Origin of the sequence: Streptococcus mitis, from assembly GCF_946190275.1 — a bacterium.
Classification (GTDB): Bacteria; Bacillota; Bacilli; order Lactobacillales; family Streptococcaceae; genus Streptococcus; species Streptococcus mitis_DC.
Genome location: NZ_CAMHZQ010000001.1, coordinates 1 through 115343 on the forward strand (window position 1 = coordinate 1; position 115343 = coordinate 115343).

A 115343-nucleotide genomic window follows, 5' to 3' on the forward strand; every position below is an offset into this window, starting at 1 on the left:
GTGAAAATCATTACTATGGATATGTTTAGCCCCTACTATGACTTGGCTAGACAACTTTTTCCAAACGCTAAAATCGTTCTAGATCGTTTCCATATTGTGCAACATCTTAGCCGTGCTATGAGTCGTGTCCGTGTCCAAATCATGAATCAGTTTCATCGAAAATCCCATGAATACAAGGCCGTCAAGCGCTACTGGAAGCTCATCCAGCAGGATAGTCGTAAATTGAGTGATAAACGTTTTTATCGCCCTACTTTTCATATGCACTTAACGAATAAAGAGATTCTTGACAAGCTTTTGAGCTATTCAGAAGACTTGAAACACCACTATCAGCTCTATCAGCTCTTGCTTTTTCACTTCCAGAATAAGGAACCAGAGAAATTTTTCGGACTTATTGAGGACAATCTTAAGCAGGTTCATCCTCTTTTTCAGACTGTCTTTAAAACCTTCCTCAAGGATAAAGAAAAGATTGTCAACGCCCTTCAACTACCCTATTCCAACGCCAAACTGGAAGCCACCAATAATCTCATCAAACTTATCAAGCGCAATGCCTTTGGTTTTCGGAACTTTGAAAACTTCAAAAAACGGATTTTCATCGCTCTAAATATCAAAAAAGAAAGGACGAAATTTGTCCTTTCTAGATATTAGCTTTTCTTCAACCCACTACAGTTGACAAAGAGCCTCTATTCTTGCATGGTGTAACCGACACCACGCACGGTTTTAATGTAGCTTTTTTGACCTTTTACATCAAGCTTGCTACGTAAATAACGGATATAGACATCCACGATATTCGTTTCGGTCGCACTTTCATACTTCCAGACACTTTCCAACAACTGCTCACGAGTTAACACTTTCTTGCTTCCCATAAGAGTAGCCAAAAGGTCATACTCACGACGGGTCAGAGCAATCATCTCCTCACCACGATAAACGGTATGATGCTCCACATCAATACGCAGATTGCGGTAAGATGTTGGAACCTTCATCTGGCTACAGTGTTGGTCGATGAAGTCCCGACCTCGGAAAATCGCTGAAATACGAGCTACCAAATTATCAATAATAACTGGCTTATAGATGTAAGAAACGGCAAAGCGTTGGATTGCCTCAAGCTGGTCTTGCAATTCTTCACGATGGTCCAAGACCATGATGATTGAAGCTGGCTTAGTCCGACTCAGCTTGTCTGCAAAATCCTGGGCTGTCATATCCCCCAGACGAGCATTCAATAAAATCAAGTCATAGTCTGTCTGAAGAGCCATGGAGAGGGCTTTTTGCCCCTCCTCAACCTGATCAACTCGGTATTGCTCTTTTTGGAGTTCCAAACTTAAAAAATGAGCTAGATTTCGTTCTTTCTCAAGTAATAAAATCCGTTTCCCCATGGCAGACCTACTTATTTTTCGTCATACCAAGAGTAGTGGAAGGTTCCTTCTTTGTCTTTACGTTGGTAAGTGTGGGCACCAAAGTAGTCACGTTGCGCTTGGATCAAGTTAGCTGGAAGGTCAGCTGAACGGTAGCTATCAAAGTAAGTAATGGCTGCTGAGAAGGTTGGCACTGGTACACCAGCTTGAACAGCAAGAGCTACGATATCACGCACTGCTTGTTGGTACTTAGCAGTAACATCCAAGAAGTACTCATCCAAAAGAAGGTTGGCAAGGTCTGCATCACGGTTGTAAGCATCTGTAATCTTTTGCAAGAAACGAGAACGGATGATACAGCCATCACGCCAGATAGATGCGATGTCTGCAAATGGCAAGTTCCAGTTGTTTTCTTTAGAAGCTACACGCAATTGAGCAAAACCTTGTGCGTATGAAATGATTTTTGAGAAGTAAAGGGCTTGACGGATCTTTTCAATCAACTCAGCCTTGTCTCCTTCAAATTTGAAGGTAGCTGGTTTTGGAAGAACCTTGCTAGCATGCACACGTTCTTCTTTGTAAGTTGAAATGTAACGTGCAAATACTGACTCAGTGATGAGTGACAATGGTACACCAAGGTCAAGTGATGATTGGCTAGTCCATTTACCAGTTCCCTTGTTACCTGCAGCATCAAGGATGTAGTCTACGATTGGTCCGTCTTGACCTTCGTCGTCTTTACGGCTCAAGATATCAGCTGTGATTTCAATCAAGTAGCTGTCTAATTCGCCCTTGTTCCACTCAGTAAAGATTTCAGCCATATCTTCTGCTGAAAGACCTAACAAGTGTTGCATCAAGTCATAGCTTTCTGCGATCAATTGCATATCACCATATTCGATACCGTTGTGAACCATTTTCACATAGTGACCAGCTCCATCAGGACCGATGTAAGTCACACATGGTTTGCCATCTTCGGGTGCTTTAGCTGAGATTTCTTCAAGAACATCCGCAACCAATTCGTAGGCCTCTTTTTGTCCACCAGGCATGATAGAAGGACCTTCTAGGGCACCTTTTTCACCACCAGAAACCCCAGTACCGATAAAGTTGATACCTGAGTTTGCCAATTCTTCATTACGACGGATTGTATCTTTGTAGAAAGTGTTTCCTCCGTCGATCAAGATATCACCCTTGTCAAGGTGTGGAAGAAGGGCTTGGATAGTAGCATCTGTACCAGGTCCAGCTTGAACCATGAGCATGATACGACGAGGTTTTTCGATTGAGTTTACAAAACTTTCAACGTCATAGCTTGGTACAAAGTTCTTTTCAGGATGGCAAGCAATTACATCTTCAGTTTTTTCTTTACTACGGTTGTAGATAGCAACTGTGTAACCACGAGATTCAATATTAAGGGCAAGGTTACGACCCATTACGGCCATACCTACGACACCAAAGTTAGCTTTTGTCATTTGACACTCCTCTTGTTTAATTTGTTTTATTTTATCATTTTTACTTTTGAAAAGAAAGAATTTTGTAACGGCTACTTAGAAGTCCAAGTCATCCGCATGTCCAGAACCATTTCCAACAAAGTATCCTGTCTTACAGTTAAGGGTAAAGAGATAGGTTCCATCTGGCTTATAGAGGTTGTAATAACCATTGCCATTAACGATATTGACACGTTCAAGGATGTATTGGTTACCAGTGATATATCCACGTGAACGTGAAGTTGCTAAAATTTGCTCTAAGACACCATCCGCAAAATCCCAGGCAGAGTTGTTACTATCATCAATAGCAGACTGATTATAGGCAACACGACTAGCACTTCTTTGAACAGCAACCCCTGCACTCGATAGACCCATATTGACTTCACTGCGACTACTTCTAGTCTCATTTGAACTACTTGGTTTTGTCTCACTAGTCGCATTTGAACTTGCTTGACTTGAACTGCTAGTTTGACTTGAACTTGAGCTAGAAACACTTGTTTGCTGGCTCTTACCAAGGCTAATAGCCTTATCTAGCACTTTATCAATCTCAGTATTGCCAGTTTTAATATCCGTAAATTTAGCATCCGATTTGACTTTGGCATTGGTATCCAAAACACCATCAACAATAGCTGGTTTTTCAAATTGTGCATTGACATCTTGAATGGCCTTGATTTGCGTTGCTAGACTATCATATTTCGATTTGGCAAGGGTATGTTCACGACTACCTTCCAGCTTATCCAGCAAGGTCTTGAGTTGGCTCAACTTATCAAACTGGCTATTTTTTAAAGCCGTTTTATTGCTATCTGTATAAAAGGCATCGTATTGGCTATTAAAATCTTCTAAAATCGGCTGAATATTCTGATCACTAGACGATGATTGAGAAGTTTGGATTTCCTGTGTTGAGCGATTCACTTGACGGTAAACATAATAAGCAGTTCCAAGGATAAGAACCACTAGCGCTGCTAGGATCCCGTAAATCAACCATTTCTTCTTACTTTCTCCATCTTCACTATCCGGAACTCGAGAAAGTATTGGAACCTCTTCTCCTTCAAACAATTGTACTTCTTCAGTCTCAAATTCTTCGACAGGGGGAACTTCTGAATCGCGTGTGAATTCTAAATCATCGAACTGACTCAAGTCATCTTCTGGTACTGAGGACTCATCTTCTGTTGCCTCACGAATCTCTTGAAGTAAGTCATCAAGAGTCGAGGTAACAGCTTCTTCTTTTTCGACCAACTCCTCTTTTTTGTATTGGCGAGTCGCAAACTTATCTGCTTCGATTTCATCCTTGTGTTGCTTGACATACTTGTCCAAAATGGAATCTTCAGGCAAGACTCCTGCTTCCACTTCTTCATTTTTACGAATAGCTTGACCAACTGTTAACTCTTTTGCTTCATCAAAATCAAATCGCGGTTCTTGGTTTTCTTTTTTATGACGATTCCGTCTTTTCTTACTCATGAGTATCCCTTTCTATTTTAACTCTTGACGTTTGACACGCTGACCAAAATATTGATACAGATCCACTTTCAATGTTCCGTTGTATAACTTACGTTTCTTATCCGCCTGACTACCATACTTACTTTCAAATGCTTCATCACTAGTTAGGATAAACTTACTCCAAGTTTTCAGTGGTGTAAATACTTGCCCCATCTCAGCATAGAGCTTGGTCACCCCTGCATCATCTGATAAACGTTCTCCATAAGGCGGATTGGAGATAATCACGCCATTGATTTTATCAGAACGTAAATCCTGAACGCGCATCTGCTTAAAAGTAATGTCTCCTGCAACACCAGCTGCCTGAGCATTAGCTTTAGCAATTTCCACCATGCGAGCATCAATATCACAGCCCATAATATCCAGTTCCAGCTCACGGTCTACTTTTTTAGCCGCTTCTGTACGTACTTCCTGAATCAAGCGATCGCTGACCCAGTTCCACTCCTCAAATGCAAAAGAGCGACGAAGTCCTGGTGCCATCTTTCTAGCAATCATGACTGCCTCGATACAGAAAGTTCCTGAACCACAGGTCGGATCAATCAAAGGCTTATCTGGATACCAGTTAGAAAGTTGTAAAATAGCTGCCGCCATATTTTCCTTGATAGGAGCCCCACCCTTTTCGGTACGATAGCCACGTTTAAAGAGACTGGAGCCTGTCGTATCAATCATGACAGTTGCCACATCTTTGAGAATAGAGACCTCAATCTTAAACTCTGGGCCATTCTCCATCAGTGGAATACCTTCTGGGCGGGCATAGTGTTTCTGCAATTTCTTGACAACAGCTTTCTTAGAAATAGCCTGTACACTTGGCTCATTGTGAAGTTTAGATTTAACACATTTGGCCTTGGAAATCGGGAACCGAGCTCCGAGTGGTAAATAATTTTCCCAATCTAAAGCAAAAACTCCCTGAAACAGCTCTTCAAAAGTCTTAGCTGGGAACGTTCCTACGATGATCTTGATACGATCTGCTGCCCGAAGCCAAAGGTTGGTTTCGATAATGGCTCTCACGTCTCCTTGAAAACGAACACGTCCATTTTCAACCTGACAATCGTAGCCCAACTCTCGCACTTCTCGTCCCACAACAGCTTCAAGACCTGCTGCCACAGTTGCAATTAAATTAAATTCTTTTTTCATGTTACAGTCTTGCAAGACCTTTCTATATGTCCACTTTAAAAAATGAGGTTGAGAAAATTTCTCAGCCCCAACCTATATGCAATTTTCTATAAGCCATGTTTTGTTCCAGAAGTGACTAGGACCACTTCCTTCGATAATCATCTGTCTACCACTAACAGCTCTAGCTGATAGCAGTCAGAATACTACGTTCGTTTCCGCGTACTCCATGCCCCGACCAAAATTTGGGTTGCTAGCTTGAGGGGTTTACCGCGTTCCACTCTCTCCGTTTCCAGAAAGACTCCGTCACTGTGGCACTTTCAAGCTTACTCTGGCCTATCCAAGGACTTAGCCATTTCAACTGCCGTAACGATTTCTCGTCCCTAGGCTTATGGTTTCGCCTAGCACAAACACTACAGGCATCACAGCCTGTGCTAGCATGGACTTTCCTCATAAGAAGCAACTCTCCTCACGCGATTATCCAAAAATTGCACATCTCAAATAACTACTTAGAGATCTGAGTTATCTAAAATTTGTTTACCAAAAACTTCTTTTTCAAGACGATTCAGGCGTTTCAAAATATCAAAATTCGTCATAGAACTTGTAGTTGCCGCTTCCATAGGCTCTGCTTGAACTGGTGAAGGTTTCGGTTTACGAGCCAGTTCTTCCTTCAAATCCGCAATTTCCTGACGAAGTGACTTGACCAAGGCAGCATAGGTTTCATAGTCCTTAATGACATCGTCTAAAAACTCATCAACTTCTACTTTACTATAGCCACGGACTTCACGCCCAAACTCTTGTTCAAAAATATCTTTCGCTGAAAAAATAATACTTGCCATGTCTCTCTCCATTCTCGCTTGCTAGTATTATTATATAAAAAAAGCCAAACAAAAATCAAGGTCAAAGCTTCAATTTTCGGAAAAATTTTCAGCAAGTTCATTTAACTGATCAAATGTTAATCTCTTTATAAAATAGTCCTCTTGATTTTTCATCTTTTGGTAAAAATAAGCTAGTTTCGTTTCATTTTCTTCATCATAAAAAAGATAGGAACTATTCGTATTTTCCAGTAAAAACTGCTGGTAATCTCTTAACTGGCCCTTGTGTTCATAGCGAGGATAGGCATATTTGATAAAGTCTACCTGTTTAAAGCGGCTCAGTTTCATCTGATTGCCTTCATTCCAATTTTCCCCATGGGTTTCAAAAGCAAAAATGGTCGCCAACTGGAAACCGTATTCGGTCTTCATTTCCTGAGCAACCTCTAAAACCCAATATTCAAAACCCAAAGTCCCTGTAAATACAAGCCAAGTAACCCCATCTGCTGCCATAGCTTCTAAATCTTTACGTATCGCTTTTTTAATCAATTTCAGACGAGGATCCTTGTCTGAAAACAAACCCAAATCAAAAGCCGAATAGCCTAAAACCAAAGCTGTAGTCATTTTTAACCCTTTCTGTGCAAATTTATGATATAATAGAGTGATGTTATTGTACCAATAAGGAGAATTATGGTCAACTATCCTCATAAAATTTCATCACAAAAAAGACAAACATCTCTTTCTCAACCCAAAAATTTCGCAAATAGAGGAATGTCTTTTGAAAAGATGATCAATGCTACCAACGACTACTATTTGTCTCAGGGCTTGGCTGTTATACACAAGAAACCAACCCCTATTCAAATCGTACGAGTGGACTATCCACAACGAAGTCGTGCCAAGATCGTTGAAGCCTATTTTCGACAAGCTTCAACGACAGACTATTCTGGCGTTTATAATGGATATTACATCGACTTTGAAGCCAAGGAAACAAAACAAAAACGTGCGATTCCGATGAAAAATTTCCATCCACATCAGATTCAGCATATGGAACAAGTCCTTGCCCAACAAGGAATCTGCTTTGTCCTTCTTCACTTTTCTTCTCAGCAAGAAACCTACTTATTGCCGGCATTCGATTTGATTCGCTTCTATCATCAAGATAAGGGACAAAAATCAATGCCACTTGGATATATTCGAGAATATGGATATGAAATCAAGGCCGGTGCCTTCCCTCAAATTCCCTATCTCAATGTTATCAAAGAACATTTATTAGGTGGTAAAACAAGATGAACAAACAAACTATCCTGCGAATAGCTAAGTATGTGAGTATCTGCTTCCTAACTTTATTTATCACAGCAGTTATGCTGGGAGGAGGCATATTTCTCTATTACGTCAGCAAAGCCCCAGCCCTATCTGAGAGCAAATTAGTCGCAACCACGTCTAGTAAGATTTTCGATAGTAAAAACGAACTGATTGCCGATCTGGGCTCTGAACGCCGAGTAAACGCTCAGGCCAACGAAATTCCTACTGATTTGGTCAAGGCTATCGTATCAATCGAAGACCATCGTTTTTTCGATCACCGCGGTGTCGATACCATCCGAATTATAGGGGCCTTTTTACGTAACTTACAAAACAACTCCCTCCAGGGAGGATCAACCCTTACCCAACAATTAATTAAGTTGACCTATTTCTCAACTTCCACTTCTGATCAGACTATTTCACGAAAAGCCCAAGAAGCTTGGTTGGCTGTTCAATTAGAGCAAAAAACCACAAAACAAGAAATTCTGACCTACTACGTGAATAAAGTTTACATGTCTAACGGAAACTATGGAATGCAGACGGCTGCCCAAAACTATTACGGCAAAGATTTGCGAGAACTATCACTACCTCAACTTGCCCTACTAGCAGGAATGCCACAGGCTCCGAATCAATACGATCCCTATTCTCATCCAGAAGCTGCCCTTGACCGTCGTAACTTGGTACTTTCAGAGATGAAAGGTCAAGGCTACATTTCTGCCGAACAGTATGAGAAGGCTATCAATACTCCTATTACTGATGGACTCCAAAGTTTGAAATCAGTCAATAGCTACCCAGCATATATGGACAATTATCTCAAAGAGGTTATCGACCAAGTAGAACGAGAAACTGGCTATAACCTTCTAACTACTGGGATGGATGTTTACACAAATGTAGACCAAGAGGCTCAAAAACGTCTGTGGGATATCTACAACTCCGAGCAATACGTCTCTTACCCTGACGATGATTTGCAAGTCGCATCTACGGTCGTAGATGTTTCCAATGGTAAAGTCATCGCCCAACTTGGAGCTCGTCACCAAGCAAGTAACGTTTCATTTGGTACCAACCAAGCTGTGGAAACCAATCGTGACTGGGGTTCAACAATGAAACCAATCACCGATTATGCACCTGCCATAGAATACGGTGTATATGATTCCACTGCAACTATGGTTAATGATATTCCTTATAACTATCCGGGAACAAGCACACCTGTCTACAACTGGGATCGAGCATATTTTGGTAATATTACTCTGCAATATGCCCTTCAACAATCTCGTAACGTACCCGCCGTTGAAACACTAAACAAGGTTGGTTTAGATAGAGCCAAAAACTTCCTAAATGGTTTAGGAATTGACTATCCAAGTATTCACTACTCAAATGCTATTTCAAGTAATACTACCGAATCTAGTAAACAGTACGGGGCAAGTAGTGAAAAAATGGCTACCGCCTATGCCGCATTCGCAAATGGTGGTATTTACCACAAACCAATGTACATCAATAAAGTTGTCTTTAGCGATGGTAGCGAAAAAGAATTTTCTGACCCTGGCACAAGAGCCATGAAGGAAACGACTGCTTACATGATGACAGAGATGATGAAAACGGTCTTGACTTACGGAACTGGTCGCGGTGCCTACCTACCTTGGCTTCCTCAAGCTGGTAAAACAGGTACCTCTAACTATACAGATGAAGAAATCGAAAACCATATCAAGACGACTCAGTTTGTAGCACCTGATGAAATGTTTGTAGGTTATACACGTAAATATTCAATGGCTGTATGGACAGGCTACACAAATCGTCTCACACCAATTATGGGGGATGGTCTCACAGTTGCTGCCAAAGTCTATCGTGCTATGATGACTTCTCTCTCTCAAAACGACCATCCTGGAGATTGGTCAATGCCTGAGGGAGTATACAGAAGTGGTGAGTTTGTCTTTTTGAACAGTGCCAAGAATACTTGGACTACACCTTCTACACAACAAACACAATCAGTAGATAACCCCTCTACAACAGCTGAAAGTTCAACTACACAGGCAAACACCACAGTAGGACAACAACCCAACAGTGCTCCAGTAACTGATCAAAATCAAGGACAGCCTGTACAACAAGCACCACAAACTCCTCAATTTCAACAACCACAACAGTAAAAAAAATCCTGAGAGTTAGAAATTCTCAGGATTTTTTACTACAAGATAGCTAATACTCAATGAAAACCAAAGAGCAAACTAGGAAGCTAGCCACAACCTCAAAACAGTGTTTTGAGGTTGCAGATGGACGCTGACGTGGTTTGAAGAGATTTTCGAAGAGTATCAAAGTATGACTTTGAGGTCATCAGATATAGTAGGTTGAAGCTAGAGTAGTACACCATGACTGCTAAAACATTTCTAGAAATTAATTTTACTTTCCTAATCTACGTGTTAACATCTTATCTCAATATACTATAAAACCGATGTATAGTGTATTGAATCTGGAGTAGCACACTGTAGTTCCTAAAATATTTTTAGAAATTATTTTGAATTCCCCAATCAATTTGTTCAGTTTTTAATTCATTCCGCTATAGTTTGAATAGATTTTCGAAGAATATAAAAGAGTCGGCTACAAACCAACTCCTTTACCTTTATTTCACATGTTTTGCAAGTTCTTCTTGCGCTTTTTTATTGGATTCTTCTTTTTCTTTCATCCATTTATCTTGAGCTTTTTGGTATTCATCCACAGTGACTGCCTTGTCTTGAAGTTCCAAGTATTTGTATAGGAGCGGATCGCTTGTCCCCTTGTTACCAGAGAAGGCAAACGGCATCGTAAATGGTACCATCTTAGACAAGATTGGGCGACCAGTGAGTGATGTTGTTGGAATAATCAAGGCACTATCTGTCAACCAAGCTTGGGCTGTAGCATACTTATCATAACGTTTTGCTACATCTATTGTCTCATTTCCAGCTTCTGTAGCCAATTTTTCGTAGTCATATAGACCTACTTTTTTAGCAGCTACATTATCTTTACCTGAGTCAAATCCTAAATATGTTTTAGTACTTTCTCCTACAGATGGTTTGATAATATCAAGGTAGGTAGATGGATCTGCAAAGTCTGGAGACCAACCAACATTATCTGAAATATCCCAATCTTCTCCAGCTGCTGTTTCAGCAAAATAGGTAATATTGTTTACTTCGTCTTTTTGTAGTTGTTGAATATCAATTACGACATTATCTGTACCCAAGGTTTCTTCAACCGATTGTTTAAAAGACTGTACACGTTGAACTTTTGTAGTTGCTGTCTGGTCAACTGGCATATCCAAATGAATTGGGAAGGTCACGCCTTCTGCTTGTAAAGCTGATTTAGCTTTAGCAAATTCAGCTTTGGCTTTCTCTGGATTATAGAGACCATCTTGTGCATCTGCAAGATTGACATCCTTCCATTCATCCCCATAAGTCACTAATTTTTCTTTGACCATATCGCCAAAGTTTTTACCATCTGCTTGGACAAACGTTGGTGGAACAAAGAGATTACGCAAGATTTTGCTTGCACCACTAGCACCGTTCACTTGTGAGGCATAAGCTGTACGATCAAAACCAAAGGCAATAGCCTGACGGAAATCCTTGTTTAAGAGAGCCTTTTTAGTAGATGCCTTTTGTTCGTCGCTGGTCTTAGATGTGTATTTATAAGATTGACGGTCAATATTTGTACCAACTAGATAAGTCGTAGAGTCTTGTTGGGTATAGACAATATTGTCCTTCAGCTCTTTTTCAAGTTCTGCAAAACTTGCATTTGTTGGAAAGAGACGAGCTGCCGTAAAGCTTCCATCTTTAAAGTTTTCTGCTGGTTTGCTGGTATCTTGACCATCCCAGAATGACAATTTGATCTTGTCGACATGAACATTGTCCTTATCCCAGTAGTTCGGATTTTTCGCAAATTCAACAGAGGATTTGGTCACAATAGATTTCAACAAATAAGGACCATTGTACAAGATACTACTTGGATCCGTAGCTTTAGCAAAATCATCCCCTTTTGAGTTCAAAAACTCTTCATTGACTGGCGCAAGAACACCCATGGTCGTTTTAGAATTCCAAAAGCTTTCAGGTTTGTTCAAGGTGTATTGGACTGTTTGATCGTCAAGGGCTTTAATCCCGACTTGAGAGAAGTCTTTAACTTCCCCTTTAGCATAAGCATCCAGACCTTTGATCGAATCTTGTACCAAGTAAAGGGCTTCTGACTTCTTATCTGTCGCATATTTAAGACCTGTCACAAAGTCTTGAGCCTTAACAGGAGCATATTCTTCTCCTTCAGATGTGTACCACTTGGCATCCTGACGGATCTTATAGGTATAAGTCAAGCCATCCTTAGAGACAGACCAATCCTCTGCAAGTGATGGTACCAAATTCCCATAGCGGTCATTTTCAAGCAATCCGTCAATAACATTACTAGTAATATCAGATGTTGAAGCTTTGCCAGTTGTTAAATAATTAAGATTATCAGGATCTTTCTCGTATGTAAAGGCAAAGGTCTGCTCACCTTTAGCGCCTGAGCCCCCTGAACAAGCAGCTAAGACACCTGCCGCTAATAAAGTCACTCCCGCAAGAGCCAATACTTTTCTTGTTTTCATAGTCTTCTCCTTTGTTTTTTTATTCATTATAGACCCTTTTTAAAGTCCTGTCAATAGAATTTTCTGAATTTTAGAAACTTATTTTTTAAACAACAACTCTGCAAAAATATGAATAATATTAAATAGTTCTTAACTAATTCACATAAGAAAGGACTTATTGATACTATCTCTATATATCAAGTAGTATTCTGTTTTATACTTATTTAAAATCAAAAAGAGCCGAAATTCTCCTTTTTTTAAGAATATATATTATAGATTTTTAGCAAAAACTCTAGCATCGATTCCCTAGAATACAGGAATACTTATAAGAACTGTTGAATTTTAAAGTACATACTTGGGCTACGATATTTCTTGAGCAAACTGCCAACAAAAGATGTTCTTTGATTTTACATAAGTATAAATTGGTCATCTACATAAAACAAAAAGCCAACATAGATTCTCTTCTGACCGATAGAAAACAATCTTGTTCGCTTTACTTCTAAAAATCTTAAGTAGCAAAGATTCTAAAATGACAGAATCCTTGCATTATTGTCCCAACTCTTCCTCGACCACTTCCAAAGCCCGTTCGATGACCACATGCATGTCGTAGTATTTATAATCTGCTAAACGACCACAGAAAATAACCTTATCATTTGTTGCCACTTCTTCCTGATATTTGGCAAATATAGCATTGTTTCTCTCATCATTGATTGGATAATAAGGCTCATCTCCTCGTTTCCAATCAGCTGGGTATTCACGAGTAATAACCGTTTTCTCCTGTGTACCATACTCAAAGTGCTTATGCTCAATAATGCGAGTATAAGGAATTTCACGTTCTGTGTAGTTAACAACTGCGTTTCCTTGATAGTTTTCTTCATCAAGAACTTCATGCTCAAAACGAAGACTACGGTATTCTAACTCACCATGTTTATAATCGAAGTATTGGTCAATCATCCCCGTAAAGACAACTTTTTCAGCAGAAGTTTCTAATTCCTCACGATTGGCAAAAAAGTCAACTCCAAGTTCTACTTCCACATCCTTCAACATATTTTCGATGATAACATTATAGCCACCGATTGGAATTCCTTGGTAACGGTCATTAAAGTAGTTATTATTAAAAGTCAAACGAACTGGTAGACGTTTGATGATAAAGGGTGGAAGGTCAGTCGCAGAACGTCCCCATTGCTTTTCAGTGTATCCTTTAATCAACTTTTCATAAATATCTGGACCGATCAACTTGATAGCCTGTTCTTCCAAGTTTTTAGGTTCAACGTCCTTCATGTGAGCCGTTTGATCAGCAATCTTATCTTTGACTTCTTGAGGAGTTTTTGTCCCCCACATCGCATAGAAGGTATTCATATTGAAAGGAAGATTATAAAGACTTCCTTTGTAGTTTGCGACAGGTGAGTTGACATAGTTGTTAAACTCAGCAAATTGATTAACATAATCCCACACTTTTTTATTAGAGGTATGGAAGATATGGGCACCATACTTATGGACATTGATCCCTTCTACATTCTCACAGTATATATTTCCACCAATGTGGTCACGTTTATCAATAACTTTTACTTTTTTTCCACACTTAGTCGCCTCATAAGCAAAAATTGCTCCCGACAAACCAGCACCAACGATCAGATAGTCATACATAGTCTCTTCCTTATCACTTATCTTTACATCTCCTTAACTATAGTAAAAGAGAGAATCTTATACCCTTCGAAAATCTCTTCAAACCACGTCAGCGTCCATCTGCAACCTCAAAACAGTATTTTGAGCTGACTTCGTCAGTTCTATCTACCACCTCATCAAAGCTGTACTTTGAGCTAGCTTCCCAGTTACTCTTTGATTTTTATTAAGTATTAGTTTCAATCTATTTTAGCACAAAACAAATCATTTCTCAGTTTTCAATAGCTGAGTGATTTAAAAAGACAAGCACCAAAACTGATGTTTGTCTTTATGATTTTCCTTAAAAAAGCTATTTTTCATTATTTAACATGATTTTCTGCTTCTTTTTGAGCTTTTTCGATTGCTTTTTTGCTTTCTTGCTCCCATTTAGTCTTAGCTTCTTCAAACTGTTTGGTTGTCACAGTATCTTTTTGCAGTTTCATGTACTTGTAGTTATTGCCATCGCCCTTGATGCCGACCAATGAATAACCTCTTGTAAATGGCGTTACTTTGGTGACAGATGCTGTTCCACCACTTGACATAGCTGACATAATCAGAGAATTATCAATCATCCAAGCCTGTGCTTCAGCATATTTTTCATAGCGTTTGGCTACATCTTTATTTTCACTATCTGCATCTTTGAGCATCTTGGTGTAAGTATCAAGCCCCAAGCTAGCAATCTTAGCTTTATCTTCTTGAGCATCTAGACCAAAAATCTTGAGGTAGAACCCATCCTCTGCATTGAAAGGATTAAGATAAGTTGACGGATCTTGGTAGTCACCTACCCAACCATCAAAGTTCAAATCGTAGTCTCGATCAGCTGGTGTCGGTGCTAAGAAGGCTACATTATTAAAATCATCTGTTGAAAGTTGCTGAACATCAATGACAATGTTATCAGCACCTAAAACTGACTCAAGGGTCTGCTTAACTGAGTTCATGCCTGTCACAGCATTTTTACTTGTCTGATCAACTGCAACATCCAAGTGAATAGGGAAAGTCACACCTTGACTTGCCAATTCTTTTTTAGCTTCCGCAAATTTTGCTTGGGCTTTTTCTTTGTTGAAATAGGCATCCTGAGCATCTGCCAAGTTAATACCTGACCATTCTGTGCCATAGTTGACCAATTTAGAAGCGACTACTTCTCCAAAGGTCTTGTCTCCAACTTGGACAAATGTAGGAGGCACTAGGGTGTTACGAAGGGTCTTGCTAGCCGCTTCTTCCCCATTTGACTGAGCAGAATAGGCTGTGCGGTCCAAGGCGAAGTTCACTGCTTGGCGGAAGTTCTTGTTCAAAACAGCTGTCTCAGTTGACTTCTTCTGCTCATCTGTCGTTTTAGACGTATGGTTGTAAGCCTTACGGTTGACGTTGAAATTGAAATACCAAGAAGTCTTGTCCTGCAAGCTATAGACGATATTATCCTTATATTTTTCCTTAGTCTTAGCAAAGTTTGAACTATTTGGATAAACCCCAGCGATAGAATAAGCTCCACTTTCAAAATTACGGATGGTCAATTCTTGGTCTGAACCATCAAAGTAAGCCAATTTTACGTGTTCAATTGATACTTTATCGTGATCGTAGTAATGAGGATTTTTCACATACTCGATCGATGATTTTGATGTGAAATCTTTTAACAAATAAGGTCCGCTGTAAAGAATACTATCTGGAGATAGGGTACCAAAATCTTTCCCTTTTGAGTTTAAAAACTCTTCATTCACCGGGAAAAGAATACTGTTGGTTGTTTTTGAATTCCAGTAAGGTTCTGGGCGTGCCAAAGTATACTCAACAGTCTGGTCGTCAATAGCCTTCACCCCAACCTTAGAAAAGTCAGAATCCACTCCTGTAATATAATCATTCAAGCCCTTGATCGAGTTTTGAATCAAGTCAATGGCCTGTGATTTATTGTCTACTGCATATTTGATACCTGTCACAAAATCTTGTGCCTTGACTGGGGCGTACTCTTCACCGTCAGCAGTAAACCATTTGGCATCTTTTCTCAGTTTATAGGTATAAGTCAGACCGTCGCTTGAAACAGACCAGTCTTCTGCCAAAGATGGAACTAGGTTTCCATGATTGTCATTTTCAAGCAAACCATCAACTAGGTTGGTTATAATCGATGTATTATCAGCGTAATAGTCTAATAGATAGTTAAATGTAGTTGGATTTCCACTAAAGGTTGATGAGTAAGTTTTTGTATCTGAACCTGATTGTCCGCAAGCAGCTAAAAGCAAAGCAGCCGCAAAGGTCAGGCCTGCGCTAAGAACACGCTTTTTTGTATTCATCTTCTTTCTCCTTTATGTTAGTTTTTATAACATAAGTTTATTTTACCAAAATAGTGGGAATTTGTAAAGTTAATTGAATTTTGAGAATGAAAGTTTATAAACTTTCGTCATAAAAAAACAAAGGATTTCTGTCTTTCATACAGTCCTCCCTTGTTTTTATACGGTTTCATTTTTAAATTTTTCTGTAAAAAATATTTATAGTAATTCCACACAGAAAGCATCCCATGGAGCCAAGATTTGTTTTTCAAAAACTTCTTGAGCCACAGTATTTTCAATCAAAACAGATTTGACGTTTCCTTCTACGGTCAAGCCTTGCTCTTCATTGGACAAGTTGGCCACAACTAGGAAACGACGGTCGCCATCTTTACGAATATAGGCAAAGACCTTGTCAGCCGTATCAAGTAATTCAAAGTTAGCTCGAATCAGCCAGCTGTTCTCCTTGCGGATTTGGACGAGTTTTTGATAAGTATAGAAAATTGAATCTGGATTTGCCAGTGCTTCTTGAACGTTGATTTCTTCGTAGTTTGGATTAACTGCCAACCACGGATGACCTGTTGAGAAACCAGCATTTTTGCTCTCATCCCATTGCATTGGAGTACGGGCATTGTCACGTCCAATGACACGGATACTGTCCATGATTTCTTCCATCGGAACTCCTTTTTCAAGAGCTTCACGCGCATAGTTGAGAGATTCAATATCTTCTACTTGGTCTAGCGTTTCAAACGGATAGTTGGTCATCCCAATTTCCTCACCTTGGTAGATATAAGGAGTCCCTCTCATAAGATGAAGCAAGATGGCAAAGGCTTTGGCAGATTTTTCGCGGTATTCTTGGTCATTTCCCCAGATTGAGACGATACGAGGAAGGTCATGATTGTTCCAGAAGAGGGAATTCCAGCCGTCCTCAACTCCTAACTCTGTCTGCCATTTGTTGAAGATTTCTTTTAACTTAGCAATATTCAGTTCTTTTTGATAGTGCCATTTAGGCTGACCTTCCTGATACTGAAGACCGATATGTTCAAACTGGAAGACCATAGACAACTCTTGCCCTTTTGGATCCGAGTAGAACTTAGCAATTTCTGGCGTTGCTCCCCATGTTTCCCCTACTGTTAAGAGATTCTTATCTCCAAAGGTCGCCTGATTCATCTCCTTGAGATAAGGGTGGAGCATAGGACCATTATTGACTACTTTCTCGTCAGGAATTTTCCCAATCATGTCAATAACATCCATACGGAAACCGCCAATCCCTTTATCAATCCAGAAGTTCATCATTTCATAAATTTTCTGGCGAAGTTTTTCATTTTCCCAGTTGAGATCGGGCTGTTTCTTACTGAAAAAGTGGAGATAGTATTGACCTGACTTTTCATCGTATTCCCAAGCAGACCCACTAAAGATAGACTCTAAATCATTGGGTTCGTCCCGCCAGATATAGTAGTCTCTCTCAGGGCTATCAGGATTTTCACAAGCCTCGACAAACCAAGCATGTTCATCTGAGGTATGATTGACCACCAAGTCCATGATGATACGAATGTCACGCTTCTTAGCTTCCGCAATCAGTTGGTCCATATCCTCCATGGTTCCGAAAATAGCTGCAATCGATTGATAATCAGCAATATCATATCCATTATCATCCATAGGACTGTCATAAACAGGAGAAAGCCAAATCGCTGTGATTCCTAGCTTGGCTAGATAGTCTAACTTACTAGTAATTCCTGGCAAATCGCCAATTCCATCTCCGTTGCTATCCATAAAGCTCTTAGGATAAACTTGATAGACTACGGCATTGTGCCACCACTTTTCTTGCATCTTCTTACCTCATTATTTTAATAATCTGTAGTCTATGATAGCGCTTTTCAGAGTTTTATGCAAGCGTTTGCCTAATCTTTTTGATTCCTTTTTTAACTCCATAGTTTCCTAACTTCCAATTTTTTATTATAATAGAGGTCAGAGGTAAAAAAATGAAAAAACAAGCTTTTAGTTCTGAACAATATTTGAATCTACAGCGCGACCACATTTTGGAACGCATTAACCAATTTGACGGCAAGCTCTACTTGGAGTTTGGTGGCAAAATGTTAGAAGATTTTCACGCTGCTCGTGTTCTTCCTGGTTATGAGCCTGACAACAAAATCAAGCTCTTGCAAGAATTGAAAGAACAGGTTGAGGTCGTGATTGCTATTAATGCAAGTAATATCGAGCATTCCAAAGCACGTGGTGACTTGGGCATTTCTTATGACCAAGAAGTTCTTCGTTTGATTGATAAATTCAATGAATTAGGGATTTTTGTTGGCTCCGTTGTCATCACACAGTACGCTGGTCAACCAGCTGCAGATGCCTTCCGCAACCAACTTGAGAAAAACGGAATTGATTCTTATCTTCACTATCCAATCAAAGGATATCCGACGGATATGGATCACATTATTTCTCCTGAAGGTATGGGGAAAAATGACTACATCAAAACTAGTCGCAACTTGATCGTCGTAACCGCTCCTGGACCTGGTTCTGGAAAATTGGCAACCTGTATGTCCAATATGTACCACGACCAGATCAATGGTATCAAGTCTGGTTACGCTAAATTTGAAACCTTCCCAGTTTGGAATCTTCCCCTTCATCACCCCGTCAACTTGGCTTATGAAGCTGCCACAGCAGACCTTGATGATGTCAACATGATTGACCCCTTCCATCTCCAAACCTACGGAGAAACCACTGTCAACTACAACCGTGATATCGAAATCTTCCCTGTGCTTAAGCGCATGTTAGAGCGTATTCTTGGTGAATCTCCATACGCTTCACCGACAGACATGGGTGTCAACATGGTTGGTTTCGCTATTACTGATGATGAGGCTGCTGTCGAAGCTTCTAAACAAGAAATCATCCGCCGCTACTATCAAACGGTCCTTGATTTTAAAGCCGAAAAAGTTGGCGAATCTGCTGTCAAGAAAATTGAGTTGCTTATGAACGACCTAGGTATCACACCTGCAGACCGCAAGGTTGCTGTTGCTGCACGTCAAAAAGCAGAAGAAACTGGCGGACCAGCCCTAGCCCTTGAATTGCCTAGCGGGGAAATTGTCACTGGTAAGAACTCAGAGCTCTTTGGCCCTACAGCCGCTGCTCTTATCAACGCTATCAAGAAATCAGCTGACATCGCTAAAGAAGTAAAACTAATCGAACCTGAAGTTGTTAAGCCAATCCAAGGTCTTAAAATCGATCATCTCGGTAGCCGCAATCCACGCCTTCATTCAAATGAAATCCTGATTGCACTTGCTATCACAGCTACAGAAAATCCTGATGCTGCTCGTGCTATGGAAGAACTTGGCAACCTCAAAGGAAGCGAAGCTCACTCAACCATCATTTTAACCGATGAAGACAAGAATGTCCTTCGTAAATTAGGTATCAATGTAACCTTTGACCCTTACTACCAATACGATCGCTTGTATCGTAAGTAACGATTTCAACCTCTCCACTCTCGGAGAGGTTTTCTCTCTGTCTCAGGAGCCAGCTTTGTGTTATAATGAAAGAAGAAAACTGAAAGGATTTACCATGTCAAAAGAAGTTATTGTTGAAAGTTTTGAACTTGATCACACTATTGTTAAAGCACCTTATGTCCGCTTGATCGGGGAAGAAACAGGGCCAAAGGGAGACATCATCTCCAATTATGATATTCGCTTGGTACAACCAAACGAAGACTCAATCCCTACCGCTGGCCTTCACACTATCGAGCACCTCTTGGCAAAACTTATTCGTACCCGAATTGACGGTATGATTGACTGTTCACCATTTGGTTGTCGCACAGGCTTCCACATGATTATGTGGGGGCGTCATACCAGCGCTGAAATTGCGGCTGTTATCAAGGATTCGCTCAAGGAAATCGCTGAGACTACTACTTGGGAAGACGTCCCTGGAACAACCATCGAATCTTGCGGAAACTACAAGGATCACAGCCTCTTCTCTGCTAAAGAATGGGCTAAACTCATCCTTGAACAAGGGATTTCAGATGATGCATTTGAGCGTCATGTGATTTAAACACAAAAAAGGAACCAGTTTTTCAGCTGGTTCCTTCTTTTTATTCTCAAAATTCTGTCTTAGGCTTTTTCACGAATGACCAAAACACCATCTTCCATGTCAGCTTCTAGGTGTTTAGCATCAAGGTTATCCAAGTGGAAGTCTGTGACTTTGTCACGGATTTGTTGTTCAACCACACGACGGAGTGGACGAACACCCATGACTTCGTCATAACCTTCTTCTGTGATATAGTCCTTAGCTGCTTGACTGACTACCAAATCAATGTCTTTCTTAGCCAAGGTTTGGTTGACTTCGGCTAACATCAAGTCCACAATCTTAGAAAGGTCTTCCTTAGTCAAGTGTGAGAACTCAATGACTGCGTTAAAGCGGTTGAGGAATTCTGGACGGAAGAATGGTTTCAAACGATCCATCAATTCTGGTTTATCCGCATCTTCTGTCAAGTTGGCTTCATAGCCAAAACCAGCATTTGATGTTGCGATAATGACTGTGTTTTTAAAGTTAACGGTATTTCCTTGACCATCTGTCAAACGACCATCATCTAGAACTTGGAGGAGAAGGGTAATGACTTGAGGATCAGCCTTTTCAATCTCATCCAAGAGAATGATAGAGTATGGATTGCGACGAACACGTTCTGTTAAGGTATTGCTATTGTCATCATAACCCACATAGCCTGCTGTTGTACCAATTAGCTTAGAAACGGCTGTGCGGTCACTGTATTCTGACATGTCCAAACGGATGATAGCATCTTTCGTTCCGAACATATCTAGAGCCAATTGTTTAGCCAACTCAGTCTTACCAACACCAGTAGGACCTACAAAGAGGAAGCTACCGATTGGACGGTTACCTTCATCAAAACCAGCACGGTTACGACGGATAGCTTTTGCTACTGCTTCAACGGCCTTATCTTGACCAATAACTTTCGTCTGCAAACGATGACCCATATCTTTCAAACGTTCGATGTCCGTAGCCCCCATTTGAGATACTGGAATACCGGTCATTCGTTCTACAGATTCAGCCACATCGTTGACACTTGCAGTCACTTTCATATCTTCTGTATGGTTTTCGATTTTCTTTTCCAATTCTGCAATGCGTGTTTTATAGTTTAGAGCTGCTTCAAAATCTTCTGCCTCAACTGCTTTTTCTTGCTTGTCTTTTTCTGCCTCAATTTCACGTTCAACAGCATGAACATCTGTTACTGGATGCTGAGCTGCCAAGTGAGCTGCCGTTACATCTACAAGGTCGATAGCCTTATCTGGCAAGCTACGTTGAGGAATATACTGAACAGAATAATCCACCGCTGCTTTCAAAACTTCGTCTGGCAAGATGACATTGTGGTGTTGTTGATAGAGGTCACGAATTCCTTGAAGGATTTTATATGTATCCTCTGCTGAAGGAGCATTGACCTTGACTTCGTTGAAACGACGAGCAAGGGCTGCATTTTTCAAGATAGTATTACGGTATTCATCTTGAGTAGTTGCGCCAATCACTGTCAATTCTCCACGTGAAAGAGCTGGTTTCAAGATATCAGCAAGACCTTTAGACCCTTGACCATCACCTGTGCTACCAGCACCAAGAATTTGGTGAATTTCATCAAAGAAGAGGATAATATTCCCTGCTTCTTTCACTTCATTTACTAGATTTTGAACGTTTTCTTCAAAGCTACCACGGTATTGGGTCCCAGCCTCAAGGCCTGAGATATCAATGGAAATAATTTCCTTATTCTTGATAGCAGCTGGGACATCGCCGTTCACAATAGCTTGTGCTAGGCCTTCGACAACTGCTGTCTTACCAACACCTGCGTCTCCGACTAAAACAGGATTGTTCTTGGTACGGCGTGAAAGAATTTCAGATGCTTCTTGAATTTCCTTGTTTCGTCCGATAACAGGATCCAGCTTGCCCTCACGCGCTTCTGCTGTCAAGTTACGACCTAGTTTAGCAAGGACACCATCTTGTTTCATACCTGACGTATGTTGTGGCATTTGTCCATCAGTTTCTACATTTCCTGGCAATTGACCAGTTGCACGATAGTGAGCAAATTCCTCAGGTGTCACTTCACGTCCATTAATCAAGTAGCGACGATTTTCAGAACTATATCCTCGCATACCACCCATCAATTGGTTAAACAAATCATCCATGTTGTTAAAATTATTAAAGTTGTTGTTCATATTCTTTACCTCTTTTTGTTATTTATTATTACTGATATTGACTATCTTTGACCTTTGTTTTAAAAAATTTAGACTAGCTTAATAGCTACTCTACGTACTATTTCTGGTTTTTCTTTTTCAAGCAGGAGTAGACTATCTTTACTTCTGAAGATTTCTAGATTAAACATAGACCCACCTCTTTCTATTTTACTTTAAATAAGTGTTCACGTAAGGCTTTCATTTACCTTACGTTCATAATATACTACATTAGTCAGAAAAGGTCAAGAGATTTGACTTTAATTGACCATTTTTTTAAACAGCAAAAACACCCTGAAACATCAGGGTGCCATTCTTACATCAAATATAAAATTGCGAGGGTCAGAAGACTTGCTAGAAGTCCCACTCCCCAAAAGAAGAAGTCAACCTTCCACTCACTCCAAGGATTTCCTTTACCAGACAATCCTCCAAGCTCAAAATGATGATGCACAGGCGTCATACGGAAAATACGTTTCCCACCTGTCAGTTTGAAATAACTGACTTGCATCATGACCGAAGTTGTTTCAAAGACATAAACAATTCCGATAATTAAGAGAGTCCATTCTTGGTGGAGGGCCATAGAGATGGCTGCCAGCATTCCACCGAGAGCCAAACTTCCCACATCTCCCATAAAGACCTTAGCAGGCTTATGGTTAAAGACGAAGAAGCCGAGCAAACCACCAATCATGGCAAGAATCACTAGAAGAATATCCATCTGACCTTGCACATAGGCAATAACTCCATAGGCAGACAAGCTAATCACCACTGAAATACTAGCTAAACCGTCAATACCATCTGTCAAGTTGACTGCGTTTGAAAAACCGACTAGCCAGAAAAGGGCGAAAAGAATATAGCAAATCCCTAGATGCACTTGGTAACCAAAGACAGAAAGCATATCTCCACCGCGCTCATAGAAAAGGTAGAAGACGACCCCACCTAAAAGCTGAAGAGCTAATTTTTGCTTAGGATTCAGCCCCTCATTGATTTTACGAAAGACCTTGAGAAAGTCATCTAAAAATCCGACAAGTCCATAAAGGACCAAGATGAACAAAATCATTCCCTCATTATTGGTCAATTGTTTTGAAAAAAGAGCAAGAAAGAAACTCACCACAACTGCAGCAATGAGGAAAACAAGTCCCCCCATAGTTGGCGTGCCAGCTTTTGCCTGATGCTGTTTGACATCCTCATGCATCTGCTGGCCTGTAATTTGCGCCTTTCTATAAAATTTGATAAAGGCCGGAATTCCTACTAAAGTTAGTAAAAATGTCACAATTCCAGCACTGATGGAAATAAACATATTAGTCTCCTAAAGTTAATGTAATTTTTTTAATGTCCTTGATAGCTGTATTAGCACGAACATCTTGCTTCTGCACAGTAGAGCCCGAACCTTCAAATACAAGTTCTATATTTAACCACTTAGAAAATGCTTCTGCGGTTGCTTTTGTCCAACCATACATATCTGGGACTTCCTCTGCTTTATCAGATAAGAGGAGAACTTGCTGGTTAGGTGCAAGATCTGTCCCTTCTTCTACAGATGATTCTTTAATCTTTGTTCCTGTTCCCACAACGATTGGTTGCACAATATTGCGACGTAAGGCTTCTGCCAAATCACCAGGTGAAATGTCCTTGATGCTAGGCATGGCATAAGCGCTTTGATTGGTTACCTGATCTAAAGTTTTAGCGGTAGATTGCAGGTTAAGGGAATCTTTCATAGCCACTGCTCTTTCCAAAATAGGATTGGCAAATTCTCCCAACTGGATACCTGAATAATGCTCAGGCTGTTGAACCGTCACATAGAGAATAAAATCAGGATTTTCAGCAGGGTTCATCGATACAGCAGAAAAAATGTAATTGGTCGTACCAACTAAGTAACCTCCATTTTTCTCATCGGCAATCTGGGCCGTACCGGACTTGAGGGCGACATTTTGACCAGGAACAGTTACAGTTGGCTTGCCTGTGCTGTGGTTATGCATGGTTCCATAAACGGGATCTGTTCCTACCAAAACCATGTTGGTTCGAGTTAGACTGGCTGCATCTTTGGAAACAGGATTTCCTACAATCTCTTTTTGAGATTTCCGAACAGATTGGTCATTTGGGTCATACAAGGCACTGATAAATTTAGGTTCTAGCATGACTCCATCGTTGGCAATAGCCGTGAAGGCACGAATCATTTGGGTTTGGGTCACTGAAATACCTTGTCCAAATGAACTCTGAGCAATATTGACGATATTGTCAGCTGGAAGTTGACCTGCATACTCATCCGTCAAACCAAATCGAGTCGGAACACCAAATTTAAAGCGATTTAGATAATCCAGCCAGGTAGCATCTCCCATCTTTTGCTCAAGAAGCGTCATCCCAACGTTACTTGAGAGCGCGAAACCTTGAGAAAAGGTCATCATTCTGCCACCAGTCAATCCTTCATTGACGTCCCAATCTCGAATAGTAACATCTGCTACTTTTAACTCACTACTATTGAAAACTTCTCCTCCTGGGAAAGTATTATTATCAATAGCAGCAGCAAGCGTCATGACCTTCATGGTTGACCCTGGCTCATAGTTACTTTGATAGAGGATGTCACGCCAAACAAAGTCCTTGGTAAGTCCTTCCTTAGTATCGGCATCAAAGGTTGGTCTCTGCGTTGTTGCAAGAATTTCCCCCGTTTTAGCACTAACCAAGGTAGCCGTCATATACTTGCCTTTTACTTTTTCTTGAAAGGCATTCATCTGTGTTTCCATGAAGGACTGAAGGGTGCTAGAAATAGTCGTATAAACGTCCTTGCCATCTACCGTTTGCTGGGACACTTGTTCTGTTCCGGGGACAATATTACCCAGACGATCTTTTTCATAGGTAATAATACCGTCTTTCCCTGCGAGAATAGTATTCAAGGAACTCTCCATCCCAGAAGTTCCCAGCAAACTCTTGCTTCCATCTTCATTTTCATGGAGTTGGGCTAAACCAATAAAACTAGAAGCGAATTGTCCATTTGGATAACTTCTGTTTGGGCTAGTTGTAAAGTCAATTCCTTCAACACTAGCGTCTTTCAAATCCTTTTTAATAGCCATCATATTGGCATAGGTAATTCCATTTCCTTTGGCACCAAAAGAAACTTGGGTCAGATTCGGTTGAGACAATTGTTCTTTAACATAAGCCTCGTCCATATCCAAATACTTATGGAAAACCTCTGCTACCTTATTAAACTGGGCATCTTCTACATAAAGAATTTTACCAGTTGCTGATTTGTATTTTTTATCAATAACAGCATAGACATTATAGGAGGTTGCGTCCTCAGCAATCGGGACTCCATTTCGGTCATAAATAGTCCCACGTTTGGCAGGGACTATACGAGTTATTTGGTGAACTTTCTTAGCCTCTTTGACTAGATCCGTTCCAAATTTACTACCACTCCCGATAATAACAGCAAAATTAACCAAAAAGACAGCGAAAAGTACGACAGCTAACAAGCTGATGTACTTCCCCACTATTTTACGGTTTTCTGCTGGAGATTTACGGTTTCTAATCGCAAATCGGGTTATTCTTTTTGTCCACTTCATATCTTACTCCGCTGATCGAATATTCTCATTATTCAATTTTAAGTCCTTAGAATTTGCGATTTCTTTCAAGCGTTCTGCCCTCAACAATTCATTTACTTCTTGTTTGGCATCATCCAATTCTGTCTTCTTCTCCTCTATCTGCGCATTGATTTTTGTCAAATCATTTTGTACTTGTAGGAGTCGGGTCTGCATAAAGATAATACTCAGCGCCAAAACGAGAGCTGTAAACGCAATGGAAAGATAAAAAGCCTTCTCCACACGGGAGAATTTTTTTATACGATTCTGCAAGAATTGACTGGTTGTTTCTTTTTTATCTACCATTTTTTCCTCTTACTTGTGAATTTTTCTGGCCACGCGCAACTTGGCTGAGTGCGAGCGGTTATTGGCTTCTAATTCTTCTGCACTTGGCAAGATTGGCTTACGGGATACCAATTCCATCTTGGGCTTGAGATCATCTGGAATGAAGGGTAAGCCTTTTGGAACTTCAACTGTTGAAGCTTCCTTGAACAATTGCTTGGTCAAGCGGTCTTCTAGTGAATGAAAGGTAATCACTGAAATTCTACCATCTAGAGCCAACATATCCATAGCTTGCTGGATGGACTCATCTGCCGCTCCCAGTTCATCATTGACTTCAATTCGAATAGCCTGGAAAATCTGCTTGGCAGGATGCCCCTTCTTCTTGAGTTCCTTGGCCGGTTTAGCCGACTTGATAATTTCTGCTAACTCAGTCGTTGTCTCGATTGGCTTAACTTCACGTGCTTGTTCAATCTTACGCGCAATCTGTTTAGAAAATTTGTCCTCGCCATACTTAAAGAAAATTCGGACCAAGTCATGATAGTCATAGTGGTTTACCACTTCATAGGCTGTCAGACTAGCGTCCTGATTCATCCGCATGTCCAGTGGCGCATCCTTTTTATAAGAAAAACCACGCTCACGCTGGTCCAGTTGAGGACTAGACACTCCCAAGTCATAACAAATTCCATCAATTTCCTGAACACCAGCTTCGCGCAAACGTGCCTGTAAATGACGGAAGTTATCCTTGATAAAAGTCACCATTCCCTTTTCAATGTAAGGTGCCAAGCGTTGTTGCGCATTGTCAATGGCATTCTGGTCCTGGTCAAAGGCATAGAGATGGCCTTTTTCACTTAATTTACTTAATAAATATTCGCTATGGCCCGCTCCACCCAAAGTAGCATCAACGTAGATACCGTCAGGCTTTACGTCGAGCATATCAATCGTTTCGTGGAGTAAGACCGTTACATGATGAAATTCTTTTGTCATATCTTATCTATTTTACCACAAATCCGACTAGCTTGCACTAGTCAGACAAATAGGTCAAAAAAAGTAAGATTTCTTTAAGAAATATGTCAAATATGCTTGACATTCACTCTATAGAAGAATATAATATAGTCAAATATATACGACACAAATCAGAAAGGAGACCAGATGAATCGTGTGAAAGAATTTCGCAAGGAACTGGGCATTTCCCAGCTCGAACTCGCCAAGGATATCGGTGTCTCGAGACAAACCATCAATATGATTGAAAACGACAAGTACAACCCAACTCTGGAACTCTGTCTCAATCTCGCCCGCAGCCTCCAAACTGACCTCAACAGTCTCTTTTGGGAGGATAATTTTTAAAAAAGGAGCCAACTCATGAAAAAAGAAACCTTCACTGAAAAACTGATCAAGCGCACATACGGTATTTCTGATCCACTTGACGAATACAAACGACGCGAGGCAGACCGCATAGGTAACCAAGTCTTTATCTTCCTATTTTATCTGATGATTTTCGGCAATCTTATTCCGCTCTTTCTGGCCTATAAATATCCTCAACTAGTGGCTCTAGTCTATCCTCCTCTAATTTTAGTGATTGCCCTCATCGTTGCTGGATATCTCACCTACCAAATGCAAAAAACAGGGATTACAACTATTGAACCAGATATGCTGAGTAAGAAAGAAAGTAAGCAACTACACTACCCAGGTCTTAAAGCAGGTTTGTTCTTTGGTCTATGGATGTTTTTTATAACTCCTCTTCTCAGTATACTCATAGGTGAAAGTCAGGACTATTTTCATTCTCTTCTCACTATAAGAAATGGTGTATCAAGCATTCTCGGTTCTATCTTCTTCGGAGCAAGCATACAGTTCCTCATCTCCCGTCGCATTGCAAACACTAAGAAAAATCAAGATGAGGATTAGGAGGAAACTCATGAAAAAAGAAAAGAAACAGTTACGTTATCCTAGTCTGAAATCAGGTTTGATTTATGGAACAATAATATTTTTTATAATTCCACCCATTGATACCCTAACAAGTGAAAATCCAAATTTTATCAGTTCTCTTCTAAATACAAAACATATTTTTAAAGCTATACTGGGAGCTTTCTTTTTCGGAGTGATGATACATATTGTCGACTCACTTCGTATTGCAAGAGCTAAAAAAGACCAGGATTAGGAGGTGCCCTATGAAATCACTAGTAACTTTACTGACCTATCATCTTTTGTTCAGTTCTCTTCTCATCTTCATCATCGTTTCAGGGAACTTGCCATTCAGCGAGATATTCCTCCTTCTAGTCTTTATTCCAGCCCTCAACAAAGGACTAACTTATCTAAAGATTGACTCCCAAAAAACACGCATACTCAACTTAGCACTGTGCTTTATGATTCTATCTTTACCACAACTGATGCTCATCTCAAGCGGTTGGAAATATTATTTACTGCTGACTATTGCTAGCCTTTCTTCTATCACTTATCTTTATTATCTCTATCAATTCGTAAAAGAAAATCTGTAAAACCGCTCATTTAGGAGGTTACTAGTATGAAAAAAGAAGACTTCACCACTCGCCTACTTCGAAATCTCTTTCACATCCAAGGTCCTTTTGATGAATGCCGACAAGAGATTATCTACAAGGCTTGTGCCCGTTCTATGGTTCAAATCGTTTATTCTTCCTTCTTCCTCTTCTTGTTTTATCTATTATTTGGACGCTTCATAGAAGCCGTTCGCTATGCCATGCCCTACGTTTACTCTGGACTCATTTTTTTCATTACTTTAAAAACTCAAAGAGCCGTCAAAGAACTCCATCTGGAAAAAGATGACAAGTCAGAAATCATCCTCAAAACCTACAGCAAAGCCCAAATCAAATTTCGAAGCTGGGTTGTGTTTATCGGTCTTCAGATTGGCCTCTTTACCCTACTCATCTTTCATAAAGTCTTCGTTCAGCAGATGTCCCTTTCAGATTTTGCGAAGTTGCTCATGCAATTCGATAAAAGTGTTCCTTTCCTGATGTATGGCCTGATTATCGGTAGCATTTTTGGAACCCTGACCTACGGATTTCTATCACTTCAGGAGGAGAAAACTCCAAAAAATACCAAACAGAAGGAGAAAAGCAGGCAATGACTTCACTTTACGATTTTTCAGTCTTGAACCAAGACCATCAAGAAACTCAACTAGATGTCTATCGTGGTAAGGTTCTCTTGGTTGTCAACACTGCTACTGGATGTGGTTTAACGCCCCAGTACCAGGGACTTCAAGAACTCTATGATCGCTATCAAGAACAAGGTTTTGAAATTTTAGACTTCCCTTGCAATCAGTTTATGGGACAAGCCCCCGGCAGCGCAGAGGAAATCAACGCCTTCTGTAGCCTACACTATCAAACCACTTTCCCACGTTTTGCCAAGATTAAGGTCAACGGTAAGGAGGCAGATCCCCTCTATGTTTGGTTGAAAGAACAAAAATCTGGCCCACTAGGAAAACGAATCGAATGGAATTTCGCTAAGTTTCTCATCGGTCGTGATGGGCAGGTCTTTGAACGCTTCTCTTCAAAAACAGACCCACAACAAATTGAAGAGGCCATACAAAAACTACTATAATTCACAATCTCACTATGATTAGGTTTCCTTTAGCCTGATGAATAGTGAGATTTTTTGATGGGCTTTGACTTAAATAGAAAAACACTCCATGATATGAAACATGAAGTGTTGTAAAAATGATACATTCATAGCAGACAATTCAATACTAGACACTATTTTTAACCCCAGCATATACATAGGTCCTATTTCTAGGACACACTTTTTCCGTTACCACCCTAAAATAAAAGCTATGCTCCCGCCCATCCTTGGCATTTTCCTTGTTTAAGACAAAGTAGTTTTTCTGATTCATCGCCATGGTTCGTAAGATGTCATCAATCAAGAAAGTCAAGGGCACGTTCATGGCAGAATATTTTTGAAAATCCTCTTCAAAATGAATATAGTTATCTGAAAAATAATCCATCTGCAGTTTGTTTTCATACAGCTCTTTTCTAGTCATAAACTCCCTCCTCCCACAATCGAATTTCTAGGATATCTGCAACCTCTATCAACCTATATCCCTCGTTTGTCCTAATAGATAGAGTCTGAGGCGATAACTCTCTCACCACACCGATGATAGTGGTTTTCTGCTTCTTTTCCTTTAGCACAAAACTTCCCCTAAGTTGGCCAACATAAAGCTGAGAAAGCAAGTGCAACTTCTCATCTGGAGTCAAATCCGTAGAAAAATCAACACGGCTTTTTTCTTCACTGAGCGAACTGGTGTGTTCTGAGAGGTAAAATCCCATCCACTTCTGCATACCTGGATCTTGATAATCTCGCGCAGATTGAAAAGGTAAATAAGAACGATCAATCATTGTAATCCATCTAATCCTCCAGCAGAATGTCCTCCAATCAGCTTGCTTCTAGCAAGACTCCTAGAGGCTTCGTCCAGTGCATTGGCCTTTAAGAGAGAAGTGAAACCAAATTGTTCCCGAATGGAGTCAATGGCCGTCTGGAGCCTTTCTTCTTTTTCTAACTTATCAACATCATCAAAAAGGGAAATCAAACCCAAGGACTCATCCACAAAGCCTGAATAGTTAACTCCGACACTTCTAATCGCTCCAGAAGTGTATTTGTTATGAAATAGCTTCAACACATAATCCGTTAAGACAGCTGTATTATTGGTCGGTTCGACCTTCATTTGTGTGTGAATAGACGGCCTAACCTCCTCTTTAGAGAAACCGACATAGATAGAGACAAGGGTTGTTTTCTTGCCCGACCTTCTCAATCTAATAGCCACCTGCTCCGCCATTTCTCGAAGAATAATTTCAATATCCCGTAGCTTCACGTAGTCTCTCGGCAAGATTTGAGAATTCCCCAAGCCCTTGGATTTGGCTTTATAGGGCTTATGAACGTTGCTCTCATCAATCCCGTTAGCATGAAACCACAAACGCAGACCAGCCTGACCCAGAGCTTTCTTTAGCTGGTCGGGATTGCTGGTTGCCAATTCCTTGATGGAAAAAATCCCCAGAGCATGCAAGCGTTTCTCCATCCGCCTGCCAATCCCCCAAAAATCCGTCATCTTAGGGATTGCCCAGACCTTCTCTTCCACATCCTGGTAAGACCAGTTGGCCCTCATGGTCGGAGTGTGCTTGGCCTCATTATCCAGAGCCAACTTGGCCAGTAAAGGATTGGCATTTGACATACCTACTGTAGAGTAGATCCCTGTCTGCCTCCAAATATCCCTCTGAATACGAGCAGAAAGCATATCCAGCTTGTCTTTGCGAGAGAGACTCTTATCTGGGATGAAATAGTTGAGCGAACTAGTCAGGTCAATAAAGCCCTCATCGATAGAGTAAGGATAAATATCATCTGGACTGCCATAGTTTTGAAAGATTCGCTGGATTTCCATATTGACTGCAATGTACTCGTCCATTCGAGGAGGCACAATCAAGGTCACTTGAGCCCAATCTTCGATGTAGCGAACATAGTCCAAGTCGGTAGGTAGCCCTTGCTTTCGAGCATTGTAATAGGAAAATTTTCGCGTTTTGATATCAAAAGGCAGATCGTAGGCCCGACCAACATTTGACTTGCCAAAAATCTTCTTAAACAGGGGAGAGGAGGCTAGGATAAGACCAGTTGAGTTATCCGCGCGACTCATGACACAAAGCGAGGTTTTCAGCGGATGCAAGCCACTTTTCACGCACTCAACACTGGCATAAAAGGATTTCATATCGACAAAGGCAATGTCACTTTTGGGCTCTCTGGAATAATCAAAGTAGCCCATAGGCTAGCCCTCCATCGGCACAAAGTTCCCAACGATAATCCCCACAATCCGAGGATCTTCCTCATAGGAGATGAAAATATCCTTGTATTTAGGATTGATAGAGACCAGACGCAATCCATTCTCCTCTCGATAGACCCGTTTAATATAGGTCTGGTTGTTGCAAACCACTGCATAAACCGCCCCGTCATAGTCAAATCCTGTCTCTCGAATCAGAGCTACTGAACCATTTTGGTATTTAGGTTCCATGGAATCCCCAGACACCCATGACGCAAAATCATGAGCCAACTCCTCATTAAAGTAAACCGTATCAAAATTCTGATCATCGTAGACTGAAGCCCCAATCCCTGCTGACATGCGTTCATAAACACGGTACTCGTAGAGACGCTCTGGCATAGCTGTCACTTTCTGGGCTTGCTCCTCTTGAGATAGGTTGCGAGCATAGAGAACAACCTTCTCCTGCCCTTGCTTGGAGAGGCTATGGTAGAGACGGACAATCTCGATCTGAGTAAAATATCCTTTTGGTACTTTTAAAATGTTCTCTAGCTGGGCTACCTTCTCCTTGGACGGTTCCTTGACTCCACGTTCCCAAGCTGAGTAAGCCTGAAAGCTAATCCCAAGTTGCTCTGCAATTTCCTTCTGTGTCAGTTTTAACTCTTTCCTCCGAGCCTTTAATTTTTCTGGCTGATACATACTTCACCTCCTATTATGATACTTTAATGGACATTATCTCCCTTAGAAAGACTAATCGATGCTTGAATCCATATTTTTAGAACTCAACCAGTATGATTTAGTTTTATTATATAAAAAAAGTGAACAAATGTCCACTAGGAAAAGCAGAAACATCGTGAGTTTTATACTCAATGAAAATCAAAGAGCAAACTAGGAAACTAGCCACAGGTTGCTCAAAACACTGTTTTGAGGTTGTAGATAAGACTGACGAAGTCAGTCACATATATACGGCAAGGCGACGTTGACGCGGTTTGAAGAGATTTTCGAAGAGTATTAATCAAACTAAAAGGACCTAGCCCTATACAATACAGAACTAAATCCTTTGAATAAATAATTGATCTAACTTTTAGAATCCCTACAGAAATTCCAGTTTTTCTCTATTTGATACCAGACATTAGTTTTTCAATACGTGGAACGTAGAAGAGTAAGATAATACTGAATACAATCGTAATTCCTCCAACAATTCCATAGTAAGCAACTTCAGTTTCGCTTGTATAAAATTTTACAATTTGAGCATTGATAGCTTGGGCAGCTGCATTACTCAAGAACCAGATAGACATCATTTGTGCTTGGAAGGATTTTGGTGCTAACTTAGTAGTGACTGATAGACCAATCGGCGAAATCAGCATTTCCCCTACAATCACAATAGCCCAACTCATAATCAACCAGAGAGGACTGACCTTAACATCTGTCCCAAAGAGCATCCCTGGTAACATCATCCACAAGAAGGATAAACCTGCAGCAAATAAACCGTAAGCAAATTTCTTAGAAGAGGACGGTTGCTTTTTACCCATTTTCCCCCACAACCACGCAAAAATCGGCACATAAATCATAATGAAAAGTGGATTAATACTTTGGAAAAAGCTAGATGGAAAATGAATCTGATTCCCAAATACATTAAAGTAAAGTCGAGTTTGATCATCCGCAAATAGAGCGAGAACAACAGAACCCTGTTCCTCAATAGACCAGAAGAGTACTCCAGCGATAAATAGAGGAATGTAGGCAAATACTCGGGATCTCTCAGTGGCAGTTATTTTCTGACTAGATAAAATCTTAAAGAAATAGTAGATTGGAATAATTACAGCAATCACTGTAAAGATATTAACAATCATATCCACATTAAACTGGTGAGTAAAGACTAAACCTATAACCACGAGAATAACTACGACAAGTGTAATCAGCAAGCGTTTAATCAAGGTCTGCTGGTCCTTCTGTGAAAGTGGATCAGTGGGGTAAAGACTTGATTCAGGCAGATATTTCTTCCCATCCAAAACATACTTCACTAGACCAAAGAACATCCCAATAGCAGCTAATGAGAAACCTAGATGGAAATTGACTTCCTGACCTAGATAACCCACTAGATAAGGGGCAACGAAGGCACCTAAGTTAATACCAAAGACAAAGATACTAAAACCTGCATCCCGTCTATCATCCTCTTTCTCATAAATTCCCCCCACCATATCTGAGATATTGGGTTTTAAAAATCCAGTACCAAAGATAATCAAGGCAATAGAAAGATAGAGAGCCACTTGTCCAAAAGGTGTTGCCAAAGCAATATGCCCTAGCATAATCAGAATCCCACCGTAAAAGACAGTCTTACGACTTCCTAAAATACGGTCACTGACAAAACCACCGATAACCGAGGACAAAAATACCAGCGAGCCATAAATCGCCATAACCGATGCAGCTGTGGTCTTATCCATTCCCAATCCACCATCTTGCACACTATAGTACATATAGTAAAGTAGGATAGCTCGCATCCCATAGTAAGAAAAGCGTTCCCACATTTCTGTAAAGAAGAGGGTGGACAAGCCCATAGGATGTCCAAAAAATGTTTTCTGTTTTTCCATATATATTCTCCTTTAACGATATAATAATTCATTTTACAGAATTTTCAAACAAATGTCAAACAAATCCTATTTGTTTTAGAAAATTTTCTGAAAAAATCTAACGTCTCAGACTTATACTTATACTCAATGAAAATCAAAAAGCAAACTAGGAAGCTAGCCGCAAGCTGTACTTGAGTACCGTAAGGCGACGCTGACGTGGTTTGAATTTGATTTTCGAAGAGTATTAATTCCACCATAAAAATCCATTTCAGAATAACTTCCACTTCGGTCAGACAAGTGGAAGTTAGTTTGAAAAATTACCTTTAAAATTTGTTCTTGTTTAGTTTAAAAAAGAGGCTGGACAAAAAGTCTTTAAAATCATAAAAACATCCCTATGCCAAACTTGTAATTACTAAAATACAAGTCATACTCAATGAAAATCAAAGAGCAAACTAGGAAACTAGCCGTAGGCTGTACTTGAGTACGGCAAGGCGACGTTGACGTGGTTTGAATTTGATTTTCGAAGAGTATCAATAAGCATAGAGATGTAAAACTATTACACATTTAAAAATAATAATTAGCAATCAAAGAATAGAAATTGTGTACGAAATGTCTCAATTAGTTTTCGCTAGTAAATATCATTTCCAACAAACGCCCTCTCAATTCCTTATCCTGACGATGCAAGATATTCATTAACTCATGAGAATTTTTGGCATTGATGAATTGATTTAACAATCTATCTTTTAATTCATATGGAAGAGAAGCCGTCTTTAGTAGTCTAAAAACTTCATCATTCAGAGATGTCGTTTTATTATCTTTACATTCAAATCTAACCGTATCATTCTTATTTGGAAATTCAATCATAGACACATTCGTTCCTTTAAAATGAATTCTATGTTTTCTATTACTTGGAACGATACTAGAATCTCCTTGTAATGCCAACTCTACCATCCCCATTTCCCAGTCGATTGATAATCTTGTTTTATATCTTTGACCATTTTGATCTTCAATCATTTCAAAAGAATGTTGTTTGCCTGGGAATACATACCAATCTACAACTTCAGGTAAATCAACACCCATATCTATCTCAGAACCAACCAAGGGAATGATTGCACCACTTTTTGCAAACACAGGTATCGTCGAAATGTCTCTATAAACACTTAACTTCACACCACCTGTATATTTTTTCTCTGAAAAAAAGTCATACCATTCACCTTCAGGGAACCATACATCTACTTTTGCAGATTGGAATGCCAAATCCATCTTTTCTACAATGGGAGCCACCATCAGTTCTGTTCCAAAAAAGTATTGATTTGGAACATTATAGCTCTCATCATTCTCTGGGTAGAAATAATACATTGGACTAATTAATGGGGCACCTTCCTCATGTGTCTTTACATTCATGGTATATAGATATGGAATCATCTGATGTCTCAAACGAAGGTATTTCTTCATAATATTAGATGTTGTTTCTGAAAAAAACCAAGGTTCTTTACTATTGAAAGGACTTCTAGAACTATGTAATCGAGTTATCGGACTAAAAACGCCAAACTGTAGCCATCTAGTTTGTAGCTCTTCGTCATAATCCCCCAGCATGTGTCCACCGATATCATGACTCCACCAACTATAACCGATATTTGATGCTGTCGCTGTAAAATAAGGTTGAAATCTTAAGGAATTCCAACTAATAATAGTGTCCCCTGAAAAACCAACAGGGTATCGGTGACTACCCGGCCCTGCATATCTTGATAAAATCAAACCACCTTCTGCATTTTTACAACTATCCTGATAATGATAATGGTTTAAAAGCCACAGTGGATCCAACATGCCTTGTGTCCCTTGTTGCCAGTCAATCCACCAAAAATCTACTCCCTGCTTTTCTAGCTCATAATGAACATCTTTAAAGTAGGATTCTCTAAAAGATGGATTAAAAAAATCAAAAATAGCAGGTTCTTCTAGTTCTACATTTAACCCCAATCGTTTGGCGACTCGAGGATAAGCTTCTTCATAAGCCCGTATACCATCAGCAGGATGGACATTTAAAGAGAGTTTTAACTTTCTATCATGAAGTTGTTGCAATAACTGTTCTGGATTAGGTATTAAGTTTTTATTCCAACTATATCCTGTCCAGCCACTTCCAAAACGGGCTGGAATGTCAGTTATATGCCAATCCATATCTAAAACACCGATAGATAATGGAATTTTCTCTGTTTTAAATCTGTCTATTAAATTCAAATATTCATCTGACGTATATGGCCAATATCTACTCCACCAATTCCCTAAAGCATATCTTGGCAATAAGGGTGTTGAACCAGTCAAATGGTAAAAGTCTCTGATTGCTCCTCTATAATCATGCCCATAGGCAAAGAAATACAGGTCAATTTGATTTTCTCTCTCAATATAACCAGACTGTTCATCCCAAATAAATCCTTGAGAATCATCCAATAAGGCTATACCATTTCGGCTAATAATTCCATCCTCTAATGGGATTTCTCCATCTGCCTTATCCAGAGTCCGAGCTGTTCCTTTTAACGTTTCAATAGATTCACCAAAATACCAGCGACTACCATATACGGCAAAATTTCCTTTTAATTCTATAAATAAATTTTCGGCGCTAAATTCTCCTTTATTAAAGTGCAAATGAAAATAGTCCGTCATAATATCTAGTACGTCTGATGTCTCGATATAATCTAACGAAACTTGACCAAAATCTCTATTATAGATAAGTTGTGTAGTCCTATCCTCAAAACTTCCAGTTTGAGAGTATTCTAGCCTTACTAACTTATCTGTTAACACAGAGATTCGATAAAACTCTCCCTTAAAAATTTTCAATTTGTTGTCCTCCTTTTATGGTAGCATAAAAACAGAACGCACCATTTTTGATGCGTTTTTCGTTATTCTGAATGCAATGTTCTATCTATGACAAATAATACTCAATTGAAAAAATGTAGTGGACAAAATATCTTTTAACAAATCAAGATGTTATTAAAGAGTTATCCCTTTTTAAGCTTATGTAGTTGTGAAACAAACTACTTTTAAACTATTAACTATCTATCAGTAGCAACTCATAACTTGAAAAGAATTTTTTCAAATAACTTCGTTAATTTAGTTTTGTCTCCATAAACTGTACCATCCATATACAGGTGATAAATCTCATCATCATCACCGATTGATATTTCACATTCATAACCTTTCATTAAAGCTAAAGAGCGAATAACCTCCCTCTGCGTTCTACCGTTTCCCTCACGGAATGGATGAAAATAATTGAGATTATCTAAAATTTCGACCAATAACTGAATGACTTCTTTTCTACTATTAGCATTGTCATGAAATCTATCTATCAAATTATTAAGGTAAGTGAGTGCTGTATCGAAAGACTGAATCGGCATAAAAGCATTACCACTTTTTGAAATATTGACTTTTCTAAATTCACCTGCCCAATGATACATATCTTCAAACAAAAATTGATGAATTTTCAATATATCTTTTACACTATAAACTGGGATAGGATTGATAAATAATTTCAAACTCTTACTAGCAACCATACGATATTCAAGATCGCGTGCTTTTTGCTCATCTCGTTCTTCCTGCTTATTTCTTAGAACTGAAGAATCTGGATAGGTATATAAATTATTCGGATCAATATAGTCATAAGAATCATAACATTTACGCTTCATTAAGCCATCCCCAGAGCAAGAGCTTCATCTCGTAATTTTTCAACATCACTAACCGTAGGTCGCCATCCTTCAATCATATTTGTACTTAAAGCATACCAAACACTCTTAAAAACGGAGCGGTTTTCAAAAGCTACTCCCATGATTATCATCTTTTCTTTATCTATATCTAAGGACATATACTACCTCCTATAGTTACATTATACCATGTTTCTCTGTAGCTTTTAAATATTTTATTTTGTCTGTAATATCTAAATTTCAGCACATTTAGCCTATTTTATAAATTTCAAACTCAAAGATGAAAACGCGTTCTTTTTCCTTTTTTTACTAATGTATCGTATTCTACGATAACATACTTTACTGTATTGTTTTGTTAAAATAACAGCAGTTCCCTGTTAATCAACTATTCGAACTACTTTCTATTTTGCTTCATCCCCTGCAAAGTAAAAAGAATAAAAAAAGCAGAGAAGAGCATCTAAAAAAGATCTCTTCACTGCTAATGTTAACACTCATTATTTAAACTATATGGATTCTATCTTCGAGTATACTTTTTTACTTATTAAATACCTTGCTCTTCTTTCACCAATTTTTGATCATATACACGGATGAATGGAAGATAAACTAGGAATGCTGCAAATGCACATACTAGAGCAACTAATACAGCTAGAAGATCTGCTGTCCCTAAGAAAGCTCCAATCCCTACTGGAGTTGGCCATGGAACCTGTGCGATAACTGGCTTAATAAAGTTTAGAGAATTCGCTACGTAATAAATAGTAGCAGTAACCATTGGTGCTAAAATAAATGGTATAGCCAAGGCTGGATTATAGATAATAGGTAATCCAAAAATTAATGGTTCATTAATATTGAATAAGGCTGGAACAACAGATGCTCTACCAATTGCTTTAAGTTGTTCAGATTTAGCAAGAAAAGCAATGTATAAACATAGACCTAAAGTCGCACCAGAACCGCCGGCAATTACAAACATATTAGAAAACTCCCCTGCAACAGCAAAATGACCACCGGCAGCATTTTCAGCCATGTTAGCAAGAGCAATTGGATTAACAAATGCAAAAACAATATTAGCACCGTGGATACCTACAATCCAAAGTAGTTGAGTCAATAGATAAATAATCATTAAACCAATCCATGAATTAGTCAGATTGGATACAAAACCAAATGGAATTGCAATGACTTTAAAAATATCTGTTCCCATTGCTACAAGAAGACCGTTGATAAAGATAACAACGAATGCAACAACAAATCCTGGAATCAAAGCGGTAAATCCACGAGAAACTCCTTCTGGAACAGCTTCAGGCATTTTAATAACCCAATTATGTTTAACACACATACGATAAATAAGAACAGTCACAATTGCCATAATGATTGCGGTAAAAATTCCCGTTGTCCCAAAACGTGCGACTCCATTTCCCATTGCCCATCCATCTGCAATTACTGCACCTTCTTTTAGACTTGTCACAGTCTTCATCATTCCACCATCAAAAATGATTTGCGGTACTGTCATGACAAAAGCCATCAAGGCAAGCAAGGCACCATTAAGAGGATTCATATTGAGTTCTTCTTCCTCTGCATAAATTTTTGTCAATTCATATGCAAGTGATAGAACGAAATAAAGAGATAGAGAACCCATAGTCGCATAGTTTGCAACCATGTAAAGTGATGTGAATTTATCAAATGAAGCAGAGAAAATATCTGCCACAATTGGCCAAAATGAGAAAGCTTGTGGCAAAATACTGAATACCAAAAACATTGACCCTACAATAGTAAATGGTACAGCTGCCATACCAGCAGCCGTGATAGCACGTACTACTTTAAACTGGGCAAGTTTGCCCATTGGTCCCATAACATGGTTTTCAAGGAAACCAAACAACCCGTTTTGTTGATCCATAAATAGACCTCCTTAATAAAACATAATAATTTTTACTTTTTAAAGACTAGTTTCAAATACAAATTATACTAGATCAGGATTATAAACTAAGTGAGTTCTTTTCCAATTGGACAAATTGTTGATAAGCCTTATCTGTTCGTTTATAAATTTTTTTAATTCTTCTAATGTCTAACAAACTCAGAACTAAACCTAATAGAAGAACTACAAAAACAAATAAACGTGCTACTTGGTTATTTTCAAAAATCGGAAAAAGATTCGTAAACCAACTTGTCCAAGTTAAAACAAGTAATCCTATTGAAATAAGCATTTGTATTCTAACAAACATTAGTGTTATTCCCAACTTTTCTTTCCTATTTCCATAAAGTTTAAATTGTTCAACAGTTGCTAAAATAGAAAATACTATGAGCATAATGGGGAAAATAATAATAAGCGAGGGACTAATAAACTGATTCAAAAGCCAATAAACATTTCCAAAAAAGAAGAGTGCTATTGAATAACGTAGAAGAAGATATCGATTGAAAAAAGTATTAGTTAGAGCCATCTCTCGACGTTGTTGTTCAATTTTTTGTCGTTCTTTTCTATCCATATCATTCCCTCCTTATATTTAGTTAACTTTCTTATAAAGAGCTAACATTTCCTTTGCTACTTCTAATAATGTCATAGTGGTCATTAAATGATCTTGAGCATGTACCATGATAATTTCAATTTTAATTTCCACTCCACTTGCGTATTCTTGCAAGAGTTTGGTTTGTGCATGATGTGCTTCAAGAATTATCTCATTTGATTGATTTAATTTACTTTCTGCATCATCAAAACTACCTTCTCTCATTTTTGCAAATGCTTCATGTATTTCTGACCTTGCATTTCCCGAATGCAGGATAATTTCAAATGCTGCAACCTGCAGTTCCTCTTGATTCATATGAACCTCCTATTTTATCTTCTCAAATATGTTAATAAAATCTTCAAAGTTATTGCAAGATATTAGCTGATTTTGCAATTCATCATTCTCTGTCAGAGAGACTATCTTTTTAGTCACAGTTGCCAAACCTTCGTTCCCATATATTGATGGAGATAGAAGAAATACTAGCTGGACATGTGAACTTTGATTATCCCAGAGTAACGAATCTTTACAAATTGCAATCGAAACCTTTCCCTCTGTACCAAAGGGTTGAATAGGATGCGGAACTGCAATTTTTTCAGAAAAAACAACTGAACTTAATTCTTCGCGCTGTTTAATTCCATAAAGTAAAGATTGTTCAAACTCATTTGATTCACCAACAGATAAACTCTCAACCATCTTTTCAAGTAAATTTACCTTGTCTGATTCAGTACATATTAAAAAATTTTCTTTACTGAAATACTGTCTAAAGCTAGTATTTTCAAACTTGTTAATCTTTGATGATTGTACATGACTAGAAACTTGCATCTGATTCATAGCTTTTCGAATCATTTCTATCTCATCACTCTTAAGAAATACACTAACTTTAAAAACTGGAATTTGAAAATATAGATTCGATAAATCAACAGCTGATACTATAAAATCTATTCCTCTAAGTTTTTCTTGATTCAATTCATAATAGCCTATTACATCAACAACTTCTACTCTGTTCCCAAACTCCGTTTCCAAACGATTTCTTAACATTTGGGCTGCACCAAATCCCGTTGCACAAATAGCAAGAATATTAAACTTAATACTCTCTTTGCTACGTTCCATAGCAGCTAAAAAGTGAAGACTTACATATGCTACTTCATCATCTGATATTGACCACTCCAAGAACATATCCATATTTGCAAGAATTTCTCTAGTCATAAAGAATATATCACTATAATTCCGTTTAATTTCATCTACCAAAGGGTTATTTAAGGTAATCCGACTTTCTAAACGTACTTGTAGTGTCATTAGATGAGTTATCAATCCTTCAATTAGTTGGAAATCTGAAGAAAAGTTATATATATCATCTAATCCTAAATCCTGAAATGTTTTAAATAAAGATTTTTTTAAAACTTCTTCAGAAATATTCTTCTGATTTTTTTGACATTGTTGACTCTTAGCTAACAAATGCAAAGTAATGTAGTCTATTTCCTGAACTGGAAATTCCTGATTTGTTACTTGACTTACTTTAGAAAGAATTCTTTGGGCAACCTTTCTCTCTATTGCATCATCAGTCATCTGACAGTCTATATTTTTTATTTCAAATCCGGATTTTAAACGAATCATAGACAATGCTATGTGAACTACTAAATTCTGTAGTACAAAATCAGATAGTTTTAGGTTGGCCTCTTGGCATTCATCCAAAACAATTCTAGCAAATTCCTCTAATGGAACATTTTGATCAAAAAAGTTAAATTTCACATAGCAATGTATTGCTTTAAAAAATTGATTCTCTAGGAAATAATTTATGATAAAACGTCGTTTATCACGTTCCTCGCCTGAGACATAAACTCCTTTATTCGCCCTACTCTCAATAGACAAATTATACTCTGATAACATCACTCGTATCTTTTTGAAATCATGAGATAATGTTGAACGACTAACGTAAAGTTCATCAGCTAAATCATCAAAAAGAACTGGAACTTGCTCAAATAATAATTTATTTAAGATAAATACTAAACGATCATCACCTTTTGAAACCGCAGTTTTCGTATAGTCTTCTTCCAGTTCATAAGTTTGTCTAAACTCCTGATAAGCGCCTTGATTCTCAAAAAATATTTGATACCCTTGACCTTGTTTTGAAATCAACTGGACGCCTTGAATTATCATTGTCTTCTCAATTAATTTCAGTGCATTACGGACAGTTCTATCTGAACAGGATAAATATTCTGCCAGTTCTTTGCTTGTAACAAAACGTTCCTTATTTTTTATTAAAAATTGAAGGATATCTTTCTCTTTAATGTTTAGCACATTCATCTCCTCCTAAAACGCATGTTTTCTCTTCTAAAGGATTTTTACACTTAAATCAATTCACAGTAAACATAAGTCCTGAAAGAGTAAAAAATCAAATATTCTCAAGAATCAAATTGGCCATTTTTTCAATACCCATTGGAATAGGAATATATGCTTGAGGAGGTATTTGTACAACTGGTTTTCCTGCTTTAGAACCCGCCTCTTCAAATTGCTTAAAGTACATTTTTGTTTGGGGACTAACAAGATATAAATCAAAATCCGCTGCTGCGATAGCTTTCCCTCCCTCAGTAGCACTAATAGCATCAACCACAATATCTTTCCCTTTTCCTTTTAGAAACTCTGTTGTTTTCTTTGCCATAAGTGATGAAGACATTCCTGCTGCACAAATAATTAAAGCTTTTGCCATAATATTTTCTCCTTTTCTTAAATCCAATCAAAGCTGTGCTAAGTTGGCTTATTTGTTATCTAATCTCATTATAAGATAAAACGTTTTCAATGACAATTCCCTCATTTTCCTAAATGATATGGAAAAAAATTATTTATACTTCAATTTATAAAATAAAATTATTCCTGAAAATAGAAATGAAACACTATTTGCTAAAATCAAAGGTAAATCACCTATACGAATACCATGAGCAAGCCACAATGCAATACCAATAACTTGCATAACATACATGCCTAGAGCAATAGATCCCGTATCCTTTGTCTTAACTACACGAAAAACTTGTGGTAAAAATGCAAATGTTGTTAAAATTGCTGCAATACTTCCAATCATATGTTACCCCAATTTACTAAACAAACTGAGAATAACCTCAGTTTGTTTACACTATTCTACTGATTCGCCATTAGATGAAATAACTTCCTTATACCAGCCAAAAGATTTTTTCGGGGAACGATTATAACTTCCCTTCCCATTATCATCTTTATCTACATAAATAAATCCATAACGTTTCCGCATTTCACCGGTACCAGCTGAAACCAAATCAATACATCCCCATGGAGTGTAACCCATTAAATCAACACCATCTTCAACTACAGCCTTTTTCATTTCACGAATATGGGCACCTAGATATTCAATTCTATAATCATCATGTACCATACCATCTGCTGCAACTTGATCTATAGCTCCAAAACCATTTTCAACAATAAAGAGTGGTAAGTGATAGTGGTCTGTAAACCAATTTAACGCATAACGCAAACCTTCTGGATCAATTTGCCACTCCCATTCAGAAGCCTTAACATAATTATTTTTTACTAAATCCTCTGTTTCAAGATAATCAAAATAAGGATTATTTTCACGATGAGAGTCGATAGCAAAGGACATGTAGTAACTGAAACCAATGTAATCTACAGTCCCACCAAGTAAATCTTCTTTATCCTGCTCTGTAAAATCAACTGAAATACCTTTTCGTTCCCAATACTTGAAAATATTTTCAGGATATTTACCTAAAACATGCACATCAGCAAAATAATAACGCTTCTGCATAGCTTTCATTGCCATTAAGATATCCTTAGGATTGCAAGTAGCTGGATAAATTGGACACATCGCAATCATACAACCTATTTGAAAATCTGGATTAATCTCATGACCAATTTTTACAGCTCGTGCAGAAGCAACTAATTCGTAATGTGCTGCTTGATACATAATTGCTTCTCTATTATCACCTTCCTCATATACAATACCTGAGTTAGTAAATGGTGCAAAATCTTCCTGATAATTCGCTTGATTATTGATTTCATTGAAAGTCATCCAATATTTAACCTTATCTTTGTAACGTTTAAATACGACTTCTGCAAAACGAGCAAAGAAATCAATCAACTTCCTATTTTTCCAACCACCATATTCGGTCACTAAGTGGTAAGGCATTTCAAAATGAGATAGAGTGATGACAGGTTCAATACCATTCTTTAAGCATTCATCAAAAAGATTATCATAAAACTGTAATCCTTCCTCATTCGGCTCTAACTCATCACCTTTTGGAAAGATACGTGTCCATGCAATAGAGGTACGGAAGCACTTAAATCCCATTTCAGCAAAAAGTGCTATGTCTTCTTTATAACGATGATAAAAATCTATCGCCTCATGATTTGGATAATATTTACCCTCTAAAACTCCCGAAGTAATTTCACGAGCTACTCCATGGCGACCAGCAGTCATAACATCAGCAACACTAATTCCCTTGCCACCTTCTTGCCATCCGCCTTCAAGTTGATGAGCAGCAACAGCTCCACCCCATAAAAATCCATCTTTAAAAGTAGTCATCTTTTTTCCTCCTGACTTTGATACTCTTATTATAAACCTCAAACCAAAAGATGAAAACGCATTCTTTTTCCTTATTGTTAAGGAAAGAAGTAATTTCAAATGGAAATAGAACAATATCTTCTTGTATTCTCGTAATGATATCTTTACGATTTGCAATACTTTCAAACTACAAAAACTCTCACAATAATTCTAATCCCCCATGTCTATAAACGACTTATCGCTTTCTGGTATCCCAGAATCATCTTCTATATAACGTTCAACTTGCATCTGCAAGTGATATTTTTTTCTTAAATCTAAGATTTTCTGCATTGTCTTTGATTGATGATGTTTATCTAAAGCTTCTTGATTTGTCCACTGATCAATAAGGAGAATAGTTCCCTCTTTTTCAATTGGTAAAAAATATTCGTATTTCAAGTTACCTTTTTGATTTCTAATTTCTTCAACAAGGCCCCTATCAAGCATTTCTCTTGCAAACTTTATTGCACTATCTCCATCACCCTTATAATATACATGAATAATCAATGTCATCTCATATCCTCCAAAATCATCCTTCAATTTTAAAAAAACAAGTTTAGATGAGGATCTAAACTTGTTTTTTTATGAACTAATTATCTAACGTTTCGCCATTACTTTCAATCACTTCTTTATACCAATAAAATGATTTTTTCTTATAGCGATTTAATGTTCCAGATCCATCATCATTTTTGTCTACGTAAATAAATCCATAACGCTTACTCATCTGGGCCGTTGAAGCTGATACTAAATCAATACATCCCCATGTAGTATAACCTAACAATTCTACTCCATCCTCAATAGCTTCACCTACTTGTTGTAGATGTTTTTTGAGATAATCGATTCTATAGTCATCATCAACAGTAGGTCCATCCGCACCTTCAATTAGAACGTCTTTAGCACCCAAACCATTTTCAACAATAAACAACGGCAACTGATAACGATCATAAAGATTATTCAACACTATACGTAAACCAATAGGGTCAACTTGCCAACCCCATTCTGAACTTTCCAAATAAGGATTAGCAATTCCTCCCAATAAATTTCCAATGCCTGATTGATAATTTTCAGGATCATGTGCTTGAACCGAACTCATATAATAAGAGAAAGAAATAAAATCCACAGTATTTTCAGCTAATAACTCCTTATCCCCTGATTCAAATTTGATATTGATATCATTTTCTTTAAAGAATCTTTGAATATATTTAGGATATTTACCGCGAGCATGAATATCTGAAAATAGATAATTCTGATTCTCAAATTCACGCGCAGCCAACGCATCTTCTGGCTTCGGTGTCATAGGATATGTTGGCATAGCCAAAACCATGCATCCAATTTTAAATTCTGGATTGATTTCATGTCCAACTTTCGTTGCCAAAGCGGATGCAACTAACTCATGATGAACCGCTTGATAAAGATCTTGTTTAGATAATTTCTCGACTGGAGTTGCAATACCACCACTTATAAAAGGAACATGTAAAACAGAGTTGATTTCGTTAAAAGTCAACCAATATTTGACTTTATTTTTATAACGATTGAAAACAGTTCTTACATAGCGCTCATAAAAACCAATCAAATCACGATTAACCCATCCATTATATTTTCTAGCCAAGTGGAGTGGAGTTTCATAATGTGATAATGTTACTAAAGGTTCTATTCCATATTTAGCTAGTTCGTCAAAAAGATTATCATAAAACTGTAAACCTTCTTCGTTTGGTTCCAATTCGTCACCATTTGGAAAAATACGAGACCATGCAATCGATGTTCTAAATACCTTAAAGCCCATTTCTGCAAATAAAGCAACATCTTCTTTATAACGGTGATAAAAATCAATTCCTTCCAATTTGAGATTATCTTCTGTAGGCAGTTCTGTAATGAATGGATTTAGATCATTATCACTTACTGGAACTCCGCCCCTAGGTGTCACATCCTGAACCGATAAACCTTTATCACCTACATTATAAGCACCCTCATACTGATTAGCTGCTGTAGCTCCACCCCATAAAAATTCTTTAGGAAATTTACTCATTTATTTTTCTCCTTTGTTTTTTTCTATACTTATATTATAATTAAATAAAAGTTACAAATCTTGCACAATAATAGCAAAAACCAATACTATACTATGAAGGAGGCCTATTATGATTAATCTCGGACAACTACATAAAAATACCCCTTATAAAAATGAATTAATTCCCTATTCTCTTACCCGGACTATTATGGAAGATGGCCTACCTGATATACTGTTTCACTGGCATACAGATATGGAAATCATATACGTACACGAAGGACAAGCAAGATTCCATATAGATACAGACTATTTTAACAGTGAAAAAGGAGATATTATTTTAATACGTCCTAATGCTTTACATTCTATACACCCAATTGAAAATACTTATCACTACATGGATGCAATCAACTTTCAATTAGACTTAATTGGTTATTCTACAAAAGATTTTGCAGCAATTCATTACTTACACCCCCTATATAACGGACAACTAGACTTTAAACGAGTGATTAAACCTAATCAACCTGGTTATACAGAAATTAGACAAACACTAATTAATTCAATGGAAATAGGATACTATAGGAAGACATTTTTTGAACTAGAATTAAAAAGTGAGTTACTAAAACTGCTTCATCTTCTCTTTCAATATAATTATGTTTATTCAAGTAAACAATCAATAGATGGTTATCGGAGAGAAGAAAAAATTAGGACAATTATCGATTATATAAGCGAACACTATCAGGAAGATTTATCAATTAATCTTCTAGCAGAACTATGTGGCTATAGTCCAACACATTTTATGAATTTCTTTAAAAAAAATTTAGGAGTTAGTTGTATGGACTATCTTATCCACTATCGTTTACGTAAAGCTACTGAACTTCTTCAACACTCAACTCTATCAGTTCTAGAAATTTCCTCAGAGGTAGGTTTTAAAAACTTATCAAACTTTAATCGCCAATTCAAAAAAGTTTACAAAACTACTCCCCGAAAATATAGAGAAGAAATAGATAAATAGATATTTTACCTTAGAAAAGTATTACAATTGGCTAGAATATCAGTAGAAACATTTATTATCATACTGTAAAATCAAGCTAAAGAATGGAGTAAAAGTATGAAAAAAATTATCTTCCTTGATGTTGACGGGACCATTGTTGACTACGATAACCACATACCCGATTCAGCTAAAATAGCTATCCAACAATCCCGAAAAAATGGACACTTAGTATTCCTTTGCACTGGACGAAGTAAAGCTGAGATGTCAAACGAAATTTTAGATATTGGCTTCGATGGTATCATTGGAGGAAATGGTTCCTACATTGAGTACAAAAATCAAGTTCTCATGCATCAACTAATTCCGTATGAGACTGCCAAACAAGTTGTTTATTGGCTTGAATCCAGAGGATTAGAGTTCTATCTTGAAAGTAATAACGGATTATTTGCGAGCCGTAATTTTCGTGATGCTGCAAGACAGATACTCCGCATCTATGCCTTAGGTAAAGGAGCTAGTGAAGACCAAATTTTAAACATGGAGCCAGAAGATGCGCTACATGGATTAGTTTATGGTGGAGAACTGTACCGAGACGATCTTAATAAAATTAGTTTTATTCTCAATTCCTACCAAGATCACTTAGATTCTAAAAAAGCTTTCCCACACCTAAAAGCTGGTACTTGGGGAGGTCGAGGAGAATCAGCTCTATTTGGTGATTTAGGGGTAAAGGATATTAATAAAGCACACGCTGTTAACATCATTCTTAAGCATTTAGGAGCAAATCATATTGATACAATTGCTTTTGGTGATGCTAAAGTTGATATTCCAATTCTCGAAACCTGCCATATTGGTGTTGCTATGGGTAATGGCGGTCCTGAAATACTAGCTATGGCTGATATTATAACAGATGATGTTCGACAAGATGGACTTTATAATGCCTTTAAAAAACTTAATCTACTGTAGGATAGTAAAATGAAAAAAACTCTCTATTTAATGCGTCATGGACAAACTCTTTTCAACAAACGTCATCTTATACAAGGTTGTTGTGATTCTCCGCTAACAGACTTTGGGATTTACCAAGCTCAAATAGCTGGCCAATATTTCAGAGAGCAAGGGATTAGATTTGATACTGCTTTTAGTTCAACATCTGAGCGAGCATGCGATACTTTGGAAATTGTAACTGATGGAAAAATACCTTATGAACGAATTAAAGGTCTAAAACAATGGAATTTTGGTGTTTTTGAAGGAGAAAATGAAGAACTTAATCCATCTATTCCTTACGAAAACTTTTTCGTCTATTATGGTGGAGAATCACAATTAGAATTACAAGAGCGAATAAATAACACTATTTGTTCGCTTATGAAGGAAGCTAAGGGCAACTCTATCCTTATTATGTCCCATGGAGCAGTTATTCGAAATTTTGCTAGAGTCTGGGAAAAATATGAGAAAGTTAAAATAGAAACGAATATGACAAATTGTTGCATTCTTAAATCCTCATATTCAGACGATATTTTTTATCTAGAAGAAGTTATCAATCATGATTTTAGCAACTGGAATAATAATTCTATTCAATAAAAATTAGATAATTTAATTTATTACATCCGTTAGTTTTAACAATTATCATCTACGACAACAAAAAGTCATGGAAATTTAAAAATCTCCATGACTTTTTATTTCTTTCGAATACGAGATAGATGGATCGTTAAATATAACTGCTCATCATCAGAAATAGAATAGTGTCTAGTTTTTTCTAAGTGTAATGCAATCTTTTTAGTTGTTTCATATGCAAAAGGATACTTCTGACACATTAGCTCAAACATTAAAGAATCATCCAATTCTTCTTGTTTCGTATTTGTTAATACACGCTCACAAAAAAATTTTAAATGAGTAATGAATCGTTGAACGTAAATATCATCTTGTTCTAAAGGAATTTCCAAACTATATTTCACAATAGTCATAATTTCTTCCATTAACTGTGTTAAATCTCGAGCATTTGAATTCTGATGATTCAACTCACTATTAACCAGGGTTAAAGCCATAAAACCCGCTTCATCATCGGGTAATTCTTGACCCAAATAGGAACTCAAAAGCTCATTGGCATATAAACCTGCCTCATACTCTTTAGGAAAGAATCGTTTAATATCCCACATGAGAAAATTCTTCATAAAAAATCCGTCACGGATTCTTTGTTCAACTCCATACATATGATCTGCCAACGATAGAAAAGCTGTATCTTTAATAGCATTATCTAATTTACATTTAGCAAAAGATATGGCTTTATCTGCAACTTCTAATAATTCTACAGGAATTTCAAAAAAACTTCTCTATGATTTTGAGATAAAATATAACGTTTATCTATTTTATTTTCATCAAGTTCATCATCAACTTTCTTACCAAATGCTAGACCTCTTCCCATTACAATGATTTCCTGATCTTTCATTTCAGATAAGACTACATTGTTATTAAATATTTTTTTAATTTTCATGATTTCACCCAATTATTAGTACCTATAGTATAGCACAAAAATGAGGTATGGAAGTTGAATCATCTTCCATACCTCCAATTAAACTATCCAATTTCAAGCAAGTTCTCTTCTAAGTTGACTTTACCACTTGCAATTGTGTTTACACTATGATACTTATTGGTATTTGTAACTATGATTGGTGTTGTAACTGAATAACCTGCTAATTTGATTGATTCAATATCAAAACTCAACAACAATTGACCTTTTTTAACTCTAGCACCCTGAACTACATGAGCTTTAAAGCCAGATCCATCTAACTCAACTGTATCCATACCAACATGAATCAGTAATTCAGCACCATCATCTGTTGCAAGACCAATAGCATGATTTGTAGGAAAGAGAAGACGAATTGTTCCATCTGCTGGTGCAACAACTTCCCCAATAGTTGGTTCAATAGCTACTCCATACCCCATTGCTCCACTAGAGAATACTGCATCTGTAGTCTCTGAAAGTGGAATAATATTTCCAACAAGTGGACTAGTAATAACCTGTTCTTTCACTCCAACTTTATCAGTTTCTAAATTTTTACCACCCTGTTTATTTTCCTTTTTCTCAAAAAGTGTTGGTACTGGTAAAGAACATTTGAATTGCAAATGAGAGGATAATAGCAATTGCTGTGCCAACTAAAGCTGCATATAAACTTCCAAAATTACCATCTGGACTAACAAGAGATGGGTAAAGGAAAATCCCCAAAGCACCTACTGAATACATAGTTACGTTGAACATTCCAACAAATCCACCAACAATACCAGATACGACGCAACTGATAATAAATGGCGTACGCATTGGAAGTGTCACACCATAAATAGCTGGTTCTGTAACACCAAAGATTGAAGAAATCAAAGCTGGAGTAGAAATTGCTTTTACCTTGCTTTCTTTCGTTTTAAGAATAATTGCTGCAAGGACACCTGTTTGTGTAAAACATGGTAACAAAGCACCTGCTAGAATAACACCAGACCCTTTTTGAGTAAGTTCAAGTATTGCCAACGGTACAAGTCCCCAATGAAGTCCAAACATAACCATCACTTGCCATAAAGTACCTAGAAGGACTCCATAAATAATAGGATTAAAATTATAAACTGAACTTAAGAATGCCCCTAGTAAATCAGACGCTGTATTAGCGATAGGACCAACTAGTAGGAAAGTCAATGGAATTGAAACAATCAAAGTTACAAACGGCACCACAAAAAGCTTGACTGTATCTGGTGTAATCTTTTTGATAAATCTTTCAATTCTAGAAGCTACCCATACAGCTAGAATAGCCGGAATAACTGTTGATAAATAACCTCCTGCGGGCATGCTTAAAGGAATTCCAAAAAAGTTAGATGCTCCTAATTCAGTCAAACTCTTAACACTTGCTTCTAAGTTTGGATAAACTAAAGACGCAGCAATTGCTAAAGCAGTGAACTCATTCATCTTAAATTTACGAGCTGCATTCAAAGCAATCATCATTGGCAAAAATTGGAAAAATCCATCACCAGCTGCGGTCAGAACTAGAGCAACTCCATTATTTGCAGCAGTCCATCCGAAGAAAGCAGTTAAAATAGCTACAATCCCTTTTATAATTCCAGCTGCTGCCAGTGGGCCAAGAAAAGGTTGGAAGATACTTGAGACAATATCAATAAAAGCATCTAAAGGATTCTTCTTAACATTATCTTCTTCATCAGCATCTACTGCCCCACTACCTTGTAAGCCGCCTACTGCTAATACCTCTGCATAAACATCCGGAACATGGTTACCTATTACTACCTGATACTGACCTCCTGCCTTAATAACTGTGACTACACCATCTCGCTTCATGAGATAGTCTGTATCAGCTTTACTTTCATCTTTAAGTGTAAAGCGTAAACGTGTTACACAATGTTTAACGCTACTCACATTTTCACGTCCACCAACGTGATTAATAATATCTTGTGCTAATTCAGTATATTTAGCCATATTGGACCTCCTTATATTTTTTGGTCATCAGTTGACTACTTATTCCCGGAAAATAGGTAACAAAAAAACCTAAACACATACCAAATAGAAAGCAAAGTATCGCTTCTTATCTCGTATTTGTTTAGGTTTTGCCTGCATGACCAGTAACAATCCATGAATCAAGTATATCACATTTTTTTATTTTTGCAAGCGCTTTTTTAAAAATTTTTTGATAATTAAATAATGAAGTTTGGCATGAAGTTAGCGAACTACTTTCAACAGAAAATAACTGATCCAACTACTATAGTTAGTTGAATTTGGAATAGTACGCTGTAGCTACTAAAACATTTCTAGAAATTAATTTGACTTTCCCAATATAGTTGTTCATATCTTATTTCAATCTACTATATATCATTATTACTTTAGGTATTTAATAAAAAACTTAGAGTTTTATTAAGGATAATTATAATCTTGATTTGGCTGATAAAACTAACTTCCAGGAGCATTTCCCCGAAATGAGAGCATAATCATTTCTAATTAACATCCAATGGCTGTTGGTTGTTTACTTATCATAATCTTAAAAAGTAATGGTGTGAATTTTGCTAAAAATTATCTAAAACATACTCCATAGTTTAAGCCATAGGTGTTGCAAATGCTGTATTCTAATTCGTTCTTAACGGTTAGAGAATTGGGTAGCTTTTCGAGCTTTATTAAGTTCCACATCATGATATTTATGATAAATTATCACTAAATTCAAGTTCTTTTGAGAGATAAAGCCTCAATTCTTACATATATAACCCTTTTTAAAATCGAGAGGTTATCAAAGGGTTATCACTTTTTTAGTTTTCGGAGCTTATGTAGTTGAGAAATACGAAATACTGTATCATAAAGATGATGTACAGTTTAACAACAAACGCACAGCTACTTCATGCCAGTTCAAATGATTTTATTATCGTCATTTTCTATTCTGAAGATATTATTTCTAGATATTTAAAAATAACAAAACAAATAGCAGATTATTTCTAAATATTTGAAAATAATGTCTATTTGTATTATACTATCTTTGAGGTATCTATTTATGAACTATATTAAAAGACCACATTATTTAGACTTTTTAAGAAGACATCGTGACCGCCAAATCATTAAAGTTGTGAGTGGAGTTAGACGAGCTGGTAAATCTGTTCTCTTTCAACTATATAAAGAGGAGTTGCTAGCAACTGGAGTAGACGAGGATCAGATTATATCCATCAATTTCGAAGATTTGAGTTACTATGAACTGCGACATTTTCAAACATTATTCGCTTATATAAAAGAGCAGTTAGTTGGGGAGAAAACATACTATATCTTTTTAGATGAAATTCAACATGTTGAAAAATTTGAGCTGGTAGCAGATAGTCTATTCATCCTACCAAATGTTGACCTCTATTTGACTGGATCCAACGCCTACTTTATGAGTAGCCAATTAGCTACAAACTTGACTGGTCGGTATGTTGAGATAGAAGTTCTTCCATTGTCATTTGAAGAATACCTATCAGGTCAATCTCTCTCAGAGAATCTGAATACAACAGAAATTTTTAACAATTATCTCTTTAGTGCTTTCCCTTACTTATTGCAAACATCATCTTACGCTGAAAAAATTGACTATCTCAGAGGAATATATAACTCCATACTGTTAAATGATATTGTCACTAGATTGGGAAATCCAAATCCTACTATTATTGAGCGCATTGTCCGAACCCTTCTCAGTAGTACAGGTAGCTTAATATCAACAAATAAGATTCGCAATACCCTGGTCAGCCAAAATGTTTCAATCTCCCATAATACTTTAGAAAATTATTTGACGACTTTGACAGATAGTTTACTTTTTTATTCCGTTCCACGTTTTGATGTAAAAGGTCGAGCATTATTGCAACGCTTAGAAAAATATTATCCCGTTGATTTAGGTTTACGACACCTCTTATTACCAGACCACAAAGAAGATATTGGCCATATCTTGGAAAATATTGTATATTTGGAATTAAGACGTAGATATTCACAAGTATATGTTGGTAATTTAGATAAATATGAGGTTGATTTTGTTGTTGTAACTGATCTTGGTCACTACGCTTATTATCAAGTCAGTGAAACAACACTTGCTCCAGAAACACTAGAAAGAGAACTTAGACCACTAGAAGCCATTAAAGATCAATTCCCCAAGTATCTATTAACAATGGATACGATTCAGCCAACAGCAAATTACAATGGTATTGAGAAGAAAAACATTATAGATTGGTTACTAGAAAAATAAATAATCATAAATCATACATCTAACTAGGTTTGTAACAGTCCGTTATCAATGATTCTATCCAAACCCTAACAAGATATAAGGAATTTAGAACACTGATACTTGAAAGATAACATGGAATCTATAACTTCTGGAAGTACTATCAAAAATTAATATCATAGTCTTGTTAGAGAAAAGCATCACCCACTTCCTCAAATGAGATTAAATTGTAACTGAATTATAATAAAAAAACTCTAAGCAGGCAGAGCCTGCTAACTCATGACAGAAAAAGAAGTTTAGCTTATAATGAAGATGAACAATACAAATCCGTGGTGTCTAATAGGGCTTTTCCTAGCCTGTTAAAAAAACTGGATGAACAAGAGTCATGAGATAACTCGAATATGCCTTGAGCATGAAAATAAAATTACTAGTAGCCTCTTGTTCTATTGTTCAAATAGTTAACAGGAGGTTTTTATAATGGAAGTCATGATTGAAACGTGTTGTGGTATTGATGTCCACCAAAAATCCATTGTTTGTTGTATTCTAGATGGTCCACTAGATACTAATAAGCTAAAGAAAATTCAGAAGAAATTTGGGACAACTACTGTAGCTCTTCACAATGCCTTAGATTGGTTGGTGGAGAACCATGTCACACATGTCTTTTTTGAAAGTACTGGGCAATATTGGCTCCCTCTCTTTAATATCTTTTCAGATTCTAATCTCGTCTTGGTACTTGCCAATCCTCAACATATCAAGAATGTGCCTGGTCGAAAAACAGACATGAAAGATGCCGAATGGATTGCTCAACTCGGCCGTTGCGGACTAATTGAACCTTCCTATATCCCTGCTCCTGAAGTAGTACAGCTTCGTTTACTGACACGTCGCATGCGTTCTTACAAGCAGCGTCAAACTCAAGTCAAAAATGAAATTCACAATCTCTTACAACGGGCTAATATCAAGCTAATAAGTTATCTTTCTGATATTTTTTCTAAGACAGGGCGATCACTTTTAAAATTATTTATTAACGGAGAAAGCATTAATGTAGAATCTGTTATCCCTTGTATCCAAAAGCGAGTGAAAGCAAGTCCAGAAGAACTTGTTGAAGCGATGGAAGGAAAGTTGTCACTAGAAGATCGCTTCCTCTTAGACCAGAGCTTAGAGGAATATCAGATGTATCAGGAACTCATTGAAAAATTGACCGATGAGATTCAACACTACATCGAAAAGGAGTTTCCCTGAGGAAAATAGGATACTTCAAACCATTCCTGGTGTGAATGAAAACTGTGCTGCCACTATTCTAGCTGAGATTGGACCAACTGTTACAGCCTTTCCATCCGATGCACACTTAGCATCCTGGACTGGACTATGCCCAGGATCTTATGAGAGTGCTGGCATTAAAAAATCCTCACACATTACGCAAGGAAATCGATATATCAAACAGGCTCTGACCATGTCGGGATTAATTGTAGCACATTCTAAGGATCCAGCTTTTTCTTCTTTTTACAATCGAATTTCCCAAAGAGGAAGCAAGATGAAGGCAATTATTGCTTATGCTCATAAGATTCTCAGAATCATTTACAAACTACTCTCCACCAAACAGACTTATCAAAAAGAAAAGGCGATAGGACTGAGGAAACAGTTCTAACGCTCAAACTAAAAAAATTTCAATTACAGTATAGCACAGGAAGTGATTTTTTGCGCTTTTTTACTGTCTTTTTTCAAATAAAAGGCTGAGCAATCGGGCTTTAAAATCAGAAAAACGCATAGTATCAGGTGTTCACAAAAACAACCTTGATAATATGTGTTTTATTATGGAAATATTTGCTTCATTTTCTCCTGAAATTGAGTTTTTTCTATCCTATTTTATCTATTCCTAATGACTTAATTCAGCTTCTTACCTCTTGGAAAGAGCAACAAAAATATGAACTAGCAAAATTTGGTATCATCAGTAATCCAGAACAATTTGTTTTTACATATATCGACACAAAAGGAAACATCAACAAGCCTTTACATGCTGACTATCTAAACAACAAAATGAAAAGTATTAGAAAGCGACATAAAGAGCTGACACATGCTACACCTCATAAATTACGCCATACAGGAGCAACGCTTGCTAAACAAGCAGGAATGACATTAAAAGATATTTCTGGAGCAATAACCCACAGCGACACAGGTACAACACAGATTTATGTCAATACTTCTAATGTAGTCCCTATGGCAGTCTGTGAATTTGCCTTAAAGTCTCTAAAACAATAAGGTAAAAATAGAGGTAAACTTTCGAGTGCTTTGAAACGTTGATATAATCGGATTGATTAACGTTTTGAGAACTGTAATGCTTTACGAGCCTTTTTCAAGCCTGGTTTGATACATTTTTATTTCAACAAGTTTCTTCATTCCTTTAAAATCAACGTTTTTCCGTGTTTCCTGAAAATAAATTCACAACTAATTTGAATAAGTTTCAGTTAAATGGTGTGAATTTTACCCTATGGAAACATCTACCAAGTAATTTATATCTTCCAACTCCCCCTCATCAAACATTTGATAAAAAACATTTTATAAGGCAGCATTTACTTTATCACATTCATCAATTAATACAATTTTGATTTCTCTGGACAATAAATCATTAGCTTCTGTAAAAAACTATTGCTGTAGATTTATGGAAATAAATTACTTTTTAGTGTACTCATAAATTACCCCTGCGTCACTTATCAATTATCACCTAACTCCCTCAACCTTTCCTGTCCTATCTTCAACATCTCTTCTTCCACCGTGTTCCATTTTCCAAATAGGCATTCGTGTAAAACTTCTGCTGCTGAGGTTTCGTCTACTTGCGAATCATAAACACACGATTGATCTCTTTGATAAATTTGAATTTGTCTAAAAAGTTCACTCTTTTCTAACTCTCGTAAATTATCAACCAAATGTTCTACAATTCCATCATGGTGTTCTTTAAGAGTCGCTCTAGCTTGACTAGGATCTATGACATAGAGCTCCTCATAACGTATCAAAGTACTGAGATAGGATAATTCTGGCTTAGTCGCAATCAGTGCAAGTGAGACTTGATATCCTCTAGTTGTCAATAATTGTGCTGTTTTCCGAGGAACTTCGGTTGTTCTCAAGGTACCCTCGATTAATAAATGATAACCTCGTTTACTCAACTCATCTACAAGATATTCAACCATTTGTCCCGCGAATACTTTGGTGTAATCCACACTATCTTTACCATACTTTTCCTGTAAACCAAGGTAGTTCGGATGAAAAGAGCGATAACTATCTCCATCAATGATAATGATATTTCCTTGAAATTCCCTTTGTTTAATACGGTGAATCGTTGTCTTACCAGCACCACTCTGTCCACCGAGCAAAATAGCCTTGGGCTGAGATGAAGTTGTTTTTCCACGAATTAAAGAACGAACGAGTCGATTATAGGCTTTAATAAAGTCATCCTGGCTAAATTTATCTAATTTCATTAAGCCACAACTAGATGACTAGCTTGTTCTAGCACACGTTCAATGCCATCCAAATAGCCATTATATCGCTCTACTTCCTCAAAAGTAGCAACAAGATAAATCTTCGTATTAATCAAATCAGAAAGATCATCGCTCATTAGAACCCAAGGATTCGAACTATCATCAAATTCAATTCCTTGTTCATCTTGAAAACGATAAAGTTGCGCTAAGATATTCGCTCCTCGTTCCTTTATCAATTCTATTTTTAATGTTAAGTGATAATCTTCTACTGGTGTGAGCATTTTTTCCTCCCCTACAATATCGATATAGGAAACATTAAATTTTTTGCAGATACGATCTACTAATTCTGTCGAAACTGAACTTGTTCCATTCTCATAACGGCTCAGGCTATTTCGAGAGATACCAATAATCTTTGCGAATTCAGGTTGGGTGAGATCATGTGTTTTACGTAATGTTTTTATATTTTCTCCAATCATAAGAACCCTCCTTTTATTTATTTCTATTATAGCACAAAAACAAAAACGCAAACTTTATTAAAAATATTAATATCTAAGATTTAGAGATTGAAGACTACATCACGAAAACTCTGAAAAGTACTGATATCCTGCTGTTTCCCATAGTATTTAAATTTTTAAGCAAAACAAAAAAGACACCCAAGAGATGACTCTTGAGTGCTTTGAAACATTGATATAATCGTACTGATTAACGTTTTGAAAATTGGCTAGCTTTACGAGCTTTTTTCAAGGATGGTTTGTGAAAGCTAGTTTTTATATACTTATAAAATGGCTTTAGAATAGTACTTTATTGAATCTTAAATTATTAAGATTTTAAAAAAATAAATATAAGTATACTACTTTTAGGAAATTTTTATATTACTTTTAAATTTTCTTTTGTAATCAATTATGTTTAATTGTCAACAATAAAATATGAACTTAAAAATTTGACTTATAAATATATCTTACACATCTTCAAAACCTAACCATTTCAAATCCCAATATCCTTCCTTACCATCATCAAATAAATTAATATCTATTTCATCTTCATCAACAGTATTTTGTTCCATAGCTTTTGTATTTTCATAACAATAATAATATTTGTGACATCTATCATTACTTTCCCAATATATTTCAATCTTTATGTTAACGTCAGTATCATCGTATAATTTGGCCATAGTCCCCCCTTATAGTAATCTAGAAATAGTTTTGAGCCTAGAAATCATAATTCAAACAATGACTTATTATCTAGAAGAAATGCTTCCTTTTCTTGTTCAGTTCCACCTCTTGGATAAACTTTATTACCTAAACGATAACTATGAACACGAGGAGATTTTCTCTCATCAGGATAACGATGACTCATAGTTTTATTTTCAAGTATTTCAGAAAAAGATGAATTAGCTGTTGAATGATTTTTTTCAAAATCATCCAAATTATTGTCTTTTTCATAATTGGCAAGACTAGCAAAAACTACTGTTACTACTGCTCCTAAAAATACAACAACTTTCGGATGCTCGTTTACCAACTTAAGACACTTCTCCTCTGATTCCAAAAACTTATCACCTATTGATTTTGATATTTTAATAGTATGGTTTAATGTACTATTTGTACAATCTTTTAATTTTGTTAAACTTAATTTCATTATTCTTCCCTCATTTTTATCTCTCTATTATCGTACCTTTAATGCACTAACAACAATATAAGAATTAATCATTCCAATTTTATATTAAGTAGTTTTATAGATTCGTAAAAAGTCTTATCTTTATTAATTATAATATCAATCTCATTTCCGACATCTTCAATAATGTATTGAGTAAATATATTATTAATTCTTACTTTTTTTATTGAAAGAATAAGCAATAATAAACACAGAAAAATAATGACCATAATTAAAAAATACATTGAAAAACCTCTTTTCTAACTTTTTAAAAATTATATACCTTCTCAACGTATTTGTCGTTCAGCATTACTGAACTTTTCCAACTTTTATAAAATAATTTTCTATTCTTTTAATAAATTTATTTTTCATCAATGATAAATCCGATAGCAATGCCAGACCAATTTGCTGATTAATTTCAGTACTGAGTTCATTGTCAACAATATCAAAAATATAAATCAAACAATGATAATAATCTCCTAATTGAAACAATCGTTCATCACCTTTTAACACTCTAATTTCTTCCATAATATCTTTATAATAGTCTTCATAAACCATAGATCTCAACTTATCAGGGAAATCTTTGCTTTTACTCAATAAATCTTCCAAAAGAAAACGTTTTATTTCCTTCTTCCTTCTTATCTTATTTTTAATTTCAAAAAAATCAAATACTCCCTCAAAATATTTATAACTCTTTATCATTATTATCAACAAGAGAAATAAACTTAATCCATTTGCTGTAGCAGATATGCAATCTGATTGCTTTATTAGCTCGCCATAAGCCAATAAAGCTTTCTCAAAATAAATATAACTATTCTCATCTTCATTTTCTATACATTCTAAAAAATGTCTATGACTAGCTTTAATCTCAATCAATTTTGGGTATAAATCGTCTTCTTCTTTAATTGTTACAATAGGGAATAGACATACAATAGAATGAAGCAAATCAGAACCCCTATCTTCTGCAACATTATTTAAATAATTTAATAATGAAAAACCTGTACTTAAATCATCTTCTAATAATTGATCCACAGTAACTCTATAGCGTGCTGCTATTCGCTTTAAATTTTCTTGCGATGGACTATTATTTCCACTTTCCCAATTCGCAACTGCACTTTTACTATCTAATCCTATAGAATACGCTAAATCCTCTTGAGTTTCCCCCATACGTTTTCTTAAACTTTTAATATTTTTGGATAATCTATCCATGGTCATACTCCATTTAAAAATAAAATCATTTACATCATAATTATACCACAATACACTATTCCACTGACTAAGTTTCCGAAAATAAGTATTTTTTAAGAACGTCTATTTTCCGCAATATACCATCATTCGAAGTGAACATTCATTCATTTTCCAACCAGGTCGTTTCAATTAGGAATAATCATTCTGAAAATATGACAATCAAACTATTTTTGAATGTAGATTATATTAAAAAAACATGATACAATAACATAGTACAATAATGACATATAGGAGGCATTTATGAGTGTTTTTTATGTTTACCAAGGAGAAACTTTCAACGAAGAACTTAAAGGAGGTTTTGTTTGGTCCCCTAAATTAAATAGAAAAAATGGAAAAAACAAAGGATTTTCCACAATGACTAAAATAAAAGAAGGGGATTTTATTATTCATCATTGTAATGGTGAAATAAGAGCTATAAGTATTGCTGAAACCAATTGCTACGACTCTGACAAACCATCTTATAAAATAGGTACAGGTAATAGTTGGGACAACGATGGCTATCGAGTTAATTGTAATTATATACTTTTAGATAATCCGCTCAAATTAGCAGAACATAAAAAATGGTTAAAAGAACACTATAGTGAAGAAAGTGCATTTACTAAAAGCGGAACTGGTAAACAACAGTATATGTGTACAATTACTGAACAACACGCACTTTATTTATTAGAAGAAGCCATTAATCTTCAATCTACAAATCAAACTAAAAAATTTTTAAATGATGCTCTAACTGACATCCGAGAAGATGAGGCTGGAGAATATCATCAAGTAGAAAAAGACGAAATTGATAATTTAATTGAAGTTGCAAGTGCAACTACTAGTGTTAAACCTAGTTGGACCGGTATAAAACAAGGTCAGAAAATGACAATGTCTGTATCTACAAATAAACTTCGGCCTAAAAGAAATCCAAAAATAGCAGCCGATGCATTAGCTAGAGCTAATTATAAATGCGAAGTAGATGCTAATGATAGAATATTCTTGAGAAAATCAGGTATAGGCTACACTGAACCACACCATTTAATTCCAATTAGTAAATTCCATGATTTCGACTATGAGAATTGTAGTTTAGATACTATGGAAAACATTGTATCTCTATGTAGTCATTGTCATAATTTACTGCACTATGGAAGAGACGAAGATAAAACTCCAGTTCTTAAAAAATTATATGAGGAGCGAAAAGCTGCTCTAGCTAAAGTTGGTTTAGATATAACTTTTGCCGAATTAAGAGAATACTACAAATAATTTTCTTAAAAGAGTCTGGGACAATAGTCTCTTTTTTTATAATTTACTTTACTATCCTTTTTATTACTAAAATCTAAATCAAAATAATTTTTCTAATTAACAACTATTGTAGTAAGAATTTCTTCAAATCAAAAAACTATGGTTCAACTATTTTAATTAAATAATACTTTTATATATTTTAACTTTATGTTTAAAAGATTCTATTCCACCTTCAAGATAATTAACAATATATTTTTTTATTTTATCTTCACTTGGATATCCAGAGTTTTCAATCCACCCATGTTCACCATTAGATTTCATTAATATAACTAAATCTGACAATGCATTTGTCACAATTGTAGCATTATGTGTGGCAATAATAATTTGACGATTTGATTTTACATCTCGTAATATACTTACCAAATTATTAAAAATGTATCTGGAATCTAAGTTATCCTCTGGTTGATCAATTAACAATGGACGATTATCATCAGTTAATTCAGAATATGCGAGAATAAAATCAAGCATTGCAACCACTTTTTGACCTAAACTTAAGTTAGTAACATCTTTAAAAATTGCTTTCTTATTTTTATCTGTAACCTTCGAGTTAATATTGAATTCTAAAGAGAGCTTTTCACAATTATTATATGTATCCTTCAAGTAGTCTTCTATGCTAAATAGATCTAGATTGTCCCAAATATTGAAAATTTCATCAAAAACATCATGTACATTTGATTTTTTAACCGCTATTAAAGACAAGTCGGAATAAATTGAATTAGAGTTCCCCTGATTTGCAATTTGAATTATTTGATTCTCATAATAAATTTCCCTGTCATTCATCATTTTTATAAAATTTATAAATCCTATCTTATCAAAAACAAATGATAAGTAGTCAATAACATCTTCACAGGACAGCATGTACCCCTTGAAAGGCCTTTTTAAATTTTTTCCTGGTGGGAAAAACCATGTTTCAAAGCGGTCCGGTAAAAGATACTTAAGTTCCTGCTTATAAACAATTTGTAAATTCCCCGTTTGTTGACTATTAAAATTATCAATAATTGAATTTATAAAATTATATTGTTTACTTAATTTCTCATTAGCAGATTCAATTGCTGGAATTATCTTTTCTATTTTATCAATTTTTTCGGAGAAGTTATATTCTTTGTTCTTTCTATCCTTGAAAAGTGTACCACGTAGAAAATCATCTATTTTGCCACTACTCGCAGAATTAACTAATTCGTTAACAGAATATCTACTATCAAACATTTCATTAAGTAATGATTCTCTCTTTCTTTTTGGTACATTAATAATTTTTTCATCATCTAGAATTTCATAAATTAATAAATGATTTTCTATTATCTTTGATTTTATTCTATTTTCATGAAACCAATATTTATCAGTACTTCTTGTTCTAACTTGATATAAATCATAGATGTCTTCATTCTCCTTTTGTTTAGGGAGATTCAACTCAATTATGTATTGTTTTTCAAGCATTTCATACCATAAATAGACTTTTGAATGTTTAGATAAAAATTCTAACTTCTGTTTTGAGTCAGCTTTTTGTGAAAGAACAAATTGAATTAATTCTAAAATAGTACTTTTCCCGGTCCCTCTTCCTCCTATAATGCTATTTAATGAGTCGGAGAACAAAATTTTAAATTTATCATTACTTGACAAAAAAGCCTCTTTATTAGTAGGTAAATACAGACCTCGTATAACTTTTTTTATTTTTTTATTTGGTTTGTCTAATTTTACTGTAACATCATACTCTGATAAAGATTCTTTCAATTGTTTATAACTTCTCTTACTGAATTTTATCCACATGGGATTAATAGAATGGTTTTCAATATAATGTGAATCATTATCCAGAATAAAAAATGGATTAACCTCTTTATTTATTTTTGAAATGTAATTTCTAACATTTGAAATACTGTCTTTATTTGAAACTCCTATATACTTCAAATATTCTTTCGAAAATAATTTTTTCTTATAAGCATTAGTAAAAAGTTTTCCATCTTTAAATATATCCGAACTGTTTATATGAGCAAGATAAGTGATAAATTCTTCCTTATTAAAAGTATCAATAACATCTAAACTGGCTTTATATGAACCCTCTTTAATGCCCATAAGATTTTCTTCTAGCCATTTTTTAACAATTTCACTTTTCTCATTTGGAAAAGCTACAAGAACATGTATTCTATCAGCACATGAAATTTCCACTCCATTTATTACTTCAATATACTCCTTACCTTTATTGATATTCAATTCAGATACAATTTTTATAGCTTTTTCCATTTTCTTAATTCCTGAAATTGTATTATGATCAGAAACCACTATTGTTGAAATATTTTCTCGATATAAACTCTGAGCAACTACCAAAAATGATATTTGCTCTTTTTCATCTTCAAAACCATTTTTTTGATAGTTATTATAAATAATACTATCACCATCTTTTGTTTTAAAATATTCCTCTGGAAAAAGCTTATTATTTTTTACTTCTAAAAGATAATCTTCTATAGCTAGTTTGTTCCATTCTTTCTCAGATAAATCGTTCCAAACTTTAAACAATCTGTAATCATGGGATACTGGGGTATGGATGTGAAACAATGTTTTACTATATTTCCCACATTTATTTTTAGTTTTCAGTAATTCATCATATGCCTTTTTTATTTCATTATTTTCTTTTCTCATTTTCAATCTCCATAAACAAAAAAGTACACTATTATTATTTTACATTAATAATATTACTATTCAACAGGTAAGAAATTCCCAACAATAATACCTACAATTCTAGAATCTTCATCATACGAAAGAAAAATATCTCGATATTTTGGATTGATAGAAACTAACCGTAAACCCCGTTCTTCCTGGTAAACTCTTTTAATGTATGTCTGAGTATTACAGACTACTGCATATACTGCACCATCATAATCAAACCCTGTTTCACGAATGAGAGCCACAGAACCATTTTGATATTTGGGTTCCATTGAATCGCCAGATAACCATGAAGCAAAGTCACGGGCTAGTTCTTCATCAAAATAGACAGTGTCATAGTTTTGATCATTATAAACCGACGAACCGATACCAGCAGACATTTTTTCGTAAACATAGTATTCATATAGCTTCTCTGATATCGAAACAAGATTCTTACATTGTTCTTTTTGAACTAAGGTTCTGACATAACTAAGTGCTTGATCCTTACCTTGCTTTGATAACATATTATACAGTCGGACAATTTCAACCTCTGTAAAATAACCTTTTGTAGTATTTAGAATCTGCTCTAACCTCTCTACTTTTTCTCTAGACGGTTTTTTTACTCCTCGTTCCCATGCAGAATAGGCTTGATAGGTAATACCTAATTGATCCGCGATATCTTTTTGAGTTAGTTTTAGCTCTTTTCTACGAGCTTTTAGTTTTTCTGGTTGATACATCGTTTTCCTCACATTAATAGTAATTTCAATTCAGCTTTTTGTTTTGCCTCTTTGTCTGTTAGCTTATTTTTATCCCAAACATAAGCTATAGATTTTCCTTTATCATAGATGAGCCATACTTTTAAATTGTCACGGCTAGCCTTTATTGTTTTCCAATTCTCTTGATTCAGAAGTTCAGGATACTCATGACTAGTAACAAAGCCTCGTTGGTTTAAAGGTTGCTCTATCTTATTGATTAGAGAAGTCTGGTAGTTGTTAGATTCCTTTATAATCCGTTCTTTGATACTATGGAATAAAAGTAGTAATGGAGCATTTTGTCCATCGATATAAGCCTCGATAGCCTGCTTAATGCAATCTTCTTTTCCAGAATAATATTCTCGTAAGAAATCTAAAAGACGAAAAAACAGTGCTTGCTTTGAAACATTCAGACTATTCTGAATGTGTTGAAAGGTATCGCAACTATAATAAATCTTTGACAACAAAACAATGTCAGTCATTAATACTACAGCAGAGAAAATATTCGCTTCTCGCTCTAGTAGGTTCTCCTGATTATCAATAGATTCAGTAAAATAAGTGCCTTCATGCTTAAGGATGAAGTGTCCTAATTCATGACATAGGGTGAAATTTTGCTTCACAATGGGGTTATCTTTCTCATAGGAAAAACTAATTCCTAATTCATCAATGACAGTTAATCCTTCAATCTTATGATTTGAGAAGTGATGACTAATCACTTGAATTTGATATTCATGAATACAATGTTGAAAGAAGTAGTTAAAATTATAATTTAGTAACGAAATATCATGATCCTTCATGTACTGGTATAACACATGTTTTGTAGACTTACTTATTCTTGTATACAATTCATCCAAAGAATGATACCTCCTTTAAGTATAAATTACAAAACTAAATCAATTTGGTTGAGTTTATTATATAAAAAAAGTGGACAAATGTCCACCTAGTTTTAAAAAGATTTATTCTGTTGTGACTTCTATTCAAGGATATTAGAAATATTCTCCCCAAAAGTTTCGAAACTTTTATTAGTTTCAAGATAGTATTTTAGAATAGCTTCAATTATATCTTTTTTATTCGAGTCAACATCTTTGTACAAATTAGGAAAGCTGAAATCTACTGAATATTTTTTTAAGTGATAAAAATATTTTTTTATATCCGTTTCATTACTTAACACAAACTCAATTAATTTATTTTGATTAGTTACAGATTTAAATTCTGTAAAAAAGTCATTATTTTCAAATACCAGTTCATTGGGATTATAACGTAGTCGGTTAATATCACTTCTGAAGCATTCTAGAACGTTTTGGTCTCTTTGACAATAATTTATTAATTTATCACAAATTTGAAAGCCGAAATAATTTTGATCTATCCAATAAAAACTATCACTTTTCTCATATTCCATATTAACTCTGTATGATTCCTTTAAATTGTTTAAATAACAATTTAGTAATGTCCTTCTAAAAATTTCAGGACTATTGGATAAGGTTGAAATGATTTTTTGATACTCTAACTTTAAGCGATGATTATAAGTCTTTTCAAGATTATAGATGTCTATAAAATTTTCAATTCTTTTATCGAAACAACTTTGAGAAAAAGAAAAATTAATTCTTGGAGAAATCCCTCCTCTTTCTTCCACTAAAACAACTTCAAAATATTCTTCAATTCGAAAATCTTCCGCATACGGATTAATCTCGCTATTATTTGCATTATCAGATTTTACTTGATGTTTTGGAGTGTTACATTCTACACAACATTTAATTAAATTAATAGGTAAGATAGCAAAACGAAAATCTCCTTTACTTCCTTTAGGAATAATGTGTTCCAATGTTACTTTTGTCGAAAGAACGCCCTCGCAAATCGGACATATCTCAGTATTATTAACATTCTTTACTGTGGGAAATGAAATAAATACTTCTTTTTCTTCTTTTCGAATATAATTTGTGTATAAATCTTTTGCCTTATCATAATCAAAAAAAGCAGGTTGATTCAAATTTTCAATATCTATGACATATAATCTTGAATTAATTTTCTCTTGATATTCTTTATCTAAGTCATTCAGGTACAATTCCAGTATTTGTTTATCTGGCTCTTCTATAGAACTTGGCAAAACTTCGATTATTTTATCAATAGTAGGTAGATTGTCTATACTAACTTTTCTCAAATTTAATCATCCTCTTCTAACTCATACTCCAATACCTCATATTTAAGGAGCAGATATTTTAAATAAGCTTCATCGCCTAAATAAGGAATATCAGTCTTAAATAATAAGGGATTTTTTTTACGTTCCGGATCTTTTACTCTTTCTATAAGCAAGCTATTATATCCTGTATTTTGTAGCTCTACACCGTATATATTTTTATATAAAGCATCCAAATTTTGCCCATAAGTCTTATAAATAATTGATGATATGTTATGATTCGAATCCAACTTATATACATTACAATGAGGAATTTCTTGAATAACTACAGGCGAATGTGTTGCAACTAAACAAAAAGCTCCTACTTTATTAACTATTTCAGAAACAGCCCTAATGAAAGACTTAATCATAGGTGGGTGCATAAAAGTTTCAGGTTCATCAAATATTACCAAACTTCCTTGATTAGCACAAAAAACTAGTTTAGTTAAATACAGTAAAATAGTAGCTTGACCCGAACTTAGTTTGCTAATCTTTTCGAAATCGGATAATTCAATGGTTCTATCACAAAAAGCGGCTCTTATATCCTGTGCCCACGGTTCAAAAGAAAAATAGCATAAAGCTTTTTCCCATAATTCAAGTTTTTCTTCAGATGCAATCAAGTCAAGAATTAGAGACTGAATGTACCAACGAAAACTATCTCCAATATTAATTTCATGAATTTTATTTTTTAATAATTGATTTTTATCGTCAAGTAATTGCCTTCCCTCGTTATTTCTGTATTTTTCGACAAAAGAGTTTTTAATTTCCTCTAATTCCAATGAAGCTAATTTATCTATTACAGTTTCTATTAAGGGGTTCTTAACAGATACAAAGCCTACTTTTTCGTAAAGAATGTTACCTTCTTCATCTAGATACTTGTCAGTTAATTTTATATTATTAACTTCAATTTCATTATCAAATGGACTTAGCGAAAAATGAATTATCTGAGAAAAATTATTATCATTGTTAACGTGCCTTTTAATAATCTCTTCTAATTTGTAAGATTTACCACTCCCATTCCCCCCAACTATTCCATAAACATTCATTGGTAAATATGATTTTTTTCTCTTATGAAAAATTAATTTGCCCTTAGAAACTATATCTTCATTGAATTCATATTCTATCTTATCAATTTTGTCATCAATTGAACGTTTAATTATAAATTTAGAATATTCAGTATCCGTTTCATTTAGATCAGTTCCCGATAATGTCAAAGGATGAAATACATCTTTAATTTCTTTTATCGACGTAGATCTTAGGAAAGAACTATTAAAAAAATTATGTGCTTTTCCTTGTACTGGTCTTATCCTTTTAGATTTAGCTTCGAGATCTTCATAGTCAGCATAATATTGGGCAAAATCATTTAGTTCATTTAAATCAAATGCTAAATCATTCGTCATAGCAAACCATTCTTTTCTAACATCATATGTTAAGTATTTCTTTAAAAATTTATAATAAGTAATATTACCTATCGAACAAATTTCATTTTTTGGTTTTGCTCTGCTTCCTAATAGATATTCTTTTATTTCGTTAGTCAGAGGGTTAATACGGAATGATATTGTTTTCCCCCATATGTAAATAACCATAATTTGCTGATAACCATAGTCATTCCATTGATCAAATCCAATATCTATATTCTGTATAAAATCGTCCAATTTTTTGAAACTAACTACATTTTCTATAATTTCAAAGCTACTAGTTTCAATGGCTGAAATTCTAACAAAATGAAATGTGAGAAACTCTTTGTTAATAGAAAAATAATAACACTTTTCATCTACATAACCATTAAAATCATCTAACTTCTCAATATCTGTAAAATCGTATAACATGTCAGTATCTGTAAAACTAACATACTTATCGGTTATTTCCGTAATCATAATATAGTCTGTTAGTTTTTTAACCAATTTATCAGCACTACTTGTTAATTTCTTATTTTTTAAAGTTTCAATTTGACTAATCAATAGAATTTTTTTATTACCATGCCAATTTTCACTAGAATACGCTAGAAAACTATAATCAACAAACAACTTATCCTTTTCTTGCGAAAATTTAAAGTCCTGTTCAAACCAAGTAATCTCATGATATTCTTTTTTTATACCTTCAATTATTTCTGCAGTATTCATAAAATCTATCCTCAAAAAAAGTATTAAATCCTCTATAAGTCATTAAATATGTTAATTTTTTAATTCTTTATTTTGCTCTTACTAAATAATTTTTTTCTTTCTTCCATAAATTCAATCAACTCCTTCTTAAAGATTTTCTTCTCTTCCTCTGTTAATCCCTTTGAATTCATACGGAAAAGCAATTCAATATTGTCTAATTCATCTGATTTTTCTTCTGAGTTGCCAAGCAAATAATCAACGGTCACATTTAAAACTTGTGCAATTTTAACGAGATTTTCCTGTGTTGGTTTTTTAGCTCCACGTTCCCATGAAGCGTAAGCAGGTTGCGAAATTCCTAGTTTTTCAGCCACTTCAACTTGAGTAAAGTTCGCCTTTTTTCTTAGTTCTTTCAAGCGTTCCGAAAATTCCATTTTTAAGCCTCTAAAAATTTTTAAAATTTTTTTTAAAAACCTCTTGAAGATATAAGCTTTGGTTATATAACGTAAATATAACCAATGGTTATATCGGTTTTAAAAATAATAATGCTAACTTTTAGCATCACGATCTTTGAAAATTAAATAAAAAGTGCGTCTGACAACCAGAAGACTGATTGCCAAAACTACACTAAACTTCGTACCCTTATTGTAAACGCTTTGGAAAGAAAAGTCAAGTCTATTTGATGGTTGAAGTGAAGATTTAAAACATTTTTGTGGACTTCCACGCATTTCGGACTTTCGCACTTTTCCGAATAGTAAAGTGAACTTGCTTCGCCAAAGAATCTTAAGGGTATGACAATGACTACCTGATGAGATTGGCTGGGAAAGCGATGGTAATTGATGCAAAGCACCTTGCTAAACGTTGCCACCGTGAAGGAGGAAGCCTTCAACCAAATAACTTTTCTCTACTGCTTTCTATCTAATTTACTAGATAGATTTACTCTAGCTACTAAGTCCATTTTCTTAGTAGCTTTTTACTTTTACAATAAAGGAGAACATATGACTAACTTTTTTCGCACAACAATGTGAACGAATCTATAAAAACTACATTTTCACCTATGATATCTTTTCCTCATCGGAACAACTCCAAGGGCAACTCTATCATCAAGCTCAAAAGGCTTTAAATAAATTTGCTAACCAATCACTGCTTACTGGCTTTGCTCAAGGTGAAGTACAATTTTACACTCAGAAAGGAAACACTTATGATCCCAGAAACACTTGTTATGCTACCAGAATTTATCGACACTGCTTACTACGAAAAATTGGGCAATGCGCCACGTTATGTCTTCGGAAAAGAAGGCAAATATCAACGCCACGTGCTAAACAATGAACAACACGGAGACTTCCACGTAATCACACCTGCTTCAGCTACCGTCTTTCCAGAAGATGCTTTTGTTGAAGTAGTTAACCCTATTTTCCTATCGGATACTTCGCTGAATGGAAATTCTGTCGCACCTGCTCTCAATATTTTTGCTGAAAAGCTAGTACTCAAGAAATAACAAAATAAAGGAGAAAATAAAATGGCTAAAACTGGATTAAAGTATGGAATCTATGAAATTCTTACTCATAGCGATACCCTTACAACTAAGACTTATGTAAATACTTCGAATATTATTCCAATGGCTGTTGGAGAGATTGCTTATCGTAATCTTAAAAAGTAATGGTGTGAATTTTACTAAAAATCATCAAAAAAACACCCCATGGTGTGAACCATGAAGTGTTGTAAATGCTGTATTGTAGCTGGTTCTTAACGTTTAGAGAACTGGCTAGCTTTACGAGCTTTCTTAAGACCTGGTTGGAAAAACTATTATTTGAATAAGTTTTAATATCCCTTCAAAATCAACGTTTTCCCTCTTTTTCAGAAAACACTTTTTCATCTAATTTGAATAAATTTTATTTGAATGGTGTGAATTTTACCTTAAAAATACACGAATTGAGCTAGAATTTACCGAAAAGTTCACACCATATAAAATTTATATATATCCTAACAAAAACATAGAAAAGAGAGCAAACCGCTCTCCTTTTTTATTATTACAATTTAATCTTTTATACCCACTCACCATTGGCATTGACCGTATAGCCATCTGGTGTAGTAGTATTCACCGCTAAAGCTCCTGAGCTATAGGCATAGTACCATTTACCAGAAACTGTAAACCAGACTGTTTTCATAGCTCCAGCGCTATCAAGATAATACCATGTATTATTATCTTTTACCCAACCAGTCGCCATTTTACCATTTTCTTTAAGATAGTACCATGTGTCATTGTCTTTGACCCAGCCTGTAGCCAGTGAACCTGTTTCATTCAAGTAATACCATGAGCCACCAGTTTTGACCCAGCCAGTTTGCATCCAGCCTGTACTGTCAAAGTAATACCATGTACCCTTGATTTGTTCCCAACCGTTGCTAGTATAGGAACCGTCTTCGTGCTGATACCACCAGCGACCAGCTGACTCAATCCAGTTACCAGCTTGAGAATCTTTTGTAGTCTTAGTTTCCGTTTTCTGTTTGGCAACTACATCTACTTTGGCTTTATCTTGGCCAATCACCCCACCATTGTTATTCACAACAGGAACTTCAACACGTGGAGTTGTTGGGACAACAGGAGCTACAGGTGCGCTTGGAACGCTAGGAGTGCTTGGAACAGATGGAGTTGTTGGAAGTGCGAACTCAGGAAGAGCTGGACGGACTTCTGGGATACCCTTATCTGTTACAGGATGTTTCTTCAATTCTTCTGCTTGAAGACGAGCCTGTTCTGCTTCGTAACTTGCTTTTGCTGTCGCATAAGCCTTATTCGCTTCTTTGGCTACTTTTTCTTTTGCTTCAAGCGCTTCTTGTGCAGTTGCTTGATTTGCTTTTACTTCTTTGAGCGCTTCTTCTGCGTCTTTCAACTCTGCCTTGCGAGTTTCAAGCTCTTTTGCAGCAGTTTTCAAATCTTGAACCAACTCTTTTGAAGAAGTAACTTGTGTTTTTGCTTGGTTAAGTGCTTCTTTGGCAACGGATACCGCTTGAGTTTTTGTAGCAATATCTGCTTTTGTACCTTCAATTTGCGCTTTTGTTGCTTGATTTGCTTGTTCTGCTTCTGTAAGAGCAGTTTCTGCATCTGTTTGCGCTTGTTTGCTTGTTTTTTCCGCTTCTACGGCTTCTTTTTGTGCTTCATTAGCATTTTCCAAGCCTTTGCCATTAACCGCGTCTGTGGCGATTTGAACCGCTTCTGTGGCACTTGCAAGTGCTTTTTCTTTTTCAGTTTGTGTAGCTTCTTTTTCTGCTACAACCGCTTCTTGCGTAGATACCGCTTGATTTGCTTCTGTAGCTTTTGTTTCTGCCTGTTTAACGGCTTCTTCTTTTGCAGGAACAGCAGACTCAGCCTTCACAACTTCTTTTTCTGCTTCTGCAATAATGGCTGGACTTGCCTTCTTCGCAAAGTCTTCCGCCTTTTTCACAGCGTCTGTTTTCTCATTGACAAGAGAATCTGCTTCATTTGTAGCACGCTTGGCATCTTTGACCGCTTGCTTGGCTTCTACTACTTCTTGATCCGCTTTCTTAGCTTCTGCTTCTTTTGTTGCAACTTCTTCTTTTGTCGCTACCGCAGGAGCAGTTGTTTCCACAACTTCCGCCTTTGGCGCTTCCACATTCACTGGTTTTGGAGCGACTTCTTCTGCTCCTACTGTATGGGATAGGGATGCGATAGTGACTGCCAATGCAGATACAACTGCACCCGTATGTAATTTCTTAATCTTCCCATGATCTTTTAACTTAGAATCAAACATATCTAAACTCCTATTGTATAGTTTTCAGTGTATTTTTTACCTTTAGTACCATTCTACCATACTTTTGTAACTTTTGTACAGTTTAATATACTTATTTTTAAAGAAAATAGATAGTAGAATGGTACATAATATGAGATACGATAGATTACAAAAACATATAGCATTTAGAATCCGTGAATGTCGAAAAGAACAGAAATTAAGTCAAGAGAAATTATCAGAATTAGCTGGCTTGGGTATTAAGGCCATTCAAAACATGGAAAATATGAAATATGATTTTAAAATAAAAACTCTTGAATCAGTAATCAAAGCATTAGGCATTACCGTAGAAGAGTTCTTTAACCTACAAGCATATAATCCAGAAAGAAAAGAGTTCTTTAATTTACAAGCATATGAATCAGAGAGAGAAGACTCCCCAGAAATACTTCTCGAAAACTTAACAAAGTTACCCAAAGAGAAACAAGGAAAAATTATATCTTCATTTAATGAAATTGTAAAGAATATTAAGTAAAAAATATTTTCTAAATATATAAAGGTAACTTCTAAAAGTAACTTCCACTTGTACTAGCGGTGGAACTTAGTTTGGGAATTTACCCTAAATATATAAAATCCCTCCATAATATTGTTTCATGGAGGGATTTTTTTATCGAAATACTAATAATAGCAGTCTGATGTCAATAACAATTTCTTATGAAGTGATTACTTTTCGTTAACTACAAGAGGAATATTAGCAAAAAAATTAGCTTCTTTAATTACACTGAATAAATTTCTTTTATTTGTCTTTTCTTGAATATAATCATTTTTTAAAATATAAAAATGATTATATTCTTTTTGATGTTTTGATAGGGACTTAAACTTAATTTTTATAGTTCTATCTTTTATCGTTACATTTGCATTTAAACGGTAATTTATAAAATAATTTATCATGTAAAACCATTGATTATATTCAACATCTACTATTGCTTTACGATTTCTCAATATACCTCTACCTTTTTTTATCTTATTATTACTGAACTTTGGTAACTGACGATAAAGAATACATATTTCTCTATTTGACTTATAAACTAAATTTAGACAATTAGATTGTTTTTTATTACTAACAACATCATATATAACGTTTTCTTTAATTTTTTGTAATACTCCTTTAAATACTTTTTTCTTACCTTTTCCATCTAGTACAAACTTTTTATCTTTAAATACTTTCTTCTCATGCAGTTTAGTTTGTATATACTTCCTAGTTCCATTTGAAGATTTGAAGTAGAGTCTATGATTTTTTAATCCCTTAGATTTATTCTTACGAATGATATAAGCTGGTTCTTCTATAGAAGCATATAGGTTTAAATTTATATCATCCCGATCCACATCAAGACTATCTTCTTTCGCAATATTAAGAAATTCATCAATAAGTTCAGTTTCGGAAGGATAATTCAGACTGAAAAAATAATTCTCTGATTTTAATGCACCTAAAAAGGCCTCGAATTGACTTCTGCTCAGTCTCGAATTATTATCTAAAAAATTTTTCAATATTCTCTTAATGATTGTCATTTGTTTTTTATAAGAATTTTGATTTAAGCTCGTTCCTAAACTCTTTTTCACCTCTCTATTTATTTGGTATTCTATATCCCTCCTCACACTGTAATCCAATCTCTTTAAAGAAGGCAATAAGAAATCCGTTAACTTATACATATCGGATAGCACAGCTACTTCAAGTGAATCACCCTTACTGTCTTTACTCAAGTCCTTTGGAATCCGTTCTAATGAATCATTACTAAAATAATCATTAAACATTTCACTAGCGACAGACATTTCCTCAAAAGCAAACAATAACTTTAATTTTTGTGAATCTTTTTTTGGTTCGTTATTACACCATTTTGTTAAAGTATCTTCTGAAACTGGCGCTTTTTCTTTAAAATATATGTCTAAGAAATTTCGTCTTGAATAATGGTTATTTTTTTTATCTCTTGCCCACTGTTCCTTGATAATAACGTTAAAGTTTTCTAATAAGAACTCTCTCTTCATATCTAACAACTTTTTTTGATTTAAAAAGTTTCCTAATTCTACTAGAGAGATTTCTTTTTCAGAAATATCATTACACTGTAATAAATCAGAAAAAGAGATTTCTTTTTCTTGACTAATCTGACTTTTTAAAAAATCTACTACATCTCTAACTCTAATATTTTGAGGATAGAGTTCAGAAATAAAATAATCACATTGTTTCATAATACACCTACTATCTAAAATAAAATACGAGTTGATTTTTCAAACTCAAATTCTTAAGTTATATTGATAACTATCACTATTAAATTATATCATTTTGTCGGATTTTTGTTTCAATTTGAAAACTTTTAGTAGATTGGCCAGATAGTAAACTGACCAGATTTGATTGTGCAGGCGAGTTTTTAAAAAAACTCGCATTCCAACCAATTTTAAAATAAGATATACTAGTTGTGTCGTTAAAGTTATAACTTTTTACTCGTCAGCATTCGCGATAAGCTGACCATGCATTCTTTGACAGGAGGAAAAAACATGTCAAAAGAGAAAAAATTAACTGTGGGCACCCACACCAGTGCAAAAGCATTTTTAGATGCTTTGTTAACATCTGTTACAGTGTCAGCAACAATAAAAGTTGTTGACAAAAACGATGGCATCATCAACGAAGGTCAAGAAGACCAACGTGCTTGGGCATCTCTAACGTGTGTAGATAAGAAACTCTACGAGACGTTTGCAAGTATTGGACAAGAAGACTACTGTCCAACTTTTAAAGTCAAGTTGAAAAACTATCAGAGCGAAAACCTAGATAGTTTGATTAACGCTGACATCACACTTAATAACTATGATGTAGCGTTTGTATTTGACAAACTCAAGCAACCAGTCGGACTCGCTCTTGTAGCTGAGCTTGGTGACATTTCATTGAAATAAGTGATAAGCATAGTGAGTTATCATCTACTTCCTTTAGATGATAACTACTTACTATGCGTGAGGTGAACATATGTTATTTAAAATATTCTTCTATCTTATCCTTGCGTTGCTTGTGTGGCAAGGTTTGAATGTTGTGTACATTTATCTAAAGAGACAGTTTCTTCTACTATCAAATGAAGTTGCTGATAACAACGGAAAGATATGGGAACAATGTCTCTTATTATCGGGAAATCAAGTTAAGATTTTAAAAAATTTGATTCAGGAGTTAATTTTTTGGCAACTAAACAAGACAATTGATGAGCAATTACAAGCTCGAAAGGCTACTGTCTTACAAAACGTAGTTAATCATCTCAATCAAAACTTATATCAGCAGTTACAGTTAAAAACTATAAATCCTGCCACTACTGATGGTGTAGATATTTGGGTTTATCTAGCAAACAACTTAAATGATGATGAACAATTGTCATTAGAAAACTACTTTGTAGGTGTTATTGCTCTATACACCAATGAGTTTGCATTAGATGTACTAACTGTTGAACTGACCGCAGGTTCTGGCTGGGTTGCTAAATTCGATGTCAAAACGAGCGGAGAGGCAGTATACAATCGAATGACAAGACAGACGAAAGTCAGTTACGAAGAGGACTTCTAGCATGATCAAAAACGTTTTTGACGTCAACAACAGGGGACACCCATCCCCTGCAACCGTTGACATTAACCGATTTTTCGCATGGATTATAGCAGGCCCGTCTGGTTCAGGAAAATCCACTTTTTTGAGAAGACTGCTAGGTCTCATTTCATTTCATGATACAGATGCTGAAGCTTACTTTTTGGACTTTAAAGCAGATGAAGAAATGTTTTCAATGACTAGTGACCATGTCGCAAGAGGCTTTGACTGTCTAGAACTATTCGAAACAGTCTATAAACGCTTTGAGGATAGACTTCATAAGCAAGAAAAAAACTCACATAATCTTTACTTGATTTTCGACGAGTGGCAAGCTTTCCTTGCTTATTTAGAACAAACAGACAAGAAAAAGCACAAGGAAGTACTTTCTAAGATGTTAATGATGAACAGTATGGGTAGAAGCCTAGGTTTGCGAATCGTTTTATCTAGTCAACGTTTCTTGATGTCTGACCTTCCGGGGCGCTACAATTTTAATTGTGTCATATCCTTATCAACTAGCTTTCTGCTAGCAACAAACAACAGGCAACTCCTTTTTCCTGATATGGAAAAGGATGAAGTTTCAGTAAAACCTAGAGGATATGGCTATTTCCAACTGGAGGGCGAATCTGTCAAGATGTTTCGTACTATTCAAGTAAGAGACGAGGAACGGTTAAATCAACGAATGCAAGAGCTATTTTCAAGGTATAGCTAGCGCTTTTTCTGCTACACTTGTTTAGCGCGACACTGACCTTACCTAGGGGATTCATCGGTATAGGTGTCGGCACGACATTACCAGCAGAAAAATGACTGCTTGCAAGGGCTAGAGGGTGGAGATTTTTCAAGCGTAACGATGCCGAAGGCAAGGAGTGAAGCGAAGAAAAATACTACCCGTCCCTTGTTAGCTGGCAAGCGTTCTCGGTTCGATGGGGATCCATCGGGCAGGAGAGGCTGGGGTTTGGGGCAAAGCCCCAAGAGTATCTAAATTTATTTTTTAATTATTCCTAACGCGTGTTAGACTGGGCTTGTCAATAGTCTAACACTAAAATAATTAAAAAAATAATTAGAAATGGTGGTTTAATTATTATGACAAAAAATACAAATAAAAAAGAAACTATTTTAACATCAGTTCTATTAACACAACAGTTCTTATCCAAAGCTTGGAAAAACAGTTGGGATGAAGAACTAATCAAATCCGAGAATATTGAAAAAATTCTTGAGGAGATTGTTAGAAAAGTTAGTGAAGTGGCAACAGTTTCTGAGGCATATGCAATTAAGCATGACAAAGACACATCTGTATCATTCGACAAAAAACTTCAAGAAACAACTACTAAACTTGCCGAACCGCATATTCATGCTTTACTCAAGTTTAAAAAAGGTGCAACACTATCTACTTTAGCCGAAAAAATCGGATTAGCAGAACAGTATCTCGAAAAAGCGAAGTCTGGAAGGTATGGCTACGATAACTTGTTAGCTTACTTAATTCATGCAAAAGATAAAGATAAATATCAATATAGCCCTGATGAAGTTGTTACTCTAGCAGGTAAAGACTACTTAGAAGTCTATCATGAAAGGAAAGAAAGTTGGCTTAAAGGAAAAGCTAAAAAAGAAGTTCAACAAAGTTATGAGGATATCGATTTATTAATTGATAACATTCTGAACGAGAATATCACCAAACAGGAAATTCTGCTTAATAAGAAATATCACACGCTGTATACAGTGCATAGAGTTAGAATAAACGATGCTATTAGGACTGTTGGGGAAATTAAAAGTGCCAAAGTAAAATATGAACTTGAACACAAAGAGTTCAAAAAGACAGTCATTTTCATCTATGGTAAATCTGGTCTTGGAAAATCAACGTTTGCAAAAGAGTTAACTAAAGATATCGTTCAGCTAGCAAAACTAAATAACCAAAAGTGGCAGTCAGTCTTGACCGCAGGTACTAACATGTTTGATGAAGTAAACGGAGAAGAAATCCTACTACTTGATGATGTTCGAGGGGATAGCTTAACCGCATCTGATTGGTTAAAAGTTTTGGATCCATATAGTATCAGTCCAGTGTCTGCACGTTATCAAAACAAAACAGCTGCTTCCAAGGTCATCATTATCACAAGTTCTAAACATCCTTTAACTTTCTTTTACCATACTAAAGGAAACTTCCAAGAAGATTTATCGCAATACGTTAGAAGAATCGAGCAATTGGTAACAGTAAAAGGTACGAGTGACGAACTTATTTTTGCAGAATCTCATCCTGAAAGATTCTCAAACAATAGGAGACGAATCCCAGAGGTTGGACATGAAGTTTATCTATCTTACGATTTCACATCTGACAACGAAATGAAGAGTAAAGAAGAACTACTGTCCATTTTAGTTTCAAAAATTGGACTTAACAACCAATGGGATATCTGGGAATACGACAAAATAAAAACCCCGTCCGAAACTTTGGCGAGCGAGGACGAGGTGGAAGATAATCAAGAAAAGTAAATAGGGTATCTCTTGATACCTCTATTATACCATACATTGGAGGAATACATGCAAGTCATTTTACCAGATGAACAAGTTCAACAAATTCAGCACCTACTCGCTGAACTAATCAAAAAAGAGATTGAAAATAGGTTGAACAATAGCAATCTTGATAGTCCATTTTTAAACAAACAACAGGCTTGTAATTACTTGAGTATATCTAACAATACTCTCGACAGTTGGATTAAACAAGGATTACCTTATATAAGAGTTGGAAAAACTGTTCGCTTTGATAAGACAGAAATCAATCGTTGGTTACAAAATCAGTAGCATTTCTACCGTGGTTTGTTATAATGAAATCACGGTATTTTTCTAGCTCAATTAAAAAGGAGAATACTATGTCAATTACAAAAACTAAAAATGGAACTTATCGCTTACGAATCTACATTCCTGAGGAAGTTAAGTCCTCACTAGGTGTTGATAAGAAAGTGATTGAAAAACGGTTCAAAACAAGGAGTGAAGCAAAAAAATACGAACTAGAACTTCAAAACAAGATTGACAAAATTCTTAGTGGAGAATCAGCCTTACTAGAAAATAATGGTTCTATACTCTTTTCCGACTTCTATAAAAACGTTTGGTGGGAATCCTACAAAGCAGGACAGACTACTTCTACTTCCAAACCACCTTCTCAAGCTACCATAACTGGTACAGAAATTGCCTTTAGAAAGCATATCTTACCTATGCTTGGTAACTACTCTATTGAGTTTCTCAATCAAAATAAACAAGTTGTTTTAAATCTATTAACTCAAAAGGCTGAAGAATATGCAAATTTCAAAGTTATCAGGAGCTACGTTAATTCTATCTTTGACTGGGCGGAAGAATTAGAATATATCGAAACAAACCGCCTATCTAAAACAATAAGCCGTATCAAAGCCACTAAGAAAATCAAGTTGCAAAAATCTAAAAAAGATGAAGATTTATACCTATCTCAAGAAGAACTTCAAGCATGGTTTACAGCTTTTGAAAAAGATCTAGAGGCTGAAAAGATTCTATTCAAAGATTATGTTTTGTTCTATACTACCTTCTTCCTAGGAGATAGAAAATCAGAGAGCTACGCTTTGCAGTGGAGGCATATCAATACAAGTGATCAGGAAATTCAGTTAGTACAAGCTTTAGATAAATACAAAAATCCAAAGTCTACCAAAGGGAATAAAAAGACAACTTTCCGAATTCCCATTGAATTGACTAACTTACTTAAAGAATGGAAAAAACAGCAAAAAGATGAACTAGCAAAATTTGGAATTATCCAATCCAATGAACAGTATGTCTTTACGTATATCGATATGAAAGGAAATGTTAACAGCCCTCTACACTCTGACTATCTCAATAATAAAATGAAATCTGTCAAACGTCGTCATCCAGAACTTAAGCATGCTACACCTCATAAATTACGACATACAGGAGCAACATTAGCAAAACAGGCTGGAACGTCTATTGAAGCTATTTCTGAAGCTCTAACCCATAGTGACACGATTACAACTAAGACTTATGTCAACACTTCAAATGTCATTCCAATGGCTGTTGGAGAGATTGCCTATCGTAATCTTAAAAAGTAATGGTGTGAATTTGGTGTGAAAAATGGTGTGAATTTTGCTAAAAAAACATCAAAAAACACCCCATGGTGTGAACCATGAAGTGTTGATAAATGCTGTATTGTAGCCGTTTCTTAACGTTTAGAGAACTGGCTAGCTTTACGAGCTTTCTTAAGACCTGGTTTCTTACGTTCAACTTTACGTGAGTCACGTGTAAGAAGTCCTGCGCGTTTCAATGAATCGCGGAAGTCTGGGTCTACTTGAAGAAGGGCACGAGCGATACCGTGACGGATAGCTCCTGATTGACCAGCGTATCCACCACCTACAACGTTAACGAAAACGTCGTATGAACCTGCAGTTGAAGTAACTGCGAATGGTTGGTTGATTACAAGACGAAGGTCAGCGTGTGGGATGTACTCTTCAACATCTTTTTTGTTAACAGTGATTTTACCAGTTCCTGGAACAAGGCGAACGCGTGCAACAGCGTTTTTACGACGTCCAGTACCTGCATATTGTGCTTGTGACATACTTTATTGTTCCTTTCCTTAGATAAGTCCTGAAATGTCAAGAACTTCTGGTTGTTGTGCAGTGTGAGTGTGCTCAGCTCCAACAAAGACTTTCAACTTCATACCTTGAGCGCGTCCAAGAGTATTGTGTGGAAGCATACCTTTAACTGATTTCTCGATCAAACGTACTGCATTTTTAGAACGAAGTTCACCTGCAGAGATTTGTTTCAATCCACCTGGGTGGTTTGAGTGAGTGTAGTAGATTTTATCAGTTGCTTTTTTACCAGTTAATTTAACTTTTTCAGCATTGATAACAATCACAAAATCACCTGTATCAGTGTGTGGTGTAAATGTTGGTTTGTTTTTTCCGCGAAGTACGCTAGCAACTACTGCAGAAAGACGTCCAAGTGGTACATCAGTTGCGTCAACTACGTACCATTTACGTTCAACTTGGCCTGGTTTAGCCATAAATGTTGTTTTGTTCATGATTTCTCCTATATATAGTTCGATTTTTGTTTACGGTGATGGGTGTTCCTTCCCATCGAAAAGTATTTGGAAGGTTCCGGGGCCTTTCAAATGGGGTAAACAATACCGCCTACTATAATACCAAATTTCACCCCTAAAAGTCAATAGATATGAAAAATATTTTTCTGAATTCCACTCTTTTCATCTCTAAAAAACCTCGCTTTCGCGAGGCTCTTCTATTTATAAGATAAGGCACGTCTAAAGGTTTTCCAAGGTCCTAAATCATCTGTTTGCAGAACGAGACTAGCATACATGCGTCCGATAAATCCTGTTGCTACCACTGCAAAAATCACTGTAATAGCAAGTGAAATCCATGCTTCTACTCCCCCTGCATAGCCATTAATGGTTCTAAATGGCATAAAGAAGGTCGAAATAAAGGGAATATAAGAACCAATCTTCAAGATGAGATTGTCACCAGCTGCACCTAGAGCTGTCACTCCAAAAAAACCACCCATAATCAAAATCATCAAAGGCGACAGGGCTTTCCCTGAGTCCTCAGGACGAGAAACCATAGATCCTAGGAAGGCTGCCAAGACTACATACATGAAAAGACTAACCAAAATAAAGAGCAAGGTATTTAGAGAGAAAGCATCTCCCAAGTGATCTAAAACACCAGACTGAGCCAAGAATGGCAAATCTTTAAAGAGCAAAATGGCTGCCAGGCCCCCTACAACATAAATCCCGATATGCGTTAAAATCACCAGAAACAGAGCCATCATCCGCGCATAGAAATAGTGACTAGCCCTTATGCTAGAAAAAACGACTTCCATAATTTTAGTGCCTTTTTCACTGGCAACTTCCTGAGCTGTTACACCCGCATAGGTAATCAGGATCATATAAAGAAAGAATCCTAAGGCACCTGCTGCCATTGTTTGAATAAACTTTTTATTTTCCTTGGCTTCATCAATCTTTTCTGTGAATTGAATTGTCTGCGCTAAGCGTTTTTCCTGCTCTTGAGACAAGGAGGCAGTTGAACGATTAAGCTGATTTTGCAGTTCATTGAGTGTACCTGTAACTGCAAATTTAATTCCATTTTCAAGCGACGTTTCGCCATGATAAACTGCCTTCAAGACACTATCCTCTTGGTCAATAGTCAGATAGCCTTTTAATTTTTCATCTTTAATCGCTTCTTTAGCACTTGCTTCGTCTTTATAGTCAAAGTTAACACCATTTACATTCTTCAGTCCTTCTGCTACAGATGGCACTGTTGTCACTACTGCCACTTTATCATTTTTAGCCATTGAAGAGCCTTGGAGATAGGCAATTCCTACAGAGATTCCTAAAAAGAGGAACGGCGAAATCACCATAAAGAAGAAACTCCACGATTTGACATGTCGAAGATAGGTTTCCTTGATTACAACCCACATATTTCTCATACTTCCACCCCTGATTCTAGTTTAAAGATTTCATCGATTGTTGGCGCTTGCTGGTCAAAGGTTGCGATATATTGCCCTTGAGTCAAGATTGGGAAGAGTTCCCTTCCAGCACTCTCATCATCTAGGATTAATTTCCAACTGCCTTGTTTGGTCAAGCTCACCTGTTTGACATGAGGAAGTTTTTCCAATTCTTCCTTGCTTCGTTCACTTGAAACAAAGAGACGTGTTTTCCCGTATTGATTGCGGACATCCTGAACTGGTCCATGCAAGACCACACGGCCATCTCGAATCATGAGAATATCGTCACAAAGCTCCTCGACGTTGGTCATGACATGGTCAGAAAAGATAATGGTTGCCCCACGTTCTTTTTCTTGAAAAATGACTTGCTTTAGCAATTCAGTATTAACTGGGTCCAAGCCACTGAAAGGCTCATCCAAGATAATCAAGTCTGGTTCATGAATCAGAGTAATGATGAGCTGAATCTTCTGCTGATTTCCTTTTGACAGACTCTTGATTTTATCTGTCAGCTTCCCTTTCACTTCCAACCTCTTCATCCATTGAGGGAGTTTTTCCTTGACCTCCTTGGCATCCATGCCTTTTAGAGTCGCCAAATAGCGAACTTGTTCAAGGACTGTCAATTTAGGCATGAGACTGCGTTCTTCAGGTAGATAGCCAATCCGAGCGTAGGTTTCCTGACGAATATCCTGACCATCCAGACTGATTTCTCCTTGATATTCTAAAAACTTCAAAATACTGTGGAAAATTGTTGTTTTTCCAGCACCATTTTTCCCGACTAGTCCCAAAATACGACCTGGTCGTGCTTGAAAGTCAATACCAAACAAAACTTGCTTGGGTCCAAAACTTTTCTCTAGACTTCTTACTTCTAGCATCTTTCACCTCCGAAATGTCTTTCACTCATTATACTCCCTTTTGATAGCCTTTACAATGTTTTTTGTCCATTTTCAGAAGACTATTGCTGTATAAAATACGGTCTGGAGCACTTTTAGTGATAAATCCATTATACAGTAGCGAACTCAATTTATCACCTCCTCTCCTCAACTGTCCATTTTTAATCCTGAATTGTTATTTGAAAAGAAAAAATCCACCCCGGGGGATGGATTGATGAGTTAACGCACTTCTGCGTTCACTTTTTCTTCGAGCGATGCTTGGATTTTTTCCATATAGCGTGCGACTTCTTCGTCCGTTAAGCTATCTTCAGGATTTTGGAAAGTCAAGCTATAAGCCATTGACTTCATACCAAGTCCCAATTTCTCACCTGAAAAGACGTCAAAGAGTTTGATATCTGTCAAACGTTTCACACCGGCAGCTTGGATAGCGTCCACAACTTCTTGGTGAGTCACTTCTGCCTTAAGGAGAAGGGCAACGTCACGGCTGACTGCTGGGAATTTAGTAATTTCTACAAATGGAGCGGCTGGCTGAAGCGCTGCCTCGATGGCTGAAAGGTTGAGCTCAGCTACATACGTTTCTGGAATATCGTAAGCCTTAGCAGTGACTGGATGCACTTGGCCAAGGAAACCAAGAACTTGGTCACCGAGTGAAATCATAGCTGTACGTCCTGGGTGGAGGCTAGCGATTTCAGATGTTGCTGTATAAGTTACTTGGAGTCCCAAACGAGCAAAGAGGGCTTCAAGGATTCCCTTAGCATAGAAGAAATCAACTGGAACTGCTGCTGTTTGGAAATCTTTTTCAGCAACCAATCCTGTCAAGGCAAAGGCAAAACTGTTGATTTCATTTGGAAGTTCTTCTTTTGGATTACCTGTTTGTTCAAAGACTTTTCCAATCTCGTAAAGGGCCAAGTTTTTGTTCTTGCGAGCCACATTGTAAGCAACTGTATCTAGGATACCAGAAATCATATTTTGACGGAGGACAGAACGGTCCACTGTCATTGGCCACATGAGTTCTGTAAGGTTACTTGGTCGAGCTGTAAACTCAACTGCTTTTTCAGGAGTTGTTAGAGCGTAGGTAATGATTTCTGTCAAACCTGCCCCTTCAGCAATCGTACGAACTTGACGTCGAAGTTTTTGTGTCGCAGTCAATTCACCAGCTGTTCCATCGTCTTTTGGAAGACTAGTTGGCAAGCGGTCATATCCATAGATACGAGCGATTTCTTCAAAGAGGTCTGCTTCGATGGTGATATCCCAACGACGACGTGGTACGCTGACTGTAAAACTATCTGCATTTCCAGAAAGACCAAATCCAAGACGACGGAAGACATCTTCGACATCAGTGTATGAAAGCTCCGTACCAAGGACACGGTTGACGTCTGCAAGGGTAGAAGAAACTTCCACATCAGAAGTATCAAGTTCACCTGCTGAAACGATACCCTTACGCACTGTCGCACCTGCAAGCTCAGCAATCATGCTAGCCGCCGCATCAAGGGCTTCGTTAACAGTTGCCACATTGATACCTTTTTCAAAGCGAGAAGATGACTCCGAACGAAGATTCAAGCGACCGCTAGTTTTACGGATAGATTTGCCATTGAAGACAGCAGCTTCAAGGACAACGCGACTAGATTTTTCAGAGATTTCTGTTGCTTGACCGCCCATGACACCTGCAAGGGCTACTGGCTTGTCAGCGACAGTGATGACTAAGTCATTCACGTCCAAGTCATGTTCTTCACCATCTAAAGTCACCAATTTTTCACCAGCACGCGCTTCACGCACACGGATGTCAGTCCCTTCAAAGGTATCCAAGTCAAAGGCATGCATGGGTTGACCAAAGTAAAGCAGGATATAGTTGGTCACGTCCACTACGTTATTGATTGGACGGATGCCTTCATTCATGAGGAGATTTTGCAACCATTGTGGACTTGGTGCGATGGTCACATTGTCCAAGATACGGGCCGCATAGTAAGGTGCCTTGTCTGTGTCAATGTTGACAGAAAGAGCATCTACTGCACTTTCATTTGTTTCTGTTAGAGTAAATTCTTTAAAGTTGACTGCCTTGTCATAGATGGCTGCCACTTCGTGAGCCACTCCACGCATAGAAAGGGCATCTGCACGGTTGGGTGTGATAGAAAGTTCGATGATTTCATCATCCAAGTCTAGATATGAGAAGACTTCATCCCCAGGAACGGCATTTTCTGGCAAGATTTGAATGCCATCTGCGAATTCCTTAGGCACAACTGAGTCAGAAATTCCCAATTCACCAAGTGAACAGATCATTCCAAGTGACTCTAAGCCACGGATTTTCCCTTTTTTGATTTTGTAGTTATCAGCGATGCGAGCTCCTGGAAGTGCCACCATGACCTTGATACCAGCACGCACATTCGGTGCACCACAAACGATTTGACGGGCTTCTTCTTCGCCAACATTAACCTGACAAACATGGAGATGAGTTTCTGGCACATCTTCGCAAGACAAGACCTCACCGACGACAATTTTTGAGAGACCAGCAGCTGGTGATTCGACACCCTCTACCTCGATCCCCGTAGTTGACATTTTTTCAGCCAACTCTTGTGATGGCACATCAATGTCCACCAATTCTTTTAACCATTTATAAGATACAAGCATAATTCTGATTGTAAGATCCCACCACGTGGGACCTTTTCAATTCCTTTCTTTTTCTTCGAGTCAGTCCTTACCATTCTCCATAGAGAAAAAATGACTAGGACTGTGTTTCAAGTTTCAATCTTATTTAAACTGTTCTGAGAAACGGACATCTCCTTGGTAGAATCCACGGATATCATTGATTCCGTAACGGAGCATGGCTACACGCTCTTGACCAAGACCAAAGGCAAAGCCAGAGTAAACAGTCGCATCGATACCACTCATTTCAAGGACACGTGGGTGAACCATACCGGCACCCATAATTTCGATCCAACCTGTTTTCTTACATACGTTACAGCCTTCTCCACCACACTTGAAGCAAGAAACATCCACCTCAACAGATGGCTCTGTGAATGGGAAGTAAGATGGACGCAAACGAATTTGACGCTCTTCACCAAACATTTTTTGGACAATCAACTGAAGCGTTCCTTGAAGGTCTGCCATAGAGATATTTTTCCCAACAACCAAGCCTTCGATTTGGTGGAACTGGTGACTGTGGGTCGCATCATCCGTATCACGACGGAACACACGCCCTGGAGAGATCATTTTTAAAGGACCTTTAGAAAAATCATGAGCATCCATAGCACGCGCTTGAACAGGAGACGTGTGGGTACGAAGTAAGATTTCTTCTGTGATGTAGAAAGTGTCCTGCATATCGCGGGCTGGGTGATCTTTGGGAAGGTTCATACGCTCAAAGTTGTAGTAGTCTTGCTCCACTTCAAAACCGTCCACTACTTGGTAACCCATCCCAATGAAAATATCTTCGATTTCTTCACTTGTTTGTGTGAGGACATGACGGTGACCAGTCGCAACAGGGCGACCTGGAAGTGTCACATCTATACTCTCGCTAGCTAGTTGAGCTGCGACTTTCTTTTCTTCCAAGAGCTTAGCAGTTTCTTCAAAGGCCGCTGTCAAGACATCACGAGCTTCATTTACGTGTTTCCCAATGATTGGACGCATCTCAGCTGATACATCCTTCATCCCTTTGAGGATTTCAGTAAGCGAACCCTTTTTACCAAGGACAGAGACACGCAAGTCTTGCATCTCTTTTTCATTTTCAGCAGTAATCTGCTTCAAGCTAGCCAGCGTTTCTTCGCGAAGCGCTTTTAATTGTTCTTCAATAGTTGACATAATTCCTCCATCAGTCGCTCGTAGATAAAAAGAAAACCACATGCCAAAACTCCACTCGGAGCGTTGACACGCGGTACCATCCGTTTTCATCTGACAAGTCAGACCTTCATTTCTAAATCCATGCGCAAGTGAATTCACCCAGCTTTCATATAGAGAGCTTGCAGTCACGGCTCTCCTCCCTGATATACTTCCCTTGAGTTACTAGTCTTGCAGATTTCTATTCAATTACTACTTAGTTTATCAGATTTTGAGTTAAAAAACAAGTTAGATTAGACTAATTTCAGTATAAAACTCATTCCTTTTTCTGTTGCTCCATTTTCCACAAATCCAAGCGCCTTGAAACACCTCCTAGAAGCATGATTGTAGGTGTAGATTTCCTTGACTCTCAATTCTTTCCATCCTTTTACTCGAGCCAATTCAATCAAAGCACTTAGAATCTTTTTTCCAAGTCCTCGATGTTGGTAAGCGGAATTCCCAATCACAATGGGGAGATTATCCTGAGATAGTGTAACATCCCCAATTGGAAACCATTCTCCCTTCTCCTTGACTTCAATCCAAAAAAGTTCACCATGCTGATCCAAATAGGAATACATGGCTTCCAAAGTTTCTTGACTATAAGGAAGCTTCACCCCATCTACGAGGTAAACTAAGTCCACATTCTGATACCAAGCAAAAGCTTCCTCACAATGATTGACCTTACAATAAGGAACAAGACGCAGTGAATTATCTATTTGTAGGGCCTGTTTCATCTGCTTTCCTTTTCAACAAAAGAGTTGCTGCTTGATTAAAACCATCACACCAGTTATACCATTTTGCTTCATACTCATCTTGAGGTAATATATGATTTTTTAAATCCAGAACAGAGTAAATCTTTCTTTCCTCACAAGCTTGCGCATAGAGATGATATAGTTCATCGCCGCCGTCTCTATCCCACTCAGCAGAAATCGTATCCCGACCCGCCAATAAAGCCTGATAAGCCCTGTGATGCCCGTCTGTAATCAGCAAGCAATTTCCAAATGCAAGAATACTAATTGGATCAACATTGTTTAGTTCTACAGACTGATAAAGCATCTGAATATCTTGCAACTTCTTTTCTGATAAGTATAGTTGAGTCGGATGAAGATCTGCTATACTGACTTTCATTTCTTTCTCCTCAAGGGAATTTGATACTCACTTCTGCTTGCCTTTAAATCGCCATTGGAAGCGGAGCTTGTCATAGAAGGGGAATTCGATAAACAAGACTCCCAAGCCCACACAGAAACTGGCAAGTACATCTGATGGGTAATGAACTCCCAGATAGACCCTTGATACCAACACACTGACTAGGTAGAGACCTAGAACGATTTGCACGATTTTTCTCCAGACTGGATTTTTAATCCGTTGACTGAGAATGACAATCAGAGAACCGACCATCAAGGTTACAGCCAGAGAATGGCCACTTGGAAAGGAAAATCCCTTCTCCTCAACCAAGTGTAAAATAGCTGGTCGTGGGCGCTGGTAGATATTTTTAAAGATCACGATTAAAAGACCTGCCAAAGCCAGATTTCCCAGCATGAAGAAACTTTCTATCTTCCACCGCTTACGATAAAAGACAAAAGCTGTAATGACAACCCAGGTGATAATCACTGGGATATCAATCAGACGTGTAATGGCTCGGAAAAGAATAGTCAAGTAATCTGGCAAGTCTCCTCGAACGGCAGTCTGAATCGGTTGGTCAAAACCGACCAGCGTTTCAGGGTAAAATTTGACCATGTAGCCAAGAATAACGAAAAGTAAAAGGGCAAAACTGCCCTTCATTAAAAACGTTTGTTTATCTCTCATAATGTTTTAAGGTTGGTTTCAAGAGAACATACAACAACCAGAATGAAACGGCAAAGATGACACCCTCAATCAAGTTAAAAGGCAACACCATAGTCATTAGGTAGTTGGACAGTCCCAAAATTTTTCCAATATCAAAGTTAGCAAACTTAGCATACAAAGGAACAGCGTAAACATAGTTGAGAACCAACATAGCCACGGTCAAGCCAATAGTTCCAGCTAGAGATCCTAGTAGGAAACGAAGGGTTGTCCGTTCCTTTTTCCAAATCAAAGCAAATACGATGACAAAAACTCCCAAAGCTACAATATTCATCGGCAAACCAATGTAAGTATTCACTCCTTGGCTGTTAAGAAGCAATTTCAAGAGTGAGCGAAGCAAGAGGATTCCTAGAGCAGCAGGCAAATCCATGACCACCAGACCCACAAGGACTGGCAAGATACTAAATTCGATCTTAAGGAAGGATGCCGCTGGCAAGAGCGGAAAGTCAAAGTACATCAGCACAAATGAGATGGCTGATAGAATTGCAATGGTCGAAAGTCGACGTGTGTTTGTCATAACAGGTTCCTCCAATTTTCTATAAAATCAGAAGAAGTTAGAAAGGATTCCTCTATCTATTCTCACTTTTTATATCCCAAATCTTCCCTCTCACTCTATTGAAGCAAGCGGTTACAATCTAGCTATAAATCTATCAGAACAGACAAAGCTATTCTTTCGTCTTCTCCCATCCAGACTATACTGTCGGTTGTGGAATCTCACCACATCAGCTTGCGCTCGCGGACTTCTTTAACTAAGATATTTTAGATTTATCTAGGCGTCGCAGTCGAAGATCATACTTAAAGTATATCGAGACAAGACAACGACGAGAAAGCTAAAATAGCTAGTTAAAGTCACCGCCGGTCGGGAATCTCACCCAGCCCTGAAGACTCTTTTATCATAACAAAAAACGCTTGCAAGCGCAAGCATTTTGTTCATTTTCATTTTTTATTTCAATTTATCCACTTCATAGGTATGAACGAGCTCAAGACCTGCAAAATTCTGCTGACGAAGAGCCTCGTAGACAATCATGCAGACGGTATTCGACACATTGAGACTGCGGACGTGTTCATCGTTCATAGGAATACGGAGAGCCTTCTCAGGATGTTCTCGCATAAAGTCCTCAGGCAAGCCCTTGTCTTCACGTCCAAAGAGAAAATAATGGTCTTCGTTAGTCGATAAATCCACCTCAGAATACACCTTCTCAGCGAATTTCGAAATCAGATAGAGTTTTCCCTCCATCTGAGACATAAAATCTTCTAAACTGTCGTAAAAATAGATCTCTAGCTTATCCCAATAATCCAATCCAGCCCGCTTCATCTTGCGGTCATCAATAGGAAAACCCATTGGCTTGATGATGTGGAGGGGAGAATTGGTCGCAGCGCAAGTACGCGCGATATTGCCTGTATTTTGTGGAATTTGAGGTTCAAATAATACAATGTGATTTGTCATGACTTGCTTCCTTTCACCATTGCAAAAAAATAGCCACACTGCCCGGAGTCAAGCTCAGCAAACAGCGTGGTTAAGGCATCGTTAACTTACCTCACAACAGGTTTGAAGTAAATCAGCGAAACTACTTTCTTAGTATAACACTTTCAGAATCATTGTCAATAGAAACGACTTGATTTTTTCAATTTTTTCAAGCTATTTCCAAGGGTTGTAAAATCGTCCCTGATTCTGCAAGATAAGTAGTAAACTAGTTACTAAAAACAAGGCTGCCAAGAGCAAAGTAATATAGTCTCCTTTTTTCAAAGCCTGATAACTATACCAAGTGCGTTTTTTCTCTTTCCCAAAGCGGCGAAGTTCCATGGCAGTCGCGATGGTATCAATGCGTTCTAACGAGCTAAAAATCAAGGGAGTGATAATGCGCAGATTGCCTTTGATTCGTTGCATGAGAGAAGCTTTCTTGGATAATTCCATCCCACGCGCTTCCTGAGACATCTTGATAGTAAAGAATTCTTCCTGCAAATCTGGAATATAGCGCAAAGTCAGACTGACAGAATAGGCAATCTTATAAGGCACACCAATTTGATTTAAACTAGAAGCAAACTGACTAGGATGAGTTGTCATCAAAAAGATAATAGCCAGAGGAATGGTGCAAAGGTACTTAATGGCCAAATTTAGCAGATAAAAGAGCTCTTGGCTAGTCAGAGTGTAGGCACCGATTCCCTGCCAAATCACACTTCTCTCTCCGTAAAGTCCAACCCCATACTCAGGAGAAAAGAGATAGACCATCAAGACGTTTAAAACGGCAAATACCGTCGCAAAAACGGCTACAAAGGAAACATCTTTAAAACGGATTTCTGACAAATAGAGGAGAAAGACCGAAAAGATAGCAATCAGAACAAGCAGTCTGGTATCATAGCTAATCATGGCCGCCAATGACACGAGAATAAAAAAGAGAAGTTTCCCAGCTCCTGACAAGCGATGAATCACAGTATCTCTATGCTGGTAACCGATTAATTTTGCTTGCATTCTTCTCTCCTTTCTTTGTAAAATGCCGTTAAAGCAAGTGGATCCACGTCTAGTTTCTTAGCCAAGTTGAAGATAGAAGTTTCTTTTAGATTGGCTTTTACTAACAGCTCAGGATTGCTCAACAGACTAGCTGGATCTGTATCGGCAATCAATTCCCCGTCCACCATGACTAGGGCCCGGTCTGAATAATCCAGCATCAATTGCATATCATGCGTAATCATAACAATGGTATGCCCTTTTTGATGAAGTTCTTCGAGAAATTCCATAATCTCAGTATAGTTCTTCTGGTCTTGACCTGCAGTTGGTTCATCTAAGAGGATAATTTCAGCCCCTAAGACCAAAATCGATGCAATAGTCACACGTTTTTTCTGCCCAAATGACAGGGCAGAAATAGGCCAATTACGGAATTCATAGAGACCACAGATTTTCAAAGTTTCATAGACTCTCGTTTCAATTTCCTGCTCGTCTACACCTCGCAAACGAAGTCCCAGAGCCACCTCATCAAAAATCATATTGGCTGAAATCATTTGATTAGGATTTTGCAGCACATAGCCGACTCGTTCCGCCCGCTCTGCAACAGAATCTCCTTTGATATCCTGACCTTCCCAAAGATAGCGACCTTCCGTCTGGATAAAGCTACTTATAGCCTTGGCTAGGGTTGACTTCCCTGCTCCATTTTTCCCGACAATGGCAATCTTTTCACCCTTTTTAATATCCAGATGTAGGGACTTTAAAATCGGTCTATCATCATAAGAAAACGACACGTCCTCTAGTCTAAAGAGTGACTGCAATTCTGGGTTTTCTTTTGCTAGTTCATTCTGCAACTGAACCTGACCTTTTGAGATAGACAAGTTATCCAAATTTGCTAACTGTTCTTCCTTAGCTAAATCCACACCTAATTGACGGAGAGTGGTTAGATAAAGGGGTTCGCGAATTCCATTTTGGGTCAACAGATCAGTCGCCAATAACTGATCAGGACTCCCATTAAAGAGGATACGACCATCGTTTATCAGGACAATCCGATCCACAGGGCGATGCAGAACATCCTCCAAACGGTGCTCGATAATAAGTGTCGTCGTCCCCTCTTCCTTATGAATCTGGTTAATCAATTCGATAATATCCTGACCTGACTTGGGATCTAGATTGGCGAGTGGCTCATCAAACAAGAGAATCGGACTCTCATCAATCAAGACACCAGCCAGACTGACTCGCTGCTTTTGTCCACCTGACAAATCCTGAGGACGCTGCGGCAGTAAAGAGAGAAGGTCCAGCTTTTCAGCCCATTTATGAACACGACTTTTCATGTCATCTAGATCTGTCACGTCATTTTCCAGAGCAAAAGCCAAGTCCTCTGCCACGGACAAGCCGATAAACTGCCCATCTGTATCCTGCAAAACTGTACTGACCAGATGAGATTTATCGTAGATGCTCATATCAAAGGCTGCTTGCCCCTTGATCAAAAATTCTCCAGACATCTGCCCCTTGTAAATATTGGGAATAATCCCATTCAAACACTGACCCAAGGTAGACTTACCTGACCCAGATGGGCCAACAATTAAGACTTTCTCTCCTTTATAAATAGTCAAGTCCACTCCTTGCAAGGTCGATTCTTGTTGTGTTTCATACCGGAAAGAGAAATCCTTCCACTCAATTATAGCTTCTTTCATCTTACTCTCTTCATTCGCTTCTTAGACTTCTATTTTATCATAAATCAAGCCCTTCTTGCAGTCTCTTCTCTTAAAATCTTAGCGCCAAAAAGATTCCTATCCTAGCTTGCTTGCCTAACTAATCTATAAACATCGAAAAAGACTGGTTGCCCAGCCTTCCCCATCATTTTAATCCTTTTTCAAACTTCCTGCACGAGTTTGAGTTCCTGCATAGGCAAGCAAGAGAAGAGTTCCTGCAATAGCTACAGATACACCATTAGCAATTCCCGCAACAATTCCTTGTGCAAATACTTTTTCTGCCGCTTCTTGATAAATCACAACATCTCCAAGTGGTGCCAAAACACCCCAAACAAGAGCATTTGCAAGTAGTTGAATAAGGTTAAAAATAAGAATATCTTTCCAGTCAAAGACACCATTGATCACGCGAACGTACTTTCTAAATAGCCCTACAGCTAGACCAAAGAGACCGCTAGCAATAATCCAAGTCCACCACAGACCGTAACCAGCAAGAGAGTCCTTGATTGCATGACCAATCAACCCGACAAGCAAACCGATAATCGGTCCAAAAATAATAGAAAGTAGCGCTTGTACCGCATACTGAAGCTGGATGCTTGTATTTGGAACAGGGGTCGGAATATTGATCATCCCGATGACGACAAAGAGGGCAGCGCCAATTCCGACAGCAACAACTTGTTTAATTGTAAATTTGATTTCCATACTATTCTCCTATTTTATGATTCTATTTTCTTTATTTCAATGGTCCAAGATGAACCGACACCTACATTATAGGCCTTGGCAAAGGAACCTTGGTTGATAGCCAGACCTAAACGATAGAGAGAGTTGATGTAAAGGATGGGTTGCCCAATTCTCACATCTGCAAATGATTTTCCATAAACAACCTGATTTTGATAGACCAGCATATCAGCGTGATAGATAGTCACTTCAAAACGGTCACCGAATGCTGGTTCCAGCTTGTAAAATTCTTCTCGCGTGATAGAGGTCCAAAGCGAACCAAAACGCACATCCAGAATATCAATAGCTCCCTTCACCAAATGATCTTCAATGATGGTCTCTACGACTGGAAGCTCTACAATATGGTCTACACTGAGCTCTGGCCCCACTTCCTCAAAAGTAATATGACCACTGGCTAATTTAGCACCAGTATAGGCATAGACATCACGACCGTGGAAGGTATAAGAATGCTCTGTATTTTGACGTCTATTGGCCACTTCAGAAATTTCACGAATGGCTACAATACCAACGTGTTTCTTGATAAAAGAAAGAGTTCCATTGTCTGGCGTAACAATGTATTGATTTTTTGCAGTCTTGGCAACCACACTCTTACGTTTCGAGCCAACACCTGGATCGACAACCGATACAAAAGTCGTTCCCTCAGGCCAGTAATCCACCGTCTGAAAGAGACGGTAACTCCCCTCGAAAATATTATAAGGCGTGATATCGTGCGTCAAGTGATGAATTTTTAAGGTTGGAGATTCTTCTAAAGCCACTCCAATCATAGCAGATACCGCACCATCAACCAGACCAAAGTCTGATTGTAATACCAGTAAATTATTATTCATTTTATCTCCTTGTATATCCTTTATCATACCATATTTCAGAGAAAGGTGCTAATAGCTATTTCAATTGATTAGGGTATAGTTTTACCTTATAGCAAATTTCCTACTAAAAGCTCTTGTTATTAGCTAGTAGGTGCATTTTTTCTTGAAAAAAGGTATGATAGTTACATAATGAAGAAGTAGGTTTTATTATGAAAATTATCCTTGTCGGAGGGGGAAAAGTTGGTTCTGCCCTCTGTCGCTCCTTGGTTGCAGAAAAGCATGATGTTTTACTGATTGAGCAAGACGAAGCTGTTCTCAATCATATTGTTAATCGCTTTGATATCATGGGTATCCTTGGTAACGGGGCCGATTTTACCATCCTTGAGCAAGCCAGTGTCCAGGATTGTGATATCTTTATCGCTCTGACTGAATACGATGAAGTGAACATGATTGCAGCCGTTCTAGCCAAAAAAATGGGAGCTAAAGAGACCATCGTTCGGGTGCGGAACCCTGAATATTCTAACTCTTATTTTAAAGAAAAGAATATTCTCGGTTTTTCTCTTATCGTTAACCCTGAACTCTTGGCTGCCCGCGCTATTGCCAACATCATTGACTTCCCCAATGCCCTCTCTGTCGAACGTTTCTTTGGTGGACGGGTCAGCTTGATGGAATTCACTGTTAAGTCTTCTAGCGGTCTTTGCCAAATGCCCATTTCTGATTTTCGAAAAAAATTTGGCAATGTCATTGTCTGTGCTATAGAAAGGGATCATCAAATTATCATCCCAAGTGGTGACATGACGATACAGGATAAAGATAGAATCTTTGTCACTGGTAACCGTGTTGATATGATGCTCTTCCATAATTATTTCAAATCACGTGCCGTGAAGAGCCTTCTCATCGTTGGTGCAGGTAGAATTGCCTATTATCTACTAGGCATTCTCAAAGATAGTCGTATCGATACCAAAGTTATTGAAATCAATCCCGAAATCGCCAGCTTCTTTAGCGAAAAATTCCCTAATCTCTATATTGTCCAAGGAGATGGGACCGCAAAAGATATCCTACTGGAAGAAAGTGCTCAAAACTATGATGCCGTTGCAACTCTAACAGGGGTCGATGAGGAAAATCTGATTACCTCTATGTTCCTTGACAGCGTAGGTGTACAAAAAAATATCACCAAGGTCAATCGTACCAGTCTCCTTGAGATTATTAATGCGCCTGATTTTTCAAGTATCATCACACCTAAAAGCATTGCTGTAGATACGATTATGCACTTTATTCGTGGTCGGGTTAATGCCCAGTATTCAGACCTTCAGGCCATGCACCATCTAGCCAATGGTCAAATCGAGACTCTGCAATTCCATATCAAGGAAGCTAATAAGATGACTGCCAAACCTCTTTCTCAACTCAAACTGAAAAAAGGTGTTCTTATTGCAGCCATCATTCGAAAGGGCAAGACTATTTTCCCAACTGGGGAGGATATGTTGGAAGTTGGAGATAAGCTCCTAGTAACAACTTTGTTGCCAAACATCACCAAGATTTATGACTTGATCGCGAGGTAAGAAATGAATAAAAGTATGATTCGTTACCTCCTTTCAAAGTTACTTTTGATTGAAGCTGTTCTTCTTTTGGTTCCTGTAGCTGTAGCTGTCTATTACCACGAATCGAGCCAAGTCTTTACGGCCCTCTTTTCAACAATAGGGATTCTCGTATTACTAGGCGGTTCAGGAATTTTACAAAAGCCCAAAAATCAACGGATTTATGCCAAGGAGGGAGTCTTGATTGTTGCCCTCTGTTGGATCCTCTGGTCTTTCTTTGGCGGTCTACCCTTTGTTTTTGCTAGACAAATTCCCAGCGTTATCGATGCCTTTTTTGAAATCAGTTCTGGCTTTACAACTACTGGAGCAACTATTCTGAATGACGTTTCGGTTCTCAGTCGTTCCCTCCTCTTCTGGCGAAGTTTTACCCACTTGATTGGAGGGATGGGAGTGCTTGTTTTTGCACTTGCTATTATGGATAATGCCAAGAATAGCCACCTAGAGGTGATGAAGGCTGAGGTTCCTGGCCCTGTTTTTGGTAAAGTAGTATCCAAACTAAAAAACACTGCCCAGATTCTCTATCTCCTTTATCTAGCTCTCTTCTCCCTCTTTGTCATCATCTATTATCTAGCTGGCATGCCCCTATTTGATAGTTTTGTCATTGCCATGGGGACAGCGGGTACAGGAGGATTTACCGTCTATAACGACGGAATTGCCCACTATGGTAGCTCACTGATCACCTATCTAGTTAGTATCGGAGTCTTGGTTTTTGGGGTAAATTTCAATCTCTACTACTACCTTATGCTCCGTCGCGTCAAGGCCTTCTTTGGTGACGAAGAACTTCGTGCTTACTTGGTCATCGTGCTGGTTTCTACAGGCTTGATTAGCCTTAATACCCTCTATCTCTACCCAGGATTTTCCAAGAGTTTTGAAATGGCCTTCTTCCAAGTTTCCAATATCATTACAACGACTGGTTTTGGTTACGGAGACATTACCAACTGGCCCCTCTTCTCCCAGTTTATCCTCCTCTTCCTCATGGGAATCGGTGGTTCTGCTGGTTCAACCGCAGGTGGACTCAAGGTTATTCGAGGGCTTATCCTTTCAAAAATTGCTAAAAATCAGATTTTGTCAATCCTATCGCCCCACCGTGTCTTGACTCTCCATGTTAATAAAACGGTGATTGACAAAGATACCCAGCATAAGATTCTCAAGTACTTTGTCATCTATGCTATGATTTTGCTATCCCTTATCTTTATTGTCAGCCTAGATAGCAATGATTTTCTGGTTGTGACCAGCGCTGTCTTTAGCTGTTTCAATAATATCGGGCCTATTCTAGGAACCACTTCTAGTTTCTCAATCTTTAGTCCCATCTCAAAAATTCTCCTCTCCTTTGCAATGATTGCAGGCCGCTTGGAGATTTACCCAATCCTACTTCTCTTTATGAAGAGAACTTGGTCTAAGAGATAAAATACAACCACACCTTGTTTCCTTACAAAGTGTGGTGTTTTTATTTTCATACTCTTCAAAAATAAAATTCAAACCACGTCAGCTTCGCCTTGCCGTATATGTGTGACTGACTTTGTCAGTCTTATCTACAACCTCAAAGCGGTGCTTTGAGCAACCTGCGGCTAGCTTCCTACTTTCCTCTTTGATTTTCATTGAGTATCAAATACCTCCCGCAACTCAACAAGTATCTTTGAATCCCGGTCAGACATTTCAGTACCTGACTTAAGGAATTTAAGAGCCCCAAAACAACCCTCAGTCGACTGACCGAGGGTTCCTTTTCATTATTCAAGAACTTGATTAGCTCAATGCATCCAAGGCATCATCCATTGAAAGAACTTCGTGGAATACACGTTGTGTCAATTCAGTTTTTTGTTCTGGAGTGAGGTATTTAGTGTTTACACAGTATCCAGAGATACGTACGATAACGTCTTCACCTGACATGATTTTTTCATAAACATCGTTCAAGTCCATAACGTTCAAGTTAACGTGTTGTCCACCGTTTTCGAAGTAACCATCAAGGATTGTTACCAAGTTATCAACTTGTTCGTCACGAGTCTTACCAAGAGCACGAGGTGATACTTGTGTAGTCAATGAGATACCATCAGCTGCATAACTAAAGTCAAGGCTAGAAAGTGAGTTCAAGTTTTGCAACCATCCACCTTTAGCTTTATTAGATGGGTTAGCACCTGGTGAGAAGAATTCCAGTTTAGACAAGTTCACAGAACCATCTTCGTTGAGGTATACACCTTTGTGGACTGGTGAGTTACCAGTTTGTTTAGAGTAAGCAACGTTAGATGTGATTGTCAAAAGTGATACTGTAGCTTCTGCGTCTTTGTAAAGTTTGTGACTACGTAGACGAGTTGTGTAAGCTTCAATCAACCATTCTGCCAATTCGTTTGAACGTGGGTCATCTTCACCCCAACGTGGGTATTCACCGATTGTTTCGTAATCGTAGATGTAGCCATTTTCGTCACGGATTGGTTTAACTGTAGCGTATTTGATAGCTGACAATGTATCAACAGTGTTGGCAAATCCACAGATACCGAATCCCATGTTGGCACGTTGTTTAGTTGGCAAGAAGGCCATTTGAACAGCTTCGTAGTTGTACTTATCAGTCATGTAGTGGATGATGTTCAAAGCATCTACGTAAGTGTCAGTCAACCAGTCAAGAGATTTTTCAAAGTTAGCTTTAACTGATTCGAATTCAAGAACTTCGTCACGGATTGGTTCGATGTCAAATACTTTGTAGTCTTTGTGAACATCGTCGTAACCACCGTTCAAACCAGTAAGAAGGGCTTTCAATACGTTTACACGAGCACCAAAGTACTGGATGTTGTGGCGTTGTTCTTCATTTTCTGGGTCAAGTGGAGACACACAGCATGAGATACAGCTCATTTCACCATATCCGTCTTTAGCCATTGTTGTTACACCTTCATATTGGATAGAAGAGTGTTTGTGGCTCATGTGCATACAGTAGCGACGGAAGTTGTATGGCAATTTATCAGTCCAAAGAACTGTCAAGTTTGGTTCTGGAGAGTTACCGATGTTGTCAAGTGTGTTCAAGAAACGGTAGTCCATCTTAGTAACACGGTGACGACCGTCGTTACCCATACCAGCCATAGAAGTTGTGATGAAAGTTGGGTCACCTGAGTACAATTGGTCGTAAGCTTTTGTACGAGCAAATTTAACTGTACGAAGTTTCATAACGAAATCATCAACGAATTCTTGAATTTCTGATTCAGTAAATGTACCACGAGCAAGGTCACGTTCTGCAAAGATGTCCAATACGATTGGCACACGACCTAGAGATGTAGCAGCACCGTTGATAACACGGCAGACAGACATGAAGGCGATGTTAACCCATTGGATTGCTTCTTTAACGTTCATCGCTGGTTTGCGAACGTCAACTCCGTAAAGGTCACCCAAGCGAACAACTTGTTGCAATGCTTGGTATTGAAGGTTGATTTCTTCACGAAGACGGATTGTTTCTTCATCGATTTCTTCGATTGCATTCCAGTCGTTTACTTTTTCTTGCATCAAGTAGTCAGCACCGTAAAGAGCAAGACGTGCGTAAACACCGATGATACGTCCGCGTGAGTATGCATCTGGAAGACCAGTTACAGTGTGAGCGTGACGAGCGCGACGGATATTTGAAGTGTAAGCACGGAAGATACCGTCGTTAACTGTAGTCACATATTTTGTAAAGATTTCGTGAACAGCTGGGTCTGGTTCGTATCCATTTTCTTTCAAAGTAGTTTCAGCCATACGGATACCACCTTTTGGCATGAAGTTCAATTTGAAGAGTTCATCGTTTTGGATACCGAAGATAACTTCGTTTTCTTTATCGATAAATCCTGCTGGAATATCAGCGATAGATGTTGGACGAGTGTCCATTGGGAAACGAGTTTCTTCGTAGTGAGCCTTAGTTTCTTCTACAATTTTTTTGATGTGAAGTGAACGTTCTGTTGGTCCTGCGAGGAAGCTTTCGTCTCCATCATAAGGTGTGTAGTTAGCTTGTACGAAGCGTGATACACTTGCTTTTTCTTTCCAATCTACGCCTTTGAAGCCTTCCCAAGCTTTGTCAAAAATATCTTGTGCTTCAACAACTGTCTTAACAACCATGTTAATGTCCTCTTTTTTCTTTCTAGTAACAACCATCTGTTACATTCATGAGATAAGTATACCATACAGTAATCGTTTTCAACAAGTGGTAAATCCCTATTTTTACACTTTCTTTTCTAAAACAGTCTGTGTTTTATCCCAAACTGTATTATATTTTTGAAAAAAATATACCCTTTTTTCCTTTTTTCAGAAAAAAGGGTATAATAAAAGAAAATAAGCAGTAAAAAGGTGCTAGGCATGTTGATTTTTCCTTTGTTAAATGATTTGTCAAGAAAAATCATCCATATTGACATGGATGCCTTTTTTGCTGCGGTGGAAATCAGGGATAATCCTAAACTCAGAGGAAAACCTGTCATTATTGGAAGCGACCCTCGGCAAACAGGTGGACGGGGAGTCGTTTCTACCTGTAGCTATGAGGCACGAGCTTTTGGTGTCCATTCTGCCATGAGTTCCAAGGAAGCCTATGAACGTTGTCCCCAGGCCGTCTTTATCTCAGGGAATTATGAGAAATACAAATCTGTGGGACTCCAGATCCGAGCTATCTTTAAGCGTTATACAGATTTAATAGAACCTATGAGTATTGACGAAGCCTATTTGGATGTAACAGAAAATAAACTCGGTATCAAGTCAGCTGTCAAAATTGCTCGCCTCATTCAAAAAGATATTTGGCAAGAACTCTATCTAACTGCTTCTGCTGGCGTTTCTTACAACAAATTCTTAGCTAAAATGGCCAGCGATTATCAAAAACCACATGGTCTGACAGTAATTTTACCTGACCAAGCTGAGAATTTTCTAAAACAAATGGATATTTCCAAGTTTCATGGAGTAGGAAAAAAGACGGTGGAACGTCTTCATCAAATGGGGATTTTTACTGGTGCTGATCTACTTGAAGTTCCTGAAGTGACCCTAATAGATCGTTTTGGAAGACTGGGCTATGACCTTTATCGAAAGGCTCGTGGCATTCACAACTCTCCAGTCAAATCCAATCGTATCCGTAAATCAATCGGGAAGGAGAAAACCTATGGAAAGATTCTCCGTGCTGAGGAAGACATCAAAAAAGAGCTGATTCTTCTATCAGAAAGAGTCGCTCTCAATCTCAATCAGCAAGAAAAATCTGGAAAAACTGTCATTTTGAAAATCCGCTACGAGGACTTTTCAACTCTCACTAAACGAAAAAGTCTAGCTCAAAAAACACAGGATGCTAGTCAGATAAGCCAAATAGCCCTGCAACTCTATGAAGAGTTAAGCGAGAAAGAAAGAGGTGTCCGCCTATTGGGGATTACCCTGACTGGATTTTAAAACCTTGAAGAGTTGCCCCTTCAAGGTTTTTCTTATACAAATAAACGGACAAAACTGTAAAGTAGCAAAACACTACCGAGTACGATGCGGTATTTACCAAAAAGGGTGAAGTCGTGTTTTTTCACATAGCTTGTCAAGAAACGAATAGCGATCATGCTGACTGCGAAAGCGACTCCCATCGCAACCAAGAGCAAGAACAACTGCCCAAAGCTCAAGAGCTGTCCTGCTTTCACAAATTTGAAAATTTTTAAGGCACTAGCGCCAAACATAACAGGAATTCCAAGATAGAAGGTAAATTCTGTCACAACTGAACGACTGGTTCCATTTAACAAACCACCGACAATCGTTGCCCCAGAACGGCTAGTTCCTGGTAAAAGGGCAAGAACTTGGAAAAGTCCGATATAGAAAGCTGTCGTATAAGGAAGCTTGTCCAATTCTGTTACACTTGGCTCGATAGCACGCGCTTTATTTCGTTTTTCCAAATAGATAAAGGCAATCCCATAGATAATCAACATAAGAGCAACAGAAACCATATTATGGAAGTGGGTATCAAACCAATCATCAAATTTAAAGACGGCAAGCAAAGGTAAAGTGGCAACCAAGACCTTCAACCACAGTCTCCAAGTCTTACGAACTTCCTGCTTGTCTTTACCCGGTTTAAAGGGATTGAGCTTGTTAAAGTAAATCACCATAACCGCTAAAATCGCACCAAGTTGAATTACGACATTAAACATAGACATAAAGGCTTCATTCTGATTTTGGTATTGGATAAATTCCTCTGCTAAAATCAAGTGACCTGTACTGGAAATGGGCAACCATTCCGTAATTCCTTCAACAATCCCGAAGAAGATAGATTTTAAAATTTCAATAAGATACATAGATTACTCCTTTTTTCTATCTTCCATTATAGCATATTTTTTCAGCCAGTGATAGCTCTCTTTAAAAGGCGCCGATACTGCCGCCACCTCCGCCTCCAGAGAAACCACCGCCAGAACTTCCACTTCCAGAAGACACGGAGTAGGTACTTGCTGTATTTGCGACACTAGCATAATGGCTCATTTGCGCGCTTGAATGATAAAACATACTGTGCCAGCCATAAGCTACATATAGATTGATATCTGGATTTTCCACTTGGATATGATGAACCTTCATCAAATGGCTGACCTTGTCCGCATAGCCAAATAAGGTCGCATAGACCAAGAGGCGATTCCAGACCACAATACTTTCCAATTCAGCCTGATCCAATCGTGCAATCTCACGCAACATATTTTCAAAACTGGTCCAGAGATAGTAGACTTCTGCTCCTGCTTCATTTAGGACACCATCACGATTATCTAATCGAAGCTTCCAATAATAGAAAACAGCCAAAACCAAACCTAGAAAACCAAGTATTGGCAAGAGGAGGTAAAGATAGCCATAAACATCCAAACTGTACAAGAACAAACCAAATCCGATAAATAGGGGCAAGATAGTCAAGGCACCCATACCCACTTGCAAGGCCTTTTCCCCACCAGTTAAAGGACGATAATAATCTGGGAGCCTCCAGAAGGAAACCCGATTTCTCACTCCTTCTTGCATCTCTTTCAATACTTCTTCAAAAGAAGATTTGAGCTGACGCCCCTTTGCTTGAATCCGTTTTTCATCAGAGACTTTTGCTTTACGATAAAGACTATCAGATACCTTGTAATCCGCAAACAAATTGGAAAGAGTTTCTTCTTTTTTGCCTGAAAAAGCCAGATTTAGACAGTCTTTCTCAAAGCTTGACAAACCATCTTCTTTTACTAGTCTCAAACCAACTGCATCCCCTTCTGAAATAATAGAAACATTCCCACGGTCTATCACATCTAGCAAGGTAGCTTGGACAAGTTGATCAAAAGTGAATTTACCAGCTCCTTTTGTTAGAGGACTCACTTCCTCCAAGGAGGTCGAGTAGACTGCTTCTGATAAAACCATAGGCTCTAATTCCATTGGTGGTTCATAGAGACGATGATTTTTGGCATATTTGACTGAAGGAGTGATCTTTCTTCTATAAACAAAATAGAAGCAGACACTCAATAACAAGGAGATAGAAAGTATCGAAGGAAAGACCCAAGTAACGAGTTGTTTACTTTGCTCTTTTTCTTTAACAATCGAGTCTTCTATCTTATTAAACTCTTCTAAACGATTCCCTTTCAATCCCTGATCCCTAGCATTAGCAAAATCGGTCCGAGGCCAATAGGCATGCAACTCAACTCCACGCTTAGGCGGAAGATTGTCTAAACGAATAGTATAATCAAGGCTACTCTTTTCAATCGTTCCCTCTCTAAAAAGTTTCCCTGTATGGAAAAAGAGTTTTTCAGCCCCCTTGTCTCCCCTTACATGAAATTCAAACTTCCCAATAGTCCCTGAACTATCTGTCAGAGGTTGCCAATTTAATTCAGCGATATCATCATAAAGAAAAAGCAAATTCTTTAAGTTCCAAACAAGGTCAACTTCAACTGTGTCACCTTCCTGACCTGGATTATAAACTTTAACAGTATAACCATCTGCTCCTTCTATCACTTCGCTAGTAACGTCTGCTAGTTCAGCACCATTTTTCGAGACCTGAACCTTTGGATGAGAGTCAATGTCAAACCCACTAGGCATCTTGCCAGCACGTCCAAGTCCCACGATTTGGCCTTTAAAGTCCTCCTCAAACTGGTAAACTATCTTTTGTCTAAATTCTGCCGTATTGTCTGCATGAATATACAAATCACCTTGATAAGAGTTTATCTTAAAATCAATGGCAAAAACAGAAAGTGGCAGAAGGCAAAACAAGCCTAACACTAGTAAGAAAAAAGTTTTTTTCATCAACTAAGCCCCCTTTTTATCTTTGCTATCATTATATCATTTTTTCTCAAGTAAGGGCTTACCTATATTGAAAAATAAAGTTTTTTTCGATAAAATAGGAGACAGTTATTTTTTAATAGATTAGAAATAGGAGAAATCATGAGAAAAATATACTTATCTATTTTCACAAGTCTCTTGCTGATGCTAGGACTTGTCAATGTTGCTCAAGCTGATGAATATTTACGCATCGGGATGGAAGCAGCATATGCTCCCTTTAACTGGACTCAGGATGATGATAGCAATGGAGCTGTCAAAATCGATGGAACCAACCAGTATGCCAATGGATACGATGTCCAAATTGCCAAGAAAATCGCTAAGGACTTAGGCAAAGAACCTTTGGTTGTTAAGACCAAGTGGGAAGGTCTAGTCCCTGCCCTTACTTCTGGTAAGATTGACATGATTATCGCAGGTATGAGTCCTACTGCTGAACGCAAACAAGAAATTGCCTTTTCAAGCAGCTACTACACTAGCGAACCAGTTCTACTAGTTAAAAAAGATTCTGCCTATGCAAATTCCAAATCTTTGGATGATTTTAATGGTGCGAAAATCACTTCTCAACAAGGGGTTTACCTTTATGACTTGATTGGTCAAATCTCAGGCGCTAAAAAAGAAACTGCCATGGGAGACTTCGCTCAAATGCGCCAAGCACTTGAGGCTGGTGTCATTGATGCCTATGTTTCTGAACGCCCAGAAGCTCTGACTGCTGAAGCCGCTAACTCTAAGTTCAAGATGGTCCAAGTAGAACCAGGCTTCAAAACTGGAGAAGAAGACACAGCTATTGCCATTGGACTTCGTAAAGATGACACTCGTATTAGCCAGATTAATGCCAGCATTGAAACCATTTCAAAAGATGAGCAAGTTGCCCTAATGGATCGTATGATCAAGGAGCAACCTGCCGAAGCCACAACAACTGAAGAGGCTAGCAGTAGTTTCTTTAGCCAGGTTGCTAAAATTCTTTCTGAAAACTGGCAACAACTCTTGCGTGGTGCTGGTATCACTCTTTTAATCTCTATCGTCGGAACCATCATTGGTCTCATTATCGGCCTTGCCATTGGTGTCTTCCGTACTGCCCCTCTCTCTGAAAACAAAGCCATTTATGGCCTACAAAAACTAGTCGGCTGGATCCTCAATGTCTATATCGAAATTTTCCGTGGTACCCCAATGATCGTTCAATCGATGGTTATCTACTACGGAACTGCTCAAGCTTTCGGTATTAACCTTGACCGCACACTGGCTGCTGTCTTCATCGTTTCAATCAACACCGGTGCCTACATGACTGAAATCGTCCGTGGTGGTATCCTGGCAGTTGACAAGGGACAATTTGAAGCCGCTACTGCTCTTGGTATGACTCATAACCAAACCATGCGTAAGATTGTCCTACCTCAAGTAGTCCGTAACATCCTACCAGCAACTGGTAATGAATTTGTCATCAATATCAAAGATACATCTGTATTGAACGTTATTTCTGTTGTCGAACTTTATTTCTCAGGAAATACCGTGGCAACACAGACCTATCAATACTTCCAGACATTTACAATCATCGCCGTGATTTACTTTGTCCTCACTTTCACCGTAACACGTATCCTACGCTTCATCGAACGCCGCATGGACATGGATACCTATACTACAGGTGCTAACCAAATGCAAACGGAGGATTTGAAATAATGACCCAAGCAATCCTTGAAATTAAACACCTCAAAAAATCCTATGGACAAAACGAAGTGCTAAAAGACATTTCTCTCACTGTCCACAAGGGAGAAGTTATCTCTATCATCGGAAGCTCTGGAAGCGGAAAATCAACCTTCCTACGCTCTATTAACCTACTTGAAACGCCAACTGATGGACAAATCCTTTATCATGGACAAAACGTCCTCGAAAAAGGTTATGACCTCACGCAATACCGTGAAAAGTTGGGGATGGTTTTCCAATCTTTTAACCTCTTTGAAAATCTTAACGTTCTCGAAAACACAATCGTCGCTCAGACAACTGTCCTTAAACGCGAACGTACAGAAGCTGAAAAAATTGCTAAAGAGAACTTGAAAAAAGTCGGTATGGGAGAACGCTACTGGCAAGCGAAACCAAAACAACTCTCAGGTGGTCAAAAACAACGTGTGGCCATCGCTCGTGCCCTTTCAATGAATCCTGACGCTATTCTCTTTGATGAACCAACATCAGCTCTCGATCCAGAAATGGTTGGAGAGGTCCTCAAAATCATGCAAGATCTGGCTCAGGAAGGCTTGACTATGATTGTCGTAACCCATGAAATGGAATTTGCCCGTGATGTCTCTCACCGTGTTATCTTCATGGATAAGGGTGTAATCGCTGAAGAAGGCAAACCAGAAGACCTCTTCACCAATCCTAAAGAAGACCGTACAAAAGAGTTCCTTCAACGCTATCTCAAATAGAAAGAAAAGGCTGCATCAACCGTGCAGTCTTTTTGTTGTCCTCATACTCTTCGAAAATCTCTTCAAACCACGTCAGCTTCGCCTTGCCGTAGGTATATGTTACTGACTCTGTCAGTCTTATTTACAACCTCAAAGCAGTGCTTTGAGCAGCCTACGGCTAGCTTCCTAGTTTGCTCTTTGATTTTCATTGAGTATCAAAATGAAAAGGCAGACCTTATTCAAGAATCCGCCATTATCCAAAGATTAATCTTCAAATTTTTCATGATTTTTTTCATAGAAATCAATTAAACCTAGAGCTGTTTCAAATGAAATATTTTTTACTTTTGCACGACCCTGCGCTAGAGCAATGATAGACATTTCACGCGCATTCGTTTCTTTAGAGATACGGTAGCCTGTGATTTTCTTATCACGAACCCAGCCAACAACTGATTCTACTTTTTCAAAGTTTGACTTAGCCATGTTCTTCTCCTATTTTCTTCTTTACGTTATATTATTCTATACGTTTTTATGTCTTTTGTCAATAAAAAAACATATATTCAATAAAATAAATGATCCAGAATCTTCTTACTTCCTTTTTAAAGCCGATAATATATAGGTTTTTGCTTACTATAACCCATTAGTATGCTCCTAAAAAACAATTGTATTATTAAACTTTAAACTTGTAAAAATATTCATGTATACTGAATACCAGTTTCTCAATAGGATAGACAGGATTTACTATTTCATTCTATATATTCCTTTTAAATCAACAAGTCCACTAAAGATAGTCTTTCACTCCACACTATCTCTAAACCATTCCGTTTTTCTTTCTCCTTCTTTGGTTCCTTTCCTGTCCTTATCTATATCTTATTCGTTTTACAACCGGTACTACTTACTTTGTCCAATCTTGCACCTTCTGATTACATACCCGCTTTCCAGCTAGTCATTTAAAAACAGTATCACTAGCTGTTTCATGTCTAGCACTATTGTTTATCTCACGAGTTTTTTCAGCCGACTTACCTAGCAACTATCTCACAAACATTGATTATTTTTTCTGATTCCTATTATATTTAGCGAAAGTTCAAATTAGGGATATATACAATTGGGGATTTCAAAAAATTTCCTTATATATAGTAAGTAATTCTGTCGCCTTAATATAAACAGAATCAAAAATAATAGGTGCTATAGTGAGTTGTAGTAGAAATAGCACGATAGATTTCCTAAGTCCATAGGAATCGCCCCCTTTCTTCACCCTCATTATAACACCTATACATCAGTTGTGCAAATAATATGATATTTTTTTATTAGTCCTCAGACAAGCATATTATAGAGCGTTTCATTACCATTTAAGTTAATATAAGCTGGATCAAAACCTTCCATTCGACGAATCAATCCTGCATAATCATGCTTATCTGCTAAAGCGATCCCAATTAATACTGGGCCTGTCCCCTTGCTAGCTCGTTTGATATACTCAAAACGTGTGATATCATCATTTGGCCCCAAGATATCATTTACAAACTCACGCAAAGCCCCCGGACGCTGTGGAAAATTAACCACAAAGTAATGCTTGATCCCATCATAAATCAAGGCACGTTCTTCCATTTCTGGCATACGGTTGATGTCATTATTTCCTCCAGAAATGATACAACAAATGGTTTTCCCCTTGATATATTCAGCTAAAACCTCTAGAGAGGCGATACTAGCTGCTCCAGCAGGTTCTGCGACAATCCCTTGCTTAGAGTAAAGGTCAATCAAGGTTTCAGAAATCAGTCCCTCATCGACACCTACCAAAGTTTGAACATGTTGGCGAGTTGCTTCATAGGTCAATTGACCTACCTTTTGTACAGCAATCCCATCCGCAAATTTGTCAATTTCTTTGAGTTTGACTGGACCACCAGCTTCAAAAGCAGCCTTCATAGAACGCGCTCCATTCGCCTCTACCCCAATGACTTCAATTTCTGGACTTGTTTCCTTGATATAGGTAGAAACCCCGGCAATGAGACCGCCACCACCAACAGGGACCAAGACAGCATCAAAATCAATCGATTCTTTTCGAGCTTCTTCTAAAATCTCATAAGCAACTGTCCCTTGACCAGCTTGAACATGAGCATCATCAAAGGGATCAATAAAGGTACGATTTTCAGAGACTGTAAATTCTTGAGCTGCTTTAGCTGAGGCATCAAAGGTATCTCCAACTAGTTTAATGGTTACGAAATCCCCACCAAAAAAGCGAACTTGACCAATCTTTTGTTGCGGAGTAGTAATGGGCATAAAAATAGTAGCAGGAATTTTCATTTCATTACAGGTATAGGCTACTCCCTGCGCATGATTTCCCGCAGAGGCACAGACTACCCCACGTTCACGCTCTTCCTTGCTGAGCTGAGAAATAGCATAATAGGCACCACGAATTTTAAAAGAACGAACACGTTGAGCATTTTCCTTTTTCAAATAAATCTTAGCACCATACTTCTCCGATAAATAATGGTCATAATCAAGCGGTGTATTAACGACCACACCATTCAAGACCTTATGAGCCTTGATTATATCTTTTGAACTTAACATCTTTTTCTCCTAGACTATTTCATACTATCACAATCCATCCTCTAAAAAGAGAGATGAATTGATTATAAAAGCGAGTTAGGTCCCCCCAACTCGCCTTCAACTTGATTTCTATCAATTAGTTATAGATTTTAAATGCATCATCGTCGTTTTTACCAACGAATGGCATTGCTTTACGCAATTCTGCACCAACTTTTTCAATTTCAAGGTTAGCTGCTTGTTCACGGTAAGCAGTCAATTTTGGACGTCCAGCTTTATAGTCATTTACAAAGTCATTTGCAAATTTACCATTTTGGATGTCTACCAAGACAGCTTTCATATTTTCTTTAACTTGCTCAGTAATTACACGTGGACCTGATACATAGTCACCGTACTCAGCAGTGTTTGAAATAGATTGACGCATTTTCTTGAATCCACCTTCGTAGATCAAGTCAACGATCAATTTCATTTCGTGAAGAACTTCAAAGTAAGCCAATTCTGGAGCGTAACCTGCTTCTGTCAAAACTTCAAAACCTGCTTCGATAAGGGCAGTCAAACCACCACAAAGTACAGCTTGTTCACCAAACAAATCTTCTTCAGTTTCTTCTTTATATGTTGTTTCAAGAAGACCTACACGAGCTGCTCCAACACCTTTACACCAGTCCATAGCAATGTTTTTAGCATTTCCTGTTGCATCTTGGTAAACTGCATAAAGAGCTGGAACACCAAATCCTTCTTCGTAAGTACGACGTACCAAGTGTCCTGGTCCTTTAGGAGCACACATGAAGACATCTACATCTGCAGGAACTTTGATAAATTCAAAGTGAATGTTGAAACCATGAGCAAATCCAACTGCGTTTCCAGCTTCCAAGTTTGGAGCGATTTCTGCTTCGTACAATTCTTGTTGGATTTCGTCTGGTGCCAAAATCATGATAACATCAGCCAATTTAGTAGCTTCTGCTACTGTGTAAGTGTCAAATCCATCTTCTTTTGCTTTGTCAAAAGATTTACCTGGACGTACACCGATGATAACATCACGACCTGAATCACGCAAGTTTTGAGCATGCGCATGTCCTTGTGAACCATAACCGATAACGGCGATTTTTTTACCGTCAAGTGCTGCTACTTTAACATCTTTTTCGTATTCCATTTGAACTGCCATAGTTTTTTCTCTCTTTTCTATTATTTATTGCCTTTTAGGCTGGTTTAACAAATTTAAGTTGGATTTTTAGTCGCGGGTAAATCCAGTTGCACCCGTACGAGCAATATTGCGAATACCGTATGGTCGAATAACTCGCAATAGAGCTTCACTCTTTTCAGCATTTCCTGTCATCTGAATGGTAATCGAGCTTGGTGCTACGTCTACCACCGTTGCACGGAAAGGTTGAATAATGGCTAGAATCTCAGCTCGCTTCTCAGCTGGCGCTGACATCTTAACCAAAATCACCTCGCGCTCCAAGTGCGGTTTATCCGTAATATCTCGAATGCGAATCACATCAATCTGACGATTGAGCTGCTTGATGATTTGCTCCACTTCATCATGTGAAGCTACATCAATAATAATGGTGATACGCGATACATTCGGATCTTCTGTTGCTCCAACAGAGATACTTTCGATATTGACCTGACGACGAGACAGGACACCGGTAAAGCGATTGAGGACTCCTGAACGATTTTGTAGTTTTGCTGTTAACATTCTACGCATGGAACTTCACCCCCAACATCTCATGATTACTCTTACCAGCTGGTACCATTGGTAGCACCTGTTCCTTACGAGAAATATCTACCTCAATTAGCATAGGAACATCCTCAGTGATGACTTCAAGGTCTTGAGCCAAGGTCTCAGGATTGTCAAACTTATAGTTTTTAATGCCATAAGCCTGTGCCATCAATTGGAAATCAGGAAGGGTATCAAAGACTGACTCTGATGTTCTACCTTCATAGAAGGATTCCTGCCACTGACGAACCATTCCAAGCGAATGATTGTTCAGCATAACCACCTTGATTGGCACCTTGTAAATGTTCAAAATAGCCAATTCCTGGTTGGTCATTTGGAAACCACCATCCCCAACGAACAAGACTACTTCCTTATCTGGGTTGGCAATTTTAGCACCGATTGCTGCTGGAATCCCAAATCCCATGGTTCCCAAACCACCTGAAGTCACTAATTGACGTTCATTTTGGTAAGGATAATACTGGGCTGTCCACATTTGGTGTTGACCAACGTCTGTTACCACAATGGCATCACCATTCGTCAATTCACCAATGCGTTCAATAACGGCTTGAGGTTGAACCACACGCTCTTTCTTGTCATAAGAACGAACACGGTTCTTGTCTTTAGTAACTTTCTCAATCCATTTCTCAGTATTGTTATGAACTGTTGGTTCCGCCAACAACATTTGCAAGGCTTTCTTAGCGTCTCCAACTACAGGAATATCTGCACTGATAATCTTGCCAATCTCAGCTGGGTCAATATCAATGTGGGCAACCTTGGCATTCTTAGCGAAGGTCTTAGGATTCCCTGTCAAGCGGTCATCGAAACGGCAACCAATACTAATCATAAAGTCAGCTTCCGTCATGGCAATATTAGCTGCGAAAGACCCGTGCATGCCTCCCATTCCAAGGAAGAGTGGATGAGTCGTTGCAATCGTACCTTGCCCCAAAAGACTGGTTACCACTGGAATTTGATAGCGTTCTGCAAATTCATTTAATTCCGCAGCAGCTTCAGCATAACTAATTCCACCACCAGCTAGCAAGACTGGTTTTTTAGCCTTGGATAATTGCTTCAAGATTTTCTTGATTTGCATATCATTTGGCTCAAGAGTCGGCTGATAGCTTGGTAGATTCACTTCTGGTGAATAAATGAAGTCTGTTTCTAAAGCAGATACGTCTTTAGGTAGGTCAATGACAACTGGGCCTGGACGGCCTGTAGTTGCGATATGGACAGCTTCCGTAATGATACGAGGGATATCAGCTGTCTCACGAACTTGGTAATTGTACTTAGTGATTGGCATGGTAATTCCCACGATGTCTGCCTCCTGAAAGGCATCTTTCCCAATCCCTGCTCGCGCCACCTGACCTGTAAAGACCAAAAGGGGAACGCTATCGCTCATGGCATCTGCAATCCCTGTAATGGCATTTGTTGCTCCTGGTCCGCTAGTGACGACGGCAACACCCAACTTTCCAGTTGATTTGGCATAACCTTCAGCTTCATGCAAACAACCTTGCTCATGGCGTCCTAGAATGTGGCGAATGCCTTTAAAATTATATATCGCATCATAAAAAGGCAAGACAGCACCACCAGGATAACCAAAGATGGTATCAATTCCTAAATCACGAAGTGTTTCCAAAACTAGGTCCGACCCCGTCTTAGGAGATTCTAAACTGATTTTCTCCATTGTTCCCCTTTCTCTTCTCTTAAAAATAACTTGTTACTATCATACCACTTTTTCAAAATTTTTCAAGACAAAAGAAGAAATTTTCTGAATTTTCTATTTTAACGTTTATTTATGAATGTTATTTTTGTTTTTATTAAAAAGATACCGATTTCATTTACTGAAAAGAAAAAAGAACTGATTTCTCAGTCCTTCATTAATCTTATTCCACACTAAATAGGTATGGGTAAACTGGTTGTTGTCCTTGGTGAATTTCGACTTCAACATCTTCGAATTCTTCTGCGATTTCTTGGGCAATTTCATTGGCAAGTTCTTCGCTTCCGTCTTCACCGACATAGAAGGTTACGATTTCACTATCTTCATCCAACATATGTTTCAAGGTTTCAGTTAAGGTTTGGTGCATATCAGGGTTTGACACGAGAATTTTCCCATCAACCATACCAAGATTATCGTTTTCATGGATTTCCAAGCCATCAATGGTTGTATCACGAACGGCTGTTGTGACGCTTCCACTAACGACATCGCTAAGAGCAGCAGTCATACGCTCTTGGTTTTCTTCGATGGACTTGCTTGGATCAAAGGCAAGAAGACTAGTTAAACCTTGTGGTAAAGTACGAGCCTCTACCACTACTGCTGGTTGCTCCAAAACTTCTGCTGCAGATTGAGCTGCCATGAAGATGTTTTTGTTATTTGGCAGGAAGATAATGTTACGAGCGTTGACCTGTTCAACAGCCTTGATAAAGTCTTCAGTTGAAGGGTTCATAGTTTGACCGCCTTCAATAACATAATCTACACCTTGAGAACGGAAGATATCTGCTAGACCTTTACCAGCAACGACAGCAATCAAAGCATATTCTTTTTCTTCAGCTGGTTTGCTAACTTGAGCAGCTTCTTTTTCAACCTGTGCTTCGTGTTGGTTACGCATATTGTCAACTTTTACCTTGACCAAGCTACCATAT

General features: G+C 37.5%; 101 protein-coding genes, 1 other RNA gene, 4 pseudogenes and 1 riboswitch (1 of these 107 running past the window's edge). Of the genes and pseudogenes, 33 read left to right on the plus strand and 73 right to left on the minus strand.

The genetic code is table 11. The features are described 5' to 3' along the window. A partial coding sequence (locus tag N8M20_RS00005; RefSeq protein ID WP_261078530.1) for an ISL3 family transposase occupies positions 1–645 on the plus strand: 645 nt, incomplete at its 5' end. A gap of 35 nt (positions 646–680) precedes the next feature. Here N8M20_RS00005 and N8M20_RS00010 read toward each other — a convergent pair. The 7 genes from N8M20_RS00010 to N8M20_RS00040 form a co-directional block, all read right to left on the minus strand. Beyond that, positions 681–1370 carry a response regulator transcription factor gene (locus tag N8M20_RS00010; RefSeq protein ID WP_261078531.1) on the minus strand — a complete coding sequence of 230 codons (690 nt, stop codon included), beginning with the start codon at positions 1368–1370 and terminating at the stop codon, positions 681–683. 11 nt (positions 1371–1381) lie between these two features. Then, positions 1382–2806, minus strand: a complete 1425-nt coding sequence (gene gndA, locus N8M20_RS00015) for an NADP-dependent phosphogluconate dehydrogenase (protein ID WP_050219820.1) — start codon at positions 2804–2806, stop codon at positions 1382–1384. A 75-nt stretch (positions 2807–2881) separates the two neighbouring features. Then, complete coding sequence (gene mapZ, locus N8M20_RS00020) at positions 2882–4279, minus strand: cell division site-positioning protein MapZ (protein WP_261078534.1); 1398 nt, start codon at positions 4277–4279, stop codon at positions 2882–2884. Between the two features lie 12 nt (positions 4280–4291). Then, positions 4292–5449: a THUMP domain-containing class I SAM-dependent RNA methyltransferase gene (locus tag N8M20_RS00025; protein ID WP_261078535.1), complete on the minus strand. Its 1158-nt coding sequence runs from the start codon at positions 5447–5449 to the stop codon at positions 4292–4294. A gap of 84 nt (positions 5450–5533) precedes the next feature. Beyond that, positions 5534–5914: RNase P RNA component class B (gene rnpB, locus N8M20_RS00030), an RNA gene on the minus strand. A gap of 20 nt (positions 5915–5934) precedes the next feature. Continuing rightward, complete coding sequence (gpsB, locus tag N8M20_RS00035) at positions 5935–6264, minus strand: cell division regulator GpsB (RefSeq protein ID WP_185756847.1); 330 nt, start codon at positions 6262–6264, stop codon at positions 5935–5937. Positions 6265–6333: 69 nt separating this feature from the next. Beyond that, positions 6334–6861 carry an SLOG family protein gene (locus N8M20_RS00040; protein WP_261078537.1) on the minus strand — a complete coding sequence of 176 codons (528 nt, stop codon included), beginning with the start codon at positions 6859–6861 and terminating at the stop codon, positions 6334–6336. Positions 6862–6927: 66 nt separating this feature from the next. Here N8M20_RS00040 and recU point away from each other — a divergent pair, with 66 nt between their 5' ends. Together recU and pbp1a are read left to right on the plus strand one after the other, a co-directional pair. Further along, complete coding sequence (gene recU / locus N8M20_RS00045) at positions 6928–7524, plus strand: Holliday junction resolvase RecU (RefSeq protein ID WP_261078539.1); 597 nt, start codon at positions 6928–6930, stop codon at positions 7522–7524. After that, entirely contained in the window at positions 7521–9674 is a 2154-nt protein-coding gene (gene pbp1a, locus N8M20_RS00050; protein WP_261078540.1) for a penicillin-binding protein PBP1A, read from the plus strand. Before recU ends, pbp1a begins: the two co-directional genes overlap by 4 nt. A 470-nt stretch (positions 9675–10144) precedes the next feature. On the opposite strand, the gene N8M20_RS00055 is transcribed toward pbp1a, so the two are convergent. The 4 genes from N8M20_RS00055 to N8M20_RS00070 form a co-directional block, all read right to left on the minus strand. Further along, positions 10145–12124, minus strand: a complete 1980-nt coding sequence (locus N8M20_RS00055) for a peptide ABC transporter substrate-binding protein (RefSeq protein WP_261078541.1) — start codon at positions 12122–12124, stop codon at positions 10145–10147. A 525-nt stretch (positions 12125–12649) separates the two neighbouring features. Next, positions 12650–13750 carry a UDP-galactopyranose mutase gene (gene glf, locus N8M20_RS00060; RefSeq protein WP_261078543.1) on the minus strand — a complete coding sequence of 367 codons (1101 nt, stop codon included), beginning with the start codon at positions 13748–13750 and terminating at the stop codon, positions 12650–12652. 335 nt (positions 13751–14085) lie between these two features. Next, positions 14086–16044 (minus strand): peptide ABC transporter substrate-binding protein, encoded by a 1959-nt coding sequence (locus tag N8M20_RS00065; RefSeq protein ID WP_261078544.1) that lies wholly within the window; start codon positions 16042–16044, stop codon positions 14086–14088. Positions 16045–16239: 195 nt separating this feature from the next. Then, positions 16240–17847, minus strand: a complete 1608-nt coding sequence (locus N8M20_RS00070) for a glycoside hydrolase family 13 protein (RefSeq protein WP_261078545.1) — start codon at positions 17845–17847, stop codon at positions 16240–16242. A 152-nt stretch (positions 17848–17999) separates the two neighbouring features. Here N8M20_RS00070 and N8M20_RS00075 point away from each other — a divergent pair, with 152 nt between their 5' ends. Both N8M20_RS00075 and N8M20_RS00080 read left to right on the plus strand, forming a co-directional pair. Next, positions 18000–19484 (plus strand): DUF1846 domain-containing protein, encoded by a 1485-nt coding sequence (locus N8M20_RS00075; protein WP_261078546.1) that lies wholly within the window; start codon positions 18000–18002, stop codon positions 19482–19484. Positions 19485–19578: 94 nt separating this feature from the next. After that, the gene (locus N8M20_RS00080; protein WP_000032547.1) at positions 19579–20061 is read left to right on the plus strand and encodes an S-ribosylhomocysteine lyase; all 483 of its coding nucleotides are present in this window, start codon (positions 19579–19581) and stop codon (positions 20059–20061) included. 59 nt (positions 20062–20120) lie between these two features. On the opposite strand, the gene N8M20_RS00085 is transcribed toward N8M20_RS00080, so the two are convergent. The 5 genes from N8M20_RS00085 to rsmH all read right to left on the minus strand — a co-directional run bounded on the left by N8M20_RS00085 (position 20121) and on the right by rsmH (position 27073). Continuing rightward, on the minus strand, positions 20121–22226 hold the full coding sequence (locus N8M20_RS00085; RefSeq protein WP_261078548.1) for an ATP-dependent Clp protease ATP-binding subunit: 2106 nt from the start codon (positions 22224–22226) through the stop codon (positions 20121–20123). Positions 22227–22557: 331 nt separating this feature from the next. Next, a complete protein-coding gene (mraY, locus tag N8M20_RS00090) occupies positions 22558–23538 on the minus strand; it encodes a phospho-N-acetylmuramoyl-pentapeptide-transferase (protein WP_261078550.1) in 981 nt (326 codons plus the stop codon). Position 23539: 1 nt separating this feature from the next. Further along, on the minus strand, positions 23540–25792 hold the full coding sequence (pbp2x, locus tag N8M20_RS00095; protein ID WP_261078551.1) for a penicillin-binding protein PBP2X: 2253 nt from the start codon (positions 25790–25792) through the stop codon (positions 23540–23542). Between the two features lie 3 nt (positions 25793–25795). Continuing rightward, positions 25796–26113, minus strand: coding sequence for a cell division protein FtsL (ftsL, locus tag N8M20_RS00100; RefSeq protein ID WP_000227822.1), 318 nt, complete (start codon positions 26111–26113; stop codon positions 25796–25798). Between the two features lie 9 nt (positions 26114–26122). Next, positions 26123–27073 (minus strand): 16S rRNA (cytosine(1402)-N(4))-methyltransferase RsmH, encoded by a 951-nt coding sequence (gene rsmH / locus N8M20_RS00105; RefSeq protein WP_000159425.1) that lies wholly within the window; start codon positions 27071–27073, stop codon positions 26123–26125. A gap of 165 nt (positions 27074–27238) precedes the next feature. On the opposite strand from rsmH, the gene N8M20_RS00110 reads away from it, so the two are divergent. The 6 genes from N8M20_RS00110 to N8M20_RS00135 are packed head-to-tail and all read left to right on the plus strand — an operon-like array spanning position 27239 to position 29659. Continuing rightward, positions 27239–27433 carry a helix-turn-helix transcriptional regulator gene (locus N8M20_RS00110; protein ID WP_001082471.1) on the plus strand — a complete coding sequence of 65 codons (195 nt, stop codon included), beginning with the start codon at positions 27239–27241 and terminating at the stop codon, positions 27431–27433. A 15-nt stretch (positions 27434–27448) separates the two neighbouring features. Then, positions 27449–27991 (plus strand): DUF3278 domain-containing protein, encoded by a 543-nt coding sequence (locus N8M20_RS00115; RefSeq protein WP_050310727.1) that lies wholly within the window; start codon positions 27449–27451, stop codon positions 27989–27991. A gap of 10 nt (positions 27992–28001) precedes the next feature. Further along, positions 28002–28244, plus strand: coding sequence for a hypothetical protein (locus N8M20_RS00120; RefSeq protein WP_261078555.1), 243 nt, complete (start codon positions 28002–28004; stop codon positions 28242–28244). 10 nt (positions 28245–28254) lie between these two features. Continuing rightward, positions 28255–28581 carry a hypothetical protein gene (locus N8M20_RS00125; RefSeq protein WP_261078557.1) on the plus strand — a complete coding sequence of 109 codons (327 nt, stop codon included), beginning with the start codon at positions 28255–28257 and terminating at the stop codon, positions 28579–28581. Positions 28582–28607: 26 nt separating this feature from the next. Beyond that, positions 28608–29186, plus strand: coding sequence for a DUF3278 domain-containing protein (locus tag N8M20_RS00130; RefSeq protein WP_261078558.1), 579 nt, complete (start codon positions 28608–28610; stop codon positions 29184–29186). After that, positions 29183–29659, plus strand: a complete 477-nt coding sequence (locus N8M20_RS00135) for a glutathione peroxidase (RefSeq protein ID WP_261078559.1) — start codon at positions 29183–29185, stop codon at positions 29657–29659. The genes N8M20_RS00130 and N8M20_RS00135 overlap by 4 nt, the downstream gene beginning before the upstream one ends. 145 nt (positions 29660–29804) lie before the next feature. Here the strand turns inward: N8M20_RS00135 and N8M20_RS00140 are convergent, their stop codons facing one another. The 17 genes from N8M20_RS00140 to N8M20_RS00220 form a co-directional block, all read right to left on the minus strand. After that, a complete protein-coding gene (locus N8M20_RS00140) occupies positions 29805–30095 on the minus strand; it encodes a DUF5960 family protein (protein WP_261078561.1) in 291 nt (96 codons plus the stop codon). Beyond that, entirely contained in the window at positions 30088–30450 is a 363-nt protein-coding gene (locus N8M20_RS00145) for a hypothetical protein (RefSeq protein WP_049521633.1), read from the minus strand. Before N8M20_RS00145 ends, N8M20_RS00140 begins: the two co-directional genes overlap by 8 nt. Next, complete coding sequence (locus N8M20_RS00150; protein ID WP_261033322.1) at positions 30447–31862, minus strand: Y-family DNA polymerase; 1416 nt, start codon at positions 31860–31862, stop codon at positions 30447–30449. The genes N8M20_RS00145 and N8M20_RS00150 overlap by 4 nt, the downstream gene beginning before the upstream one ends. Positions 31863–31865: 3 nt before the next feature. After that, a complete protein-coding gene (locus N8M20_RS00155; RefSeq protein WP_125393561.1) occupies positions 31866–32552 on the minus strand; it encodes an XRE family transcriptional regulator in 687 nt (228 codons plus the stop codon). A gap of 416 nt (positions 32553–32968) precedes the next feature. Beyond that, entirely contained in the window at positions 32969–34441 is a 1473-nt protein-coding gene (locus tag N8M20_RS00160) for a peptide MFS transporter (RefSeq protein WP_045605013.1), read from the minus strand. 597 nt (positions 34442–35038) lie between these two features. Next, positions 35039–37252: a glycoside hydrolase family 31 protein gene (locus N8M20_RS00165; RefSeq protein WP_261078565.1), complete on the minus strand. Its 2214-nt coding sequence runs from the start codon at positions 37250–37252 to the stop codon at positions 35039–35041. Positions 37253–37485: 233 nt separating this feature from the next. Beyond that, positions 37486–38097, minus strand: coding sequence for a Fic/DOC family protein (locus tag N8M20_RS00170; RefSeq protein WP_050242551.1), 612 nt, complete (start codon positions 38095–38097; stop codon positions 37486–37488). Next, a complete protein-coding gene (locus N8M20_RS00175) occupies positions 38097–38273 on the minus strand; it encodes a hypothetical protein (RefSeq protein ID WP_261046446.1) in 177 nt (58 codons plus the stop codon). The genes N8M20_RS00170 and N8M20_RS00175 overlap by 1 nt, the downstream gene beginning before the upstream one ends. Before the next feature lie 380 nt (positions 38274–38653). Beyond that, positions 38654–40000 (minus strand): PTS cellobiose transporter subunit IIC, encoded by a 1347-nt coding sequence (gene celB, locus N8M20_RS00180; protein ID WP_261078567.1) that lies wholly within the window; start codon positions 39998–40000, stop codon positions 38654–38656. A gap of 79 nt (positions 40001–40079) precedes the next feature. Continuing rightward, positions 40080–40586: a hypothetical protein gene (locus tag N8M20_RS00185; protein WP_049511261.1), complete on the minus strand. Its 507-nt coding sequence runs from the start codon at positions 40584–40586 to the stop codon at positions 40080–40082. An 18-nt stretch (positions 40587–40604) separates the two neighbouring features. Beyond that, positions 40605–40919: a PTS cellobiose transporter subunit IIA gene (locus N8M20_RS00190; protein WP_001070943.1), complete on the minus strand. Its 315-nt coding sequence runs from the start codon at positions 40917–40919 to the stop codon at positions 40605–40607. Between the two features lie 9 nt (positions 40920–40928). Further along, positions 40929–42908, minus strand: coding sequence for a BglG family transcription antiterminator (locus N8M20_RS00195; protein WP_261078569.1), 1980 nt, complete (start codon positions 42906–42908; stop codon positions 40929–40931). An 88-nt stretch (positions 42909–42996) separates the two neighbouring features. Further along, positions 42997–43311: a PTS cellobiose transporter subunit IIB gene (locus N8M20_RS00200; RefSeq protein WP_049511259.1), complete on the minus strand. Its 315-nt coding sequence runs from the start codon at positions 43309–43311 to the stop codon at positions 42997–42999. 129 nt (positions 43312–43440) lie between these two features. Continuing rightward, the gene (locus N8M20_RS00205; RefSeq protein WP_261041734.1) at positions 43441–43680 is read right to left on the minus strand and encodes a SemiSWEET transporter; all 240 of its coding nucleotides are present in this window, start codon (positions 43678–43680) and stop codon (positions 43441–43443) included. Positions 43681–43731: 51 nt separating this feature from the next. Beyond that, entirely contained in the window at positions 43732–45168 is a 1437-nt protein-coding gene (locus N8M20_RS00210; RefSeq protein WP_261078571.1) for a 6-phospho-beta-glucosidase, read from the minus strand. A gap of 189 nt (positions 45169–45357) precedes the next feature. Next, complete coding sequence (locus N8M20_RS00215; protein ID WP_261078573.1) at positions 45358–45696, minus strand: antibiotic biosynthesis monooxygenase family protein; 339 nt, start codon at positions 45694–45696, stop codon at positions 45358–45360. 76 nt (positions 45697–45772) lie between these two features. After that, a complete protein-coding gene (locus tag N8M20_RS00220) occupies positions 45773–47209 on the minus strand; it encodes a glycoside hydrolase family 1 protein (protein WP_261078575.1) in 1437 nt (478 codons plus the stop codon). A gap of 109 nt (positions 47210–47318) precedes the next feature. Here N8M20_RS00220 and N8M20_RS00225 point away from each other — a divergent pair, with 109 nt between their 5' ends. The 3 genes from N8M20_RS00225 to N8M20_RS00235 all read left to right on the plus strand — a co-directional run bounded on the left by N8M20_RS00225 (position 47319) and on the right by N8M20_RS00235 (position 49748). Continuing rightward, on the plus strand, positions 47319–48200 hold the full coding sequence (locus N8M20_RS00225; protein ID WP_261078577.1) for a helix-turn-helix domain-containing protein: 882 nt from the start codon (positions 47319–47321) through the stop codon (positions 48198–48200). A gap of 96 nt (positions 48201–48296) precedes the next feature. Next, complete coding sequence (locus N8M20_RS00230) at positions 48297–49136, plus strand: HAD family hydrolase (RefSeq protein ID WP_261078579.1); 840 nt, start codon at positions 48297–48299, stop codon at positions 49134–49136. A gap of 9 nt (positions 49137–49145) precedes the next feature. Beyond that, a complete protein-coding gene (locus tag N8M20_RS00235; RefSeq protein WP_261078581.1) occupies positions 49146–49748 on the plus strand; it encodes a histidine phosphatase family protein in 603 nt (200 codons plus the stop codon). Positions 49749–49843: 95 nt separating this feature from the next. On the opposite strand, the pseudogene N8M20_RS00240 reads toward N8M20_RS00235, so the two are convergent. Together N8M20_RS00240 and N8M20_RS00245 are read right to left on the minus strand one after the other, a co-directional pair. Continuing rightward, positions 49844–50658 (minus strand): annotated as a pseudogene (locus N8M20_RS00240) (PRD domain-containing protein). 83 nt (positions 50659–50741) lie between these two features. After that, a pseudogene (locus N8M20_RS00245) lies at positions 50742–52635 on the minus strand (beta-glucoside-specific PTS transporter subunit IIABC). 1057 nt (positions 52636–53692) lie between these two features. Here N8M20_RS00245 and N8M20_RS00250 point away from each other — a divergent pair. The 4 genes from N8M20_RS00250 to N8M20_RS00265 all read left to right on the plus strand — a co-directional run bounded on the left by N8M20_RS00250 (position 53693) and on the right by N8M20_RS00265 (position 57133). Then, positions 53693–54901: an ATP-binding protein gene (locus N8M20_RS00250; protein ID WP_261078583.1), complete on the plus strand. Its 1209-nt coding sequence runs from the start codon at positions 53693–53695 to the stop codon at positions 54899–54901. Positions 54902–55354: 453 nt separating this feature from the next. Next, positions 55355–56116 (plus strand): IS110 family RNA-guided transposase, encoded by a 762-nt coding sequence (locus N8M20_RS00255; protein ID WP_261078584.1) that lies wholly within the window; start codon positions 55355–55357, stop codon positions 56114–56116. Next, positions 56079–56522 (plus strand): transposase, encoded by a 444-nt coding sequence (locus N8M20_RS00260; RefSeq protein WP_261078586.1) that lies wholly within the window; start codon positions 56079–56081, stop codon positions 56520–56522. Before N8M20_RS00255 ends, N8M20_RS00260 begins: the two co-directional genes overlap by 38 nt. A gap of 191 nt (positions 56523–56713) precedes the next feature. Continuing rightward, a complete protein-coding gene (locus N8M20_RS00265) occupies positions 56714–57133 on the plus strand; it encodes a tyrosine-type recombinase/integrase (protein WP_419991749.1) in 420 nt (139 codons plus the stop codon). Positions 57134–57364: 231 nt separating this feature from the next. Here N8M20_RS00265 and N8M20_RS00270 read toward each other — a convergent pair. The 6 genes and pseudogenes from N8M20_RS00270 to N8M20_RS00295 all read right to left on the minus strand — a co-directional run. Then, positions 57365–57505 (minus strand): annotated as a pseudogene (locus tag N8M20_RS00270) (AAA family ATPase); the annotation flags it as partial. Between the two features lie 80 nt (positions 57506–57585). Further along, positions 57586–58347: a type II toxin-antitoxin system toxin PezT gene (gene pezT, locus N8M20_RS00275; RefSeq protein ID WP_261078590.1), complete on the minus strand. Its 762-nt coding sequence runs from the start codon at positions 58345–58347 to the stop codon at positions 57586–57588. Further along, positions 58347–58823 carry a type II toxin-antitoxin system antitoxin PezA gene (gene pezA, locus N8M20_RS00280; RefSeq protein WP_050283603.1) on the minus strand — a complete coding sequence of 159 codons (477 nt, stop codon included), beginning with the start codon at positions 58821–58823 and terminating at the stop codon, positions 58347–58349. Before pezA ends, pezT begins: the two co-directional genes overlap by 1 nt. Positions 58824–59305: 482 nt before the next feature. Next, positions 59306–59518, minus strand: a complete 213-nt coding sequence (locus tag N8M20_RS00285; protein WP_261078592.1) for a hypothetical protein — start codon at positions 59516–59518, stop codon at positions 59306–59308. A 44-nt stretch (positions 59519–59562) separates the two neighbouring features. Then, a complete protein-coding gene (locus tag N8M20_RS00290; RefSeq protein WP_261078593.1) occupies positions 59563–59982 on the minus strand; it encodes a hypothetical protein in 420 nt (139 codons plus the stop codon). A 324-nt stretch (positions 59983–60306) separates the two neighbouring features. Continuing rightward, positions 60307–61206: a helix-turn-helix domain-containing protein gene (locus N8M20_RS00295; protein WP_261078595.1), complete on the minus strand. Its 900-nt coding sequence runs from the start codon at positions 61204–61206 to the stop codon at positions 60307–60309. 279 nt (positions 61207–61485) lie between these two features. Here N8M20_RS00295 and N8M20_RS00300 point away from each other — a divergent pair, with 279 nt between their 5' ends. Then, positions 61486–62484 (plus strand): HNH endonuclease, encoded by a 999-nt coding sequence (locus N8M20_RS00300; RefSeq protein ID WP_261078597.1) that lies wholly within the window; start codon positions 61486–61488, stop codon positions 62482–62484. Positions 62485–62640: 156 nt separating this feature from the next. On the opposite strand, the gene N8M20_RS00305 is transcribed toward N8M20_RS00300, so the two are convergent. The 6 genes from N8M20_RS00305 to N8M20_RS00330 form a co-directional block, all read right to left on the minus strand. Further along, positions 62641–65154 (minus strand): Spaf_1101 family AAA-like ATPase, encoded by a 2514-nt coding sequence (locus N8M20_RS00305; protein WP_261078600.1) that lies wholly within the window; start codon positions 65152–65154, stop codon positions 62641–62643. Positions 65155–65210: 56 nt separating this feature from the next. After that, positions 65211–65894: an XRE family transcriptional regulator gene (locus N8M20_RS00310; protein ID WP_261078601.1), complete on the minus strand. Its 684-nt coding sequence runs from the start codon at positions 65892–65894 to the stop codon at positions 65211–65213. An 8-nt stretch (positions 65895–65902) separates the two neighbouring features. Then, a complete protein-coding gene (locus N8M20_RS00315; protein ID WP_261078602.1) occupies positions 65903–66763 on the minus strand; it encodes an ImmA/IrrE family metallo-endopeptidase in 861 nt (286 codons plus the stop codon). 119 nt (positions 66764–66882) lie between these two features. Continuing rightward, the gene (locus tag N8M20_RS00320; protein WP_261078604.1) at positions 66883–68067 is read right to left on the minus strand and encodes an HNH endonuclease; all 1185 of its coding nucleotides are present in this window, start codon (positions 68065–68067) and stop codon (positions 66883–66885) included. A 2-nt stretch (positions 68068–68069) separates the two neighbouring features. After that, positions 68070–70205, minus strand: a complete 2136-nt coding sequence (locus N8M20_RS00325) for an AAA family ATPase (RefSeq protein WP_261078607.1) — start codon at positions 70203–70205, stop codon at positions 68070–68072. Between the two features lie 59 nt (positions 70206–70264). Then, the gene (locus N8M20_RS00330) at positions 70265–70615 is read right to left on the minus strand and encodes a helix-turn-helix domain-containing protein (protein ID WP_261078609.1); all 351 of its coding nucleotides are present in this window, start codon (positions 70613–70615) and stop codon (positions 70265–70267) included. A 767-nt stretch (positions 70616–71382) separates the two neighbouring features. Between N8M20_RS00330 and N8M20_RS00335 the strand changes: the two genes are divergently transcribed. Continuing rightward, entirely contained in the window at positions 71383–71679 is a 297-nt protein-coding gene (locus tag N8M20_RS00335; protein WP_261078611.1) for a cytoplasmic protein, read from the plus strand. Between the two features lie 48 nt (positions 71680–71727). Then, positions 71728–71841, plus strand: a pseudogene (locus tag N8M20_RS00340) (tyrosine-type recombinase/integrase); the annotation flags it as partial. A 385-nt stretch (positions 71842–72226) separates the two neighbouring features. Here the strand turns inward: N8M20_RS00340 and N8M20_RS10520 are convergent. After that, complete coding sequence (locus N8M20_RS10520) at positions 72227–73948, minus strand: hypothetical protein (protein WP_314726157.1); 1722 nt, start codon at positions 73946–73948, stop codon at positions 72227–72229. Between the two features lie 130 nt (positions 73949–74078). On the opposite strand from N8M20_RS10520, the gene N8M20_RS00350 reads away from it, so the two are divergent. Beyond that, positions 74079–74456, plus strand: a complete 378-nt coding sequence (locus N8M20_RS00350) for a helix-turn-helix domain-containing protein (RefSeq protein ID WP_261078612.1) — start codon at positions 74079–74081, stop codon at positions 74454–74456. A 188-nt stretch (positions 74457–74644) separates the two neighbouring features. On the opposite strand, the gene N8M20_RS00355 is transcribed toward N8M20_RS00350, so the two are convergent. Continuing rightward, positions 74645–76165 carry a hypothetical protein gene (locus N8M20_RS00355; RefSeq protein WP_261078613.1) on the minus strand — a complete coding sequence of 507 codons (1521 nt, stop codon included), beginning with the start codon at positions 76163–76165 and terminating at the stop codon, positions 74645–74647. A gap of 306 nt (positions 76166–76471) precedes the next feature. Between N8M20_RS00355 and N8M20_RS00360 the strand changes: the two genes are divergently transcribed. The 6 genes from N8M20_RS00360 to N8M20_RS00385 all read left to right on the plus strand — a co-directional run bounded on the left by N8M20_RS00360 (position 76472) and on the right by N8M20_RS00385 (position 81601). Beyond that, positions 76472–76864 carry a hypothetical protein gene (locus N8M20_RS00360; protein ID WP_261078615.1) on the plus strand — a complete coding sequence of 131 codons (393 nt, stop codon included), beginning with the start codon at positions 76472–76474 and terminating at the stop codon, positions 76862–76864. Positions 76865–76934: 70 nt separating this feature from the next. Beyond that, positions 76935–77513 carry a hypothetical protein gene (locus N8M20_RS00365; RefSeq protein WP_261078617.1) on the plus strand — a complete coding sequence of 193 codons (579 nt, stop codon included), beginning with the start codon at positions 76935–76937 and terminating at the stop codon, positions 77511–77513. Position 77514: 1 nt separating this feature from the next. Next, a complete protein-coding gene (locus N8M20_RS00370) occupies positions 77515–78237 on the plus strand; it encodes an ATP-binding protein (protein WP_261078619.1) in 723 nt (240 codons plus the stop codon). Positions 78238–78608: 371 nt separating this feature from the next. Next, the gene (locus N8M20_RS00375; protein ID WP_261078620.1) at positions 78609–80006 is read left to right on the plus strand and encodes a Rep family protein; all 1398 of its coding nucleotides are present in this window, start codon (positions 78609–78611) and stop codon (positions 80004–80006) included. Between the two features lie 48 nt (positions 80007–80054). Continuing rightward, complete coding sequence (locus N8M20_RS00380; protein WP_050271464.1) at positions 80055–80315, plus strand: helix-turn-helix domain-containing protein; 261 nt, start codon at positions 80055–80057, stop codon at positions 80313–80315. Between the two features lie 68 nt (positions 80316–80383). Continuing rightward, positions 80384–81601, plus strand: a complete 1218-nt coding sequence (locus tag N8M20_RS00385) for a tyrosine-type recombinase/integrase (RefSeq protein ID WP_261078622.1) — start codon at positions 80384–80386, stop codon at positions 81599–81601. Between the two features lie 110 nt (positions 81602–81711). Here N8M20_RS00385 and rpsI read toward each other — a convergent pair whose 3' ends face one another. The 15 genes from rpsI to N8M20_RS00460 all read right to left on the minus strand — a co-directional run bounded on the left by rpsI (position 81712) and on the right by N8M20_RS00460 (position 96258). Then, positions 81712–82104 carry a 30S ribosomal protein S9 gene (gene rpsI / locus N8M20_RS00390; protein WP_000075964.1) on the minus strand — a complete coding sequence of 131 codons (393 nt, stop codon included), beginning with the start codon at positions 82102–82104 and terminating at the stop codon, positions 81712–81714. Between the two features lie 18 nt (positions 82105–82122). Continuing rightward, positions 82123–82569 (minus strand): 50S ribosomal protein L13, encoded by a 447-nt coding sequence (gene rplM, locus N8M20_RS00395; RefSeq protein WP_050234169.1) that lies wholly within the window; start codon positions 82567–82569, stop codon positions 82123–82125. Positions 82570–82784: 215 nt separating this feature from the next. Further along, the gene (locus N8M20_RS00400; RefSeq protein WP_261078623.1) at positions 82785–83984 is read right to left on the minus strand and encodes an ABC transporter permease; all 1200 of its coding nucleotides are present in this window, start codon (positions 83982–83984) and stop codon (positions 82785–82787) included. Then, entirely contained in the window at positions 83981–84874 is an 894-nt protein-coding gene (locus N8M20_RS00405; RefSeq protein WP_261078625.1) for an ABC transporter ATP-binding protein, read from the minus strand. The genes N8M20_RS00400 and N8M20_RS00405 overlap by 4 nt, the downstream gene beginning before the upstream one ends. Before the next feature lie 237 nt (positions 84875–85111). Further along, entirely contained in the window at positions 85112–87517 is a 2406-nt protein-coding gene (gene pheT / locus N8M20_RS00410; RefSeq protein ID WP_261078626.1) for a phenylalanine--tRNA ligase subunit beta, read from the minus strand. Positions 87518–87637: 120 nt separating this feature from the next. Further along, entirely contained in the window at positions 87638–88684 is a 1047-nt protein-coding gene (gene pheS, locus N8M20_RS00415; protein ID WP_000103743.1) for a phenylalanine--tRNA ligase subunit alpha, read from the minus strand. 269 nt (positions 88685–88953) lie between these two features. Continuing rightward, positions 88954–89403: a GNAT family N-acetyltransferase gene (locus N8M20_RS00420; RefSeq protein WP_261078815.1), complete on the minus strand. Its 450-nt coding sequence runs from the start codon at positions 89401–89403 to the stop codon at positions 88954–88956. 4 nt (positions 89404–89407) lie between these two features. Continuing rightward, positions 89408–89827 carry a chromosome partitioning protein ParB gene (locus tag N8M20_RS00425; RefSeq protein ID WP_261078628.1) on the minus strand — a complete coding sequence of 140 codons (420 nt, stop codon included), beginning with the start codon at positions 89825–89827 and terminating at the stop codon, positions 89408–89410. A gap of 27 nt (positions 89828–89854) precedes the next feature. Further along, positions 89855–90505 carry a phosphatase PAP2 family protein gene (locus N8M20_RS00430; protein ID WP_261078630.1) on the minus strand — a complete coding sequence of 217 codons (651 nt, stop codon included), beginning with the start codon at positions 90503–90505 and terminating at the stop codon, positions 89855–89857. Further along, positions 90495–91058, minus strand: a complete 564-nt coding sequence (locus N8M20_RS00435; RefSeq protein WP_060627504.1) for an ECF transporter S component — start codon at positions 91056–91058, stop codon at positions 90495–90497. The genes N8M20_RS00430 and N8M20_RS00435 overlap by 11 nt, the downstream gene beginning before the upstream one ends. Positions 91059–91212: 154 nt before the next feature. Continuing rightward, a riboswitch (FMN riboswitch) is annotated at positions 91213–91431 on the minus strand. Between the two features lie 53 nt (positions 91432–91484). Further along, positions 91485–91988: a tRNA (cytidine(34)-2'-O)-methyltransferase gene (locus tag N8M20_RS00440; RefSeq protein ID WP_261078635.1), complete on the minus strand. Its 504-nt coding sequence runs from the start codon at positions 91986–91988 to the stop codon at positions 91485–91487. A 192-nt stretch (positions 91989–92180) separates the two neighbouring features. Next, complete coding sequence (locus tag N8M20_RS00445) at positions 92181–93011, minus strand: energy-coupling factor transporter transmembrane component T family protein (protein WP_261078636.1); 831 nt, start codon at positions 93009–93011, stop codon at positions 92181–92183. After that, positions 92996–94678 (minus strand): ABC transporter ATP-binding protein, encoded by a 1683-nt coding sequence (locus tag N8M20_RS00450; protein WP_261078637.1) that lies wholly within the window; start codon positions 94676–94678, stop codon positions 92996–92998. Before N8M20_RS00450 ends, N8M20_RS00445 begins: the two co-directional genes overlap by 16 nt. A gap of 168 nt (positions 94679–94846) precedes the next feature. Then, a complete protein-coding gene (locus N8M20_RS00455) occupies positions 94847–95395 on the minus strand; it encodes an ECF-type riboflavin transporter substrate-binding protein (protein WP_000403160.1) in 549 nt (182 codons plus the stop codon). Between the two features lie 14 nt (positions 95396–95409). After that, entirely contained in the window at positions 95410–96258 is an 849-nt protein-coding gene (locus N8M20_RS00460) for an SAM hydrolase/SAM-dependent halogenase family protein (protein WP_261078639.1), read from the minus strand. A 188-nt stretch (positions 96259–96446) separates the two neighbouring features. Here N8M20_RS00460 and trkA point away from each other — a divergent pair, with 188 nt between their 5' ends. Then, positions 96447–97796: a Trk system potassium transporter TrkA gene (gene trkA / locus N8M20_RS00465; protein WP_084950052.1), complete on the plus strand. Its 1350-nt coding sequence runs from the start codon at positions 96447–96449 to the stop codon at positions 97794–97796. A gap of 3 nt (positions 97797–97799) precedes the next feature. After that, positions 97800–99239, plus strand: coding sequence for a TrkH family potassium uptake protein (locus N8M20_RS00470; protein WP_261078642.1), 1440 nt, complete (start codon positions 97800–97802; stop codon positions 99237–99239). A 336-nt stretch (positions 99240–99575) separates the two neighbouring features. Here N8M20_RS00470 and pflB read toward each other — a convergent pair whose 3' ends face one another. After that, positions 99576–101900 (minus strand): formate C-acetyltransferase, encoded by a 2325-nt coding sequence (gene pflB / locus N8M20_RS00475; protein WP_000260631.1) that lies wholly within the window; start codon positions 101898–101900, stop codon positions 99576–99578. A gap of 237 nt (positions 101901–102137) precedes the next feature. On the opposite strand from pflB, the gene dinB reads away from it, so the two are divergent. Beyond that, a complete protein-coding gene (gene dinB, locus N8M20_RS00480; RefSeq protein ID WP_261078644.1) occupies positions 102138–103199 on the plus strand; it encodes a DNA polymerase IV in 1062 nt (353 codons plus the stop codon). A 32-nt stretch (positions 103200–103231) separates the two neighbouring features. Here the strand turns inward: dinB and N8M20_RS00485 are convergent, their stop codons facing one another. Both N8M20_RS00485 and N8M20_RS00490 read right to left on the minus strand, forming a co-directional pair. After that, the gene (locus N8M20_RS00485; RefSeq protein WP_247942156.1) at positions 103232–104077 is read right to left on the minus strand and encodes an undecaprenyl-diphosphate phosphatase; all 846 of its coding nucleotides are present in this window, start codon (positions 104075–104077) and stop codon (positions 103232–103234) included. Between the two features lie 61 nt (positions 104078–104138). Continuing rightward, entirely contained in the window at positions 104139–106028 is a 1890-nt protein-coding gene (locus tag N8M20_RS00490) for a DUF2207 family protein (protein WP_261078648.1), read from the minus strand. 138 nt (positions 106029–106166) lie between these two features. Between N8M20_RS00490 and N8M20_RS00495 the strand changes: the two genes are divergently transcribed. After that, positions 106167–107732 (plus strand): ABC transporter substrate-binding protein/permease, encoded by a 1566-nt coding sequence (locus tag N8M20_RS00495; protein ID WP_261078649.1) that lies wholly within the window; start codon positions 106167–106169, stop codon positions 107730–107732. After that, positions 107732–108472, plus strand: coding sequence for an amino acid ABC transporter ATP-binding protein (locus N8M20_RS00500; RefSeq protein ID WP_261078650.1), 741 nt, complete (start codon positions 107732–107734; stop codon positions 108470–108472). Before N8M20_RS00495 ends, N8M20_RS00500 begins: the two co-directional genes overlap by 1 nt. Positions 108473–108715: 243 nt before the next feature. On the opposite strand, the gene N8M20_RS00505 is transcribed toward N8M20_RS00500, so the two are convergent. The 6 genes from N8M20_RS00505 to N8M20_RS00530 all read right to left on the minus strand — a co-directional run. After that, complete coding sequence (locus tag N8M20_RS00505) at positions 108716–108931, minus strand: capsule biosynthesis transcriptional regulator (RefSeq protein WP_001130036.1); 216 nt, start codon at positions 108929–108931, stop codon at positions 108716–108718. Between the two features lie 831 nt (positions 108932–109762). After that, complete coding sequence (ilvA, locus tag N8M20_RS00510) at positions 109763–111013, minus strand: threonine ammonia-lyase IlvA (protein ID WP_000952975.1); 1251 nt, start codon at positions 111011–111013, stop codon at positions 109763–109765. Positions 111014–111128: 115 nt separating this feature from the next. After that, positions 111129–112151, minus strand: coding sequence for a ketol-acid reductoisomerase (gene ilvC / locus N8M20_RS00515; protein WP_195216104.1), 1023 nt, complete (start codon positions 112149–112151; stop codon positions 111129–111131). Between the two features lie 66 nt (positions 112152–112217). Next, entirely contained in the window at positions 112218–112694 is a 477-nt protein-coding gene (gene ilvN, locus N8M20_RS00520; RefSeq protein ID WP_001253803.1) for an acetolactate synthase small subunit, read from the minus strand. Then, positions 112687–114387: an acetolactate synthase large subunit gene (locus tag N8M20_RS00525; protein WP_049539216.1), complete on the minus strand. Its 1701-nt coding sequence runs from the start codon at positions 114385–114387 to the stop codon at positions 112687–112689. Before N8M20_RS00525 ends, ilvN begins: the two co-directional genes overlap by 8 nt. A gap of 199 nt (positions 114388–114586) precedes the next feature. After that, positions 114587–115343, minus strand: partial view of a DAK2 domain-containing protein gene (locus tag N8M20_RS00530; RefSeq protein ID WP_000036655.1) — the 3' end only. The gene runs 911 nt beyond the window's last position; 757 of the gene's 1668 nt are visible here — the last part of the coding sequence; the start codon falls outside the window, past its right edge — the gene reads right to left on this strand; the stop codon is at positions 114587–114589.

What these genes read in the sequence shown, in the direction of transcription:
- N8M20_RS00355 (WP_261078613.1), bottom strand. Translation starts at nt 76,165, where the DNA reads ATGAAACAATGTGATTATTTTATTTCTGAACTCTATCCTCAAAATATT.
- N8M20_RS00490 (WP_261078648.1), bottom strand. Translation starts at nt 106,028, where the DNA reads ATGAAAAAAACTTTTTTCTTACTAGTGTTAGGCTTGTTTTGCCTTCTG.
- mraY (WP_261078550.1), bottom strand. Translation starts at nt 23,538, where the DNA reads ATGTTTATTTCCATCAGTGCTGGAATTGTGACATTTTTACTAACTTTA.
- N8M20_RS00075 (WP_261078546.1), top strand. Translation starts at nt 18,000, where the DNA reads ATGAAAAAACAAGCTTTTAGTTCTGAACAATATTTGAATCTACAGCGC.
- N8M20_RS00025 (WP_261078535.1), bottom strand. Translation starts at nt 5,449, where the DNA reads ATGAAAAAAGAATTTAATTTAATTGCAACTGTGGCAGCAGGTCTTGAA.
- N8M20_RS00485 (WP_247942156.1), bottom strand. Translation starts at nt 104,077, where the DNA reads ATGTATCTTATTGAAATTTTAAAATCTATCTTCTTCGGGATTGTTGAA.
- ilvC (WP_195216104.1), bottom strand. Translation starts at nt 112,151, where the DNA reads ATGGCAGTTCAAATGGAATACGAAAAAGATGTTAAAGTAGCAGCACTT.
- N8M20_RS00285 (WP_261078592.1), bottom strand. Translation starts at nt 59,518, where the DNA reads ATGGCCAAATTATACGATGATACTGACGTTAACATAAAGATTGAAATA.
- N8M20_RS00175 (WP_261046446.1), bottom strand. Translation starts at nt 38,273, where the DNA reads ATGTCCTTAGATATAGATAAAGAAAAGATGATAATCATGGGAGTAGCT.
- N8M20_RS00220 (WP_261078575.1), bottom strand. Translation starts at nt 47,209, where the DNA reads ATGAGTAAATTTCCTAAAGAATTTTTATGGGGTGGAGCTACAGCAGCT.
- N8M20_RS00210 (WP_261078571.1), bottom strand. Translation starts at nt 45,168, where the DNA reads ATGACTACTTTTAAAGATGGATTTTTATGGGGTGGAGCTGTTGCTGCT.
- N8M20_RS00325 (WP_261078607.1), bottom strand. Translation starts at nt 70,205, where the DNA reads ATGAATACTGCAGAAATAATTGAAGGTATAAAAAAAGAATATCATGAG.
- mapZ (WP_261078534.1), bottom strand. Translation starts at nt 4,279, where the DNA reads ATGAGTAAGAAAAGACGGAATCGTCATAAAAAAGAAAACCAAGAACCG.
- N8M20_RS00135 (WP_261078559.1), top strand. Translation starts at nt 29,183, where the DNA reads ATGACTTCACTTTACGATTTTTCAGTCTTGAACCAAGACCATCAAGAA.
- N8M20_RS00430 (WP_261078630.1), bottom strand. Translation starts at nt 90,505, where the DNA reads ATGAGAGATAAACAAACGTTTTTAATGAAGGGCAGTTTTGCCCTTTTA.
- celB (WP_261078567.1), bottom strand. Translation starts at nt 40,000, where the DNA reads ATGGATCAACAAAACGGGTTGTTTGGTTTCCTTGAAAACCATGTTATG.
- N8M20_RS00145 (WP_049521633.1), bottom strand. Translation starts at nt 30,450, where the DNA reads ATGATTGATCGTTCTTATTTACCTTTTCAATCTGCGCGAGATTATCAA.
- N8M20_RS00155 (WP_125393561.1), bottom strand. Translation starts at nt 32,552, where the DNA reads ATGTATCAGCCAGAAAAATTAAAGGCTCGGAGGAAAGAGTTAAAACTG.
- N8M20_RS00070 (WP_261078545.1), bottom strand. Translation starts at nt 17,847, where the DNA reads ATGCAAGAAAAGTGGTGGCACAATGCCGTAGTCTATCAAGTTTATCCT.
- N8M20_RS00290 (WP_261078593.1), bottom strand. Translation starts at nt 59,982, where the DNA reads ATGAAATTAAGTTTAACAAAATTAAAAGATTGTACAAATAGTACATTA.
- N8M20_RS00010 (WP_261078531.1), bottom strand. Translation starts at nt 1,370, where the DNA reads ATGGGGAAACGGATTTTATTACTTGAGAAAGAACGAAATCTAGCTCAT.
- N8M20_RS00380 (WP_050271464.1), top strand. Translation starts at nt 80,055, where the DNA reads ATGCAAGTCATTTTACCAGATGAACAAGTTCAACAAATTCAGCACCTA.
- N8M20_RS00455 (WP_000403160.1), bottom strand. Translation starts at nt 95,395, where the DNA reads ATGGAAATCAAATTTACAATTAAACAAGTTGTTGCTGTCGGAATTGGC.
- pezA (WP_050283603.1), bottom strand. Translation starts at nt 58,823, where the DNA reads ATGATTGGAGAAAATATAAAAACATTACGTAAAACACATGATCTCACC.
- N8M20_RS00200 (WP_049511259.1), bottom strand. Translation starts at nt 43,311, where the DNA reads ATGGCAAAAGCTTTAATTATTTGTGCAGCAGGAATGTCTTCATCACTT.
- gpsB (WP_185756847.1), bottom strand. Translation starts at nt 6,264, where the DNA reads ATGGCAAGTATTATTTTTTCAGCGAAAGATATTTTTGAACAAGAGTTT.
- N8M20_RS00120 (WP_261078555.1), top strand. Translation starts at nt 28,002, where the DNA reads ATGAAAAAAGAAAAGAAACAGTTACGTTATCCTAGTCTGAAATCAGGT.
- N8M20_RS00375 (WP_261078620.1), top strand. Translation starts at nt 78,609, where the DNA reads ATGACAAAAAATACAAATAAAAAAGAAACTATTTTAACATCAGTTCTA.
- N8M20_RS00195 (WP_261078569.1), bottom strand. Translation starts at nt 42,908, where the DNA reads ATGAATGTGCTAAACATTAAAGAGAAAGATATCCTTCAATTTTTAATA.
- pbp2x (WP_261078551.1), bottom strand. Translation starts at nt 25,792, where the DNA reads ATGAAGTGGACAAAAAGAATAACCCGATTTGCGATTAGAAACCGTAAA.
- pflB (WP_000260631.1), bottom strand. Translation starts at nt 101,900, where the DNA reads ATGGTTGTTAAGACAGTTGTTGAAGCACAAGATATTTTTGACAAAGCT.
- N8M20_RS00115 (WP_050310727.1), top strand. Translation starts at nt 27,449, where the DNA reads ATGAAAAAAGAAACCTTCACTGAAAAACTGATCAAGCGCACATACGGT.
- rsmH (WP_000159425.1), bottom strand. Translation starts at nt 27,073, where the DNA reads ATGACAAAAGAATTTCATCATGTAACGGTCTTACTCCACGAAACGATT.
- N8M20_RS00225 (WP_261078577.1), top strand. Translation starts at nt 47,319, where the DNA reads ATGATTAATCTCGGACAACTACATAAAAATACCCCTTATAAAAATGAA.
- N8M20_RS00055 (WP_261078541.1), bottom strand. Translation starts at nt 12,124, where the DNA reads ATGAAAACAAGAAAAGTATTGGCTCTTGCGGGAGTGACTTTATTAGCG.
- N8M20_RS00255 (WP_261078584.1), top strand. Translation starts at nt 55,355, where the DNA reads ATGGAAGTCATGATTGAAACGTGTTGTGGTATTGATGTCCACCAAAAA.
- N8M20_RS00295 (WP_261078595.1), bottom strand. Translation starts at nt 61,206, where the DNA reads ATGGATAGATTATCCAAAAATATTAAAAGTTTAAGAAAACGTATGGGG.
- N8M20_RS00300 (WP_261078597.1), top strand. Translation starts at nt 61,486, where the DNA reads ATGAGTGTTTTTTATGTTTACCAAGGAGAAACTTTCAACGAAGAACTT.
- N8M20_RS00190 (WP_001070943.1), bottom strand. Translation starts at nt 40,919, where the DNA reads ATGAATCAAGAGGAACTGCAGGTTGCAGCATTTGAAATTATCCTGCAT.
- rpsI (WP_000075964.1), bottom strand. Translation starts at nt 82,104, where the DNA reads ATGTCACAAGCACAATATGCAGGTACTGGACGTCGTAAAAACGCTGTT.
- N8M20_RS00385 (WP_261078622.1), top strand. Translation starts at nt 80,384, where the DNA reads ATGTCAATTACAAAAACTAAAAATGGAACTTATCGCTTACGAATCTAC.
- N8M20_RS00370 (WP_261078619.1), top strand. Translation starts at nt 77,515, where the DNA reads ATGATCAAAAACGTTTTTGACGTCAACAACAGGGGACACCCATCCCCT.
- N8M20_RS00350 (WP_261078612.1), top strand. Translation starts at nt 74,079, where the DNA reads ATGAGATACGATAGATTACAAAAACATATAGCATTTAGAATCCGTGAA.
- pheS (WP_000103743.1), bottom strand. Translation starts at nt 88,684, where the DNA reads ATGTCAACTATTGAAGAACAATTAAAAGCGCTTCGCGAAGAAACGCTG.
- ilvA (WP_000952975.1), bottom strand. Translation starts at nt 111,013, where the DNA reads ATGTTAAGTTCAAAAGATATAATCAAGGCTCATAAGGTCTTGAATGGT.
- pbp1a (WP_261078540.1), top strand. Translation starts at nt 7,521, where the DNA reads ATGAACAAACAAACTATCCTGCGAATAGCTAAGTATGTGAGTATCTGC.
- N8M20_RS00425 (WP_261078628.1), bottom strand. Translation starts at nt 89,827, where the DNA reads ATGAAAGTCAGTATAGCAGATCTTCATCCGACTCAACTATACTTATCA.
- pezT (WP_261078590.1), bottom strand. Translation starts at nt 58,347, where the DNA reads ATGAAATTAGATAAATTTAGCCAGGATGACTTTATTAAAGCCTATAAT.
- recU (WP_261078539.1), top strand. Translation starts at nt 6,928, where the DNA reads ATGGTCAACTATCCTCATAAAATTTCATCACAAAAAAGACAAACATCT.
- N8M20_RS00500 (WP_261078650.1), top strand. Translation starts at nt 107,732, where the DNA reads ATGACCCAAGCAATCCTTGAAATTAAACACCTCAAAAAATCCTATGGA.
- N8M20_RS00125 (WP_261078557.1), top strand. Translation starts at nt 28,255, where the DNA reads ATGAAATCACTAGTAACTTTACTGACCTATCATCTTTTGTTCAGTTCT.
- N8M20_RS00460 (WP_261078639.1), bottom strand. Translation starts at nt 96,258, where the DNA reads ATGAATAATAATTTACTGGTATTACAATCAGACTTTGGTCTGGTTGAT.
- N8M20_RS00495 (WP_261078649.1), top strand. Translation starts at nt 106,167, where the DNA reads ATGAGAAAAATATACTTATCTATTTTCACAAGTCTCTTGCTGATGCTA.
- N8M20_RS00525 (WP_049539216.1), bottom strand. Translation starts at nt 114,387, where the DNA reads ATGGAGAAAATCAGTTTAGAATCTCCTAAGACGGGGTCGGACCTAGTT.
- N8M20_RS00405 (WP_261078625.1), bottom strand. Translation starts at nt 84,874, where the DNA reads ATGCTAGAAGTAAGAAGTCTAGAGAAAAGTTTTGGACCCAAGCAAGTT.
- N8M20_RS00335 (WP_261078611.1), top strand. Translation starts at nt 71,383, where the DNA reads ATGATCCCAGAAACACTTGTTATGCTACCAGAATTTATCGACACTGCT.
- N8M20_RS00085 (WP_261078548.1), bottom strand. Translation starts at nt 22,226, where the DNA reads ATGAACAACAACTTTAATAATTTTAACAACATGGATGATTTGTTTAAC.
- N8M20_RS00160 (WP_045605013.1), bottom strand. Translation starts at nt 34,441, where the DNA reads ATGGAAAAACAGAAAACATTTTTTGGACATCCTATGGGCTTGTCCACC.
- N8M20_RS00445 (WP_261078636.1), bottom strand. Translation starts at nt 93,011, where the DNA reads ATGCAAGCAAAATTAATCGGTTACCAGCATAGAGATACTGTGATTCAT.
- N8M20_RS00260 (WP_261078586.1), top strand. Translation starts at nt 56,079, where the DNA reads ATGAGATTCAACACTACATCGAAAAGGAGTTTCCCTGAGGAAAATAGG.
- N8M20_RS10520 (WP_314726157.1), bottom strand. Translation starts at nt 73,948, where the DNA reads ATGTTTGATTCTAAGTTAAAAGATCATGGGAAGATTAAGAAATTACAT.
- N8M20_RS00470 (WP_261078642.1), top strand. Translation starts at nt 97,800, where the DNA reads ATGAATAAAAGTATGATTCGTTACCTCCTTTCAAAGTTACTTTTGATT.
- N8M20_RS00110 (WP_001082471.1), top strand. Translation starts at nt 27,239, where the DNA reads ATGAATCGTGTGAAAGAATTTCGCAAGGAACTGGGCATTTCCCAGCTC.
- N8M20_RS00330 (WP_261078609.1), bottom strand. Translation starts at nt 70,615, where the DNA reads ATGGAATTTTCGGAACGCTTGAAAGAACTAAGAAAAAAGGCGAACTTT.
- N8M20_RS00450 (WP_261078637.1), bottom strand. Translation starts at nt 94,678, where the DNA reads ATGAAAGAAGCTATAATTGAGTGGAAGGATTTCTCTTTCCGGTATGAA.
- glf (WP_261078543.1), bottom strand. Translation starts at nt 13,750, where the DNA reads ATGTATGACTATCTGATCGTTGGTGCTGGTTTGTCGGGAGCAATTTTT.
- N8M20_RS00435 (WP_060627504.1), bottom strand. Translation starts at nt 91,058, where the DNA reads ATGACAAACACACGTCGACTTTCGACCATTGCAATTCTATCAGCCATC.
- N8M20_RS00360 (WP_261078615.1), top strand. Translation starts at nt 76,472, where the DNA reads ATGTCAAAAGAGAAAAAATTAACTGTGGGCACCCACACCAGTGCAAAA.
- N8M20_RS00365 (WP_261078617.1), top strand. Translation starts at nt 76,935, where the DNA reads ATGTTATTTAAAATATTCTTCTATCTTATCCTTGCGTTGCTTGTGTGG.
- N8M20_RS00140 (WP_261078561.1), bottom strand. Translation starts at nt 30,095, where the DNA reads ATGACTAGAAAAGAGCTGTATGAAAACAAACTGCAGATGGATTATTTT.
- rplM (WP_050234169.1), bottom strand. Translation starts at nt 82,569, where the DNA reads ATGAACAAAACAACATTTATGGCTAAACCAGGCCAAGTTGAACGTAAA.
- N8M20_RS00400 (WP_261078623.1), bottom strand. Translation starts at nt 83,984, where the DNA reads ATGAGAAATATGTGGGTTGTAATCAAGGAAACCTATCTTCGACATGTC.
- N8M20_RS00505 (WP_001130036.1), bottom strand. Translation starts at nt 108,931, where the DNA reads ATGGCTAAGTCAAACTTTGAAAAAGTAGAATCAGTTGTTGGCTGGGTT.
- N8M20_RS00440 (WP_261078635.1), bottom strand. Translation starts at nt 91,988, where the DNA reads ATGACAAATCACATTGTATTATTTGAACCTCAAATTCCACAAAATACA.
- N8M20_RS00235 (WP_261078581.1), top strand. Translation starts at nt 49,146, where the DNA reads ATGAAAAAAACTCTCTATTTAATGCGTCATGGACAAACTCTTTTCAAC.
- gndA (WP_050219820.1), bottom strand. Translation starts at nt 2,806, where the DNA reads ATGACAAAAGCTAACTTTGGTGTCGTAGGTATGGCCGTAATGGGTCGT.
- N8M20_RS00130 (WP_261078558.1), top strand. Translation starts at nt 28,608, where the DNA reads ATGAAAAAAGAAGACTTCACCACTCGCCTACTTCGAAATCTCTTTCAC.
- N8M20_RS00150 (WP_261033322.1), bottom strand. Translation starts at nt 31,862, where the DNA reads ATGGGCTACTTTGATTATTCCAGAGAGCCCAAAAGTGACATTGCCTTT.
- N8M20_RS00205 (WP_261041734.1), bottom strand. Translation starts at nt 43,680, where the DNA reads ATGATTGGAAGTATTGCAGCAATTTTAACAACATTTGCATTTTTACCA.
- N8M20_RS00215 (WP_261078573.1), bottom strand. Translation starts at nt 45,696, where the DNA reads ATGACATTGATTATTCATGTATATTATAAGGGTGATGGAGATAGTGCA.
- N8M20_RS00170 (WP_050242551.1), bottom strand. Translation starts at nt 38,097, where the DNA reads ATGAAGCGTAAATGTTATGATTCTTATGACTATATTGATCCGAATAAT.
- N8M20_RS00310 (WP_261078601.1), bottom strand. Translation starts at nt 65,894, where the DNA reads ATGTATCAACCAGAAAAACTAAAAGCTCGTAGAAAAGAGCTAAAACTA.
- N8M20_RS00185 (WP_049511261.1), bottom strand. Translation starts at nt 40,586, where the DNA reads ATGGATAGAAAAGAACGACAAAAAATTGAACAACAACGTCGAGAGATG.
- N8M20_RS00230 (WP_261078579.1), top strand. Translation starts at nt 48,297, where the DNA reads ATGAAAAAAATTATCTTCCTTGATGTTGACGGGACCATTGTTGACTAC.
- N8M20_RS00305 (WP_261078600.1), bottom strand. Translation starts at nt 65,154, where the DNA reads ATGAGAAAAGAAAATAATGAAATAAAAAAGGCATATGATGAATTACTG.
- pheT (WP_261078626.1), bottom strand. Translation starts at nt 87,517, where the DNA reads ATGCTTGTATCTTATAAATGGTTAAAAGAATTGGTGGACATTGATGTG.
- ilvN (WP_001253803.1), bottom strand. Translation starts at nt 112,694, where the DNA reads ATGCGTAGAATGTTAACAGCAAAACTACAAAATCGTTCAGGAGTCCTC.
- dinB (WP_261078644.1), top strand. Translation starts at nt 102,138, where the DNA reads ATGTTGATTTTTCCTTTGTTAAATGATTTGTCAAGAAAAATCATCCAT.
- trkA (WP_084950052.1), top strand. Translation starts at nt 96,447, where the DNA reads ATGAAAATTATCCTTGTCGGAGGGGGAAAAGTTGGTTCTGCCCTCTGT.
- ftsL (WP_000227822.1), bottom strand. Translation starts at nt 26,113, where the DNA reads ATGGTAGATAAAAAAGAAACAACCAGTCAATTCTTGCAGAATCGTATA.
- N8M20_RS00065 (WP_261078544.1), bottom strand. Translation starts at nt 16,044, where the DNA reads ATGAATACAAAAAAGCGTGTTCTTAGCGCAGGCCTGACCTTTGCGGCT.
- N8M20_RS00250 (WP_261078583.1), top strand. Translation starts at nt 53,693, where the DNA reads ATGAACTATATTAAAAGACCACATTATTTAGACTTTTTAAGAAGACAT.
- N8M20_RS00080 (WP_000032547.1), top strand. Translation starts at nt 19,579, where the DNA reads ATGTCAAAAGAAGTTATTGTTGAAAGTTTTGAACTTGATCACACTATT.
- N8M20_RS00040 (WP_261078537.1), bottom strand. Translation starts at nt 6,861, where the DNA reads ATGACTACAGCTTTGGTTTTAGGCTATTCGGCTTTTGATTTGGGTTTG.